This is a genomic window from Streptomyces sp. NPDC104761 (genome assembly GCF_055583445.1).
Window position 1 is genome coordinate 148,166 of the sequence record NZ_JBVJNZ010000004.1, and the last position, 115,343, is coordinate 263,508.

The 115,343-nt window shown below is 71.3% G+C and carries 92 protein-coding genes, 2 tRNA genes and 2 pseudogenes (1 of these 96 cut by a window edge); 77 read left to right on the forward strand and 19 right to left on the reverse strand.

The window, feature by feature from the left end:
- Positions 1–280 precede the first annotated feature (280 nt).
- From ACZ63F_RS13560 to ACZ63F_RS13645, 18 genes and pseudogenes are all read left to right on the forward strand, one after another.
- Positions 281–2,779, forward strand: coding sequence for a SpoIIE family protein phosphatase (locus tag ACZ63F_RS13560; RefSeq protein WP_469710743.1), 2,499 nt, complete (start codon positions 281–283; stop codon positions 2,777–2,779).
- Between the two features lies 1 nt (position 2,780).
- Positions 2,781–4,310 (forward strand): bifunctional tetrahydrofolate synthase/dihydrofolate synthase, encoded by a 1,530-nt coding sequence (gene folC, locus ACZ63F_RS13565; protein ID WP_469711379.1) that lies wholly within the window; start codon positions 2,781–2,783, stop codon positions 4,308–4,310.
- Positions 4,311–4,312: 2 nt separating this feature from the next.
- Complete coding sequence (locus ACZ63F_RS13570; RefSeq protein ID WP_457694382.1) at positions 4,313–4,669, forward strand: DUF4233 domain-containing protein; 357 nt, start codon at positions 4,313–4,315, stop codon at positions 4,667–4,669.
- A gap of 118 nt (positions 4,670–4,787) precedes the next feature.
- Positions 4,788–5,201, forward strand: coding sequence for a nucleoside-diphosphate kinase (gene ndk / locus ACZ63F_RS13575; RefSeq protein WP_351493051.1), 414 nt, complete (start codon positions 4,788–4,790; stop codon positions 5,199–5,201).
- A 348-nt stretch (positions 5,202–5,549) separates the two neighbouring features.
- Complete coding sequence (locus ACZ63F_RS13580) at positions 5,550–6,569, forward strand: rod shape-determining protein (protein ID WP_004001297.1); 1,020 nt, start codon at positions 5,550–5,552, stop codon at positions 6,567–6,569.
- A 229-nt stretch (positions 6,570–6,798) separates the two neighbouring features.
- A complete protein-coding gene (gene mreC, locus ACZ63F_RS13585) occupies positions 6,799–7,752 on the forward strand; it encodes a rod shape-determining protein MreC (protein WP_352361001.1) in 954 nt (317 codons plus the stop codon).
- A gap of 14 nt (positions 7,753–7,766) precedes the next feature.
- A complete protein-coding gene (gene mreD, locus ACZ63F_RS13590; protein WP_469710746.1) occupies positions 7,767–8,444 on the forward strand; it encodes a rod shape-determining protein MreD in 678 nt (225 codons plus the stop codon).
- 115 nt (positions 8,445–8,559) lie between these two features.
- Entirely contained in the window at positions 8,560–10,815 is a 2,256-nt protein-coding gene (gene mrdA, locus ACZ63F_RS13595; RefSeq protein ID WP_469710748.1) for a penicillin-binding protein 2, read from the forward strand.
- Positions 10,812–12,011 carry a rod shape-determining protein RodA gene (rodA, locus tag ACZ63F_RS13600; RefSeq protein WP_352360995.1) on the forward strand — a complete coding sequence of 400 codons (1,200 nt, stop codon included), beginning with the start codon at positions 10,812–10,814 and terminating at the stop codon, positions 12,009–12,011. The genes mrdA and rodA overlap by 4 nt, the downstream gene beginning before the upstream one ends.
- 134 nt (positions 12,012–12,145) lie before the next feature.
- A complete protein-coding gene (locus ACZ63F_RS13605; protein WP_469710750.1) occupies positions 12,146–13,651 on the forward strand; it encodes a CYTH and CHAD domain-containing protein in 1,506 nt (501 codons plus the stop codon).
- 104 nt (positions 13,652–13,755) lie between these two features.
- Entirely contained in the window at positions 13,756–15,738 is a 1,983-nt protein-coding gene (locus ACZ63F_RS13610; protein WP_469710753.1) for a TIGR03960 family B12-binding radical SAM protein, read from the forward strand.
- 427 nt (positions 15,739–16,165) lie between these two features.
- A pseudogene (locus ACZ63F_RS13615) lies at positions 16,166–16,569 on the forward strand (transposase family protein); the annotation flags it as partial.
- Positions 16,570–16,623: 54 nt separating this feature from the next.
- Entirely contained in the window at positions 16,624–17,064 is a 441-nt protein-coding gene (locus tag ACZ63F_RS13620; RefSeq protein ID WP_469710754.1) for a MarR family winged helix-turn-helix transcriptional regulator, read from the forward strand.
- A 30-nt stretch (positions 17,065–17,094) separates the two neighbouring features.
- Positions 17,095–18,876, forward strand: a complete 1,782-nt coding sequence (locus tag ACZ63F_RS13625) for an MFS transporter (protein WP_469710756.1) — start codon at positions 17,095–17,097, stop codon at positions 18,874–18,876.
- 54 nt (positions 18,877–18,930) lie between these two features.
- Positions 18,931–19,500, forward strand: coding sequence for a cysteine hydrolase family protein (locus ACZ63F_RS13630; protein WP_469710758.1), 570 nt, complete (start codon positions 18,931–18,933; stop codon positions 19,498–19,500).
- Positions 19,497–20,069, forward strand: coding sequence for a YbhB/YbcL family Raf kinase inhibitor-like protein (locus ACZ63F_RS13635; protein WP_469710760.1), 573 nt, complete (start codon positions 19,497–19,499; stop codon positions 20,067–20,069). Before ACZ63F_RS13630 ends, ACZ63F_RS13635 begins: the two co-directional genes overlap by 4 nt.
- A gap of 328 nt (positions 20,070–20,397) precedes the next feature.
- Positions 20,398–21,741 carry a PP2C family protein-serine/threonine phosphatase gene (locus tag ACZ63F_RS13640; protein ID WP_469710762.1) on the forward strand — a complete coding sequence of 448 codons (1,344 nt, stop codon included), beginning with the start codon at positions 20,398–20,400 and terminating at the stop codon, positions 21,739–21,741.
- Between the two features lie 297 nt (positions 21,742–22,038).
- Positions 22,039–23,685, forward strand: coding sequence for an MFS transporter (locus ACZ63F_RS13645; RefSeq protein WP_469710765.1), 1,647 nt, complete (start codon positions 22,039–22,041; stop codon positions 23,683–23,685).
- Positions 23,686–23,992: 307 nt separating this feature from the next.
- On the opposite strand, the gene ACZ63F_RS13650 is transcribed toward ACZ63F_RS13645, so the two are convergent.
- Together ACZ63F_RS13650 and ACZ63F_RS13655 are read right to left on the reverse strand one after the other, a co-directional pair.
- Entirely contained in the window at positions 23,993–24,682 is a 690-nt protein-coding gene (locus tag ACZ63F_RS13650; protein ID WP_469710766.1) for a DUF899 domain-containing protein, read from the reverse strand.
- 131 nt (positions 24,683–24,813) lie between these two features.
- The gene (locus ACZ63F_RS13655; RefSeq protein WP_469710768.1) at positions 24,814–25,806 is read right to left on the reverse strand and encodes a substrate-binding domain-containing protein; all 993 of its coding nucleotides are present in this window, start codon (positions 25,804–25,806) and stop codon (positions 24,814–24,816) included.
- Between the two features lie 111 nt (positions 25,807–25,917).
- Here ACZ63F_RS13655 and ACZ63F_RS13660 point away from each other — a divergent pair, with 111 nt between their 5' ends.
- The 5 genes from ACZ63F_RS13660 (at position 25,918) to ACZ63F_RS13680 (ending at position 29,826) form a co-directional block, all read left to right on the forward strand.
- Positions 25,918–26,592: a TetR/AcrR family transcriptional regulator gene (locus ACZ63F_RS13660; RefSeq protein ID WP_469710770.1), complete on the forward strand. Its 675-nt coding sequence runs from the start codon at positions 25,918–25,920 to the stop codon at positions 26,590–26,592.
- A gap of 309 nt (positions 26,593–26,901) precedes the next feature.
- Positions 26,902–27,651 carry an SDR family oxidoreductase gene (locus tag ACZ63F_RS13665; RefSeq protein ID WP_469710772.1) on the forward strand — a complete coding sequence of 250 codons (750 nt, stop codon included), beginning with the start codon at positions 26,902–26,904 and terminating at the stop codon, positions 27,649–27,651.
- Positions 27,652–27,703: 52 nt separating this feature from the next.
- A complete protein-coding gene (locus tag ACZ63F_RS13670; RefSeq protein ID WP_469710774.1) occupies positions 27,704–28,312 on the forward strand; it encodes a VOC family protein in 609 nt (202 codons plus the stop codon).
- 107 nt (positions 28,313–28,419) lie between these two features.
- A complete protein-coding gene (locus ACZ63F_RS13675; RefSeq protein WP_469710775.1) occupies positions 28,420–28,701 on the forward strand; it encodes a DUF6400 family protein in 282 nt (93 codons plus the stop codon).
- Positions 28,702–28,791: 90 nt separating this feature from the next.
- Entirely contained in the window at positions 28,792–29,826 is a 1,035-nt protein-coding gene (locus ACZ63F_RS13680; protein ID WP_469710777.1) for a polyphosphate kinase 2 family protein, read from the forward strand.
- A gap of 51 nt (positions 29,827–29,877) precedes the next feature.
- On the opposite strand, the gene ACZ63F_RS13685 is transcribed toward ACZ63F_RS13680, so the two are convergent.
- The gene (locus ACZ63F_RS13685) at positions 29,878–30,231 is read right to left on the reverse strand and encodes a DUF805 domain-containing protein (protein WP_351955017.1); all 354 of its coding nucleotides are present in this window, start codon (positions 30,229–30,231) and stop codon (positions 29,878–29,880) included.
- Positions 30,232–30,402: 171 nt separating this feature from the next.
- Here ACZ63F_RS13685 and ACZ63F_RS13690 point away from each other — a divergent pair, with 171 nt between their 5' ends.
- From ACZ63F_RS13690 to ACZ63F_RS13705, 4 genes are all read left to right on the forward strand, one after another.
- Positions 30,403–31,263, forward strand: a complete 861-nt coding sequence (locus ACZ63F_RS13690; RefSeq protein ID WP_469710779.1) for a hypothetical protein — start codon at positions 30,403–30,405, stop codon at positions 31,261–31,263.
- A gap of 117 nt (positions 31,264–31,380) precedes the next feature.
- Positions 31,381–32,145, forward strand: coding sequence for a TIGR03936 family radical SAM-associated protein (locus ACZ63F_RS13695; RefSeq protein WP_469710781.1), 765 nt, complete (start codon positions 31,381–31,383; stop codon positions 32,143–32,145).
- 276 nt (positions 32,146–32,421) lie between these two features.
- Complete coding sequence (locus ACZ63F_RS13700; RefSeq protein WP_469710784.1) at positions 32,422–36,591, forward strand: Rne/Rng family ribonuclease; 4,170 nt, start codon at positions 32,422–32,424, stop codon at positions 36,589–36,591.
- A gap of 253 nt (positions 36,592–36,844) precedes the next feature.
- Positions 36,845–37,639: a class I SAM-dependent methyltransferase gene (locus tag ACZ63F_RS13705; RefSeq protein WP_351955013.1), complete on the forward strand. Its 795-nt coding sequence runs from the start codon at positions 36,845–36,847 to the stop codon at positions 37,637–37,639.
- An 87-nt stretch (positions 37,640–37,726) separates the two neighbouring features.
- Here the strand turns inward: ACZ63F_RS13705 and rfbC are convergent, their stop codons facing one another.
- A complete protein-coding gene (gene rfbC / locus ACZ63F_RS13710; protein WP_469710786.1) occupies positions 37,727–38,320 on the reverse strand; it encodes a dTDP-4-dehydrorhamnose 3,5-epimerase in 594 nt (197 codons plus the stop codon).
- Positions 38,321–38,367: 47 nt separating this feature from the next.
- Complete coding sequence (locus ACZ63F_RS13715) at positions 38,368–40,401, reverse strand: glycosyltransferase family 2 protein (RefSeq protein ID WP_469710788.1); 2,034 nt, start codon at positions 40,399–40,401, stop codon at positions 38,368–38,370.
- Between the two features lie 348 nt (positions 40,402–40,749).
- Between ACZ63F_RS13715 and rplU the strand changes: the two genes are divergently transcribed.
- From rplU to ACZ63F_RS13750, 7 genes are all read left to right on the forward strand, one after another.
- Positions 40,750–41,070 (forward strand): 50S ribosomal protein L21, encoded by a 321-nt coding sequence (gene rplU, locus ACZ63F_RS13720; RefSeq protein ID WP_007381993.1) that lies wholly within the window; start codon positions 40,750–40,752, stop codon positions 41,068–41,070.
- 14 nt (positions 41,071–41,084) lie between these two features.
- The gene (rpmA, locus tag ACZ63F_RS13725) at positions 41,085–41,339 is read left to right on the forward strand and encodes a 50S ribosomal protein L27 (protein WP_030779398.1); all 255 of its coding nucleotides are present in this window, start codon (positions 41,085–41,087) and stop codon (positions 41,337–41,339) included.
- Between the two features lie 147 nt (positions 41,340–41,486).
- Positions 41,487–42,926, forward strand: coding sequence for a GTPase ObgE (gene obgE / locus ACZ63F_RS13730; protein WP_469710790.1), 1,440 nt, complete (start codon positions 41,487–41,489; stop codon positions 42,924–42,926).
- A gap of 250 nt (positions 42,927–43,176) precedes the next feature.
- Positions 43,177–44,406, forward strand: coding sequence for a hypothetical protein (locus tag ACZ63F_RS13735; RefSeq protein WP_469710792.1), 1,230 nt, complete (start codon positions 43,177–43,179; stop codon positions 44,404–44,406).
- Positions 44,407–44,704: 298 nt separating this feature from the next.
- Positions 44,705–46,204 carry a bifunctional cytidylyltransferase/SDR family oxidoreductase gene (locus ACZ63F_RS13740; protein WP_352362018.1) on the forward strand — a complete coding sequence of 500 codons (1,500 nt, stop codon included), beginning with the start codon at positions 44,705–44,707 and terminating at the stop codon, positions 46,202–46,204.
- A gap of 152 nt (positions 46,205–46,356) precedes the next feature.
- A complete protein-coding gene (locus ACZ63F_RS13745) occupies positions 46,357–48,471 on the forward strand; it encodes a hypothetical protein (RefSeq protein ID WP_469710794.1) in 2,115 nt (704 codons plus the stop codon).
- Positions 48,472–48,838: 367 nt separating this feature from the next.
- Positions 48,839–50,053, forward strand: coding sequence for a glycosyltransferase family 2 protein (locus ACZ63F_RS13750; RefSeq protein ID WP_469710797.1), 1,215 nt, complete (start codon positions 48,839–48,841; stop codon positions 50,051–50,053).
- 21 nt (positions 50,054–50,074) lie between these two features.
- On the opposite strand, the gene ACZ63F_RS13755 is transcribed toward ACZ63F_RS13750, so the two are convergent.
- Positions 50,075–51,475 (reverse strand): polysaccharide pyruvyl transferase family protein, encoded by a 1,401-nt coding sequence (locus ACZ63F_RS13755; RefSeq protein WP_469710799.1) that lies wholly within the window; start codon positions 51,473–51,475, stop codon positions 50,075–50,077.
- Between the two features lie 233 nt (positions 51,476–51,708).
- Between ACZ63F_RS13755 and proB the strand changes: the two genes are divergently transcribed.
- The 5 genes from proB (at position 51,709) to ACZ63F_RS13780 (ending at position 56,710) form a co-directional block, all read left to right on the forward strand.
- Positions 51,709–52,836: a glutamate 5-kinase gene (proB, locus tag ACZ63F_RS13760; protein ID WP_469710801.1), complete on the forward strand. Its 1,128-nt coding sequence runs from the start codon at positions 51,709–51,711 to the stop codon at positions 52,834–52,836.
- 124 nt (positions 52,837–52,960) lie between these two features.
- A complete protein-coding gene (locus tag ACZ63F_RS13765; protein WP_093503094.1) occupies positions 52,961–53,389 on the forward strand; it encodes a hypothetical protein in 429 nt (142 codons plus the stop codon).
- Between the two features lie 127 nt (positions 53,390–53,516).
- On the forward strand, positions 53,517–54,803 hold the full coding sequence (locus ACZ63F_RS13770; RefSeq protein WP_093503096.1) for a glutamate-5-semialdehyde dehydrogenase: 1,287 nt from the start codon (positions 53,517–53,519) through the stop codon (positions 54,801–54,803).
- Between the two features lie 151 nt (positions 54,804–54,954).
- The gene (locus tag ACZ63F_RS13775; protein ID WP_469710804.1) at positions 54,955–55,539 is read left to right on the forward strand and encodes an SCO2584 family spore wall biosynthesis protein; all 585 of its coding nucleotides are present in this window, start codon (positions 54,955–54,957) and stop codon (positions 55,537–55,539) included.
- 100 nt (positions 55,540–55,639) lie between these two features.
- Positions 55,640–56,710 (forward strand): SCO2583 family membrane protein, encoded by a 1,071-nt coding sequence (locus ACZ63F_RS13780; RefSeq protein WP_469710806.1) that lies wholly within the window; start codon positions 55,640–55,642, stop codon positions 56,708–56,710.
- A 37-nt stretch (positions 56,711–56,747) separates the two neighbouring features.
- Here ACZ63F_RS13780 and ACZ63F_RS13785 read toward each other — a convergent pair whose 3' ends face one another.
- Positions 56,748–57,848 carry a M48 family metallopeptidase gene (locus ACZ63F_RS13785; protein WP_469711381.1) on the reverse strand — a complete coding sequence of 367 codons (1,101 nt, stop codon included), beginning with the start codon at positions 57,846–57,848 and terminating at the stop codon, positions 56,748–56,750.
- A gap of 98 nt (positions 57,849–57,946) precedes the next feature.
- Here ACZ63F_RS13785 and ACZ63F_RS13790 point away from each other — a divergent pair, with 98 nt between their 5' ends.
- The 7 genes from ACZ63F_RS13790 to ACZ63F_RS13820 all read left to right on the forward strand — a co-directional run bounded on the left by ACZ63F_RS13790 (position 57,947) and on the right by ACZ63F_RS13820 (position 62,265).
- Positions 57,947–58,108 (forward strand): hypothetical protein, encoded by a 162-nt coding sequence (locus ACZ63F_RS13790; protein ID WP_217549548.1) that lies wholly within the window; start codon positions 57,947–57,949, stop codon positions 58,106–58,108.
- A 110-nt stretch (positions 58,109–58,218) separates the two neighbouring features.
- Positions 58,219–58,386 carry a hypothetical protein gene (locus tag ACZ63F_RS13795; RefSeq protein ID WP_167450157.1) on the forward strand — a complete coding sequence of 56 codons (168 nt, stop codon included), beginning with the start codon at positions 58,219–58,221 and terminating at the stop codon, positions 58,384–58,386.
- Between the two features lie 69 nt (positions 58,387–58,455).
- The gene (nadD, locus tag ACZ63F_RS13800; RefSeq protein ID WP_469710808.1) at positions 58,456–59,139 is read left to right on the forward strand and encodes a nicotinate-nucleotide adenylyltransferase; all 684 of its coding nucleotides are present in this window, start codon (positions 58,456–58,458) and stop codon (positions 59,137–59,139) included.
- 16 nt (positions 59,140–59,155) lie between these two features.
- Positions 59,156–60,868, forward strand: coding sequence for an LCP family protein (locus tag ACZ63F_RS13805; RefSeq protein ID WP_469710811.1), 1,713 nt, complete (start codon positions 59,156–59,158; stop codon positions 60,866–60,868).
- 101 nt (positions 60,869–60,969) lie between these two features.
- Positions 60,970–61,413 carry a ribosome silencing factor gene (gene rsfS / locus ACZ63F_RS13810; protein WP_093503110.1) on the forward strand — a complete coding sequence of 148 codons (444 nt, stop codon included), beginning with the start codon at positions 60,970–60,972 and terminating at the stop codon, positions 61,411–61,413.
- Positions 61,413–62,081 (forward strand): histidine phosphatase family protein, encoded by a 669-nt coding sequence (locus tag ACZ63F_RS13815; protein ID WP_351954999.1) that lies wholly within the window; start codon positions 61,413–61,415, stop codon positions 62,079–62,081. The genes rsfS and ACZ63F_RS13815 overlap by 1 nt, the downstream gene beginning before the upstream one ends.
- A 111-nt stretch (positions 62,082–62,192) precedes the next feature.
- Positions 62,193–62,265, forward strand: a tRNA-Ala gene (locus ACZ63F_RS13820).
- A gap of 72 nt (positions 62,266–62,337) precedes the next feature.
- Here ACZ63F_RS13820 and ACZ63F_RS13825 read toward each other — a convergent pair.
- Positions 62,338–63,249, reverse strand: a complete 912-nt coding sequence (locus ACZ63F_RS13825; RefSeq protein ID WP_469711383.1) for a helix-turn-helix transcriptional regulator — start codon at positions 63,247–63,249, stop codon at positions 62,338–62,340.
- A gap of 123 nt (positions 63,250–63,372) precedes the next feature.
- Between ACZ63F_RS13825 and ACZ63F_RS13830 the strand changes: the two genes are divergently transcribed.
- The 3 genes from ACZ63F_RS13830 to ACZ63F_RS13840 all read left to right on the forward strand — a co-directional run bounded on the left by ACZ63F_RS13830 (position 63,373) and on the right by ACZ63F_RS13840 (position 65,321).
- Positions 63,373–64,842 (forward strand): MFS transporter, encoded by a 1,470-nt coding sequence (locus ACZ63F_RS13830; RefSeq protein WP_469710815.1) that lies wholly within the window; start codon positions 63,373–63,375, stop codon positions 64,840–64,842.
- A 68-nt stretch (positions 64,843–64,910) separates the two neighbouring features.
- Positions 64,911–65,084 (forward strand): hypothetical protein, encoded by a 174-nt coding sequence (locus ACZ63F_RS13835; protein ID WP_107408581.1) that lies wholly within the window; start codon positions 64,911–64,913, stop codon positions 65,082–65,084.
- A 3-nt stretch (positions 65,085–65,087) separates the two neighbouring features.
- Complete coding sequence (locus ACZ63F_RS13840) at positions 65,088–65,321, forward strand: hypothetical protein (RefSeq protein ID WP_006136074.1); 234 nt, start codon at positions 65,088–65,090, stop codon at positions 65,319–65,321.
- On the opposite strand, the gene ACZ63F_RS13845 is transcribed toward ACZ63F_RS13840, so the two are convergent.
- Positions 65,300–66,511, reverse strand: a complete 1,212-nt coding sequence (locus ACZ63F_RS13845) for a glycosyltransferase 87 family protein (protein ID WP_469710817.1) — start codon at positions 66,509–66,511, stop codon at positions 65,300–65,302. The two genes, ACZ63F_RS13840 and ACZ63F_RS13845, sit on opposite strands and share 22 nt — an antisense overlap.
- A 113-nt stretch (positions 66,512–66,624) precedes the next feature.
- On the opposite strand from ACZ63F_RS13845, the gene ACZ63F_RS13850 reads away from it, so the two are divergent.
- Positions 66,625–66,697, forward strand: a tRNA-Ala gene (locus ACZ63F_RS13850).
- A 181-nt stretch (positions 66,698–66,878) separates the two neighbouring features.
- Here ACZ63F_RS13850 and ACZ63F_RS13855 read toward each other — a convergent pair.
- Positions 66,879–68,492 carry an NADH-ubiquinone oxidoreductase-F iron-sulfur binding region domain-containing protein gene (locus ACZ63F_RS13855; RefSeq protein ID WP_469710819.1) on the reverse strand — a complete coding sequence of 538 codons (1,614 nt, stop codon included), beginning with the start codon at positions 68,490–68,492 and terminating at the stop codon, positions 66,879–66,881.
- Positions 68,489–69,757, reverse strand: a complete 1,269-nt coding sequence (locus tag ACZ63F_RS13860) for a cytochrome b/b6 domain-containing protein (RefSeq protein WP_469711385.1) — start codon at positions 69,755–69,757, stop codon at positions 68,489–68,491. Before ACZ63F_RS13860 ends, ACZ63F_RS13855 begins: the two co-directional genes overlap by 4 nt.
- Before the next feature lie 426 nt (positions 69,758–70,183).
- On the opposite strand from ACZ63F_RS13860, the gene leuS reads away from it, so the two are divergent.
- The 9 genes and pseudogenes from leuS (at position 70,184) to holA (ending at position 82,016) form a co-directional block, all read left to right on the forward strand.
- Positions 70,184–73,063 carry a leucine--tRNA ligase gene (gene leuS, locus ACZ63F_RS13865; RefSeq protein WP_469710822.1) on the forward strand — a complete coding sequence of 960 codons (2,880 nt, stop codon included), beginning with the start codon at positions 70,184–70,186 and terminating at the stop codon, positions 73,061–73,063.
- Between the two features lie 151 nt (positions 73,064–73,214).
- Positions 73,215–73,943: a hypothetical protein gene (locus tag ACZ63F_RS13870; protein ID WP_469710823.1), complete on the forward strand. Its 729-nt coding sequence runs from the start codon at positions 73,215–73,217 to the stop codon at positions 73,941–73,943.
- A gap of 72 nt (positions 73,944–74,015) precedes the next feature.
- On the forward strand, positions 74,016–74,861 hold the full coding sequence (locus ACZ63F_RS13875; RefSeq protein WP_469710825.1) for a DegV family protein: 846 nt from the start codon (positions 74,016–74,018) through the stop codon (positions 74,859–74,861).
- A gap of 131 nt (positions 74,862–74,992) precedes the next feature.
- Positions 74,993–76,144, forward strand: a complete 1,152-nt coding sequence (locus ACZ63F_RS13880; RefSeq protein ID WP_469710828.1) for a ComEA family DNA-binding protein — start codon at positions 74,993–74,995, stop codon at positions 76,142–76,144.
- Positions 76,141–78,708 carry a ComEC/Rec2 family competence protein gene (locus tag ACZ63F_RS13885; RefSeq protein WP_469710830.1) on the forward strand — a complete coding sequence of 856 codons (2,568 nt, stop codon included), beginning with the start codon at positions 76,141–76,143 and terminating at the stop codon, positions 78,706–78,708. Before ACZ63F_RS13880 ends, ACZ63F_RS13885 begins: the two co-directional genes overlap by 4 nt.
- Before the next feature lie 13 nt (positions 78,709–78,721).
- Positions 78,722–79,579 (forward strand): arylamine N-acetyltransferase family protein, encoded by an 858-nt coding sequence (locus ACZ63F_RS13890; protein WP_469711387.1) that lies wholly within the window; start codon positions 78,722–78,724, stop codon positions 79,577–79,579.
- A gap of 174 nt (positions 79,580–79,753) precedes the next feature.
- Positions 79,754–80,636: pseudogene (locus ACZ63F_RS13895) on the forward strand (YceI family protein).
- A gap of 69 nt (positions 80,637–80,705) precedes the next feature.
- Positions 80,706–80,951: a hypothetical protein gene (locus tag ACZ63F_RS13900; RefSeq protein ID WP_093503134.1), complete on the forward strand. Its 246-nt coding sequence runs from the start codon at positions 80,706–80,708 to the stop codon at positions 80,949–80,951.
- A 72-nt stretch (positions 80,952–81,023) separates the two neighbouring features.
- Entirely contained in the window at positions 81,024–82,016 is a 993-nt protein-coding gene (gene holA, locus ACZ63F_RS13905) for a DNA polymerase III subunit delta (protein ID WP_469710833.1), read from the forward strand.
- 234 nt (positions 82,017–82,250) lie between these two features.
- Here holA and rpsT read toward each other — a convergent pair whose 3' ends face one another.
- Complete coding sequence (gene rpsT / locus ACZ63F_RS13910) at positions 82,251–82,517, reverse strand: 30S ribosomal protein S20 (protein ID WP_089106790.1); 267 nt, start codon at positions 82,515–82,517, stop codon at positions 82,251–82,253.
- Between the two features lie 221 nt (positions 82,518–82,738).
- Here rpsT and lepA point away from each other — a divergent pair, with 221 nt between their 5' ends.
- Both lepA and ACZ63F_RS13920 read left to right on the forward strand, forming a co-directional pair.
- Positions 82,739–84,613 (forward strand): translation elongation factor 4, encoded by a 1,875-nt coding sequence (gene lepA, locus ACZ63F_RS13915; protein ID WP_351954988.1) that lies wholly within the window; start codon positions 82,739–82,741, stop codon positions 84,611–84,613.
- A gap of 273 nt (positions 84,614–84,886) precedes the next feature.
- A complete protein-coding gene (locus ACZ63F_RS13920) occupies positions 84,887–86,761 on the forward strand; it encodes an AMP-dependent synthetase/ligase (protein WP_469710835.1) in 1,875 nt (624 codons plus the stop codon).
- Positions 86,762–86,835: 74 nt separating this feature from the next.
- Here the strand turns inward: ACZ63F_RS13920 and ACZ63F_RS13925 are convergent, their stop codons facing one another.
- Together ACZ63F_RS13925 and ACZ63F_RS13930 are read right to left on the reverse strand one after the other, a co-directional pair.
- The gene (locus ACZ63F_RS13925; RefSeq protein ID WP_469710837.1) at positions 86,836–87,396 is read right to left on the reverse strand and encodes a response regulator; all 561 of its coding nucleotides are present in this window, start codon (positions 87,394–87,396) and stop codon (positions 86,836–86,838) included.
- A complete protein-coding gene (locus tag ACZ63F_RS13930) occupies positions 87,393–91,511 on the reverse strand; it encodes a HAMP domain-containing protein (RefSeq protein ID WP_469710839.1) in 4,119 nt (1,372 codons plus the stop codon). The genes ACZ63F_RS13925 and ACZ63F_RS13930 overlap by 4 nt, the downstream gene beginning before the upstream one ends.
- Before the next feature lie 102 nt (positions 91,512–91,613).
- Here ACZ63F_RS13930 and ACZ63F_RS13935 point away from each other — a divergent pair, with 102 nt between their 5' ends.
- The 3 genes from ACZ63F_RS13935 (at position 91,614) to ACZ63F_RS13945 (ending at position 95,686) form a co-directional block, all read left to right on the forward strand.
- Positions 91,614–93,677, forward strand: coding sequence for a SpoIIE family protein phosphatase (locus ACZ63F_RS13935; RefSeq protein ID WP_469710840.1), 2,064 nt, complete (start codon positions 91,614–91,616; stop codon positions 93,675–93,677).
- 98 nt (positions 93,678–93,775) lie between these two features.
- Positions 93,776–95,008 (forward strand): radical SAM family heme chaperone HemW, encoded by a 1,233-nt coding sequence (gene hemW / locus ACZ63F_RS13940; RefSeq protein WP_469710842.1) that lies wholly within the window; start codon positions 93,776–93,778, stop codon positions 95,006–95,008.
- 99 nt (positions 95,009–95,107) lie between these two features.
- Positions 95,108–95,686 carry a Uma2 family endonuclease gene (locus ACZ63F_RS13945; protein WP_469710844.1) on the forward strand — a complete coding sequence of 193 codons (579 nt, stop codon included), beginning with the start codon at positions 95,108–95,110 and terminating at the stop codon, positions 95,684–95,686.
- Here the strand turns inward: ACZ63F_RS13945 and ACZ63F_RS13950 are convergent.
- Together ACZ63F_RS13950 and ACZ63F_RS13955 are read right to left on the reverse strand one after the other, a co-directional pair.
- On the reverse strand, positions 95,664–96,479 hold the full coding sequence (locus ACZ63F_RS13950) for a DUF3097 domain-containing protein (RefSeq protein ID WP_469710846.1): 816 nt from the start codon (positions 96,477–96,479) through the stop codon (positions 95,664–95,666). The genes ACZ63F_RS13945 and ACZ63F_RS13950 overlap by 23 nt on opposite strands.
- A gap of 34 nt (positions 96,480–96,513) precedes the next feature.
- Complete coding sequence (locus ACZ63F_RS13955; protein WP_469710848.1) at positions 96,514–97,236, reverse strand: MBL fold metallo-hydrolase; 723 nt, start codon at positions 97,234–97,236, stop codon at positions 96,514–96,516.
- A 172-nt stretch (positions 97,237–97,408) separates the two neighbouring features.
- Here ACZ63F_RS13955 and hrcA point away from each other — a divergent pair, with 172 nt between their 5' ends.
- The 10 genes from hrcA to ACZ63F_RS14005 all read left to right on the forward strand — a co-directional run bounded on the left by hrcA (position 97,409) and on the right by ACZ63F_RS14005 (position 108,422).
- Positions 97,409–98,425: a heat-inducible transcriptional repressor HrcA gene (gene hrcA / locus ACZ63F_RS13960; protein ID WP_293995574.1), complete on the forward strand. Its 1,017-nt coding sequence runs from the start codon at positions 97,409–97,411 to the stop codon at positions 98,423–98,425.
- Complete coding sequence (dnaJ, locus tag ACZ63F_RS13965) at positions 98,426–99,562, forward strand: molecular chaperone DnaJ (protein WP_469710851.1); 1,137 nt, start codon at positions 98,426–98,428, stop codon at positions 99,560–99,562.
- Positions 99,563–99,806: 244 nt separating this feature from the next.
- Complete coding sequence (locus ACZ63F_RS13970; protein ID WP_469710853.1) at positions 99,807–100,901, forward strand: nitronate monooxygenase; 1,095 nt, start codon at positions 99,807–99,809, stop codon at positions 100,899–100,901.
- The gene (locus ACZ63F_RS13975; protein ID WP_469710854.1) at positions 100,898–101,647 is read left to right on the forward strand and encodes a 16S rRNA (uracil(1498)-N(3))-methyltransferase; all 750 of its coding nucleotides are present in this window, start codon (positions 100,898–100,900) and stop codon (positions 101,645–101,647) included. Before ACZ63F_RS13970 ends, ACZ63F_RS13975 begins: the two co-directional genes overlap by 4 nt.
- A gap of 31 nt (positions 101,648–101,678) precedes the next feature.
- A complete protein-coding gene (locus ACZ63F_RS13980) occupies positions 101,679–102,071 on the forward strand; it encodes a VOC family protein (protein WP_469710856.1) in 393 nt (130 codons plus the stop codon).
- Positions 102,072–102,164: 93 nt separating this feature from the next.
- Positions 102,165–102,725, forward strand: coding sequence for a hypothetical protein (locus tag ACZ63F_RS13985; RefSeq protein ID WP_469710857.1), 561 nt, complete (start codon positions 102,165–102,167; stop codon positions 102,723–102,725).
- 46 nt (positions 102,726–102,771) lie between these two features.
- Complete coding sequence (locus ACZ63F_RS13990; RefSeq protein ID WP_469710860.1) at positions 102,772–105,981, forward strand: S41 family peptidase; 3,210 nt, start codon at positions 102,772–102,774, stop codon at positions 105,979–105,981.
- A 141-nt stretch (positions 105,982–106,122) separates the two neighbouring features.
- Positions 106,123–106,476: a histidine triad nucleotide-binding protein gene (locus ACZ63F_RS13995; RefSeq protein ID WP_352362083.1), complete on the forward strand. Its 354-nt coding sequence runs from the start codon at positions 106,123–106,125 to the stop codon at positions 106,474–106,476.
- Between the two features lie 6 nt (positions 106,477–106,482).
- The gene (locus ACZ63F_RS14000; RefSeq protein WP_469710862.1) at positions 106,483–107,397 is read left to right on the forward strand and encodes a ribonuclease Z; all 915 of its coding nucleotides are present in this window, start codon (positions 106,483–106,485) and stop codon (positions 107,395–107,397) included.
- A 20-nt stretch (positions 107,398–107,417) separates the two neighbouring features.
- Entirely contained in the window at positions 107,418–108,422 is a 1,005-nt protein-coding gene (locus ACZ63F_RS14005; RefSeq protein ID WP_469710863.1) for an adenosine deaminase, read from the forward strand.
- A gap of 6 nt (positions 108,423–108,428) precedes the next feature.
- On the opposite strand, the gene ACZ63F_RS14010 is transcribed toward ACZ63F_RS14005, so the two are convergent.
- On the reverse strand, positions 108,429–109,619 hold the full coding sequence (locus ACZ63F_RS14010; protein ID WP_469710865.1) for an MFS transporter: 1,191 nt from the start codon (positions 109,617–109,619) through the stop codon (positions 108,429–108,431).
- A gap of 283 nt (positions 109,620–109,902) precedes the next feature.
- A complete protein-coding gene (locus ACZ63F_RS14015) occupies positions 109,903–110,682 on the reverse strand; it encodes an IclR family transcriptional regulator (RefSeq protein WP_469710867.1) in 780 nt (259 codons plus the stop codon).
- Between the two features lie 109 nt (positions 110,683–110,791).
- Between ACZ63F_RS14015 and ACZ63F_RS14020 the strand changes: the two genes are divergently transcribed.
- Positions 110,792–111,742, forward strand: a complete 951-nt coding sequence (locus ACZ63F_RS14020; RefSeq protein ID WP_469710869.1) for a 5-dehydro-4-deoxyglucarate dehydratase — start codon at positions 110,792–110,794, stop codon at positions 111,740–111,742.
- A gap of 137 nt (positions 111,743–111,879) precedes the next feature.
- Complete coding sequence (locus tag ACZ63F_RS14025) at positions 111,880–113,055, forward strand: carbohydrate kinase family protein (RefSeq protein ID WP_469710871.1); 1,176 nt, start codon at positions 111,880–111,882, stop codon at positions 113,053–113,055.
- Positions 113,056–113,654: 599 nt separating this feature from the next.
- On the opposite strand, the gene ACZ63F_RS14030 is transcribed toward ACZ63F_RS14025, so the two are convergent.
- The gene (locus tag ACZ63F_RS14030; RefSeq protein WP_469710873.1) at positions 113,655–114,344 is read right to left on the reverse strand and encodes an FAD binding domain-containing protein; all 690 of its coding nucleotides are present in this window, start codon (positions 114,342–114,344) and stop codon (positions 113,655–113,657) included.
- A gap of 251 nt (positions 114,345–114,595) precedes the next feature.
- On the opposite strand from ACZ63F_RS14030, the gene ACZ63F_RS14035 reads away from it, so the two are divergent.
- Positions 114,596–115,343, forward strand: partial view of a PhoH family protein gene (locus tag ACZ63F_RS14035; RefSeq protein WP_469710876.1) — the 5' portion only. It continues 320 nt past the right edge of the window; the window shows 748 of its 1,068 coding nt (coding positions 1–748); it begins with the start codon at positions 114,596–114,598; its stop codon lies off the right edge, out of view.

Consider the following 115,343-nt stretch of genomic DNA (forward strand, 5'->3'; position numbering starts at 1 on the left):
GTCGGAGGGGAACGTCGCCGACCCCCATACCCAGTGGAAGCCCCGCCCAGAGGCGGAACCGGACCCCCCCGAGAGCGCCCCAGGCACCCCCCCCCCGCGGGCCCCCCGGACGCCTTCGGGCATGTCCGGGGCCGCTCCCGGATCGTTCCCGGCCCACTCCCGGCGCGCTCGCGGGCAGTCCGGGCCACAAAGCGCCCACCCGCCACCGCCCTACAATCCAGGAGTAGGAACATGACCGTAATGTTCCTTTTTGGTGCTCTGCGGTGGAGGGAACGCCCACATGCAGCACAGGGGTCGAACGGGGACGCCTCCGTACCGGGGACTGGTCCCCCTGGCGGCCGGCGCGGGCGGCCTGCTCGCCGTCCTCATCGGCCTCGTCTTCCTGATACTGGTCCTCGCGATCGAGGACGCCCAGCACTCCCTGCTCTCCGCACGCAGCGGGCGGCCCGCCCTGACCCAGGTCGGCGTGGTCCAGGGCACCCTCTTCGACATGGAGGGCGGTCAGCGCAGCTACGTCATCACCCACCAGGACGCGTTCCTGGAGCCCTGGCGGGCCGCCCGGGCCGCGTACCCCGCGCAGGCACAGCGGCTCGTGGACGTCAGCACGTCCCCCGTCCAGCGGCAGCTCGCCCGGCAGATCCAGCGGTCCGGTCAGTCCTTCGTCGACGACTACTCGGTCCCGCTCGTGGCCGAGGCCCGGCGCGGCGACCCCGACGCGAGCAGCACTGCGCGGACTCTGGAGGGCAAGCAGCGGCTCGACGCACTCCGGGCCCAGTTCTCCCGCTACGTCCAGACCGAGCGCGCCGCGATCAACCAGCGCGAGAACGCGCTGGAGGCCCGGATGCGCATGCTCACGATCTCCGCGTCGGTGGGCGTCGGCGCGGCGGTCCTCCTGATCATCGCCTACGGCGCCTACGTGACCCGGGTGATCGTCTGGCCGGTGCGCAGGATGGCGGGCTTCGCGACCCGGCTCGCCGCCGGTGACCTGACCGCCCGGGTGCCGCCGTCCGGACGCCGGGAGATCGGGCAGCTGGAGACCGCGTTCAACACGATGGCGGGCTCGCTGGAGAAGAGCCACCGGCGGCTGCGGCTGCTCTACGACGCCGGCACCGCCGTCGGCAACACCCTGGACGTGGGGCGGACCGCCGACGAGCTGGTGCGGGTGGCCGTCCCGCGCTTCGCCGACTTCGTCACCGTCGACCTGGAGGAGCCGGTGCTGCACGGCGGCGAGCCGACGGCCGCCGAGACCGTCCTGCGGCGCGTCGCCCGGGGCGGCGTCCGCGACGACTCCCCACTGGACCCCACCGGCACCCTGATCGCCGTGGACCCCCCGCCCGACGGCACCCGCCACGCCGACGACGCCGCGGTCCTCGTCGCCGACCTGCGGGCCACCCCCGGAGCGAGGTTTCCCGACGCGCGGCACACCGAACAGCTCCTCGACCACGGCATGCACTCGCTGATCACCGCCCCGCTGTCGGCACAGGGCGTCCCGATGGGGGTGATCGTCTTCTGGCGCGCCCTGGACTCCCCGCCGTTCGAGAAGGACGACCTGTCCGACGCCGAGGAACTGGCGGCGAAGGCCGCGACCGCCATCGACAACGCGCGCCGCTACACCCGGGAGCGTGAGACCGCGCTGGCACTCCAGCGCAGCCTGCTCCCGCACGGCCTGCCCGACTGCCCCAGCGTCGACTTCGCCTACCGCTACCTGCCCACCGGCACCCGGGCCGGCGTCGGCGGCGACTGGCTCGACGTGATCCCGCTGTCGGGCACCCGGGTGGCCCTGGTCGTCGGTGACGTCGTCGGACACGGCATCCAGGCCTCCGCCACCATGGGCCGGCTGCGCACGGCGGTCCGCACCCTCGCCGACGTCGACCTGCCCCCCGACGAACTCCTCACCCATCTGGACGACCTGGTCCTGCACCTCGACGACGGCGCCGGGGAACAGGCCGGCGAGGTGGGTTCGACCTGCCTGTACGCCGTCTACGACCCGGTCTCGCGGCACTGCTCCCTGGCCAGCGCGGGCCATCCGCTGCCCTTCGTGATCAGCCCCCAGGGGTCGGTGGAGCCGGCTCCCGGCCAGGCCGGCCCGCCGCTCGGGCTCGGCGGGCTGCCCTTCGAGACCACGAACCTGGACCTCGCCGAGGGCTCCGTCCTCGCCCTGTTCAGCAACGGCCTGGTGCACTCCCGCAGCCTCGACATGGGCCACGGCCTCGACCGGCTGCGCCGCGCGCTCACCTCCGCAGGGGACGGGGAGCCGCTGGAGGCGGCCTGCGACCGGGTGGTGGCCGCGCTGCGCACCGGCGAACCCGCCGACGACGTCACCCTGCTGCTCGCCCGCATCCGCGCCCTGCCCTGCGACCAGGTGGCCGCCTGGGAGGTCCCCGCGGACCCCGAGCAGGTGGCGGGGGCCCGGACCCTGGCCACCGGCCAGCTCGCCGCCTGGAAGCTGGACGAGCTGTCCTTCACCACCGAACTGGTGGTCAGCGAACTCGTCACGAACGCGGTCCGCTACGGCGGCGACCCGATCCAGCTGCGGCTCATCCGCGACACCAGGATGCTGATCTGCGAGGTGTCCGACGGCAGCAGCACCGCCCCGCACCTGCGGCGGGCCCGGGTCTTCGACGAGGGCGGCCGTGGCCTGCTGCTGGTGGCCCAGCTCACCCAGCGGTGGGGGACCAGGCAGACCTCCGCCGGCAAGACGATCTGGTGCGAGCAGGCGCTCCCGGTGCCCGACGCGTCCACGCGCGCGCCGGGCTCCGTAGACTGGTGCCGTGAGTGATCTGCCCCCGCGCGACCCCCATGAGAGCTTCGACGACGACTTCGAGGACGGCTCCGAGGACGGCTTCGACGAGATCGTCGCGGCCGAGACGGAACGCGACCCCGATCTCGCGGTGATCGAGGCCGGCAGCCGGACCCTGCGCACCCAGGGCGGCCCGCAGCAGCCCGACGTCCCGGGCCGTCCCGAGGACCCCGAGGTCGACGGGGCCCTGCGCGAGGTGGAGGCGGAGCTCGCCACCCGCTGGGGCGAGACCAAGCTGGAGCCGTCGGTCACCAGGATCGCCGCCCTCATGGACGTGCTGGGCGAGCCGCAGCGGTCGTACCCCTCGATCCACATCACCGGCACCAACGGCAAGACCTCCACCGCCCGCATGATCGAGGCCCTGCTCGGCGCCTTCGAACTCCGTACCGGCCGCTACACCAGCCCGCACGTGCAGTCGATCACCGAGCGCATCAGCCTCGACGGCGCCCCGATCTCCGCCGAGCGGTTCATCGAGACGTACAACGACATCAGGCCCTACGTCGAGATGGTCGACGCGCAGCAGGAGTACCGGCTCTCCTTCTTCGAGGTGCTCACCGGCATGGCGTACGCGGCCTTCGCGGACGCTCCCGTGGACGTCGCCGTCGTCGAGGTCGGCATGGGCGGCTCCTGGGACGCCACGAACGTCATCGACGGGGACGTCGCCGTCGTCACCCCCATCGACCTCGACCACACCGACCGGCTCGGGGAGACCACCGCGGAGATCGCCGGCGAGAAGTCCGGCATCATCAAGCAGGACGCCACCGTGATCCTGGCCCAGCAGCCGGTCGACGCGGCCCAGGTGCTCCTCAAGAAGGCCGTCGAGGTGGACGCCACCGTCGCCCGCGAGGGCCTGGAGTTCGGCGTCGTCGCGCGCCAGGTCGCCGTCGGCGGCCAGCTGCTCACCCTGCGCGGCCTCGGCGGCGAGTACGACGAGGTCTACCTCCCCCTGCACGGCCCCTACCAGGCCCACAACGCGGCCGTCGCCCTGGCGGCGGTGGAGGCGTTCTTCGGCGTCGGCTCCCAGCGCCCCGAGCGGCTGGACATCGACACCGTCCGCAAGGCCTTCGCGGCGGTCTCGTCCCCGGGCCGCCTCGAAGTCGTACGGCGCTCGCCCACCGTCGTCCTCGACGCCGCCCACAACCCGGCCGGCGCCCGCGCCACCGCCGAGGCCGTCGGCGAGGCCTTCGACTTCAGCCGGCTGATCGGCGTGGTCGGGGCCAGCGGCGACAAGAACGTCCGCGGCCTCCTGGAGGCCTTCGAGCCGATCTTCGCCGAGGTCGTCATCACCCAGAACTCCAGCCACCGCGCGATGGACGCGGACGAGCTGGCCGCGGTCGCCGTCGAGGTGTTCGGCGAGGACCGCGTCCAGGTCGAGCCGCGGCTGCCCGACGCCCTGGAGGCCGCGATCACGCTGGCCGAGGAGGAGGGCGAGTTCGCGGGCGGCGGCGTCCTCGTCACCGGCTCCGTCATCACCGTCGGCGAGGCCCGACTGCTCCTCGGGAGGGCCTGACCATGCGCACGCTCTGCTCGTCCACCCTGATCGGCGAGTTCTTCGTCATCGGCTTCGCCGCCCTGGTCGCCATGAAGGACCCCGGCCTCTCCACCTCCACGGTGTGGCTGGTCAGCGGCATCGCCATGGCCCTGTGCCTGGCCCTGTGCGGCGTGCTCACCCGCCCCGGCGGCGTCGCCCTCGGCTGGGCCCTGCAGATCGCCCTGATCGCGTCCGGGATCTACGTCCCGACCATGTACTTCATGGGCGCGATCTTCGCCGGCCTGTGGTGGGCGTCCGTCCACTACGGCAGAAAAATCGACGAGGCCAAGGCCCGCTTCGCGGCGCAGAGCACCCAGGACAGCCCGTCGGGTGCCTGAGGACGAAGACCGGCCGGCACCACGTCCCGGCCGGCGGCACCACACCGTGCAACGGTCGCTCAGACCAGCCCTGTAGCCTCTCCTCACCGCACCCGGCCAGTACCGAAGGAGCCCTCCCGTGACCCAGCGCACCCTCGTCCTGCTCAAGCCCGACGCCGTCCGTCGTGGCCTGACCGGCGAGATCATCAGCCGTATCGAGCGCAAGGCCGGCTGGCAGATCACCGCGCTGGAGCTGCGCACCCTGGAGCGCGCCACGCTGGAGCAGCACTACGCCGAGCACGTCGGCAAGCCGTTCTACGAGCCGCTGGTCGAGTTCATGTCCTCCGGGCCGTCCGTCGCCCTGATCGTCGAGGGCGAGCGGGTCATCGAGGGCATCCGCGCCCTGGCCGGCCCCACCGACCCGATCGCCGCCGCACCCGGCTCCATCCGCGGTGACTTCGGTGTGATCGTCCGCGAGAACCTGATCCACGCGTCCGACTCCGAGGAGTCCGCCGAGCGCGAGGTCAAGATCTTCTTCCCCGGCCGCGCGTAGCCGCCGCGGCCGTCGGGCGCCCGCAAAGGGCCCGTACGGATTTTTCGTGGAAGTTCTTGACGAGGCGTCAGTCCATTGAGCTGCACGACCTGGGACGGACCTGGGACGGCCGAGCGATTTCGGCCGTCCCTCGGCATATGCGTGCCGATCGGGGGAACGAGTGGCCCCGTCGGACCGTCTCCACAAGCGAGGCGGCCGTACACGTGCTGACAATGGCGAAGACCCTCGCGCAGTGTTCGTGCAGGCGCGTCTACGATGGAAGCCTTCACGTCACAGCACCCACTTCGCCGACCTGAAATGCCCTCAAAAGCTCCCAGGAAGGCCTGACGAATCCTGATGGGGAACTCAATGTCGTTCATCGGCCGTGACATGGCTGTCGACCTCGGGACCGCCAACACGCTGGTGTACGTCAGGGGTCGCGGGATCGTACTCAACGAGCCGTCCGTTGTCGCGATCAATACGAACACCGGTGGAATTCTCGCGGTCGGCGCGGAGGCGAAGAAGATGATCGGGCGCACGCCCGGCAACATCGTCGCCGTGCGGCCGCTGAAGGACGGCGTGATCGCCGACTTCGAGATCACCGAGCGGATGCTCCGCTACTTCATCCTCAAGATCCACAAGCGCCGGTACCTCGCGCGGCCGCGCGTGGTCGTGTGCGTGCCCTCCGGCATCACGGGTGTCGAGCGCCGTGCCGTCATCGAGGCGTCGTCGCAGGCCGGTGCCCGCCAGGTGCACATCATCGAGGAGCCCATGGCCGCCGCCATCGGCTCCGGCCTGCCCGTCCACGAGGCCACCGGCAACATGGTGGTGGACATCGGCGGCGGCACCACGGAGGTCGCGGTCATCTCGCTCGGCGGCATCGTCACCGCCCAGTCCATCCGCGTCGCGGGCGACGAACTGGACAACGCGATCATCCAGCACATCAAGAAGGAGTACTCGCTCCTCCTCGGTGAGCGGACGGCCGAACAGATCAAGATCACGATCGGTTCGGCGTACGACCTCGACTCCGACGAACACACCGAGATCCGCGGCCGGGACCTGGTCTCCGGCCTGCCCAAGACCGTCGTCATCTCGGCCGCCGAGGTCCGCAAGGCGATCGAGGAGCCGGTCAACGCGATCGTCGACGCCGTCAAGACCACCCTCGACAAGTGCCCGCCGGAGCTGTCCGGCGACATCATGGACAGGGGAATCGTTCTGACCGGCGGCGGAGCCCTGCTGCGCGGTCTGGACGAGCGGCTGCGCCGCGAGACCGGGATGCCGATCCACATCGCCGAGGACCCGCTGGACAGCGTGGCGCTCGGCTCCGGCAAGTGCGTCGAGGAGTTCGAGGCGCTCCAGCAGGTCCTGGACGCCCAGCCGCGCAGATGACGTAACTCTTCGATTCCGCCGTACGAGATGATCTCCCCTCGTGCGGCGGATCGTTGATATGGAGGCATAGGCTCGCACAGGGCGAGTTCCCCCCGCCACAAGCTTCCGCCCTCTCCCACAAGCCTCCGCCCCGCACAAACCTCCACCCCCCCACATGCCCCACCTGCTTCACAAGCATCCGCATCAAAAGCCCCGCAAGTTCCTATTGAGGAAGGCACGGCCGCCGCACGTGAGGGACACGAAAGAGAGCCGGCTGCTCCTGGTGCTACTGATCGCCATCGCGTTCGCGCTGATCACGGTGGACATCCGAGGCGGCAGGAACTCCCCGGTCGACGGCGCCCGGCAGGCCGCGGCCGCGGTCTTCGGCCCGATCGAGAACGGCATGTCGACGGTGGTGGACCCGGTCGGAAACGCCGTCTCCGCCGTCCGCGACTCCGGCGACCGGCACGACCGGCTGGCCCGGCTGGAGAAGCAGAACGCGACCCTCAAGGCGAAGCTCGGCAGCGACGACCGCAACCGCAGCCGCCTCGGCCAGCTGGAGAAGATGCTCAACGTCGCCGCCGAGGGCCAGTACGGCATCAAGGGCGCCCAGGTCATCGCCATAGGGTCGGCGCAGGGCTTCTCCTGGACCGTCACCATCGACGTCGGCTACAACGACGGCATCAAGCGGGACATGACCGTCCTCAACGGCAACGGCCTGGTCGGCCGCGTGACCACGGTCGGCCCCGACGCCTCCACCGTGCTGCTCGCCAACGACCCCGACTTCACCGTCGGCACCCGTATGGAGGGCAGCGACGAACTCGGTTTCGCCTCCGGACAGGGCGACCGCCCGCTGCGCGTCGAACTCCTCGACAGCAAGGCCGAGGTGAAGAAGGGCGACCGGCTCGTCACCTTCGGCTCCCAGGGCGACAAGCCGTTCGTGCCCGGCGTCCCGGTCGGCACGGTCACCCGCGTGGACCCGTCCAACGGCGGCCTGACCCGCACCCTGTACGTCACGCCGTTCGTGTCCTTCACCAAGCTCGACATCGTCGGTGTGGTCGTCCAGGCACCGAAGAAGGACCCGCGCGACGAGGTGCTCCCGGCCAAGCCGAAGCCGACCCCCACCCCGACGGTGACCGTCACGGTCACCCCGTCCGCGGACGCGAGCGCCAACGCGTCCGACACCACCGGCCAGCAGCAGTAGGAGCTGAGTCCCCCATGCGTGTCAACAGGATCCTGCTCTCCGCCGCCCTGGTCGTCGTCGCGCTGGTGATCCAGGTGAGCGTCCTCGCCCGCCTGCACCTGCCCGGCGCCGTGCCCGACCTCATGCTGCTCACCGTCCTCGGCCTCGCCATGGTCTACGGCCATGTGGGCGGCGCCCTCGTCGGCTTCGGCGCCGGACTCCTCGCGGACCTCGCCCCGCCCGCCGACCACGCGGCCGGCCGTTACGCCCTGGTGCTCTGCGTCGTCGGCTACTTCGCCGGGCTCATCAAGCCGGAGAACGGCCGCCTGAAGTCCGCGACCGGCCCGATGCTCGTCGTGGTCGCCGCCGCCGTCGGCTCCACCCTGCTGTACGCCGGCGTCGGCGCCCTCGTCGGCGACACCGCCGCCCGGCACGTCGGCATGACCAGCCTGCTGATCACGGCCGCCCTGTACGACCTGCTGCTCGCCCCGTTCGTGGTCCCCGGAGTCATGGCCCTGGCCCGCCGCGCCGACAACGACCCGCTCACCGAGGCCAACTCCGGCGGCAAGGCGGGCGACATCTCCGCCGGCTGGATCTCGTCCGGGACCGGCATGCGCATCGGCGGCCAGCGCAGCGGCCTGGGCGCCCTGAGGGCCAGGGCCCGCACCCGCAACGTCCGCGTCGGCCGCATCAAGGGGGTCAAGCGGCTGTGAACGCGGGTGAGTTCACCCGAACGGGTGCACGGGGGCGGAACGCGGCCTCACAGGTAGATCGTTCATCATTCGTACGCGCACGCGCATTTGTGCCGGGAGAGGGGGAGACAGCCCAGTGACCAACATTCCCGAGACCGGTCGGACCCCACGCGTCCAGATCCGTCTCGTCGTCATCCAGATCCTCGTCCTCTCCCTGCTCGGCACCCTCGGCGGCCGCCTGTGGTACCTGCAGATCCGGGAGGGCTCCGAGTACCAGAAGGAGGCCTCCGGCAACCACGTCCAGCAGGTCGTCGACCCGGCCGTGCGCGGCTCGATCCTGGACGCCCGCGGAGTCCCCCTCGCGGACAACGAGACCCGGCTGGTGGTCTCCGCCTCCCGCACCGACCTGCTCAAGCAGAAGGACGACGGCAAGGCCGTCCTGACCAAACTCGCCGGCGTGCTCGGGATGAAGCCCGAGGACGTCATGCAGAAGGTCCGCCTCTGCGACGCCAAGACCCCCCAGCCCTGCTGGAACGGCTCGCCGTACCAGCCGATCCCGATCACCGACGAGGCCACCGCCAAGCAGGCCCTGCAGATCCGCGAGCGCTCCGAGGACTTCCCCGGCATCACCGCCGAGCCCGAGGCCGTCCGCCGCTACGCGAGCCCCGGCAAGTCCAACACCGCCCAGGTCCTCGGCTACCTCTCCCCGGTCACCGACGACGAGATCCAGCAGGCGAAGGACACCTCCTCCCCGTACCTGCGCTCCGACCAGGTCGGCCGGTCCGGCCTGGAGCGCGAGTACGACAAGGAGCTGCGCGGCAAGGCCGGCGTCACCCGCTACGAGGTCGACAACCTCGGCCGCGTCATCGGCAAGGCCAAGTCCGATGCCGCCGAGCCCGGTTCCAACCTGGTCACCAGCATCGACTCCCGCGTCCAGCGGGTCGCCGAGTACGAGCTGGACACGGCGATGAAGGCAGCCCGCCAGCAGTACGACAGCATCACCCACGAGAACTACAAGGCCGACTCCGGCGCCGTCATCGTGATGGAGGCCAAGACCGGCCGGATCGTCGCCATGGCCTCCGCCCCGACCTACGACCCGAACGTGTGGGTCGGCGGCATCTCCGCCAAGGACTACAAGACCCTCACCGGCAAGGACTCCGACTACCCGCTGCTCAACAGGGCCATACAGGGTCAGGCGGCCCCCGGTTCGACGTTCAAGGTGGTCTCCACCGCGGCCGCGGTCAACGCCGGTTACGCCTGGGACGGCGGCTACCCCTGCACCAGCTCCTACTCGGTCGGAGGCCAGGTCTTCAAGAACTTCGAGGGCGAGAACTTCGGCGACATCTCGCTGGGCCGTGCCCTGGAGGTCTCCTGCGACACCGTCTTCTACGGCCTCGCCGACCGCGAGTGGAAGAAGGACGGCGGCATCAACCCCAAGCCGGGCGAGCCGAAGGACTACTTCTTCAAGACCGCCCACCAGTTCGGCCTCGGCAAGGAGACCGGCGTCGACCTGCCCAACGAGGTCTCCGGCCGCGTCCCCGACCGCCAGTGGAAGATCGACTACTGGAAGGCCAACAAGGACGCCTGGTGCAAGTCCGGGAAGAAGGACGGCACCTACGTCGAGAAGATCGAGTACGAGAACTGCCTCGAAGGCAACAAGATGCGCGAGGGCGACGAGATCAACTACTCCATCGGCCAGGGCGACACCCTCGTCACGCCGATTCAGGAGGCGATGATCTACGGGGCCGTGGCCAACGGCGGCACCGAGTACCAGCCGACCATCGGCAAGGCGATCGTCAGCGCCGACGGGAAGAGCGTCCAGGAGATCAAGCCCAAGGTGGTCCGCAAGCTGCCGGTCACCCAGGCCACCCTCAAGGGCATGGACGAGGCCTTCGCGGGCGTCATCACCCGCGGTACCGCCGCCTGGAAGTTCGGCGGCTGGCCGCAGGACAAGATCGCCCTGCACGGCAAGACCGGTACCGCCGAGGTCTACGGCAAGCAGACCACGTCCTGGCTCGCCACCTACAGCAAGGACTACACGGTCATCATGACCATCTCCCAGGCCGGTACCGGTTCCGGTGCCTCCGGTGAGGCGGTCCGCAACATCTACAGTGCGCTGTACGGCGTGGCGGCCGACGGCTCCATCGACAAGAACAAGGCGCTGCTCTACACCCCGCAGAAGGGCCTGCCGAAGGTCCGCACGGACGGCACGATCGACTCCCCGAAGGTCTCCAAGGACCCGGCGAAGGACTTCCAGGTCTTCTCCAAGCAGGGCGACAAGCCCACCGGCGACGGGCAGACCCCGGCCGCCACCACGGCCTCACCGTCCACGGGCAACCGCACCACCCGCAGACGAGCCCGCAGGCGGGGAAGCCGGAGGATGCTCACATGACCGGCGTCAACAGCTTCTCCGTCTCCGGGTACGGCCCGGCGCGGGCCGGCTGGACCCGGATCTTCGCCCGGGACTCGCTGACCCGTCGCCTGGACTGGCCGATGCTGCTGGCCGCGGTCGCCCTGTCGCTGCTCGGCTCGGTGCTGGTCTACTCGGCCACCCGCAACCGCACCGAGATCAACCAGGGCGACCAGTACTACTTCCTGGTCCGGCACCTGATGAACACCGGCATCGGGCTCGCCCTGATGATCGGCACCATCTGGGTCGGCCACCGCCAGCTCCGCAACGCCGTGCCGATCCTCTACGGCCTCTCCCTGGTCGGCATCCTCGCGGTGCTCACCCCGCTGGGCGCCACCATCAACGGCAGCCGCAACTGGATCGTCTTCGGCGGCGGCTTCTCGCTGCAGCCCGCCGAGTTCGTGAAGATCACGATCATCCTGGGCATGGCGATGATACTGGCGGCGCGGGTCGACGCCGGTGACAAGAAATACCCCGACCACCGCACCGTGCTGCAGTCCCTGGGCCTGGCCGCGGTCCCGATCCTGATCGTGCTGCTCATGCCCGACCTCGGCACGGTCCTGGTCATGGTGACGATCATCCTCGGCGTGCTGCTCGCCTCCGGCGCCTCCAACCGCTGGGTCTTCGGCCTGCTCACCGCCGGCGTGATCGGCTGCATCGCCATCTGGCAGCTGCACATCCTGGACGAGTACCAGATCGCCCGCTTCGCCGCCTTCGCCAACCCGAGCCTCGACCCGGCCGGCGTCGGCTACAACACCAACCAGGCCAGGATCGCGATCGGTTCCGGCGGCCTGACCGGCGCGGGCCTGTTCCACGGTTCGCAGACCACCGGCCAGTTCGTCCCCGAGCAGCAGACCGACTTCGTGTTCACGGTCGCGGGGGAGGAGCTGGGCTTCGTCGGCGCGGGCCTGATCATCGTGCTCCTCGGGATCATCCTGTGGCGCGCCTGCCGCATCGCCCGCGAGGCGACCGAGCTGTACGGCACGATCGTCGCGGCCGGAATCGTGGCGTGGTTCGCGTTCCAGGCGTTCGAGAACATCGGCATGACCCTCGGCATCATGCCGGTCACCGGCCTGCCCCTGCCGTTCGTGTCGTACGGCGGCTCGTCGATGTTCGCGGTGTGGGTGGCGGTGGGACTGCTCCAGTCGATCAGGGCGCAGCGGCCTATGTCGGCATAGGCGCCCGCGCCCGGGGAACCCAGGGAGGTGAACAGACCAGCCGGTCCGTTCACCTCCCGTATTCATTCGGTCTTCCTCCGATTCACCCTCTTTGGCCTCTGCCTCTGCGGCGGCCCGACCACTAGATTCAACTCATGGCGGACACGAAGCGCGAAATCGAGCGCAAGTACGAATCCGAGGACAGTGGCCTGCCCGACCTGACCGGCGTCGCAGGAGTGGCGAACATCGTCGACAAGGGCACCGCCGACCTCGACGCGACCTATTACGACACCTCCGACCTGCGCCTGGCCTCGGCCAAGGTCACCCTGCGCCGCCGCAGCGGAGGCAGCGACGCCGGCTGGCACCTCAAACTCCCCGTCGCCCCCGGCGTCCGGGACGAGATCCACGCCCCCCTCTCCGACACGCTCCCCGACGAACTCGCCGCCCTGGCCCGCTCCCGGGTCCGCGAGGGCCAGCTGGTCCCGGTGATCCGGCTGCGCACCACCCGCGACGTCCGGCACCTCGTCGACGCCGACGGCGCCCTGCTCGCCGAGGTCAGCGTGGACCGCGTCCGGGCAGACCGGCTCTTCGGCGGCGACGGCAAGGCGGAGTGGACCGAGATCGAGGTGGAACTCGCCGACGGCGGCGACCCCGCCTTCCTCGACAAGGTGGAGAAACGGCTGGGCAAGGCGGGCGTACGCCCCTCGAAGTCCCCGTCGAAAGTCGCCCGCGCCCTGGCCGAGACCAAGGGCGGCAAACCCCGCCCGCCCACGACCGGATCCGCCCCGCCCGTCACGGCGGGCGACCACGTCATGGCCTACGTCCGCGCCCAGCGCGACGCCATCGTCGAGCTCGACCCCGCCGTCCGCCTGGACACCGAGGAGGGCGTGCACGACATGCGGGTCGCCACCCGCCGGCTGCGCAGCACCTTCCGCACCTTCGGCAAGATCCTCGACCGGCAGGTCACCGACCCCGTCGCCGACGAGCTGAAATGGCTGGCCGGCGAGCTGGGCGTGGGCCGTGACCAGGAGGTCCTGGCCGAACGCCTGATGTCGGCCCTCGCCGACGTCCCCCCCACCCTCGTCCACGGCCCCGTCCACGACCGGCTCCACCACTGGGCCGAGGCGAGCCAACGCGGCTCCCGCAGCCGGCTCCTCGGCGTCCTCGACTCGGCTCGCTACCTGGCGCTCCTCGACACCCTCGACGCCCTGGCCGCCGACCCGCCCCTGCTGAAGGCGGCCGCCAAGAACCCCGAGAAGGTCCTCACCAAGGCCGTGCACAAGGACTTCGCCAAGGTCACCCGCCTGATCGAGACGGCCATGGCCGAGCCGCCCGGCCACGACCGCGACCTCGGCCTGCACGAGGCCCGCAAGAAGGCCAAGCGCACCCGCTACGCGGCCGAGGCGGCCCGCCCCGCCCTCGGCAAACGGGCCAAGACCATGGTCAAGTCCATGAAGTCCCTGCAGAGCCTGCTCGGCGAGCACCAGGACAGCGTCATGGCCCGCGAGAGGCTGCGCGAACTGGCCGCGGTGGCCCACGCCGCCGGGGAGAGCGCGTTCACGTACGGGCTGCTCCACGGCCGCGAGGAGCAGCGGGCGGCGGCGGTCGAGGCGGAGGTGCCAGGGACCTGGGCGGACATCAAGCACGGGGCACCGATGTGATCCGGGCGTACGGGGGAGTCCTCCGACCGGGTTAGGCTTGATGGTCACCCTTCCCGGCCACCGGCCGGAGGGCGCCCCCCAGCCACCACACAAAGGTCCGCGAGATGCCTGCCGAAGCCGCCGCCCGGGTCGCTGAGTCTGTGTTCCCGCAGCTCGAAGCTCTGCTCCCGCACGTGCAGAAGCCGATCCAGTACGTCGGCGGAGAGCTGAACTCCACGGTCAAGCCGTGGGAGACCTGCGACGTCCGCTGGGCGCTCATGTACCCGGACGCCTACGAGGTCGGCCTGCCCAACCAGGGCGTCATGATCCTCTACGAGGTCCTCAACGAGCAGGAGGGCGTCCTCGCCGAGCGCACCTACAGCGTGTGGCCGGACCTGGAGGCGCTGATGCGCGAGCACGGCGTCCCCCAGTTCACCGTGGACAGCCACCGCCCGGTGCAGGCCTTCGACGTGTTCGGCCTGTCCTTCTCCACCGAGCTGGGCTACACGAACATGCTCACGGCCCTGGACCTGGCCGGCATCCCCCTGGAGTCCAAGGACCGTACGACCGACGACCCGATCGTCCTCGCGGGGGGCCACGCGGCCTTCAACCCCGAACCGATCGCGGACTTCATCGACGCGGCGATCATCGGCGACGGCGAGCAGGCCGTCCTCGACATGACGAAGATCATCCGTGCGTGGAAGGCGGAGGGCCGCCCCGGCGGCCGCGAGGAGGTGCTCCTCCGCCTCGCGAAGACCGGCTCCGTCTACATCCCGGCCTTCTACGACGTCGAGTACCTCCCCGACGGCCGGATCGCCCGCGTGGTCCCCAACAGGTCGGGCGTCCCCTGGCGCGTCTCCAAGCACACGGTCATGGACCTCGACGAGTGGCCCTACCCCAAGCAGCCCCTGGTCCCGCTCGCCGAGACGGTCCACGAGCGCATGTCCGTCGAGATCTTCCGCGGCTGCACGCGCGGCTGCCGCTTCTGCCAGGCCGGCATGATCACCCGCCCGGTCCGCGAGCGCTCCATCACCGGCATCGGCGAGATGGTCGACAAGGGCCTCAAGGCGACCGGCTTCGAGGAGGTCGGACTGCTCTCGTTGTCGAGCGCGGACCACTCGGAGATCGGCGACATCGCCAAGGGCCTGGCCGACCGCTACGAGGAGGACAAGATCGGCCTGTCCCTCCCCTCCACCCGCGTCGACGCCTTCAACATCGACCTCGCCAACGAACTGACCCGCAACGGCCGCCGCTCCGGCCTCACCTTCGCCCCCGAGGGCGGCTCGGAACGCATCCGCAAGGTCATCAACAAAATGGTCTCCGAGGACGACCTCATCCGCACCGTCTCCACGGCCTACGGCAACGGCTGGCGCCAGGTGAAGCTGTACTTCATGTGCGGCCTGCCCACCGAGACCGACGACGACGTCCTCCAGATCGCCGACATGGCGACCAAGGTCATCGCCAAGGGCCGCGAGGTCTCCCGCTCCAACGACATCCGCTGCACCGTCTCCATCGGCGGCTTCGTCCCCAAGCCCCACACCCCCTTCCAGTGGGCCCCGCAGCTCTCGGCCGAGGAGACGGACGCCCGCCTGGAGAAGCTCCGCGACAAGATCCGCGGCGACAAGAAGTACGGCCGCTCGATCGGGTTCCGCTACCACGACGGCAAGCCGGGCATCGTGGAAGGCCTGTTGTCGAGGGGCGACCGCCGCATCGGCGCCGTCATCCGCGCCGTCTACGAGGACGGCGGCCGCTTCGACGGCTGGCGCGAGCACTTCTCCTACGACCGCTGGATGGCCTGCGCCGACAAGGCCCTCGCCCCCCTCGGCGTCGACGTGGACTGGTACACCACCCGCGAGCGCACCTACGAGGAGGTCCTCCCCTGGGACCACCTCGACTCGGGCCTCGACAAGGACTGGCTCTGGGAGGACTGGCAGGACGCCCTCGACGAGACGGAGGTCGAGGACTGCCGCTGGACCCCGTGCTTCGACTGCGGCGTGTGCCCGCAGATGGATACGGCCATACAAATCGGCCCGACCGGTAAGAAGCTGCTGCCTCTTACGGTCAAGAACGCGGGTCCGTCGCCGGCTTCGAGCGGTCACACGCACTGAGGTGAGCGAGGCACTCGATCGGGTGGTTGAGGCGCTGGCGGGGGTGAGCGAGGAGGAGGTGGTTGCGGCGTTGGCTGCGGTGAGCCTTCCACGTCCTCGCCCGCCGGCGCCGTCGGCTCCCTCCGGGACGCCGGACCGTACAGGACTCGGCAGGATGTCGACCCTGCAAGTCGCAGACTATGGGCAGGACAGAAGCCCAGCCGTTGGTGCAAAGGCTGACGACAGCTGCTGGGGAGCGTCGGGGATTACTGGCCAAAGCTCAGCGACCGGCCGTCCTACCTCAGCCGTTTCGTAGCCCAACAGACGCTCGGCCGTCGGACTCCACGCGGACACCAGCCCCCCGGACGTCGACTACGAACGCAGCCGGGCCGCCTGAGAAGTCCGAGGTACGGGCGGAGGATGACCCGTGCAGGGTGTCCGCGCCAGTCCTTTCGGCAGGGTCCTCGCCGGACCGTCACGACGCACCGCCCCTGGCTCCGACTCTTGACCGGCTGGCGGACCTGGGGCCGCTGCCCGACGACATCACGGTGCACCTCGACGCCGACTACGACTCGGACAAGTCCCGCGCCGAACTCACCGCGCGCGGCCTGCGCGGCCGCATCGCGCACAAGGGCGAGAAGGCACCGATCCAGGCGAGCCGGCGGTGGCACATCGAGCGCATCCTCGTCTGGCAGGACGCCCTTCCACCGGCTCGCCCGATGCTACGAACGCCGCGCCGCAGTCATCGACGCCTTCTTCGACCTCGCTGACACGGTCATCACCATCCGGAGCCTGCTCCGCAAGGTGTGGACAAGCCATCGCTGGGACAACCGCCCGAACCGACGCCCTTGAGTACGCACCTGTCTGCGCTAGTCCTAAGGCAAATTGATAAGGTAGCTTTAGCATATGAGCGATGATCTGAACCCGGCCGCAGTCGCCTCAGCCCTGCTGGCGAGTATCAGCGTGCTGGTGCGACGGGTGCGCCACGTGCCGGTCGAAGGCGGGCTGACGATGCCCGAGCGGACCGCCCTGTCGCAGCTGAACCGTTCCGGCCCCACCACCTCCTCGGCGCTGGCCCGGGAAGCGCAGATCACCGCACAGGCCATGGGAGCGACGCTCAGTGCGCTGCAAGGCCGGGGCCTGGTCGAACGCCGACGGGATCCGAACGACGGCAGGCGCGTGGTGCTCACGGTGACCGACGCCGGTCTGCAGGCGCTGAAGGACAAGCGCAACGCGCGGACCGAACTCATCGCCCGGGCCCTGGCCGGCGGCACCTTCACCCCGACGGAGCTGGGGCAGCTCGCAGCGGCCGCGCCACTGCTGGAGCGGCTGGCCCAGAACATCTGACGCCGACGGAGCCACGAGAAAGCCACGCTGATGACGGATCCCCCCAAGCCGTACGCCCCGCACCGATCCGCCGATGACGCCCGGTACAAGTGGATCGCGCTGACGAACACGACCGCCGCGGTCTTCATGTCCGCGCTGGACGGCTCCATCGTGCTGATCGCCCTGCCGGCGATCTTCCGCGGCGTGCACCTGGACCCGCTGGCTCCCGGAAACATCGGCTATCTGCTGTGGATGATCATGGGGTACCGGTTGGTCCAGGCCGTCCTGGTGGTCACGGTGGGCCGGCTGGGAGACATGCACGGCCGGGTCCGGATCTACAACTTCGGGTTCGCGGTCTTCACCGTTGCCTCGATCCTGTTGTCCTTCGATCCCTTCGACGGCGGCCACGGGGCGATGTGGCTGATTGCCTGGCGACTGGTGCAGGCCGTCGGCGGATCGATGCTGACAGCGAACTCGGCCGCAATCCTGACCGACGCCTTCCCCAAGGAGCAGCGCGGCTTTGCCCTGGGCATCAACCAGGTCGCGGGGCTGGGCGGGATGTTCATCGGCCTGGTCGCCGGTGGTCTGCTGTCGGCCTGGGACTGGCGGGCGGTGTTCTGGGTGAACGTGCCCGTCGGCGTGTTCTTCACGCTGTGGGCCTACCGCACCCTGCGCGAAACCGGCAGGCGTGGCGGCGGGCGGATCGACTGGTGGGGCAACATCACCTTCGCGGTGGGCCTCAGCGCGGTCCTGATCGCGGTCACCTTCGGCCTGCAGCCCTACGGCGGGCACACCATGGGCTGGACCAACCCGCTGGTCGACGCGCTGATAACCGGCGGACTGCTCCTCCTGGCAGCGTTCGTCGCCATCGAGACCCGCGTCTCGGCGCCCATGATCCAACTGGGTCTCTTTCGCCTGCGGGCCTTCACTTTCGGCAATCTGGCGGGCCTGGCCATATCGATCGGCCGCGGCGGGATGCAGTTCGTACTGATCATCTGGCTGCAGGGCATCTGGCTTCCGCTGCACGGCTATGACTACAGCGCCACGCCGCTGTGGGCGGGCATCTTCATGCTGCCGCTGACTGCAGGTTTCCTCGCGGCCGGGCCGGTGTCCGGTCATCTGTCCGACCGGATCGGCTCCCGGGGCCTGGCCACCGGCGGCGCGCTGCTGTTCGGCGCCAGCTTCCTGGGCCTGATGCTCCTGCCGATCGACTTCAGCTACTGGATCTTCGCCGTGCTGATCGCCCTCAACGGGATCGCCAGCGGCATGTTCGCCTCCCCCAACTCCTCGTCGATCATGGGCAGTGTGCCCGCACACCTCCGCGGTGTCGCCTCCGGCATGCGCGCCACCTTCCAGAACTCCGGTACCGCCGTCTCGATCGGCGTGTTCTTCTCCCTCATGATCGCCGGACTGGCCGGCAGCCTTCCGCATGCCCTCGCTGCCGGCCTGCAACAGCAGGGTGTACCGGCCCAGGTCGCGGCCCAGGTCGGCAGCCTGCCCCCGGTCGCGTCCCTGTTCGCCGCCCAACTGGGCGTCAACCCGATCCAGCACCTGCTCCAACCCAGCGGCGCGCTGGCCCATCTGACCGCGGCGCAGCAACAGGCCCTGACAGGACGCGAGTTCTTCCCGAACCTGATCTCCGGGCCCTTCCACTCCGGCCTGGTCGTCGTGTTCGCCTTCGGCGCCGTCCTCGCCCTCCTCGCCGCGATCGCCTCCCTGCTTCGCGGCAGCGGCACCACCCCCGCCGCCAGGACCCCGGAACCGCAAACGGCCGCCACCGGCGACGCCATCGCCCCTGCGATCGACGGCCGGAACGCGGGCGCCGCCGGCTGAGACCAGCAGCGCCCCGGACCCGGCTACCAGCCGACATCCACAGGAGAAACATCCTTGGCACTGACAACGATCGACCCCACGCCCGCGCTGGTCGTGATCGACCTGCAGAAGGGCATCGTCTCGGCCCGCACCGACAGTCCGGTCACCGCCGCCGTCAAGCAGGCGACCGACCTGGCCACCGAGTTCCGGCGGCACGGCCTGCCCGTGGTCCTGGTCAACGTCACCGGACGCGCGCCGGGGCGCACCGAGGCCGGACGACGCTCCGGGCGCGGCGCCGCACTGCCGCCCGGCTGGGCCGATCTCATCGACGAACTCGACGTCCAGCCGACCGACCATCTGATCACCAAGCGGCGGCGCAGCGCGTTCCACGACACCGGACTCGACACCCTCCTGCGGGACCTGGGCGTCACCCAGGTCGTGCTTGCCGGCATTTCGACCAGCTCAGGCGTTGAGTCGACCGCGCGTTCGGCCTCCGACTACGGCTACCACGTGGTCCTGGCCACCGACGCCGTGACCGACCCTGACGCCGACGCCCACCGCCACAGTGTCGAACGCGTCTTCCCCAAACTCGGCGAGACCGCCACCGCCGCCGAGATCACCGACATGCTGGAGACCACGCGATGACCCTGCTGGGCCGACTCCTGAGCAACCGCAGAGCAGGCGAGAACCACCTGGCGTGGAATCTGCCCGGCCTGCAAGGTCCCGAGCTGCTGACCCTCACCAGCCGGAACTTCGACGACGGTGCTGCCGTGCCGCTGGAGCACTGCGCGAAGCACATCGGCGGCGCCGACCGGTCCCCCCACCTGGCCTGGACCCCGCCGCCGGCCGACACCGCGCAACTCCTCCTGGTCGTCGAGGACATCGACGTTCCCATGGCCAAGCCCGCCGTGCACTGCGCAGCCCTGATCGACCCGTCCTGCGGGCACCTGGAACCCGGTGCCCTCAACGCCCGGCAGCCGGCCGCGGAGGTGCAACTGCTGCGGTCCACCATCGGACGCGGGTACCACGGGCCCGCACCCATCAAAGGCCACGGTCCGCACCGCTACGTCTTCCAGTTGTTCGCCCTCTCCATCCCCGTGGACAGCACCCTCGGCGCAACACCAGTGGACCGGGCCCGGCCCCGCACCCTGCTGCCCGCCATCACCGCATCCGTCCTCGACCGCGGCCGCCTGACCGGCACCTTCGAACGCTGAGCCCAGGCCCGGGCCCCACACAGGCAGTCACTGAGGTGGGCGACGCACTCGATCGGGTGATGGAGGCGAGTGAGAACGAGGTGGCGGCTGCGCCGGCTGCGGTCGGCGCTTCGGTCTCTCGCTCCTCGGCGCCACCCGCATCCTCGTGGAGCCCATTGCCGGACCCTGGAAGTACCCCGGCCATCGTTTCCGAGGTGGAGTGGGTCTGACCACTGCTCCAGGCTCTAAGCCGCTAGGGATCTGCTGTCGGCAACGATGCTCGGGTGCTGCGCTCCGCTTTGGGGGAGAATGGCCGGTGAAGTGCACTGCGCACTGTCGGGCGGCCAGGATGAGCGAGCACAGTCAACAACGCACGCCGCAGTCGGCGCCCAGACTGCGCCTGGGCGCCGAGCTGGAGCGGATCGCTGAGCAGCTCAGGGCACTGGCCCGGGCCCAGGACGAATTGCATGACCTTTACGAGGCCGTCCTGGGTCGGGAGGTGGAGCTGTCCGTTGTGCTGGAGTTGATCGTTTCCACCGCCATGCAACTGGTGGGTGCGCGCTATGGTGCGCTCGGCGTGCTGGACGAGCAGGGTGACAGCCTGGCGCTGTTCCTCCCGGTGGGTCTGTCGGAGCAGGAAAGCGCTGGCCTGGCCGGGGTGGAGCTTCCTCGTGGGCGTGGCTTGCTCGGGCATTTGATCAGCCACCCTGTGCCGCTCCGTGTCGACGGCATTACCCTGCATCCGGACTCGACAGGCTTCCCGCCCGGCCACCCGCCCATGCGGACCCTGCTGGGCGCCCCGATCACCATCCGCGGGAAGATTTACGGAGATCTGTATCTTTCCGAGCGGATCGACGGACGCCCATTCGACGGCCGTGACGAAGGCCTGATCGTCGCCCTGGCCGGCGCCGCCGCCCTGGCCATCGACGATGCCCGTCTGTATGAGAAGACCAGGCGCGATGCCGAACGGTTCCAGCGTCTCCTACTGCCATGCCTGCCTGACCACCTGGCGCCCTTCGACGCTGCCGCGGCTTACCACGCTGCCAGCACCCCCGACCATGTGGGCGGGGACTGGTACGACGCCCTGTTGGTGCCCGACGGAGCTTGCGCCGCCGTCATCGGTGACGTCGTCGGACACGACCTCCAGGCGGCCGCCGCCATGGCTCAGACCCGCAGCATGCTGCGTGCCCTGCTCTACGATCGCCGTACCTCGCCCAGCGCTGTCCTCGCGCACCTCGACCGCACGCTCCAGGCCATCACGGACAGTCCCGTGACCACCGCGTGCCTTGCCCGGATCGAACCCGCGCCGTCGGCCGGATGGACGTTGCGCTGGAGTACTGCAGGGCACCCTCCGCCTTTGGTGATCACCCCCGATCGCCGGGCCAGCCACCTGCTCGCGGATCCTGACCTGCCCCTCGGCGTCGACAGCACTGCACGACGCCACAACCACACCCATCTCCTTCCCACCGATGCCACAGTCGTCTTCTTCACCGATGGGCTCGTCGAACACCGTCACCACTCACTGGAGGCAGGCTTGCAACGGCTCGCCGACGTCGCTGCCGCCCACGTCGACCTGCCCGTGGCCGACCTCGTCCGCGTCCTGATCGAGGAGCACCCCAGCGACGGACACGACGACATGGCAGTGCTCGCCCTCCGAGCTCCGCAGGTCCGATCTTCGAGGCCAGACAAGTAAGTGCATCGGACGAACCAGGGCTGGTTCGACAGGGTGACCAAGGGGCCTGACGTCCCCTTGTGTGTTGTTGACAAACGCTCGGGTCGCGGGTGCCTCAGAGGAGGCAAACCGCCGTTCACGCGGCGGGGGCCGGCCCTCCGAGTCCGTGGGCCCGGCGTTGTGAGGCCGCCCGGCGCTCGCAGCGTCGACGCCGTCGCCGAAACCGCTGTCGTCGTCGGCACGGGCAGGAACCGCCATGGTCAGGGCGGCTACGGTGATTGTGGCCGTTCTGATGGCTGGGATCCGTGTGACAGCGACGTGCGCAGTCCGAACGCCGGGCTTCCGTGCGTGTCGGCCGGGGCAGCCCGACGGCGCGCGACGGCCGGGTTAGCGTCGACCGGTATGGGACGAAGCACGGGAGGCGCTGCGGTGTCATCCGCTGCGTCACGTATCGACTCGACGACCCTGCGGATCATCGTCGCCCTCGCCCTCGCTTTCACGGTCACCGTCATCGACCCGCTGGTGCTCAGCCTGAATCTGCCACGGGTGAGCCGGGCCCTGCATGTGCCGCCACAGGCCGTCGGGTTGCTCGGTGGGGCGGCGACGCTGGTAATGGCTGCCTCCGTTCTCGCCGCGGGCAGGCTCGGGGACTCCGTCGGGCTCAAGCGGCTGCTGATGCTCGGACTGGTCGTCGTCACGGTCGCCGACCTGCTCTCCGTGTTCTCGCCCGGCTACGGCTTCCTGCTGGCGATGCGCTTTCTGGCCGGGCTGGGGATGACCGCGCTGCTGGCGGTGCCGCTGGCCCTGCTGAAGGTGTCCACGGCGCCGGAGAGGCGGCCGGTCGCCATCGGTGGCCTGATGGCCGTCGACGTGATCCTGTGCGGGGTGATCCCGGCGCTCGCGGGTTGGGCGGTGGCCGCCGTCGGCTGGCGGATCCTGTTCCTGATCGCCCCACTGCTGTGCGTGGCGTCGCTGTGGTTGACGGCCCGGTACGTCCCGGAGCCACCCGTCCAGCAGGGCCGTCGCCTCGACGTGGTGGGTCTCACCCTGATCGGGGCGACTCTGCTGGCCCTCGTCGTCGGTCTTGCCGCGGCGCAGAACGGGGTCTTCCGGCCCGAGACCTGGGTGCCGCTGGGCATCGGCCCGGTCGCCGCCGTGCTCTTCGTGCTTCATGCACGCCGTACTCCGGAACCCGCCCTGGACCCGGCGCTGTTCCGCAGTGCACCGTTCAGCGTGGCCCTGGCGGCGACGCTCACGCTGAACTTCCTGATCGCGGGGCTCGGTATCGTCCTGGGCCAGTTCGGCAGCGTTGTGCTGTCGCTGTCACCCGAGTCCGTCGGCCTGCTGTACCTGCCCGGCACCCTGCTGATCGCCGGTTCGGTGATCCTCGCCGGGGGCCTGATCGGGAAGTACAGCCCACGGCCGGTGATGATCACCGGACTGCTGGTGATGGCGGCAAGCGGACTGCTGATGGCGGGCACTGCGGGCCCCGCGATGGCGGTGTGGCTGCTCGTGCCGATCACATGGATGTGCAATCTCGGGTCTGTGGTGACTTCCGCTTCGGTGTCCGAGACGGTCCTCTCCGAGGCAGCGCCGGGGCAATCCGGCACGGTGGCCTCTGTCCAGATGGCCTTCGCGATGACCGGCGCCGCTTTCGGGCCCACCGTCTACGTTCTGCTTCTCGAATTCTTCTTCCGGCGGCAGTGGCTGGTGGATGCGAAGTCACGCGGGCTGTCGGTGGCCCGGGCCGGGCGGGCCGTGGATGCCGTGCGCAGTGGACTGGCGCAGAGCCCCGGCAGCACCGTGTACGACCCCAACCTGCTCCGGCAGGCGTCGGGGCTGGACCTCGCGCTGGACTTCACCGACGGGCTCCGGCTCACCATGCTGATCGTCAGCGTCCTGCCACTGGTTGTGGCGGTGCTGGCCTTTCTGCTGATGCCCCGCCGCAAAGAGCCTACGGACTAGCCGGTGCTGACCGGCCGCATCAGGGACTGGCGTCGGCCTCCGTTTTCTCCAGCCCCTCCGAGAGCCCAAGCCGGCCTCGGTCCACTCGGCATCAACTGACCGCTGACTGTGGTCGGTTGCCGTGCCCTGCTTCGTTCGGTTCCTCAAGGCCGGCACGGCAGAGGTTTTAGGCCTGTTGGTATGTGCCGCAGATGGACACCAGCATCCAGATCGGCCCGACCGGCAAGAAGCTGTTGCCGTTGACGGTCAAGAACGGGGCGCCGGCGTCCGGCGGGCACGTGCACTGAGGCCGCCGTAGGCGGCGGGGTCAGCCGGAGGCCGGACCGTAGAGGGCGGCGATGTGCTCGGACGTCGCCCAGCGGCTGTAGGTCGGGGACTGGGGCCAGCCCTCGGGTGAGTCCTGCCATTCCTCCTGGCGTCCGTACGGGAGGAGATCGATCAGGGCGAAGCTGTGGCTGAGCTGCTCGGTGCCCCGGCCGTCGGTGTGCCAGGTGCGGTAGACGGTGTCACCGTCGCGCAGGAACACGTTGACCGCGAACCCGCCGTCGGGCGGTGCGCCGACATCCGACCCGAACGGGCTGCCGGCCGTCGAGTACCACGTCATCCGGTTGCCGACCCGGTGCTTGTAGGCGAGCGCCTCTTCGATCGGGCCCTGGGTGACGACGACGAATCGCGCGTCGTAGGGGTCCAGGAAGTCCAGGCGGGTGAATTGCGAGGTGAACCCCGTACAGCCCGGGCACTGCCATTCCTTCCCGGCGAACCACATGTGGTGGTAGACGATCAGCTGCCTCTTGCCCTCGAAGACGTCCGCCAGCCGGACGGGACCGTCCTCGCCCTCCAGCGTGTAGTCGGGCATCTGCACCATCGGCAGGCGGCGGCGCTCGGCGGCGATGGCGTCGAGTTCCCGGGTCGCGGCCTTCTCCCGGGCCCGCAGCGCCCTGAGCCGCTGCTCCCAGGTCGCGGCGTCGACGACGGGCGGTAGCGCGAGGTCGGTCATGGTGTCCTCACAGATCTCGTGGACGGCTTCGGCTCGTACAAGGACAGACCGCTCAGGACCCGCGAACTCATCGGCCGGCCTGTGAAGGCGGTTGCGGACGGTGGGGGCGGGGACCGGCGTGCCGTTCGCGCTCAGGTGCCGAGGAACTCGGGGACGAAGACGTCGTCGCTGGTGAGCAGCCGGCGGGAGAGGCCCTGCTCGTGGTGGTAGCGCAGGAACGTGTCGACGGCCTTGCGGTTGGCGGCGACGCCGTAGGGCCACCAGTCCTCGCCCAGCAGACGCAGGTTCTCCTCGAACAGCTTGCTGAACCAGGGGGTCACGAGGCTCATGTGCTGCTTCGCGGCGTCCTTCAGGTACCTGCGCTGGGCGAGGTCCTTGGCCTCGACGAAGGCGCGGTAGACGGCCTGGAGCAGCTCGGTCCGGTGAGCCAGTTCCCTGCGGACGGCGACGATGTGCATCGGCGGGAAGATTCCGGTGCGCCGGTAGTAGTCGCGCTCCACGGTCTCGTGGTCGGGGAAGAGCCGGGCGACGGCGGGTGAGGCGTTCAGCACGGCCTGGGGGACGTCGACCGAGATGAGCGCGTCGATCTCGCCGGACTCGAGCATGGCGCTCAGCGTCCGGCCCTCCGCCGCGTGCCGCACGTCGACGCCGGCCGGAACCGGCTGCGGGATCCAGTCGAACGCGGGGAGGGGGTGGTCCGTGCCGCCGATGACCCAGCGGCACTGGTCGGGGGTCACGCCGTACTCGTCCGACAGGATGCCCTTGGGCCAGACGCCCGCGTCGTGACCGTAGAGCGCGAACTCGCCGATCGTGCGGCCGGCCAGGTCCTCCGGTTTCCGGATCCCGGCCGCGGTGTTCACGTAGACGGCGGAGTGCCGGAAGTTGCGGTTCGGGAAGACCGGCAGTGCGACGAACGGCGCGTCGTCGAGGTCGAAGGTGCGCAGGAAGTAGGTCAGGCCGAACTCCGCCACGTCGTACCGGCCCTCGCACATGCCGCGGAAGATGTCCGAGACCAGCGGTGCCGTCTCGAAGGTGGTGTCCACGCCGTCGACCCCGACACGGCCGTCGAACAGTGCCTCGGTGTGTTCGTAGGCGTAGGCGCCGATGGTCAGGTGCGTGCTCATGGGAGATCCTCGCTTCTGTCCACGCTTCCGTGAATGACCTTTCACGTTTAGGGTGGGCCACCGGGACCGCAGCCGTCAAGATGAATGACCATTTACGTTGAAAGGCCGATCATGCCGCGCATCACCCCCGAGCGAAGAGAGGCCAGGCGGGCGGAGATCGTCGCCGCCGCGCGCCGCTGCTTCTCGCGAGACGGCTTCCACCAGACCTCGATGCCCGACATCGCGGCGGAGGCCGGCGTCTCCGCCGGAGCGCCGTACCGCTACTTCGCGAGCAAGGAGGAGATCATCCTCGCCATCGCCTCGGACGCGTTCCGGCTCGTCTTCGAACCCGTCGAGAGGCTGGCCGCACGCACCGACCACGCTTCCGTGGCCGACCTGCTGGCCGCCTCGCTCGAAGCGCTGAGCGCCGACACCGTCACCGACGCCGCCGGGCGCGAGGTGCCGGTCGACGAGCTGCTGCGCTGCGCCGTGCAGAGCTGGTCGGAGCTGCTGCGCAACGACGCCGTCCGTGCGCCTGCCGTCGAGGGCTTCCAGGGCGTACTGCGCGGCATCACCGAAGCCCTGCGCCGCGGCCAGGCGGCCGGCGCCGTCCCGACCGCCGTGGACCCCCAGCGCGCCGCACGGGTGGTCATGGGCCTGCTGCACGGGTTCCTGCTCCAGCGCGTCGCCTTCGGTCTGACCGACACGGCAGGTTTCGGCGACGAGCTGTCGGCGCTGCTGGGCGGCGTGGACGCCGCGAGTGGCAGGGGAGGTGCAGACGGCACGACCGGCTCGGCGCGGCTCTGACGTCACCGTCGGCGCGACCGGCGCGACGCGGCCCTGACGTCACCGTCGGCGCGACCGGCGGGGCACGGGGCCTCCGCCCGCAGCCGAGCACCGTGCCGCGCGGGGGCGGGTGAACAGCGCTGACGGGGCCGTCCGGTGGGGCCGGGGTGTGCCGGTGAGCCCGGATGCCGTTCCGCCGGGTGGGTGACAGACTGGGGTTCCCGCTCGTCGGTATGCGGGCCGGCACCTCGTCGTCGACGCTTCGGTGGCTACCGGTGACGGCCGGCAGGGCCCGTGCGGCGAGCGGTACCGGCGGACGTGGAGGCGGTCATGGCCGACGGGTCGAGCGGAGCGCACGGCGAACTGGCCGGGCAGACGGTCGTCGTGGTCGGCGGCAGCGCCGGCATCGGCCTGGAGACGGCGCGACAGGTACGGGCGGCCGGCGGCGACCTGGTCCTGGCGGCACGCAACCCCGAGCGCCTGCAGCGGGCCGCGGACGAACTGCACCCGCTGAGCACGGCCGCGTTCGACGCCCTGGACACCGCACGACTGGAGCGCTTCCTCAGGGAACTGCCCGGACGGATCGACCACGTGCTGGTGACGGCAGGCAGCCCGTCGTACACCCCGCTCGCCGAACTCGATCCGGCCGACGCGGCCCGGGACTTCGGCGCGCGGACGGCCATGATGCTGGCGGTGGCGCGGGCGGGCCGCGAGAAGGTCAGGCCCGGGGGAACACTGCTGTTCATCGGCGGCACCGGCGGCCGGCGGCCCGCGCCCGGGATGGCCGTCGTGGGCGCGGTCACCGCGGCGTCGCCGGCGCTCACCGCCAACCTGGCACTCGAGATCGCCCCGGTCCGCGTCAACCTCATCGCGGCCGGGTTCGTGGACACACCGCTGTCCGCCGCCCTGCTCGGCGACCGACTGGAGGCACGGCGCGAGGAGTTGCGCCGGACGCTGCCCATCGGCCGGGTGGTCGGCCCGGCGGACGTCGCCGCGCTCGCCGTGCACATCATGGTCAACGACGCCCTCACCGGCGCCACTTACGACATCGACGGCGGTCAGCAACTGCTCGCACACTGACCGCCCGCCCGCGCCGGTGTCCCATTGCCCCTACGAGAGGGAGGCGCGAGTCATGGACATGAAACTGGAGGTCGTCGTGGTGCCGGTGGCCGACGTCGACCGGGCCAAGGACTTCTACACCGCGCTGGGCTGGCGGCTCGACGCGGACGTCGCCGGCGACGGGGACTTCCGGGTGGTGCAGGTGACCCCGCCGGGTTCCCCGGCGTCGGTCATCTTCGGCTCCTCGGTCACCGACCAGGCCCCGGGCTCGGCCCAGGGCCTGCACCTGGTCGTCGACGACATCAAGGCCGCCCACGACGAACTGGCCCAGCACGGCGCCCACCCGGGCGACGTGTTCCACGACGCCGGCGGCGTCTTCCACCACGCCGGCTCCGACGCCCGGGTGCCCGGCCCCGACGGCAGCTACGGCTCCTTCCTGTCGTTCAGCGATCCGGACGGCAACGGCTGGCTCCTCCAGGAGGTCACCTCCCGGCTCCCGGGACGCCTCGACCCCGCGGCCACCACGTTCTCCTCGGCCGACGACCTGGCGAGCGCGCTGCGCCGGGCCGCGGCGGCGCACGGCGAGCACGAGGCCCGCACCGGCCGCGAGGACCCGGACTGGCCGGACTGGTACGCGCGCTACCTGGTGAGCGAGCAGGCCGGGACCGAACCGCCCGTGTGAACAGGCCGTGGCCGTCCTCACCGGCGTGGCGCTTGGCGCTCCGACCTGCTGTGATGTGTCCCACGGGCCCTTGTCCACACCCGGCGGGCTTACCTAAATTCGGTTATATGTCCGACAAAGATGCCTCCCGTCCCGCCGAGCCGGTCGAGTTCTCCGTCGACCTCACCGGTCACGAGCTGACCCGCCGCGCCCACGTCATGGCGGCCCTCGGCGACGACTGGGACCCCGTCGAGACGGTGCGGGGCGAGGAGGAGGCGTACGACCTGCTGTACTCCGGCCTCGACCCGGAACAGCAGCGGCTGTACGACACCCTTCTCGCGGCCGGCGTCCTGCCGCGCCGCGGGGCCGGCGGAGGTCACGGCGACGGCGGCGACGCCCCCACCGCCTGATCCTCACCCGTCAGGGGTGAGGACGTTCCCGGCGGCCGGCGCAAGCATGGTCGGCCGGGGGCATGGTCGGTCCGGAAGGGCGGGTGGGCCGTGGGTGACGACAGAGCCGACCGCATCGCGGAGTTCATCGAGCCGCTGCGGGTGGAGCCCGGCAGCACGGTGCGACTCGCCGAGGACTTCGACCCCGGTTTCAGAGCGGGCATCCGCAAGAAGAAGGACGGCGTCGAGCTGCTCCGCAGCGGTATCGAGCAGCTGGCCGACTACCAGCGGCGGCTGGCCGCCCAGGACACCTACGGGGTGCTGCTGTGCCTGCAGGCCCTGGACGCCGGCGGCAAGGACGGCACGATCCGCCACGTCATGAGCGGAGTGAACCCGCAGGGCGTGCGCGTGGTCGGCTTCAAGGTCCCCTCGAACGAGGAACTCGACCACGACTACCTGTGGCGCTACGCCCGGAACCTGCCGAGCCGCGGCGAGATCGGCATCTTCAACCGCTCCCACTACGAGGAAGTGCTCGTGGTCCGGGTGCACCCGGACCACCTGCGCCGCCAGAAACTGCCCGCCGCGGCCCGCGGCCCGGACGTGTGGCGGCGGCGCTACCGCGAGATCAACGACTGGGAACGCTACCTGACCGACAACGGCTTCAGGATCGTGAAAATCTTCCTGAACCTGTCGAAGGAAGAACAGCGCGCCCGTTTCCTCAAACGCATCGACGTACCCGAGCGGAACTGGAAGTTCTCGTCGGCCGACGTGCGAGAACGGGCCTACTGGGACGACTACCAGCAGGCGTTCTCACAGATGCTGTCCGCCACCAGTACGCAGTGGGCGCCCTGGTACGTCGTTCCCGCCGACCACAAGTGGTTCGCCCGGGTGTGCACGGCCGCCGTCCTGGTGCACACCCTGATGGCCATCAACCCGCAGTACCCGCAGGTCAGTGAGGAGTCCCGCCGCCAACTGGCCGAGGTCAGGGAGGAACTGGAGGCCGAGGCACCCGCGGGCGCGGCCCCGGACCCGTACGCGGCGGAGAAGAAGAACAACGGGACGAAAATCAAGAAGAGCAAGAAGAAGAAGCACAAGAGAGACGCGAAGCGCAATAAGGACGCGAAGAACAAGAAGTCGTCTTCGTGACCGGCGAAGGCCCGCCGGAGGGTTCCGGCGGGCCTTCGGGGTGTCGGCGGGTCAGACGGCGGCCGCGTACTTCGGGTTGGCGCCGTACTGGTTCTCCTCCGGCTTGCCGTCGGAGGCGAGCCAGACGAGCACGAAGATCCAGCCGACCAGCGGGATGATGCCGACCAGGATCAGCCAGCCCGAGCGGCCGGTGTCGTGCAGCCGGCGGACCGCGACACCGAGGCCGGGCAGCAGGACCGCGAGGTTGTAGATCGCGGCGAGGGCGGCGAAGTGGATGGCGTTGCCGACGACGGCCAGCACGATCGCGATGATCACGTTGATCAACGTGAACATCCAGTATTCCTTCCTGCGCGCGCGTCCGTTGAACACCGCGTACTTCTTCAGTACGTCCACGTACCAGTTCATTACTCGTCCCCCCGGGGATCAAGGCGTGATTGTGCGGACAGCAAATCAAGCCGACATGGCCGGTTCCAATCAGATTGGCGTGTGCGGGTCAACTGTTACCGTCTCGCCGCCGTTCGGTGATCAAGGGCGGCCGAACGCATCCGCGCCGTACGCGATAACGTCCATCCGGCCATGGACATGCAGAAGCGGCCGCAGCGGCCGCCACAACCACAGCCACCGTCGCAGCACCCCGAGGGATGCCTGGTCGTCGCGGTCAGGATCCCCGTGCGGATCTTCGTTTTCCTGGTCGTGCTGCCGGTACGCCTGCTCTGGGACGCGCTCGCCGCGGCCGCGCGGTTCCTGTGGCGGTACGTCCTCGTCCCGGTGGGACGCGCGATCGGCCTGGTTCTCCACGCGCTCCTCGTCACACCCCTGATCTGGCTGTACCGGTACCTGCTCACCCCCCTCGGCCACGCCCTGCGGTGGCTCTGCGCGCAGGTGTTCCCCCCGGTCGGCCGCGCGCTCGTGTGGCTGTACGCGCGCGTGCTCACCCCGATCGGTCACGTACTCGTACGGATCCTCGTACCCGTCGCGAAGGCCCTTGAATGGGTGTTCGAGATGCTTGGCGCCGCCCTGTACTGGACCGCGCGCGTGCTCCTCGTCCTGCCCGCGCTCGCCCTGTGGCGCTGGGTCCTCGCCCCGGCCGGCCACGTCCTCGCCGTCGTCCTGCGCGAGATCGGGGAGGCACTCGGCCACGCCTGGCGGGCCGCCGGGTACGTCGCACGTGCCGTCGGACGGGTGATCGGGACCCTCTTCCGGTGGATCTTCCTGGAGCCCGCCCGGTGGGTGTACCGGACCGTCCTCACCCCGGTCGGGCACGTCGTCCGCGACCTCGTCCTGCACCCGGTGGCCGAGGCCGCACGCGCCATCGGCCGTGCCGTGCGCCAGGCCCGCGCCGACCTGCGCCGCGCCCTCTTCGGCGAGCCGCGGCCACCCGCGCGCATCGACCGCCGGGAACCCGGAGGCCGCGACACACGTACTCTTGATGGATAGCAGTACACGGCCGTACGGCCCCAGCGGTACGGCCCACGCACAAGAACGCACGAGAACCACGAAGGACTGACGACACTGGGCAAGCGACAGCCCGAAGGCCCGCCGCCCGCACCCGCGGTGCAGCGCATCCGACTGCGCTACACCAAGCGCGGCCGCCTTCGGTTCACCAGCCACCGTGACTTCCAGCGCGCCTTCGAGCGTGCGCTGCGCCGCGCCGAGGTGCCGATGGCGTACTCGGCGGGGTTCACACCGCACCCGAAGGTGTCGTACGCCAATGCCGCACCCACCGGCACGGGCAGCGAGGCCGAGTACCTGGAGATCGCGCTCACCGCACACCGCGATCCGGAGCGGCTGCGCGCCCTCCTCGACGAGTCCCTGCCCGACGGGCTCGACATCGTCGACGCGGTCGAGGCACACACGCCCGGACTGGCCGACCGGCTCACCGCCTCCGTGTGGGAGCTGCGGCTGACCGGCCAGGACCCGGCGGAGGCCGAGAAGGCCGTCGCCGCGTTCAACGCCGCCGAGTCCGTCGAGGTCCAGCGCACCACCAAGAACGGCGTCCGCACCTTCGACGCCCGCCCCGCCGTCGTACGACTTGAGACACAGAGTGAAACGGCTGATAGGCCGACCGACCAGCCCTGTGCGATACTGCGGCTGGTTGTTCGGCACGTGACGCCTGCCGTACGACCCGACGACGTCCTGTCCGGTCTCCGCGCCGTGGCCGACCTGGCGCCGCCGGTCCCCGCAGCGGTGACCAGGCTGGCGCAGGGGCTGCTCGATGAAGAGACCGGCACGGTGACCGACCCGCTCGCGCCCGACCGCGAGGCAGCCGAGGCCCTCTCGAAGGCCGAACCGACTGCCGCCGCGACGGCGCCGGCGTAAGGAAGGTCCCGCGAAGGACGGACGTCGTAGCGCCGCCCTCGTACTCGGGAGCCACCTGGGTCGGGCAGCGCACCGACCAGAAGACTTTCGCCAGGCCGTCCGCGACAAGGCGTACGGAACCGGCGAGACAGGACACAGAAAGCTCCTGTGCGGCGCCCGCGCCCCACACGGCGGCACCGCGCATCGCGCGAGCCGTGGACGTCACCGGCGGTCGCTCGAACCGATCGACGCCGGACCAGGCGCGGCGCCCGGGAGCCTGACGGGAGAAACGCCCGCATGCTCGAACCGACCGAGCCCACCGAGGGCTCCGAACTGAACACCCCCAGCGACACCCTGCCGCCGCGCAGGCGTCGCCGTGCCGCGTCCCGCCCCGCGGGACCGCCCACCGGGACCGAGGCCGTGGCCGAGACCACGGTGCCGGCCATACCGGCCGCCGAGACCCTCGAGGCCGTCGCCGAAGCCACGGACGAGGTCACGGAAGAGGCTGCCGAGACCCCCGGGACGGCCGAGGCCGTAGCGGCTGCCGAGGCCGCCGAGGAGGCCGCGCCCGCCCCGCGGACGCGCCGCCGCGCGACCCGCCGCGCGTCCGCACCCGCCGGCGCCCCCACCGAGACCGCGGAGACCGTCGTCCCCGCCGCCGGTGCCGTCACCGAGCCCGCCGAGAGCACGCCCGTGGCCGAGGCCGCCGACAGCGACGAGGAGGCCGCGCCCGCTCCCCGGACGCGCCGCCGCGCGACCCGCCGGGTCTCCGCGCCCACCGCGTCCCCGGCCGCGCCGGAGGAGCCGTCCGCCGTGACCCGGACGGAGCAGGCACAGCAGCCGGAGACCACCGAGGCCGCTGACGCCGTCCAGGCCGCAGAGGCCGCAGAGGCCGCTGAGACGGTTGAGGCCGTCGAGGAGGCCGCGCCCGCTCCGCGGACGCGTCGCCGTGCGACCCGCCGGGTGTCCACGCCCGCCGGCACCCCCGCCGAGGACGGCGAAGAGGCCACGGCCGTCGCCGCCGAGGCCGGTACGGAAACCGCCGCCGACGCGCCTGAGGCCGTCGAGGCTCCCGAGGAGGCCGCCTCCGTCCCCCGTACCCGCCGTCGCGCCGCCCGCCGGGTGTCCGCGCCCGCCGGTGCGCCCGAGGCCGCTGCCGCCGGCACGGCCGCCGCCGAGGAGCCGCAGGCCGTGGTCGCCGAGACCCCGGCCGCCGAGCCCGCAGCGCCCGCCGAGGCTGCCGAGGCCGAGACGCCGCGCCGCAGGCGGCGCGTCGTGCGACAGGCCGCCACCGGGTTCTCCGAGCCCGCCGCACGGGCCGGCGAGGAGGAGCCGCAGCGCCGCCCGGCCCGGCCCGCCGTCGCCGTCTTCCAGGCGCCCGTGTTCACCGAGCCGAAGTTCCAGACCCCCGAGCGCGCCGCCGCCGAGGCCGCCGCCTCCGCCGCGGGTGCCGGGGAACTCGAGGAGCCCGCGGCCGCCACGGCTGCCCCCGCGTCCGCCGAGCCCGCAGCCACCGCCGCCTCCGCCGGTACGGCGTCCGCCGCCGAGCCGGCCGAGCAGGCCGAGGCCGGTTCGCGCCGCCGGCGCCGCCGCCGGGGCGCCGCGGAGGAGGCCCCGGTCACCGAGACCGCCGCCGAGGACGAGACCGACGAGCCGGAGGAGTCCGCCGAGGACCTCGCCGACGGCGAGGACGAGGCCGAGGAGTCCGGCTCCCGCCGGCGCCGCCGTCGCGGTGGCCGGCGCCGCCGCCGCGGTGACGCCGCCGACGGCGAGGGCGCCGACGACACCGACGAACTCGCCGCCGAGCAGGCCGAGCAGGATGCCGAGGACACCGCCGAGCAGGAGGAAGAGGACGACGAGGAGGCCCACGACGAGGCCGGCGGATCCTCCTCCAGCAGTCGCCGTCGCAGGCGCCGCCGCCGGCGTGCCGGGGACACCCCCGACACCGAGCCCGGCGAGGGCGACCCCGAGCGCACGGTCGTCAAGGTCCGCGAGCCCCGCAAGCCCTCCGAGCCCTCCGACGAGGTCCAGTCCATCAAGGGCTCGACCCGCCTGGAGGCCAAGAAGCAGCGCCGCCGCGAAGGCCGCGAGCAGGGCCGCCGGCGCGTCCCGATCATCACCGAGGCCGAGTTCCTCGCCCGCCGCGAGGCCGTCGAGCGCGTGATGGTCGTACGCCAGCACGGCGACCGCACCCAGATCGGCGTCCTGGAGGACGGCGTACTCGTCGAGCACTACGTCAACAAGGAGCAGGCCACCTCGTACGTCGGCAACGTCTACCTGGGCAAGGTCCAGAACGTGCTGCCGTCCATGGAGGCCGCCTTCATCGACATCGGCAAGGGCCGCAACGCGGTCCTCTACGCCGGTGAGGTCAACTTCGAGGCGCTCGGCATGGCCAACGGGCCGCGCCGCATCGAGGCCGCCCTGAAGTCCGGCCAGTCTGTCCTCGTCCAGGTCACGAAGGACCCGATCGGCCACAAGGGCGCCCGCCTCACCAGCCAGGTCTCCCTCCCGGGCCGCTACCTCGTGTACGTCCCCGAGGGCTCGATGACCGGCATCAGCCGCAAGCTGCCCGACACCGAGCGCGCCCGGCTGAAGACCATCCTCAAGAAGATCGTCCCCGAGGACGCGGGCGTCATCGTGCGCACCGCCGCCGAGGGCGCCAGCGAGGACGAACTGCGCCGCGACGTCGAACGGCTCCAGGCGCAGTGGGAGGACATCCAGAAGAAGTCGAAGAACGGCAACGCCCCGACGCTGCTGTACGGCGAGCCGGACATGACCGTCCGGGTCGTCCGCGACATCTTCAACGAGGACTTCTCCAAGGTCGTCGTCAGCGGTGACGAGGCCTGGGAGACCGTCCACGGCTATGTCTCGCACGTCGCGCCCGACCTCGCGGGACGGCTGTCGAAGTGGACCTCCGAGGTCGACGTCTTCGCCACCTACCGGATCGACGAGCAGCTCGCCAAGGCGCTGGACCGCAAGGTCTGGCTGCCCAGCGGCGGTTCGCTGGTCATCGACCGGACCGAGGCGATGGTCGTCGTCGACGTCAACACCGGCAAGTTCACCGGCCAGGGCGGCAACCTCGAAGAGACGGTGACCCGCAACAACCTGGAGGCGGCCGAGGAGATCGTCCGCCAGCTCCGGCTGCGCGACCTCGGCGGCATCATCGTCATCGACTTCATCGACATGGTCCTGGAGTCCAACCGGGACCTGGTGCTGCGGCGCCTGCTCGAATGCCTCGGGCGGGACCGTACGAAGCACCAGGTCGCCGAGGTGACCTCGCTGGGGCTCGTCCAGATGACCCGCAAGCGCGTCGGACAGGGCCTCCTGGAGTCCTTCTCCGAGACCTGCGTGCACTGCAACGGCCGTGGCGTCATCGTCCACATGGAGCAGCCCAGCTCCGGCGGCGGTGGCGGCGGCAAGCGCAGGAAGCGCGGACGCGGCGGCGACGGGCACGAGCACGACCACGACCACGACGTGCACGAGACCCACGAGGTCGTGGCCGACGGGGCCGTCGAGCACGCCGAGGCCGTCCACGCCGTCGAGACGGCGGCGGAGGTCGCCGCCGAGGCCGCCGAGCCCGTCGCACTGCCCGCGCCCGACTTCGCGCCCGACGAGGAGCTGTACAGCAGCGTCGCCGAGGCGGAGGCCGCGGCCGGCCGCGGCCGTACCCGCCGCCGCGCGAGCCGCAGGGCCTCGGCCCCGGCCGGCGCGCCCAGGGGCCGTACGGCACGCACCGAGGCGGAGGCCGAGGCGCCGACCGCGCAGGACGTACCGGCCGCCGTCGAGGCGGAGCGCCCGGTCCTGCCCGAGCCGGCCGCCACGGCGCACGCCGAGCCGGCCGCCGTCGAGGACCCGGTGGTCGAGGCCGCCGCGGCCCCGGCCGCCGAGGAGGCCGCCCCCAAGGGCCGGACGCGCCGCCGTGCCACCCGGAAGGTGTCGGCGCCCGCCGGCTCCCCGGCCGGTGCCGAGACGGCCGTGGTCACGGTCGTCGCCGAGAACGCCCCGGCCGCGGAGCCCGTCGCGGAAACGGCGACCCAGACCGCCGCCGGGACGGCGCAGGAACCGGCCGCACAGGCCGAGGCGGCCGTGGCCGCCGAGAGCGCCGCTCCGGCCCGCCCGCGCCGCCGTGCGGTGCGCAAGGCCACCGCGCCGACCGCGTCCGAGGAGGCGGCCGTCGTGGTCGTCCCGTCGGCAGAGACGCCGGCGGCGCCCGAGGAGGCCCCCACCGGGGCCGCCGAGGCCGTCCAGGAGGGCGCCGAGGAGACAGTTCCGGCCAAGAAGACGGCCCGTAAGACGGCCGCCAAGAAGACCGCGGCGAAGAAGACGGTCGCGAAGAAGACCGCTGCCAAGAAGACGGCCGCGAAGAAGACGACGGCCAAGAAGGCGGCCAAGACCGCCAAGACGGCCGCCGCCAAGTCGACGGCGAAGAAGACCACCACGGTCACCACCGCCTCCGACGAGAGCTGACGGCCACGGCCCAGCGCACCATCGAACGGCTCCCGGTCCCACGACCGGGAGCCGTTCGCATGTGCACCGCCCGCTGCACAGCGTGACCGCCCGGACGGGAGCGGTAGCTGGGGGCGCCGTAAGAGAAGTCCCCCCCGCCCGCCGGTTCACAGGGAACACTTAATAAATTGACGGGAAAGGTTACGTGCACGCCTGTCAACGAGTAACTTCGCCGGGAACCCGAACAGCGGAATCGCGACGAAAGGCCGCTTGAGTGAACCGTCATGAACTGTTGCGTGGACTGCACCGTGTCTACCGCCCGCGCAACTATCTGGAAATCGGCGTCAATGACGGTCGCAGCCTGGCGCTTTCACGTGTCGCGTCCGTGGCGATCGACCCGGCCTTCAAGGTGGTGACGTCGATCAGCTGCGACGTCCACCTTGTCCAGTCGACCAGTGACGACTTCTTCGCCCGCAAGGACCCGCTGGTGCACCTGCGGCGCGGCCGCAACCCCTTCCGCGCGCTCGCCCGCCGCGACCCGCTCGGCGTGCTCGGCGGCGATCCCACGCTGGAGCTGTCCTTCATCGACGGCATGCACCTCTTCGAGTACGCACTGCGCGACTTCATGAACGTCGAACGCCACTCACGCTGGTCGAGCGTGATCGTCCTGGACGACATGCTGCCCCGCGACGTGGACGAGGCGGCCCGCGACCGGCACACCAAGTACTGGACCGGCGACGTCTACAAGCTGGTGACGGTCCTGCGCAAGTACCGCCCCGACCTGGTCGTCCTCGAGATCGACACCGCCCCGACCGGTGTCGCCGTGGTCTTCGGCGCCGATCCGCAGAACACGGTGCTCCAGGAGGCGTACGACGACATCCTCAAGGAGTACGTCACGCCGGACCCGCAGCCGGTCCCCGACGAGGTGCTGGTGCGCAAACACGCCGCACGCCCGGAGGCGCTGCTCGCGGCCGACTTCTGGCCCGCCCTGATCCGGGCCCGCAACCTGCGCCGTCCGCGCGCCGGTTTCGAGCGGCTGCGCGGGCAGATCGCGGCCCTGGGCGGCTGACCGTACCGGCGGGACGGCCGTCCCGGACGACACGGACGAGGGGCCTCGCGGAATCTCCGCGAGGCCCCTCGTCTCGTCGTACCGGTCTCAGGCGCGCAACTCCGCCAGGTAGGCCTGGCACGCCTCGTAGGACGGCAGCAGGCCCTCGGCCTCCGCGACGGCCAGGGACGGCGCCGCGGCGTCCTTCTCGGACAGCACCGGGGCCAGGTCCGCCGGCCACTCGATGCCCAGCTCGGGGTCGAGCGGGTGGATGCCGTGCTCGCGCTGCGGGGCGTACCCCTCCGAGCACAGGTACACCACGGTGGCGTCGTCGGTCAGCGCCATGAAGGCGTGCCCGAGCCCCTCGGAGAGGTAGACCGAGTGGTGGTCCACGTCGTCGAGCCGTACGGCCTCCCACTGCTTGTACGTGGGCGAGCCGGTACGGATGTCGACGATGACGTCCAGCACGGCGCCCCGCACGCACTTGACGTACTTGGCCTGGCTGGGCGGCACGTCGGCGAAGTGGATGCCGCGCAGGGTGCCGCGGCTGGAGACCGAGCAGTTGGCCTGCGCCAGATTCAGCCGATGCCCCGTGGCCTCCGCGAAGTCCGCCCCCTTGAACCACTCGTGGAAGCTCCCGCGGGCGTCCGGAAAGACCTTCGGTTCATGGATCCAGGCGCCGGCGATGCCGAGCTCCCGCATGTCGATCACATCCTTGTCGTGGTGCGTGTCCGTGGTGGTCCGGCGGATCAGCCGGTCAGCTTCGCCGCCAGGCCGCGCAGCTTCTTGCGGGCCGGTGCGGGCAGCCTGCGCACGACCGGACCGCCGACGGCGCGCAGCCGCCGCCGCAGGGCCGCCTTGCGGCGCTTGGCCACCGTCGTGCGCACCAGCTCGGCGTCCACCACGGGCAGGGTGTCGTCGAGCCGCAGCCGCCCGTTGCCGCGGACCGTCACGGTGCCCAGCGGCAGAGCCGGGGCCTTCTCGCCGTCCAGCCGGGCCGCCAGGCTCCAGCGGCCGGCCGGCACCGACCCCGCGCGCGCGGGAACGGCGATGTGGGCGCGGCCGGCCACGTTGCGGATCTCGGCGGACACCACGTGCGTACCGCCGCCGTCCCCGGAGCTGAGCACCAGCTCGGTCCGGGCCGGCGCGGTCTTCGGGCGGGTGAACACGTCCAGCCGCAGCTCCGGACGGTTGCCCGGCATCCGCAGCACGGGGCGGTCCTCCAGGTACGGCGCCAGCTTCTTGCTGCGGCGGGCGACGTCCAGGGTGAGGTTGCCGTGCGGGTCGGTGAAGTACGGGATGACCGGGCGGGCGGGGGAGCCGAGCAGCGCGGGGCGCAGCTCCTTCTCCACACCGGCGACGCGGTCGGAGCCGAGCCGGGCCTTGCGGACCAGGCCGAGGCCCCGGACGCTGACCCAGATGTCCCAGAAGCCCTTGGAGACCGGGCCGCGGCCCTTCACGCCCTGGGGGCTGACCACGCCGCTGCCGCGCAGGACGACCTCGCAGGCGCCGTCGCCGAGCTCCTCGACGTGCGAGGTGAACTCGGCCGCGCACGGCCACTCCACGGCCGTCTCGCGGTTGCGCAGCGACATCTCGGCCCTGAACTGGTCCATCTCGTCCGTGACGTCGACCAGCTCGCCGTCCTCCAGCACGTCCTGGACCAGCTCCGGGTGCAGGTAGAAGCGGCCGTCGCGGCGCAGCAGGCGGACCGGTTCGGCGTCGTCGCCGTGCACCAGCCGGGCGCTGAGGGTGACGGCCAGCTTGCCGTCGGGCCGCCACTCGGCCGTCTCCAGCCGGGTCGCGCCCTTGACGGAGCTCCCGAAGCGGGCGAACCGGACCAGGCCGTCGCCGTCGTTGCGGCGCAGCAGCATCGAGCGGACCCGGGTGAGGCCGCCCAGCCCGTCGCGCACGCCCTCGCCCATGTACTCCTCGGCCAGCGGCCGCACGGCCTCCAGCATCTCGCCGAGGTAGGCCTCGTCGTACTTGAGGACGCTGGGCTCGCTGAGCCGGCCGAGCATCTCCACCCGGTAGAAACGGCGCAGCAGCAGGTCGCGGAAGTCGCCGGGCTCGGTGTTCGCCATGACGACGTCGAGCACCTCACGGAGATTCCCGTAGTAACCCGACGGGATGATGCGCGCGGAACCCGCGTTCTGGCCGTCGTCACGCTTCGAGTAGTAGTAGCAGGTGTAGCTGCCGAGGATGGAGACGACCTTGGCGGGGAAGTACGCCTCCATCATGTACAGCTGGTCCTCCAGGCGCCGCTTGCCCTCGGGATAGGCGATCTTGTTCTCGCGCAGGAACTCCGTGCGGAACATCTTGTGCGGCGTGAGGCTGTCGTACAGGGGCGCGTCGTGGATGGTGCACTTCTCGCGGTCCGCCTTGAAGACGCCGTGCGGTACGCCCCGGAAGTTGCTGGCCACCTTGCCGATGACGATGTCGGAGCCGTTGCGGTGCCCCATCTCGTACAGCCGGCGCAGCGCGTCGGAGGCGAGGTAGTCGTCCTGGTCGACGAACTGGACGTACTCGCCCCTCGCCTCGCCCACGCCGATGTTCCTGGGCTTGCCGGGCCAGCCGGAGTTCGGTATGTGGATCACCCGGAAATGCGGGTGCTTCTCGGCGAGGGCGTCCAGTTCCGCGGGGCTATCGTCGGTCGAACCGTCGTCGACGAACAGGACCTCGAACTCGTTCGCGGGAAGCGTCTGCCTCAACAGGGAGTCGATGCAGGGTTGGATGTACTTACCCGGGTTGTACACCGGGATGATGACGCTCACCTTGATCGACATCTCTGTTACCTGGCTCCAGTTTTGGGATGCAGACTGCGACATTAATGATCCGTGTACAGCCGGTGACCAACTGATGCACGAGTGGATGTCACAGGGTAACCGCAGCCGCTTCCCAGCAGCGACCGGGTCGGCGGGGGTGCCGGCCCGGGCGACCGGTACGGGCCCGGTTTGACCGCCTCCGCGCGGCCCCGTAACCTTGACCGTCGGCGTGTCCATGGATATGAGGACGTGCCACATCCCCGTAAACCTCTTCCTCCGGAGCACACCCTGTTCCCGGAGAGGCCGCCCGCGTTCGCCGGACGGCTGGACTGCGGGGGTGCCGTTCCCGAGCGAGAGAGTGAGATCCGCGTGTACGCCATCGTGCGCAGCGGTGGCCGCCAGCACAAGGTTGCTGTCGGCGACATCGTCGAGGTTGACAAGATTTCCACCGCCAAGGTTGGCGACACGGTCGAGCTCTCGACCCTGCTCGTTGTCGACGGCGACGCTGTGACCAGCGACCCGTGGGTCCTGGCCGGCATCAAGGTCCAGGCCGAGGTCGTGGACCACCACAAGGGCGTCAAGATCGACATCCTTCGCTACAAGAACAAGACCGGCTACCGCCGTCGTCAGGGCCACCGCCAGCAGTACACGGCGATCAAGGTCACTGAGATCCCCGCGGCTGCGAAGTAAGGGACTGAGGAGAGATGGCACACAAGAAGGGCGCATCGTCCACCCGTAACGGTCGTGACTCCAACGCTCAGCGCCTCGGCGTGAAGCGCTTCGGCGGTCAGGTCGTCAACGCGGGCGAGATCCTGGTCCGTCAGCGTGGCACCCACTTCCACCCGGGTGCGGGCGTCGGCCGCGGCGGCGACGACACGCTGTTCGCGCTGCTGCCCGGTGCGGTCGAGTTCGGCACCCACCGTGGCCGCAAGGTCGTGAACATCGTTCCGGTCGCCTGAGCTTGATCTAGGGCTCAGACCGAACGTTTCGCGAGGCGGACCTCACTTCCCGGTCGGGAAGGCGGGTCCGCCTTTCGCGTGTTGACATAGGTATCACTCGTACTTCCCCAGTCTTTCGGCCTGGGGCACCCCAGGAGGCACAGCACCATGACCACCTTCGTGGACCGCGTCGAGCTGCACATCGCCGCGGGTAACGGAGGCCACGGCTGCGCCTCCGTGCACCGGGAGAAGTTCAAGCCGCTCGGCGGCCCCGACGGCGGCAACGGCGGCCGCGGCGGCGACGTCATCCTGACCGTAGACCAGTCGGTGACGACCCTCCTCGACTACCACCACTCCCCGCACCGCAAGGCCACCAACGGCAAGCCCGGCGAGGGCGGCAACCGGGCAGGCAAGGACGGCCAGGACCTCGTCCTGCCGGTGCCCGACGGCACCGTGGTGCTGGACAAGGCCGGCAACGTCCTCGCCGACCTCGTCGGCCACGGCACCTCCTACGTCGCCGCCCAGGGCGGCCGCGGCGGCCTCGGCAACGCGGCCCTCGCCAGCGCCCGCCGCAAGGCCCCCGGCTTCGCACTGCTCGGCGAGCCCGGCGACCTCGACGACATCGTCCTCGAACTCAAGACCGTCGCCGACGTGGCGCTGGTCGGCTACCCGAGCGCCGGCAAGTCCTCGCTGATCTCCGTGCTGTCGGCCGCCAAGCCGAAGATCGCCGACTACCCGTTCACCACCCTGGTGCCCAACCTCGGCGTGGTGACCGCCGGTTCCACCGTCTACACCATCGCCGACGTGCCCGGCCTCATCCCCGGCGCCAGCCAGGGCCGCGGCCTGGGCCTTGAGTTCCTGCGCCACGTCGAACGGTGCAGCGTCCTCGTCCACGTCCTCGACACCGCGACCCTGGAGTCCGAGCGCGACCCCGTCTCCGACCTCGACGTCATCGAGGAGGAGCTCAAGCAGTACGGCGGCCTCGGCGACCGGCCCCGCATCGTCGTCCTCAACAAGATCGACGTGCCCGACGGCAAGGACCTCGCCGAAATGGTCCGCCCCGACCTGGAGGCCCGCGGCTACCGCGTCTTCGAGGTGTCCGCCGTCGCCCACCTGGGCCTGCGCGAGCTGACGTTCGCACTCGGTGACCTGGTCGCCAAGGCCCGCGCCGCCAGGCCGAAGGAGGAAGCGACCCGGATCGTCATCCGGCCCAAGGCCGTCGACGACGCCGGCTTCACCGTCACCCAGGAGGACGACGGCCTCTTCCGGGTGCGCGGCGAGAAGCCCGAACGCTGGGTCCGCCAGACCGACTTCAACAACGACGAAGCCGTCGGCTATCTCGCCGACCGCCTCAACCGCCTAGGCGTGGAAGAGCAGTTGATGAAGGCGGGCGCCCGGGCCGGCGACGGCGTCGCCATCGGCCCCGAGGACAACGCCGTGGTCTTCGACTGGGAGCCGTCCATGATGTCCGGCGCCGAGATGCTCGGCCGCCGCGGCGAGGACCACCGCTTCGAGGAACAGCGCCCCGCCGTACAGCGCCGCCGCGACCGGCAGGCGGAGCGCGACGAGTCCCTGCGGGAGTACGGCGACTTCGACCCGTTCGAGTAGACCCGTCGGCCTCCCCGGTCTCTGGGAAGCACCACCGGCCGGCCCACCTCCGGACCCGTTGCGGCCGGGACCCGTTCCCGGTCGCAACGGGTTTTCCGTTGCCGGGACGGACGAAACAGGCGTACGGGTCGTGAGCCTCGCGAACCGGGCGCACCGAAGGTCAAGCCTGTGTAACAGGAGCCTGGGACTCATCTGTGTCCCAGGCTCCTCTCAGGTGAACCTAAGGTAAGCGTCTTACCTTCCGTTAACCATGGAGACGGACTGTACGAGAGGCGAAGCCCCGGTGAACGACGCCACCCCAGGCCCCGCAGGCCCCACCGGTTCCCTTCCCGCCCTGCCCGCCGGCACCCGCCTGCTGCACATCGGCCCGCACAAGACGGGCACCACGGCCATCCAGGGCGCCCTGTTCGCCGCGAAGGACAGGCTGCCCGAACACGGTGTGGAGTTCCCGGCGACCACCCGGCACCCGATGGAAGCCGCCCTGGCCGCCTGCGCCCGGCCCGCGATGATGGGCGACACCGTGCCCACCGACAAGCACTGGACACGGCTGCTCCAGCAGGTCGAGGCCACCGGCAGCCGCACGTCGGTGATCAGCAGCGAGTTCTTCGCCGACGCCCCCGACGACGAGACCGTCGCCCGCATCGTCGAGCAGCTCGGCGGCGAACGCGTCCACGTCCTCGTCACCCTCCGCCCGCTCGCCAGGATCATGCCCTCGCAGTGGCAGCAGTACGTGCAGAACGGGCTGCGCATGGGCTACGAGGACTGGCTGCACCACATGCTCCGCAAAGCCCCCTACGAGAAGCCCAACCCCAGCTTCTGGCACCGGCACCGGCACGACCGGCTCGTCGAACGCTGGAGCCGCGCGGTCGGCACCGGCCGCGTCACCGTCGTCGTGGTCGACGACCGGTACCGCGACGGTCTGATGCGCACCTTCGAAGCCCTCCTCGGACTTCCCGCACATCTTCTCCAGCCCGTCCCGGACACGGCGAACCGCTCCCTCACCCTCGCCGAGACCGAAATGCTGCGAAAGCTCAACGTGGAATTCCGCGGCAATGGACTCCCCGACGAGCTGTATTCCAAGCTCGTCCGCAACGGCGCCGTCATGCATATGAAGAACTCGTGCAGCCCCACCGCCGCCGACGTGAAGATCTCCACCCCCGCCTGGGCCGTCGAGGCCGCCGGCCGTATCGGCGCCGAGATGGTGGAACGCATCGCCGCGACGGGTGTCCGCGTCGTCGGTGACCCGGCCCTGCTCTCGGCCCTGCCCGCCGTCCCCGCACAGCCGGGACCGCCCGCCGCCGAGGCCCGCATCGCCCCCGAGGTCGCCGCCCAGGCCCTCTACGGCGCGCTCGCCGCGGCGGCCGCGGCGCCGGTGCGCCACACCGCCGAGGCGAAGTCCCGCACCGTGCACCAGACGTCGTCGAAGGATCTGGTACGGGTCCTGGGGCACCGATGTCTGAAGAAGCTGCGACGACGGTAAGACGCCGACAGGCCACGCCGCGGGGACGGCTTAGCGTGGCTACGCCGTGCCCGCAGCACGGCGTAGCACTGCTGAGACATGCACCGGGTCACGCACCGCAATCGAAATGCCCTGTGTAGTTACTCACAGCAAATTCACGGAACTCTTCCGATGGCCCCGCGGGTGGCGCCCATCACCAGCGACGCAAGGTGAATGAAAGGTTGCGGGCACATATGCAGTGAACGGCGCTCACCTTGCACAGCGGTTACCGGAAGTGGGACCATTTCCTGGTTCCCTGATGCCCCAAGGTAGGTCACCTGTGTCCCAGCACATAGCCAAGCCCCGAACCACCGCAGTGATCCTGGCCGGTGGCACCGGTCAGCGGGTGGGTCTGTCGATCCCCAAGCAGCTGCTGAAGATCGCCGGCAAGGCCGTCATCGAGCACACCCTGGCCACCTTCGAGAAGGCCGACTCGATCGACGACATCATCGTGCTGATGGCACCGGGCTACGTCGCGGACGTCGAGAAGATCGTCGACAAGGCCGGGTTCACGAAGGTCAAGAAGATCATCGAAGGCGGCAACACGCGGAACGAGACCACCGAGCGCGCCATCGAGGCCCTCGGCGAGGGCCTGGCCGAGGGCGAGGACCTCAACGTCCTCTTCCACGACGCCGTACGCCCCCTGCTGTCGCGGCGCGTCATCGATGACTGCGTGACCGCGCTGGAGCGCTACCAGGCCGTCGACGTCGCCATCCCGTCCGCCGACACCATCATCGTCACGCGGACCCACGGCGGGGACGGCGAGTTCATCACCGAGATCCCGGACCGCTCCCGGCTGCGCCGCGGCCAGACCCCGCAGGCGTTCAAGCTGTCCACGATCAAGCGGGCCTACGAGGTCGCCGCCGGCGACCCCAACTTCCAGGCCACCGACGACTGCTCCGTCGTCCTCAAGTACCTGCCGGACGTGCCGATCCACGTCGTCGCGGGCGACGAGTACAACATGAAGGTCACCCAGCCCGTCGACGTCTTCATCGCCGACAAGCTCTTCCAGCTCGCCTCCACCGCCGCCCCCGAGCAGAACGGCGAGGACGCCTACCGCGAACTCCTCACCGGCAAGACCGTGGTGATCTTCGGCGGCTCGTACGGCATCGGCAAGGACATCGCCGAACTCGCCGAGTCCTACGGTGCGAACGTCTACGCGCTCGGCCGCTCCACCACCGGCACCCACGTGGAGAACCCGGAGGAGGTCGACGACGCGCTCTCCAAGGCGTACGCCGAGACCGGCCGGATCGACTACGTCGTCAACACCGCGGGCGTGCTGCGCATCGGCAAGCTCGCCGAGACCGACAACGCCACCATCGAGGAGGCGCTGAAGGTCAACTACCTGGCCCCGGTGCAGATCGCCCGCTCCAGCTACAAGTACCTCGCCGAGACCCAGGGCCAGCTGCTGCTCTACACCTCCAGCAGCTACACCCGCGGCCGCGCCGAGTACAGCCTCTACTCCTCGACCAAGGCCGCCATGGTGAACCTCACCCAGGCCCTGTCCGACGAATGGGCCGGCGACGCCGTCCGCGTCAACTGCATCAACCCCGAGCGCACCGCCACCCCGATGCGCACCAAGGCGTTCGGCCAGGAGCCGACGGGCTCGCTGCTCTCCTCCGAGGCCGTCGCCCGCACCTCCCTCGACGTGCTGCTGTCCGAGCTGACCGGCCATGTCATCGACGTCCGCCAGCAGGACCCGACGGCGGCCGCCGGCCAGGCGTCCGGCTTCGAGCAGGCGCTGGCCAGTGTCCTGGACCGACAGGACGGCGTGGCATAATCGACAGCCATTAGTCATCTGTCATTCAGGCCTCTGTGGTTGCGCGTTCGCGGAGCAATCGCAGGGGCCTGAACCCGTAGAACCCGGATCGACCACCTCCCAGATTGTCCGCAAGGTCAAATTCAGGCCTTTTTGTCAGCAAAAGGTTCTCCGTGATATCCACCGCTATTCGCGTCGCCCGAGTGGGCAGCACGGCCGAGCTGGCCGCGGCGGCACTCATGATGCTGGGCTTCCCGGTCCTCATGGCCGCCGCGCTCGTCCCGAGCGTCTACGCCTTCGCGGCCGCGGCCGCCGTCACGTACCTGGCGGACCACTACCTGCACCGCAAGGGCAGCTACCTCGTCAACCGCCTCAGCAAGGTCCGGGCCGGCCTGTCGATCCGCTTCCTGATCCGGCAGCTGCTGCTGATCCTGCTGCTGGCCAGGATGGACCTCTCGAACGGCCTGGTCTTCTACGGCGCGATCGCCTGCTTCATCGCCTTCTACGGCCTGCAGGCCCCGCACGGCGCGCTGGTCACCCTGATCCGCAACCGCCGCCGGATGCCGGTCGCCACCCGCAACGTCGACCTGAAGTCCCGCATCCGCATCCCCGACGCCCCGCCGCGCGCCCTGCTCGACCGCTCCGCCGAGAAGATGCTCCACCTCGACCTCGCGGCCGTCGTCGGCCTGCTGGTCTCGGCGGCGACGGACAGCACGACCGCCGGCTTCGTCGGCATCGCCGTCACCCTCGCCCTGGGCTGCCTGTACGTACTGGTCCTGATGCCGTACGTGCGCGGCCGCAAGACCCCGCCGGACGCCGACACCGTGCTGGCGGCCGTCGACGACTGGCTGGCCGACTACCGGCCCGGGACCGTGCTCTACTTCTCCGGCTCCAAGGACTCCGCCTACCAGGTCAACATGTGGCTGGAGACCATGGAACAGCTGGAGTCCCGGCCGCTCATCCTGCTGCGCGAACGCGTCATCCTGCAGAGCCTCGCGCCGACCACCGTCCCCGTCATCTGCGTGCCCGGCGGCGTGCACCTGATGAACATGGACCTCTCCACCGTCCGCGTGGCCCTCTACGCGGCCAACGTCGGCAAGAACATCCACCTGCTGCGCGTCCCCACCATGAAGCACGTCTTCATCGGCCACGGCGACAGCGACAAGCTGGCCAGCGTCAACCCGTTCAGCAAGGCGTACGACGAGGTGTGGACGGCGGGCCGCGCGGGCCGCGACCGCTACGCCATCGCCGACGTCGGCGTCCGCGACGAGGACATCGTCGAGGTCGGCCGCCCCCAGCTGGCCCCCATCCAGACCTGGCAGGGCGTCCCCGACGGCCGTATCCCCACCGTGCTCTACGCGCCCACCTGGGAGGGCTGGGACGGCAACCCCGGCAACACCTCCCTCGTGCTCGCCGGCGAGAACATCGTGAAGAAGCTGGTCAAGGCCGACCCGCCGGTCCGCGTCCTCTACAAGCCGCACCCCTTCACCGGCACCGTCAGCCCCGAGGCCGGCGCCGCCCACCGGCGCGTCACCGCCCTCGTCCAGAAGGCCGCAACGGCCCGCGCGGCCGACGCCCGCTTCACCGCCGACCCGGCCGCCCAGGCGGCGGCACAGGCCGAACTCACTCGCATCGAGACCCGCCTGACCGAACTGGCCGGCACCGGCGACGACAAGCGCGACGAGGCCGAGGCCAGCCGGGACGACGTCGTCGACCTGAACAAGCACGAGGAGATCGCCCGGCTGCGCACCGCCTGGAACGACTTCTACTGGCAGGCCCTGCCGTCGTACCAGCACGCCGTCATCACGGGTGCCGAACCCCGCCTGTACGACTGCTTCAACGTCGCCGACGCGATGGTCTCCGACATCTCCAGCGTGGTCTCCGACTTCATCGCGAGCGGCAAGCCGTACGCCGTCACCGACTCGGCCGGCCTCGGCGCGGAGGAGTTCAAGCGGGCCAACACCGCCGTGCGCGCCGCCGTGATCCTCTCCAACAGCGCCAAGGAACTCGGCGGTCTGCTGGACGCCGTACGCGACCCGTCGGCCGATCCGCTCGCCGCCGACCGGGACGAACTCAAGCACTACCTGCTCGGGCCGGACGAGCCGACCTCCATCGAGCAGTTCAACGCCGCGGTGGCCGCGCTCGCCTGCAAGGCCGAGACCCGCAACCTGGGCCAGCAGGCCCGGATCGCGGCCGGTGACCCCGAGGCGGCCGAACTCGCCGAGGCGCTGCCCGGCGGCAAGCCGCGGGCGGCCTCCGGCGAGGCGGAGAGCGCGACCGCCGGCTGACCTCCGCCAGGACACCGCACGGGCTCGGTCCGGGGGCCTCTCCCCGGGGCCGAGCCCGTTCAGCGTTCACCGTTCACCGTTCGCTGCTCGTCGTCCTCGCTCTTGTTTCTCGCGCCGCGTTCTCTTACCTCTGCTCAGGGATGCGCGCGTTTCTTCTTACCCATGCTTCGCCGTTCCCGTTGAGCAGCTCTTACCGCGCGTCCGTACTGTCCGGTGTAACCCGCTGTACACCACCCGGCTGTCCGTTCGTCATGTGAACTGGGCCACTGAGCGCATCCTCCTGGGCAACCTGTTGCACCGCTCGGTCATCTAAGACGTTGCGACCGAGGTGACACAGGGGGAACGCACCATTGACTAGGGGGAAAACGTGACCGTCGTTGCGCAGCCTGATGTGACCGTGATCATCGGGGCGTACGAAGCGATGCCGTACCTGGTCGAGTGCCTGGCCTCCGTGGAGCGCCAGACCCTCGACCCGGCCCGCATGGAGGTCATCGCCGTCGACGACGGATCGGCCGACGGCACGGGGGAGTACCTGGAGGAGTTCGCGGCCCGCGCCGCCATGGCGGTGACCGTGATCCGCCAGGAGAACTCCGGCGGCCCCAGCGGCCCGCGCAACGTCGGCCTCGCCAAGGCCGCCGGCCGCTACGTGTTCTTCCTGGACGCCGACGACCGGCTCGGTGACGAGGCCCTGGAGCGCATGGTCGCCATGGCCGACAGGAACGGCACCGACGTCGTCGTCGGCAAGGTCGAGGGAATCAACCGCAAACCCCCGCAGTCGATGTGGGGAAAGACCCTCGACCGTACCGACGTCTTCTCCTCCAACATCAAGTTCACGCTCAGCGCCCAGAAGCTCTTCCGCAGGGCCCTGCTGGAACGCCACGGCATGCGGTTCGACGAGTCCCTGTGGACCGGCGAGGACGCGCTGTTCACCATGGAGGCCTATCTGCGCGCCGACGGCGTCTCCGTCGTCGCCGACTACCCCTGCTACTACCTCGTCGGGCGCGAGGACGGCAAACACGTCACCAAGAGCGGCGGCTACACCCTCCGCTTCGACTCCGCGCGCGCCCTGATGAACCTGATCGCCGAGATGGTCCCGGCAGGGCCGCGGCGCGACAGCCTCATGGTCCGGCCGTTCAAGGTCACACTGCTCCCGCAGTTCGGCCCCAAGTTCCTCAAGGACACCGAAGAGGTACGGCAGCACAAGCGGGAACTTGCGGAGCCGCTGCTGGACGCTCACTGGAACCCCGAGGTGGCCCGCCGCCTCAAGGTCCACGAGCGGCTCCAGCTGCACCTGGTCGCCGCCCGCCGCACCGAACTCCTCCCGGACGTCATCGAGTTCGTACGGGCGAAGAGGCAGCCCACCGCGGTCCTCGAAGGGCGTGGCACCCGCGTGTACCTCGGCTACCCGCACTTCCGTTCCGCGACGGCCGGCCTCCCCGACTGGATCTACCTCGCCGAACCCCGCGAGGCCCGCGCCGTCGAGGGCTACCGCGAGGCGGCCGCCAACACCTTCCTGCGGCGCGCGCTGCGCAAGCTGCGGCGCTCCCTGCCCGCCCGGGACGTGAAACCCGCGGCCGCCTGACGCGCAGCCTCCCCGGCGGGCCTATCCGCCCGATCCCAGCGCCCGCCGGATCGGCCTGCCGACCGCCCGCCGGGCCCGCCGGTAGACCGAGCCCGGCAGCTGCGCGGCGGTCACCTTCGCGGTGCGGGCCCCGGCGCGCGCCAGTTCCCTCTCCAGGCGGGCGTTGTCCAGCGACAGTTCGTCGATACGGCTGTGCAGCCAGCCGAACCGCGAGGTGAGCGAGGCGACGTCCGCGTCGTTCCAGGGGCGGATCGCCGCCGGGAACGTGAGCGTCCGCATCCGCTCCTCGAAGGCCGCTCCGCCGTCGCCGTGCGTGAAGGTGTTCTCCAGCCCGTTCCGGTCGAGGAACCCGGTGAACCGCTCGAAACGCTCCTGGTGCCCGCCGACCAGCCCGCCGAAATCGGCCTCCGCGTACAGCTTCGCCGGATCCGCCGACTCGGGATCCTTCACCGCCCGGTCCAGCCGCCGGTGCGGAATCCCGAAGTAACGGCAGAGCTCCAGCGTCCGCGAGTCACCGCACAGCACGGTGGCCGGCGTACCGGCCAGCAGCGCCGCGATGTTGCCGTGGATGCGCGATCCGAAGGAGAAGTCGAACGAGCGCAGATCGTCGATCCAGGTGACCGGGTCGACATAGACCCGCACCTTGTCCTCGCGGAACATCGGATGGTCCGGGTGGGTCGGTATCGCGGTCACCGCGGCGTTGGGATCCGACAGGTCGCGCCAGTGCAACTGCCGTGCGTCGCTGATGTTCTGGCCGACGAAACACAGATTCGGATAGCGCTCGTGGGTGCGCGTGATGATCCGGTCCAGGCCCTGCGCGCGTACGGCGCTGTGCGAGCCGTTGATCGCGATCCGCGACTGGGGCGTCAACTCCAGTGCCTTCTTGTGCACCGGGAGCCGCTCGCCGTACATGAACAGGGAAGGGCAGCCGATGACCTCGACGTCCTTGAAGCCCATGTCCTTCAGGTACTGCTCGGTGAACTCGCCCCGCACACCGATCGACGCGCTGCGCTCCAGCACCGCCGCGCAGAACTCCCGTACGGTCGGCTCCATCCGCTTGAGCCGGTCCGGGTTGTAGCTCACCCCGGTCTGCGCGCCTACACCGAGCACGACCACCGGGATGTTCAGTTTCGAGATCAGCCTGGTCATCCGTTTCAGCGCGCTCTCGAAGGACGGCCGGAAGGCGTTGGCGAGCGGCACGACGAAGGCGTCGTACTCCTCGTTGATGCGGGCGGCGGCGGAGACGTCGGAGGGCATGCCGTTCGAGACGACCTCGGTTCCCGGCGTCTCGAGGATCTTGTGAGCGGCATCGCTGAAGATCAGGTTGCCCGAGTTGGTGGCGATGACGTCCCGGTGCAGGGCCTCCTCGACGCCGACGACGTCGTAGGGACTCTTTCCGGACCTGAGGAGGATGCGCTTCACGCGGTGATCTTTGGACGACACGAACTTCAAATTAACTTTGACTTCGTTTCGATTTCTATAGAAAGTCAACACAACCTTTTTGCCGTACGCGACCCGTGAACGAATCATCACGCACTGTCCTGTCTGTCGACTGCCGCTCACCGTCCGTGACTGTCCGGAGGCTGGACGGTCGGGCCTGGCGCCGGTCCCCTTCGCGTAGATTGCTGCCAGGCGCAAGGAAGTGGGGACAGGACGTGGCAAGGGCTAGGCAGGCCGTCGGCGAGGCCCGCAGGATCGTCGTCAAGGTGGGCTCCTCCTCGCTGACCACCGCCTCCGGCGGCCTCGACGCCGACCGTGTCGACGCGCTCGTCGACGTTCTCGCCAAGAGCCGCAGCGGGGGAGAGCGGGAGATCGTCCTCGTCTCCTCCGGCGCCATCGCCGCCGGACTCGCCCCGCTCGGCCTGCGCCGCCGCCCCCGGGACCTGGCCCGCCAGCAGGCCGCGGCCAGCGTCGGCCAGGGCCTGCTCGTCGCCCGCTACACCGCCTCCTTCGCCCGCCACGCCGTGCGTGTCGGCCAGGTCCTGCTCACCTCCGACGACATGAGCCGGCGCGCCCACCACCGCAACGCCTCCCGCACCCTCGACAAGCTGCTCGCGATGGGCGCGTTCCCGATCGTCAACGAGAACGACACCGTCGCCACCGACGAGATCCGCTTCGGCGACAACGACCGCCTCGCCGCCCTCGTCGCCCACCTCGTCCACGCCGACCTGCTGGTCCTCCTCTCCGACGTCGACGGCGTCTACGACGGCGACCCCGGCAGGCCCGGCACCTCGCGGATAGCGGAGGTGAAGGGGCCCGAGGACCTCGCGGGCATCGAGATCGGCAGCGCAGGCAAGGCGGGCGTCGGCACCGGCGGCATGGTCACCAAGGTGGAGGCCGCCCGGATCGCCGCCGCCGCAGGCATCCCGGTGGTCCTCACGAGCGCCGTGCACGCCGCCGACGCGCTCCTGGGCGGCGACACCGGCACCTACTTCCACCCCACCGGCAAACGGTCCGCAGACCGCCTCCTGTGGCTTCAGCACGCCTCCACGCCGCAGGGCTCGCTCACCCTCGACGACGGCGCCGTCCGCGCGGTCGTCGAGGGCCGCAAGTCGCTGCTGCCGGCCGGGATCGCCGCCGTGGAGGGCGAGTTCAGCGCCGGCGACCCGGTCGAACTGCGCGACACCGCGGGCCGCGCGGTCGCCCGCGGACTGGTCAGTTTCGACGCCAAGGAGATCCCGCAGCTGCTCGGGCGTTCGACCAGGGAGCTGGCACGCGAGCTGGGCCGGGCGTACGAACGCGAGGTCGTACACAGGGACGACCTGGTGATCCTGCACCCGTAGAACGGGGCGTGAAGACGGACCCCCGGTGGGGGACGTTCCGTAAAACCGCCACACGAACCCTTGCGGCCTGCTCAACTTTGTCTCAGGACCACGTTCCGCACGAGCACAGCTGAAGGAGGCCGTCGTGAGACGAGTGCGCCCTGGGGCTGCGGCCTCCCGCGGTGCTCTGACGAGCGTCGCGGCCGGGGACACCTACGAGGAGCCGAAGGACCTGCCGCGCCTGTGGCACGTCACCCTCAGCGTCTGCGGTGCCGAGGTCCCCCTGCCGGAGTTGCGCCGCGGACTCGAACAGCTGGCCCACGACCACCCCTTCCTCCTCACCAGCCGCTACGCCTGCGACCACGCCGAGATCCGCTACTGGGAAGAGGCCCGCGACCTCCACGACGCCGCCGCGGTCGCCCTGCGCCTGTGGGGCGAGCACCGCCAGACCGCCGGTCTGCCCGCCTGGGAGATCGTCGGCCTCGAGGTCGTCGACCGTGCCACCTACCACCAGCGCGTCGCCGAGGGCTACGGCCCGCCGCCCGCGACACCGGTCGGCATCCACCCCTTCTGAGTTCCCCGACTCCGCCGGCCCTTCCGCCACGGCCTCCACCGCCGGCCGGTAATCACCCGTTTTGGACCACGTCTCGCGGTGTGGGATGACGCGTGGACGGCCCGCCGGGGCGCACTACCCTTCCCTCATGACCACGCTCTCGCCGTACGACGCCATGTCCCCGGTCACCCAGGCCGCCTACCGTGCCAAGGCCGCCGCCGCCGACCTCGCGCCGCTCCCGCGGGCCGTGAAGGACGACGCGCTGCTCGCCGTCGCGGACGCCCTGGAGGTACGGACCAGCGAGATCGTCGAGGCCAACGCCAAGGACATCGCCAAGGCCCGCGAGAACGGCACCAGCGAGGCGATCGTCGACCGCCTGACCCTCACCCCGGAGCGGGTCCGCGCCATCGCCTCCGACGTGCGCGACGTGGCGAAGCTGCCCGACCCGGTCGGCGAGGTCGTCCGCGGCTCCACCCTCCCCAACGGCATCGACCTGCGCCAGGTCCGCGTCCCGCTCGGCGTCGTCGGCATCATCTACGAGGCCCGCCCGAACGTCACCGTCGACGCCGCCGCGCTCTGCCTGAAGTCCGGCAACGCCGTCCTGCTGCGCGGTTCCGCATCCGCCCACGCGTCCAACACCGCCCTCGTCCGCGTCCTGCGCGACGCCGTCGGCGGTGCCGGGCTGCCCGCCGACGCCGTCCAGCTTGTCCCCGGCGAGGGCCGCGAGTCCGTCCACGAGCTGATGCGCGCCCGCGGCCTCGTCGACGTCCTCATCCCGCGCGGCGGCGCCTCCCTCATCCAGACCGTCGTCATGGAGTCCAAGGTCCCGGTCATCGAGACCGGCACCGGCAACTGCCACGTCTACGTCGACGCCCATGCCGACATCGACATGGCGATCGACATCCTGATCAACTCCAAGGCGCAGCGGGTCAGCGTCTGCAACGCCGCCGAGACCCTCCTCGTCCACCAGGACATCGCCGCCGAGTTCCTGCCGCGCGCCCTGGACGCCCTCGCCGAGGCCGGCGTCACCGTGCACGGCGACGAACGCGTCCTCGCCCACGCCAAGGACTCCAAGGCGACCGTCGTCGAGGCGGTCCCGGAGGACTGGGAGACCGAGTACCTGTCGTACGACATCGCCGCCGCCGTCGTCGACTCCCTCGACCGGGCCGTCGAGCACATCCGGCTGTGGACCTCCGGGCACACCGAGGCCATCGTCACCACCTCGCAGCAGGCCGCCCGCCGCTTCACCCAGCTGGTCGACTCCACCACGGTCGCCGTGAACGCCTCCACGCGTTTCACCGACGGCGGCCAGTTCGGCTTCGGCGCCGAGATCGGCATCTCCACCCAGAAGCTGCACGCGCGTGGCCCCATGGGCCTGCCGGAGCTGACCAGCACCAAGTACATCGTCACCGGCGACGGCCACATCCGCCGCTGACACCCGTACGGGCCGGCCGCGCACTCCGGTACGGCGCGCGGGCGCGCGGCGGGGCGTACGCGGCCCCGGGCGAGCGTGAGAGGCGTCTCACCGGCCCTATGAATTTCCATACCGTCTGCCCAAATTGACCCCCCAGGTCTACTCTGGATCCGTGCCGGAGGACGTGGGGGGCACGCCGTTCCCGGACGGCTGGGATCCCGACGACGACCATGACCACGGAATGTCGGACGAAGAGTTCGACTCCGTGGTCTTCGACGAGGCCTTCGTGAAGGCGGCCGTGGTCCACGAGCCGACCGCCGTCGAACGCCTCCTTGCCGCAGCCCAGGCCAGAGCAGAGGCCTCCGAGGCCGAGGCCCGCCGCGCCCACGCCAGAGGCGAGCGCTACGACGACGGCTACGGCCCCGACGGCGCCAAGTTCGGGCACGCCGGCGAACTCGACGACCCGGACGACGGTGACGTAGTCGAGGACCGGTACGGCGCGGCCGGGACGTACGGCAAGCACGTCCGATGGCACCGTCCGGTCGCCTGGGTGCTCGCCCTCGTCATGGGCATCGGCATGGTCGCGCTCGCCTTCGCCGCGGTCTACCGCAGCGCCTCCTCGGGCGGCAGCCGCGACCAGGTCCCCAGGCCCCCGTCCACCGGCCAGGAACAGGGCACCGCGGCGGCACCCTCCGTGTCCGCCGACTACTCCCAGTCCGCCAAGCCGGCGGTCTCCGTGGTCCCGCGCACCCCGTGAGCGGTTGCGGCCGCCCTGGTGGCAGTCCTGGTGAGAACCTGTCAGAAGTTGTCGTGTAGCAGGGCGTTTACCTGAGGCTCCCGAGACCTACTCTGAAAGTATGGGAGGGCCAGGAGACCCACCTGAGGGGACACCCGAGGGCGGCCCCGTGGGTGGCGAGGACGAGTACCGATCCGTCGTCTTCGACGAATCGTTTGTCCGCGCTGCCCGCCTTCAGGAGTCCTCCGCACGCGAACGCATGACCGACCACGCGCCCGCCGTACGCCGTCGCCCGCCGCTGCGCCGGGGCCTCACCCGGCAGGCCCTGATCCTCGTCGTGCTGATCCTCGTCGCCTTCGGCACCGCGATCTACATGGGCGTCCGCCACCCCTACGGCACCGACGAGGCCCAGCAGCCCGCCGAACCACTGCGGATGACCGTGATCCCGCTCTCCCCGCAGGGCAGGGTGCCCGGCGCCGCCGACGCCGAGACGCTGTTCGCGCACAGCCCGGCCGCGCAGTACGAGGTCGGCGCCGAGGGGATACCGCTGCCGGCCGCCCGGAGCACCGCGCACTTCTCCGACAGCCAGGTCGTCACCGCCCTGACCACGGCCAAGGACTACCTGGTCCGCTCCTCGCTCTACCCCGAGGTCCTCGACAGCAGCGAGGTACGGCCCGCGCGGGCGCTGCTCGACCCCGGCCAGCTCGACCAGTTCGACCAGAGCGTCGACCACCCCGCGGCGGACGGCCGGCACGCCCCCACCGGATGGCTGGTCCGCTTCGACCCCACCCGCGCCGAACTCGCCGACCCCAGGATCCGCGTCCAGGGCAACCTGACGGCCACCGAGACCGACCCGGCCACCCTCGAGGTCACCGCCGACCACACCTTCGTGTACGCGCTGCGGCCCACCGGCTCCCCAGCCGGCGCCCAGACCTCCCTGTTCACCGTGCGCCGCCAGCTGACCTTCCGCTTCGACCGCGACGACCTGCGCCTGCACCAGACCCAGCTGGTCGTCTCCTACGTCCAGGCGGGCCCCCTGTCCTGCGCCGAGGACGCCGCCGACCACCTGCACCCCCTGCTGGCCGGCCAGACGGCCAAGGCGGGCGGCCCCGCGGGCACGAACCCGTTCGCCACGGACAGCGCCACCGCCCTGTGCGGGACGCTGTCCACCGCGGCCGAACCGAAGGTGTGAAGGGGCGAGCCGGAGGTTCGAAGAGAGCCCGGCCCTGCTATGCCTCGCCGTCCTCCGGGGGAGTGTCCCGGGGCGGCGTGTCCTTCGGCGGGGGCGCACTCGTGAACCCGTCGAAGCCGCGCTTCACCCGGCCGCCCAGGTTTCCCGCCCCGCCAGCGAAGTCCGAGACCAGCTTCATCAGCGGGTCCTTGGAGGTCTTCACGTCACTGGCGTAGCTCGCCGCGGACTCCTTGAACGAGTCGCCGACCGAGGTGTCCTTGTCCTCGGTCCGCCGCGGGTAGTGACCGTCCATGATCCGCTGGTAGTCACGGGAGGCGGCCCACTTCTTCAGCTCGGCCGCGCGGACCGTGGTGAACGGGTGCGAGCGCGGCAGCACGTTCAGGATCTTCAGGACCGAGTCGCGCAGGTCGCCGCCCGCCTCGTACTCCTCGGCCTGCTGCAGGAACGCGTCCACGTTCATCTCGTGCAGGTGGTTGCCGCCCGCGATCTTCATCAGGCCGCGCATCGAGGCCCGCAGGTCCTGGCCCACCAGCAGCCCGGCCCGGTCGGCGGACAGCTCCGACTTGCGGAACCACTCCCGCAGGGCCGTCACGATCGCCAGGATCGCCAGGTTGCCCAGCGGGATCCAGGCGACCTTGAGCGCGAGGCTGGTCAGGAACAGCAGGATCGTGCGGTACACCGAGTGCCCGGACAGCGCGTGCCCCACCTCGTGGCCGACCACCGCCCGCATCTCCTCCTCGTCGAGGAGTTCCACCAGACCCGTGGTCACCACGATGATCGGCTCGTCCAGGCCGATGCACATCGCGTTCGGCTGCGGATCCTGCGTCACGTACATCGGGGGGACCTTCTCCAGGTCCAGGATGTAACAGGCGTCCCGCAACATGTCGTTCAGATGCGTGAACTGCTGGTCGGACACCCGGACCGAGTCGGACAGGAACAGCAGCCTCAGGCTCCGCTCCGGAAGCAGCCCGCTGAGCGCCTTGAAGACCGCGTCGAAACCGCTCAGCTTCCGCAGCGCCACCAGCGCGGAACGGTCCGCGGGATGCTCGTACGCACGCGAGGAGATCCCCGGGAACCGCCTGCGCTGCCTGCTCGGCACGCGCTCGTGCCCGTTCTGCTCGTGGCCGTCGTCGGACATGTCATCCCCCATGTGCGTGAGTGTCTGCCGTGCCCCCGGGGCTGGGCCCAGCCTAGGCGGAGATACCGTGGTCGGGCAGTACAGCCGAAGGAGTCCTCATGGAGCACCACCCCCCGGCCGCCTGGCTCACCCAGGCCGCGAGCGCCGCCCAGCACCAGGGCTCGGGCGATCTGCTCCGGGTCGTCATCGTCGTCATGTTCGTCGGCTGCGCACTGACCGCCTGGTTCCTGTTGCGCGGGTACAAACAGAAGGACGACTGAGCCGCCGGGATCGTTCCCCGATGGAGGAGTCGGCGTGATCGCCGCCGGGGCGCCCGCATACGATGAGCCGACATCTTTATCCCGTCCACACGCGATAGGTCCTGCCGCAGATGATGAATCTCCACAGCGCCGCTGCCCAGTTGGTCACCCTCGCCGCAGAGGGCGAGGAGCACGGCGGCAACCACAACAGCCTCAATCCGGCCGTCACCGGCGGCAGCGCCTTCGTCATCCTGCTGCTCCTGCTGTGGATCACCACCCGCTTCAACCGCGACCGCTGAGCCGGACGCCGAGCCCGGCACCGGTCCTCCGGGCGGGGCCCACGGACCGGGCCGGTAGGGTCTGCACGCATGGGAGAGCAGGACATGCCTACCGGTCCGGCAGCTGACGAGGCCGACGACATGGCGACACGGCCGCGGTACACGCCGGCGGGCCCCGCGCACACCGGCAAACGCCGCCTCGGCGTCATGGGCGGAACGTTCGACCCGATCCACCACGGGCACCTCGTGGCGGCCAGCGAGGTCGCCGCCCAGTTCCACCTCGACGAGGTGGTCTTCGTGCCCACCGGGCAGCCCTGGCAGAAGACCTCACGCGCCGTGTCACCGGCCGAGGACCGCTACCTGATGACGGTCATCGCGACCGCGGAGAACCCGCAGTTCTCCGTCAGCCGCATCGACATCGACCGCGGCGGCCCCACCTACACCGTCGACACCCTGCGCGACCTGCGTGCCCTCAACCCCGACACCGACCTGTTCTTCATCACCGGCGCCGACGCGCTCGGGCAGATCCTCACCTGGCGGGACTCGGAGGAGCTCTTCTCCCTGGCCCACTTCATCGGCTGCACCCGGCCCGGCCACCACCTGAGCGACCGCGGTCTTCCGGAGGGCGGCGTCTCGCTGGTGGAGGTTCCCGCGCTCGCCATCTCCTCCACAGACTGCCGTGCGAGAGTCGCCAAGAGCGACCCCATCTGGTACATGGTGCCGGACGGAGTCGTGCGCTACATCGACAAGCGCGAGCTGTACCGCGGCGAGTGAGCCGAGAGGGGCACCGGTGAACGACCGATACGACGCGGGTTACGGAAGCGACCAGTACGAACTCGTCGGCTACGACGAGTACGGGCAGCCGGTGTACCGCCAGATCCCCGCGCAACAGCAGCAGACGTACGACCCGTACGCAGGGCAGGGGCAGGGGCAGGGGCAGGGGCAGGGGCAGGGCTACGGCTACGACCCGTACGCCGGCGGCGGGCAGCAGGCCGCGCCGTCGTACGGCACCGGGCAGCAGGCACCCGTCCACGACACCGGCCGGCAGCCGGTCATGCCCGCCTACGACCCGTACGGCACCGGCGGCCACACCGCCCACGACCCCTACGGGCAGGCGGCCGCCGGCGGCCGGCAGCCCCGCGTCGCCGAGCAGACCGCGCACATCCCGCAGCAGGCCGGACCGGCCGACCACGCCACCGTTCCCCGGCAGGACGACGACGAACGGGACTACCACACCGGCCAGTTCGCGTTCGTCGAACAGCCCGACGGCGACTCCGAGGACGTCATCGACTGGCTGAACTTCACCGAGAACCGCACCGAGCGCCGCGAGGAGGCCAAACGCCGCGCCCGCAGCCGGCTGATCGCCCTGGTCGTCGTCCTCGCCCTGGTCGCTGCCGGAGGCGTCGGCTACCTCTGGTACGCCGGAAAGATCCCCGGTCTGTCCTCCTCCACCGCCAAGCGCGGCACGACGATCTCGCCGGCCGCCCAGAAACGCGACGTGATCGTCGTCCACCTGCACAACACCGGTGGCGGCGGCACCTCGACCGTGCTGCTCGTCGACAACACCACCACCAGGCAGGGCACCACCGTCCTGCTGCCCAACTCCCTCGCCCTCACCGACGACGACGGCACCACCACGACCCTCGCCAAGTCCGTCGACGGCGACGGCTCCTCCGGTACCCGCGACCAGCTCGACACCGTCCTCGGCACCAACATCGAGGGGACCTGGCGCCTGGACACGCCCTACCTGCAGAACCTCGTCGATCTCGTCGGCAACATCGACATCGACACCAACGCCGACGTCCCCGACCCGGACGCCAAGAAGAAGGGCGAGGAGCCCCTGGTCAACCAGGGCAAGGACCAGACCCTCGGGGGCAAGGCCGCCGTCGCCTATGCCACCTACCGCGCCTCCGGCGAGGCCCAGAACGCCCAGCTGGAGCGGTTCGGGCAGGTCATGCAGGGGGTGCTGCGCAAGCTGTCCTCCGACGCCTCCGCCGCGACGACCACCGTGCAGACCCTCGCGCAGATCCTCGACCCCTCCCTCACCGACAAGGACCTCGGCACCTTCCTCGCCAAGCTCGCCGACCTCGCCAAGGACGGCGACTACAAGACCGCCCTGCTGCCCGTGCAGAGCGACGGCACCCTCAGCGCCGAGACCAGCTCCAGCGTCGTCAAGGACATCCTCGGCGGCACCGCCAAGAGCCCGTCGGCGGGATCCGCGGTGCGCGTCTCCGTCCAGAACGCCACCGGCGTCAAGGACGACACCGAGAAGGCCCGCGTGGTCCTCGTCAACGGCGGCTACACCTTCCTGGAAGGCGGTACCGCCTCCGGTACCCGGACCGCCTCCGAGGTGCTGTACTCCGACGCCGCCGACAAGGAGAACGCCACCGAGGTCGCCAAGACCCTCGGCCTCGGCGCCGGTGCCGTCCGCAAGGGCACGGTCGGCTCCGGCGCGGACGTCTCGGTCGTCCTCGGGCAGGACTACAAGCCGTCCTCCTCCTGAGACGGGCCGCCGCACCCCACGTGACCCGGTAATCACGTGGGGTGCGCCCGGCGGTCCGTGAGACCCTTGAGGTCAAACGACCGCCGAAGGAAAGCCACGCAGTGACCGCAACCGACCGTTCCCACGAGCTCATCACCGCCGCCGCCCAGGCGGCCGCCGACAAGCTCGCCCACGACGTCATCGCCTACGACGTCAGCGACGTCCTGTCGATCACGGACGCCTTCCTGCTGGCCTCCGCGCCCAACGACCGCCAGGTCAAGTCGATCGTCGACGAGATCGAGGAACGCCTCCAGAAGGAACTCGGCGCCAAGCCGGTGCGCCGCGAGGGCGACCGCGAGTCCCGCTGGATCCTGCTCGACTACGTCGACATCGTCGTCCACGTCCAGCACAGCGAGGAGCGCGTCTTCTACGCCCTGGAACGGCTGTGGAAGGACTGCCCCGAGATCGAGCTGCCCGCCGACGCCAAGGCCACCCGCGGCAAGGCGGCGGAGCACGCCAGGCTGCAGGCCGCCGAGGACTCCGGCGAGCCGGACGGGGACTGGTGATGAGCGCCACGGGCGAGGTGACCGACCGCAGGGGCCGCGGCCGCCGCATCATCCTGTGGCGGCACGGCCAGACCGCCTGGAACGTGGAGCGCCGCTTCCAGGGCTCCACCGACGTCGAGCTCACCGAGACCGGCATCGGCCAGGCCCGCCGCGCGGCCCGGCTGCTCGCCTCGCTCGGCCCGGACGCGATCGTCGCCTCCGACCTGCGGCGCGCCGCCGACACGGCCGCCCAGCTGGCCGCCCTCACCGGCCTCGACGTGATCCACGACGAGGGACTGCGGGAGACCTACGCGGGCGTGTGGCAGGGCCTCACCCACGAGGAGATCATCGCCCGCCACGGCGACGAGTACGCCGCCTGGAAGCGCGGCGAGCCGGTCCGCCGCGGCGGCGGCGAACTGGAGACCGAGGTCGCCGACCGGGCCGCCCCCGTCGTGCTCCGGCACGCCGAGAAGCTCCCCGAGGACGGCACCCTCGTGGTCGTCAGCCACGGCGGGACCATCCGCACCACCATCGGGCGTCTCCTCGGCCTCGAGTCCCGGCACTGGGAGAGCCTCGGCGGTCTCACCAACTGCTGCTGGTCCGTGCTCGGCGAAGGCGCCCGCGGCTGGCGGCTCCTGGAGCACAACGCCGGCACCCTCCCGGAGCCCGTACTCGGCGACGACGACTGAGGAACCTGCGGCCCCCCGGCCCGCCCGGAGCCCGGATTTCACTTTCCGGCAGGTCGCAGGCTAAAGTTCTTCTTGTTCGCCCCGCCGAGCGGAAAGACGGGAAGAACACGAGGGGCTATAGCTCAGTTGGTAGAGCGCCTGCATGGCATGCAGGAGGTCAGGAGTTCAATTCTCCTTAGCTCCACAGATCGACACTTTGCACACTGTTGATGACACTGTCGAGTTGTCAAAGATCGGTGACGGAATCCCGTCCTCTTCAGAGGGCGGGATTTTCTGTGTTCCACTCCCGGAGGATCTCCGCGGCCTCCTCCTCCGTCACCGGCCACAGCCGCTGCCTGCGCTCCCGCAGCAACGCCACCCGCTGCCGCGTCCGTTCGTCTTCCGGCGTGTAGACCACGATCCGCGCCTCCGGCATCCCGTCGATCGACAACGACTGTGACGTCATCCGCAGCTCGCCCACCGCCTCATGACGGAACGTCTTCACCCGCGGCCCCGGCTGCGCCACCGCCCCGCTCTCCCACAACCGGGCGAAATACCCACTGGCCTGGGACAGCGCCTGTATGAAGTCCTCCCAGGCCGGCTCGCCGACATGTCTGCCGTAGGACGAACGCAGGGTCGCCACCATCACCGGCAGTTCACGCTGCAGATGGACCACCGGGCTGGTCTCCTCCGGGACCGTGAACAGCGTCCACAGCACGTTCGGCACACCGATCCGCACCGTCTCCGGCACCAGGAACAAATCCCGGTAGGCCGCGTTCGTGGCCAGCACGTCGTAGCGCGAGGTGTACACCACCGCCATCAACGGGTCCAGCGCGTCGATGATGCCCTGCACCTCCGCGCCGACCGACCGGGACAGCCCCTCCGGCACCGCGGCGAACGGCACCTCCGCCAGCCGGTACAGATGCTCCCGCTCCGGCGGGTCGAGCATCAGGGTCCGCGCCACCGCGTCCAGCACCTGCGCCGACGCGTTGATCGGCCGGCCCTGCTCCAGCCACGTGTACCAGGTCACGCCCACACCCGAGAGCTGGGCGACCTCCTCGCGCCGCAGCCCCGGCGTGCGCCGCCGCAGCCCCGGCGGCATCCCGACGTCCGCCGGCTGCACCCGGGCCCGCCTGCTGCGCAGGAACGCGGCCAGCTCCGGCCTGCGGCGGTGTGCTGTCGTCGGCATCGTCACGTCCCCCGTCGTCACGTCTCCATCGTCGGCGCAGCCCCGGCCGGCTGCCAGGTGCTGCCAGTACCAGCATCGACGGGCTCTCGGCACCCGTACCGGCCCGCCGCCACGCTCGGTGGCATGACGACGACATCCCGGACGGGACCAGGTCCCGCACCCGCTGCAACCCCTGCGAAAAGGGAAGCATCCGGCACTGACAACCGGCCCCGGCTGCTCCTCGCGGTCGTCCTCGCGGCCCTGTTCATGGCCGTGCTGGACGTCTTCATCGTGAACGTCGCGGCCCCCACCATGGGTTCCGAACTCCACGCCTCGGGCGCCGACTTGCAGCTGGTCGTGGCCGGCTACGCCATCACCTACTCGGTGCTGCTGATCACCGGCGCCCGGCTCGGCGACCGGCTCGGCCACGGCCGGGTCCACCTCTACGGCCTCGCCCTGTTCACCGCGGCGTCGCTCGCCTGCGGCCTGGCCCAGGGGGCCACCGAGCTGATCGTGTTCCGGCTGGTGCAGGGCGCCGGATCGGCGGTGATGATCCCGCAGGTCCTCAGCGTCATCCAGCGCGCCTTCACCGGCGAGGCTCGCATACGGGCGCTCGGCGCCTACTCCGCGGTCCTCGCGGTCGGCGCAGCCGCCGGCCAGATCACCGGCGGCGTCCTGGTCAGCGCCGACCTGTTCGGCACCGGCTGGCGGCCGGTGTTCCTCGTCAACGTGCCCGTCGGCGCCGTGCTCCTCGTCCTCGGCCGGCGTGTCCTGCCGTCCGGCGCCGGATCCGGTCCCGAGCGGGTCCGCGGCATGGACCTGCCCGGCCTGGTCCTGCTGGCGGCCGCCGTGTCGCTGCTGACGGTCCCGCTGGTGCTCGGTCAGGAGGAGGACTGGCCGCTGTGGTCCTGGCTGTCCCTGGCCGCCGCCGTGCTCCTGTTCGCGCTGTTCTGCGGGTACGAGGCGAGGCTGGCCCGGCGCGGGGGCGCACCCATCGTCGCGCCCCGGGTGCTGCGCCACCCCGGTATGGGCCTGGCCGTCCTGCGGATCCTCGCCGTGATGGCCGTCAATGCCGGATTCCTCTTCACGCTCACCCTCCACGTCCAGAGCGGCCTCGGCTACAGCGCGCTGCGCGCCGGTCTCACCTTCGCGCCGACCGCCGTCGTGTTCGGCGCGGTCGCCCTCACCTGGCGCAGGTGGCCGGCCGCCTGGCAGCGGGCACTGACCCCGGCCGGGTTCGTGCTCACCGCGCTGGGCGCGGCCGGGGTCGGGCTGGCCTTCCACGGGGGCGGCGACGGGGGCGCACAGCTCTATGTGGCGTACGCCGGTGTGGGCGCGGGGCTCGCGCTCGCGTTCAGTCCCACGCTCACCGGCGCGCTCGCAACCGTGCGCCCCGAGGACGCCGCGGACGCCAGCGGGCTCCTCGCAACCGTCACCCAGCTCGGCCAGCTCCTCGGCGTCGCCGTGTTCGGCACACTGTTCCTGAACCGGCTTGAGTCAGTTGGGGGCCCGCAGGCGTATACCTCTGCGGAGGCGCTGTCAGCCTGCGCATGGGCGCTCGCCGCGACGGCGGCCGCGGGCGCCGTGTCCGGACTGGTACTGAGGCGTCGCTGACCGTATTGGTCCGGCCGTGGCAGAATCAAACGGCCGGAAGGGGGCGCGGCCCGACGGGAGGAGTAGCGATGCCTGCGAGCATCCTTGAGGAGGGCGGCCACCTCCTCGGTGCGGCGTTGATACGGGACACCATCACGCGGCTGCTCTGCCCTTCCTGCGGTTCCGCGCATGTCGCCCAGGTGCTCGGCGACAACGGCGGGATCTCCTACGTGTGCACGGCCTGCGGCCACAGCTGGAGCTGATCGATGGGTGCACACAGGCGGAAGTGTGACTGGTGCGGGAGCGGTACCCCCATCGTCCGCGACATGGAGCCGATCAACCCCGACTACCAGTACTGGTGCGAGGAATGCGCGCGGGCGCTGATCATAAAAGGCGACCCGATCGAGACCTACCGTGAGCTGGAGGGTGAGCCGATCTACGGCCGGCTCCTCGAAGAGCACTGCACGCTCAAGCGCTTCTACTCGTTCGTCACGGCCTGACCGCAACCCGGCCTCGGCAACGATGTCCGGGCGAGAGCCAGGAACAGCACCCCGGTGGCCGTGTAGAGCGCCGACAGCGTCAAGGCGACGGCGTTCTGGTGCAGTTCGGGCCGCCCCTGCCCGTGCGGCACCCACCACAGGGCGTACGAGCAGAAGACCAGCAGCGTGCCCGCGGCCACCGTCCGGTGCCCGCGGGTCCACAGCAGCAGCACGACCGGCACGCACCACACCCAGTGGTGCGACCAGGACACCGGGCTGATCAGCAGTGCGGTCACCGCGCAGGCGGCCACCGCCCAGGCCCGCCGGCCGCGCAGCTCCGCCGCCACCGCCACCGCGAGCCCCAGGACGGCCGTCAGGGCCGCCGTGGCGGCCCACAGGGCTCCCGGGTCGGGAGTGTGCAGCAGACGCGCCAGAACGCCGCGCAGGGCCTGATTCGCCGTCTCCTCGGCCCGCCCCACCCGTCCCGTCCGGAACACCATCCCCGTCCAGAACCGCCACGAGTCGTACGGCAGGACGGCCGCCGCCAGCAGCGTCGCGCCCGCGAAGACGGCGGCCGCCCCGCGCGCGTGCCTCAGCCACGGGCCGCCGTCCCGTCCCGCACGGCGCGCGGCCAGGCCGGTGACGAGCAGGAACACCGCGAACAGGGCGGGGGTCAGCTTGACCGCCGCCGCGAGCCCGACACCCACCCCCGCCCAGCGGTCCGGCTGTTCGGCGGGACGGCGTGACAGATCCCACAGCACCAGTACCGCCAGCAGCAGATTGACCTGCCCGTAGCGCACGGTCGTCCACACCGGCTCGCACCACACCGCGGCCGCCGCGACCCACAGGACGTGCTCCACGCGCGCGTGCCCGACGAGCCGCATCGACAGCCCGACGAACACCAGCAGCAGGACCAGGTTCCCGGCCGTCGCCAGGGTCCGCATGCCCGTGACGTCCAGCAGCGTCAGCGGGACGAACAGCAGCGCCGCGAACGGCGGGTAGGTGGACGGCAGATGAGCCGCCGTCGTCCGCAGCGCGTAGAGATCGCCGCCCGTGCGGACGGTCGCCCCCTCCGCCCGGTAGACCAGCAGGTCGATCATCGACACGTGCGCGGCCCGCTGGGCCACCCAGAACGCCGTGAACGACAGGAGACACGCCCCCAGTGCCACCGGCACCCGGCGCCGGGTCTCGGAGAACGCGATCACGGTCACGAAGCCCGACACTAGCGTCCGTATCCGTACAGAACGGAAACGATTTGGTGGTGCACCCCTTCGACCGTGTAATGTTGGCGTCGCCGCCAGGGAAACCGGGCGGACCAGAACACGGGGCTATAGCTCAGTTGGTAGAGCGCCTGCATGGCATGCAGGAGGTCAGGAGTTCAATTCTCCTTAGCTCCACAGAAGTCGAAGGCGGACCATCCGAACGGATGGTCCGCCTTCGGCGTTGTCTCGGCAGGCATTGTCCTGAAACCGCGCGGAAACCCCGTCCGCGGGGAACCTTCCCCGGCGCACTCCTCCCGCACACGTGGGGCGGGCAACCGGTCAGGGTGACCCGCCCCACGTACGCGCGAACGTGCGATCAGCGTCCCAGCGCCCGACGGCCGCGGCCCTGCGAGAGGACCGGCAGGTTCTTGGCCGGCGCCTGCGAGCGCGTGTCCTCCTCCAGGCGCAGCGCGAGCGCCGGGCAGCGGCGCACCGCCCGCAGCGCCTTGGCCTCCGCGAACCGCGGCACCTTCGCCTGCGCGACCGTCGGGAACCCGTCCGCGCCCAGCTCGAAGACCTCCGGGAGGATGTCCGCGCACAGACCGTGACCCCGGCACAGCGTCCAGTCGACGTAGATCTTCTGCCGGCTGCCGCTGCCGTTGTCCTCGGGCTCTCCGCCGCCCGGGATGCCCGTAGGCATCTTGCCGTCCTCGAAGAGCGGCAGAACGCCCTCCACGGGCCGTCCGCAGCCGTTTCCCAGAACGTGCGCGGCGAGGTCGTCGGTGAACGCCTTGATCGTCGACTCGAGGAACATCGCGGAGCCGTCCGGGTGCGAGCACGCCCCGCGCCGTTTCACGTTCTTCGCGACCTGCTTGAGCGCCTCCAGGGCGGCCGGTCCGCCGCCGTTGAGGATGTCCTCCATGCCGCGCGCGGCCGCCGGCAGACCCAGGTAGCAGGGACCGCACTGTCCCGCGCTCTCCTCCGCCAGCCACTGGGCGACCCGCAGCGACTCGCCCAGCGGGCAGGTCTCCTGCGTGATCGGCAGGATGGCGCCGGCGCCCAGCGCACCGCCCACCGCGTCGAGCGAGTTGCGGGAGACGATCGCCTCGTTGACCGTGGCCGCGTCGATCCACTTGCCGTGGTAGCCGCCGGTCAGCACACCCTGCGGCACCGGCGGCGCACCGGCCAGCTGCAGAACGTAGCGCAGCGGCACACCCGTGGGCACCTCGATCACCATGGGGCGGGCGACCGCGCCGGAGACCGTCAGCATGACGGTGCCCGGCTCGTCGTACAGGCCGGTGTTGCCGTAGCGCTCCGGGCCGATCCGGGCGGCGATCGCCAGCTGCGCGAACGTCTCCGCGTTCGACAGCAGGGTAGGGGCGCCGCCGACACCGTTCTGCGAGGCACTGGTCTTGCGGCCGGGCGGGATCGCCGGGCCGCCGTCGATCGACCGGATCAGCGACGCGGCGGCGCCGGTGACCATGCGGACCGGGTTGCGCTGGACGAACGCCTTCAGTGCCGAACGCCGGCCGTTGCTCAGGCCGCGCTCGGCGAGCGCCTGCTCCATGGAGCGCTGCGTGGACTCCCGGGTGACCCCCACCACGAGCGTGCGGGCACCCAGCGCCTCGGCGCACAGCAGCGCGCCGTCCAGGATCAGATGCGGGGCACGGTTGATCAGCACCGTGTCCTTGCGGCAGGCCGGCTCGTCCTCACTGCCGTTGACGACGACGACCGGCCGTACACCGCGCTTGATCGCGGCTTCGGCGACCGAACGCAGCTTCTTGTGGAAGGGGAAGCCCGCGCCGCCCCGGCCCTTCAGGTTGATGCGTTCGGAGAGCTGCGCGAGCTGCTCCCCGCCCAGGGGTTCGAGCGGCCCGTGCACCTTGAGGTGCATGGGCAGATCGAGTCTTTCGACAAGGTCGAAGCCCGACGTGAGCTGAGGAAGACCGACCACGCGGACTTCTGGGACGTCGGGCAGGGCCTCGTTCACCTATAGCCTCCGGAAGGCGTGTTCCAAGGTTCGCCCGAACCCGGGGCGTCGAAGGACGCGCCGGGCGGTGGTTCGTTGGCGGGACCGCTGTTGTACGTGTCATTCGAGTTGTACGTCCCGTACCGGGCATTCGTCTCACCCGTGTCGTACACATCACGTCCGCCCGCGCCGCCGGCGCCCGGATTGCCATAGGCCGGGATGGTGTATCCGGTGTCCTGCATCGGGTCGTACGCCGACCGCGGTGCCTCGCCGACCGGCGGTGGCGACGGGATCGGCCAGCTGCCCGAGGTGCCGGACGGGCCGTCCACGCGCTCCATGCGTGCGGTCTGGCCGGCCGCGAACGGTGACTGGGGCTGGCCGGGCGTGGCCGTCGCGCGGTAGGCGGCGGCGAAGCCGGACGCCGGCTCGGGGCCGGATGCGGCGGCCGACGCGGACGGGAACAGCGGGTTCGGCTCCGAGGCCGCCCTGCCGCCGCGCGACGGCCTCGGCTCGCGCTCACGCGTGACCTCGTAGCCCGGCAGCCCGGACTCGCCCACCCGGGCACGGCTGGCATCCAGATCGTCCAGCTCCGGCCGTTCCGAACTGCCGAGGACGGAGACCAGACGGTCGGCGACCTTCCGCTTGAACGGGCGCGGGGCGGCGCGCAGCGCCAGCGCCGCCATCACGCCGACCAGGCACAGGTCGTACGAGATCATGAAGAACGGCTTCGCCGCGCGGCCCGCGTACAGGCCGTGGACGAGGGCGGCGCACCAGGCCGGGTAGGCCAGCATGTGCATGGCCCGCCAGCGGGCCGCGACGACGGCCGGGGCGGCGAAATTGCTGCGCAGGGCGCCGGTGACACCCACGAAGATCATCAGCAGTCCGGCCAGCGAACCGAGTCCGATCAGGCCGGCGCTTCCGGTGATGCCGAGCGAGAACGGAATGATCGCGGCGATCACCACGGTGTGATCCAGTGCGATCTTCGTGACGATGTGCACCAGCAGGAACGCGATCGAGGCGACCGCGGTCGTCCGGTGCACCGCCTGGCCGACGATCCGCTGGCGGGTGTTGAGGAAGATGCGGTCCTGTGCGATCAGACCCCAGATCACCGAGCAGCTCAGCGAGACGAGCGAGAGCACGCCCGCACCGAAGTTCAGGAACGATTGGAACTGGCTGCCTCCGGTCAGCACAACCACGGGTATGAGCAACAGGACGACAGCGGACGCCACCCCCCAGGCCGAACGGCCTGGCTTGGGAAGCGAGCTGTTACTACGACGAGGGTTCATGGGGGCAACTCCGAGCAGTTCGGGAAAGCGGTCCCGGTGCCGCAGCCTAAGTGGCGCCATACCGATCAGTACGAGGTTTGAGTTATTGCGTTGTTATCAAAGAGCGATGCGGCCCTTGTGATGTCCCCTAGCGGACGTTACGCGAAGTAATTTTTGAACCTGGTTCAACTCTCGTCCCGATGGTCGCCTCAGACACACGTGTCAACCATTGATACGTAAGCGCGTCGCGGCTTGCTCAAGCGCTGCGGTACTCTGACGCCATGCGTGCCGTACGCCTTCTGCTTAGCGGGCCGCGCTGATCAGTCCCGACCGCCGGAAGAACGGCTGGTCGGCATCGGCGCGGCGTCCCCTCCTGTGCGAGGGGATTTTTCGTTTCTAGAACGTTCGCAGCCGCCGGCAGAGACGACCGATGGAGCTTTGAGGATCATGAGCGAGACGAACCCCGCTGCCGCCGCCACGTCGGCGGAGGCCGCGCCGCACCGCTACACGGCCGCCCTGGCGGCCGAGATCGAGGCACGCTGGCAGGACTTCTGGGACGCCGACGGCACCTACGCGGCGCCGAACCCCACGGGCGACCTGGCCGGTGACCCCGAGGTGGTCGCCCGGCCCAAGAAGTTCATCATGGACATGTTCCCGTACCCGTCCGGTGCGGGCCTGCACGTCGGCCACCCCCTGGGCTACATCGCCACTGACGTCTTCGCCCGCTTCCAGCGGATGACCGGCCACAACGTCCTGCACACCCTGGGCTTCGACGCCTTCGGCCTGCCCGCCGAGCAGTACGCCGTGCAGACCGGCACGCACCCGCGCGTGTCCACCGAGGCCAACATCGAGAACATGAAGGTCCAGCTGCGCCGGCTGGGCCTGGGCCACGACAAGCGCCGGTCCTTCGCCACGATCGACCCGGACTACTACAAGTGGACCCAGTGGATCTTCCTGCAGATCTTCAACTCCTGGTACGACGACGAGGCGGACAAGGCCCGCCCCATCTCCGAGTTGATCGCCCAGTTCGAGTCCGGTGAGCGAGCCGTACCGGGCCACACGCGCGCGTGGCACGAGCTGACCGCGACCGAGCGCAGCGACGTGCTGGGCGAGTTCCGCCTGGCCTACGCCTCCGACGCGCCGGTCAACTGGTGCCCCGGCCTGGGCACCGTCCTGGCCAACGAGGAGGTCACCGCCGACGGCCGTTCCGAGCGCGGCAACTTCCCCGTCTTCAAGGCCAAGCTGCGCCAGTGGAACATGCGCATCACCGCCTACGCCGACCGGCTGCTGGACGACCTGAACGAGCTGGACTGGCCCGAGGCCATCAAGCTGCAGCAGCGCAACTGGATCGGCCGCAGCGAGGGCGCCCGCGTCGACTTCCCGATCGACGGCGAGAAGATCACTGTCTTCACCACGCGCCCGGACACCCTGTTCGGCGCGACCTACATGGTGCTGGCCCCCGAGCATCCGCTGGTGGACCGGTTCGTCCCGGACGCCTGGCCCGAGGGCACCCACGACGTGTGGACCGGTGGCCACGCCACCCCCGCCGACGCCGTCGCCGCGTACCGTGCGCAGGCCGGCGCCAAGTCCGACGTCGAGCGGCAGGCCGAGGCCAAGGACAAGACCGGTGTGTTCACCGGCGCGTACGCGACCAACCCGGTCAACGGCGACAAGATCCCCGTGTTCATCGCCGATTACGTGCTGATGGGCTACGGCACCGGCGCGATCATGGCCGTACCGGCGGGCGACCAGCGCGACTTCGAGTTCGCTCGCGCCTTCGAGCTGCCGATCGTCTGCATCGTCGAGCCGACCGACGGCCGGGGCACCGACACGTCCACGTGGGAGGACGCCTTCGCCTCGTACGATGCGAAGATCATCAACTCCTCGCACGACGACATCAAGCTGGACGGCCTGCCGGTCGCCGAGGCCAAGGCCCGCATCACCGAGTGGCTGGCCCGCAAGGGCATCGGCGAGGGCACCGTCAACTTCCGGCTGCGCGACTGGCTGTTCAGCCGCCAGCGGTACTGGGGCGAGCCCTTCCCGATCGTCTACGACGAGGACGGCGTCGCCCACGCGCTGCCCGAGTCGATGCTGCCGCTGGAACTGCCGGAGGTCGAGGACTACTCGCCGCGCACCTTCGACCCCGACGACGCCGACACCCAGCCCGAGACGCCGCTGTCGCGCAACGAGGACTGGGTCAACGTCACCCTGGACCTGGGTGACGGACCGAAGAAGTACCGCCGCGAGACCAACACCATGCCCAACTGGGCCGGTTCCTGCTGGTACGAACTGCGCTACCTGGACCCGCACAACAGCGAGAAGCTGGTCGACCCGCAGATCGAGCAGTACTGGATGGGCCCGCGCGCGGGCATGCCGCACGGCGGTGTCGACCTGTACGTCGGCGGCGCCGAGCACGCCGTGCTGCACCTGCTGTACGCCCGGTTCTGGTCGAAGGTCCTGTACGACCTGGGGCACGTCTCGTCCGCCGAGCCGTTCCACAAGCTGTTCAACCAGGGCATGATCCAGGCCTACGTCTACCGCGACGGCCGCGGCTTCCCGGTGCCCGCGGCCGAGGTCGAGGAGCTGGGCGGCGAGTACTACTACCAGGGCGAGAAGGTCACCCGTCTGCTGGGCAAGATGGGCAAGTCCCTGAAGAACGCGGTGACTCCGGACGAGATCTGCGCCGAGTACGGTGCCGACACCCTGCGCCTGTACGAGATGGCGATGGGCCCGCTGGACGTGTCCCGGCCGTGGGACACGCGCGCGGTGGTCGGCCAGTTCAGGCTGCTGCAGCGGCTGTGGCGCAACATCGTCGACGAGGCCACCGGCGAGGTCACCGTGACCGACGCCGAGGCGGACGAGGAGACGCTGCGCGTCCTGCACAAGGCGATCGACGGCGTCCGCCAGGACCTGGAGGGCCTGCGCTTCAACACGGCCATCGCCAAGGTCACCGAGCTGAACAACCACCTGACGAAGGCGGGCGGTGCGGTGCCGCGGCCGGTCGCCGAGCCGCTGGTGCTGATGATCGCGCCGCTGGCCCCGCACATCGCCGAGGAGCTGTGGCGCAAGCTGGGCCACACCGACTCGGTCGTGCACCGGGACTTCCCGGTCGCCGACCCGCAGTACGTCGTCGACGAGACCGTGACCTGCGTCGTGCAGATCAAGGGCAAGGTCAAGGCTCGCCTGGAGGTGTCGCCCGCCATCTCCGAAGAGGAGCTGGAGAAGGCGGCACTGGCCGACGAGCTGGTCGTGAAGGCACTGGGCGGCGCCGGGATCCGCAAGGTGATCGTCCGCGCGCCGAAGCTGGTGAACATCGTCACGGCGTGACACCCGCGGCCATCTCCGGGTGGTCCCCTACGGGCAGGTTCGGGGTTCTTCCGGAACTCCGGGCCTGCCCTTTGCGTTTACCGTTGAGGAGCACGGCCACCCACGCCGTGCCCGGAAACGGCCGGGGTGGCGGGGCAGTGAGGAGGAGCACGTGGAAACAGTGATCGCCGTATTCGCCGTGCTCTTCCTGCTCTTCGTCGCCGGTGGGGCGTACGTCACCTTCAAGGCGGTCGGCGCCGCCAAGCGCGGCGTGGACCGCACGATCACCCAGGCCCGGCGCACGGTCGAGGAGCACACGCTGCGCGCCAAGTCCATGGTCCAGACCGGCCCGGCGGGCGAGATCGCCCAGCTCCGGCTCGCGCTGCGCACCTCGATGCGGGCCACCCAGGACGCGTTGCACGCGGGCATCGCCGAGGACGAGTCGCTCAAGGAGTCCCTCGGCCTGTTCCAGCGGCTCAGCGCCCACGGGCACGAACTGGACGGTGAACTCAGGCGCCTGGAGGCCGAACCGGACCGGGCCACGCTCGCCACCCGCCTGCCCGAACTGCGCCGCCGCACCGAGCAGATCACCGGGCCCGCGGACGCGCTGCGCTGGGCGGCCCGCGACCGGGCCCGCCGCTTCGCCGACGACGACCTGGACACCTTGAGCACCCAGATCGGCGTCGAGGCGGACGCCCTGCGGCACTGGACCCGGCCGGACCCGGCCGCGCAGACCCCGCCGTGGCCCGAGGCCGCCGCCGGTCCCGGCGACCGCCAGACCTGGCCCGGGCAACCCCGGCCGGCCGCGGCCGGGGAGCCGGCGCAGCCCGCGATCACCACGCCCGGACGGCCCCGGGCGTACCCCTGGCAGAAGAAGCCCCGGCCGGAGAGCACCACTTGATCCGGCCGGTCCGGGTCCGGGCGGCCGGGGGCGGGCTGCCGCACCCGGGCTACGCCAGGTAACCTCCAGCTCATGTCCTGCCATGTCGCGATCGTCACCGATTCAACGGCCTACCTGCCGCCGCGGACGGTGGAGCGCCACGGCATCACAGCGGTACCGCTGACCGTGGTCCTCGGCGACCGGGCACTCGAAGAGGGCACCGAGATCTCGACGCGTTCCCTGGCCCAGGCCTTGCAGAAACGGCGCTCCGTCACCACCTCCCGGCCCAGCCCCGAGGTGTTCGCCGAAACCTACCGCAGGGTAGCCGCGACAGGGGCCACCGGAATCGTCTCGCTCCACCTCTCCGCCGAACTGTCGGGCACTTACGACGCGGCCGTCGTCGCCGCCCGGGAGGCCCCCGTCCCGGTGCGTGTGGTGGACACCGGGATGGTCGCGATGGCCCTCGGTTTCTGCGCGCTCGCGGCGGCCGAGGCCGCCGAGGCGGGCGGCACCGTCGACGAAGCCGTCACGGCGGCGGAGAAGCGGGCCGCCGGCACCTCCGCGTACTTCTACGTCGACACCCTCGACTACCTGCGCCGCGGCGGCCGCATCGGCACGGCCCAGGCCCTGTTCGGTTCCGCGCTCGCCGTGAAGCCCCTGCTCCAACTGGACGGCGGCCGGATCGAGCTCCTGGAGAAGGTACGGACGGCGTCCCGGGCCATCGCCCGCCTCGAGGAGCTCGCCGCCGAGCGGGCGGGCGGCGCCGAGGTGGACATCGCCGTGCACCATCTCGCCGCCCCCGACCGGGCCTCGGCCCTCGCCGACCGGCTGCGGGCGCGGGTGCCCGGACTGGCCGACCTGCACGTGAGCGAGGTCGGGGCGGTCATCGGGGCGCACACCGGCCCCGGACTGCTCGGGGCGGTCGTCTCGCTCCGCTGAGCCGGGGATCCGAGGGCGTGCACCTCGGCACCGTCACTCGTACGAGTGGCGGAGTTTTCCACAACGCGGGCGCCGTCCACGGAAACCGAGCAAGATCATCGCGGATCGGCGGGAAGCCCGATCCTCGTCGCATGGCACTTCGATCACGCTCACACGAGACGCATGCGACCAGTGGCCCGGGCCGGGGCCCCACCTCCGACGGCCGCACCCGGCACCGGCGGTCCCCGGTCCGAGCCAGCGTCCGCCACCGCCCGGCACCGGCGGACGAACTGCGCCGCCGGGCGGAACTCCTCTTCGGGGAACGGGCCGTCACCAGGCCGGGGCCGGGTCAGGGACCGCCCACCGCGGAGACGGTGACCGGCACCGGCGCGGCGACCGGACTGACCGCGGCCACGACCGCGGTGCGCACGGCCACGGCCGGAGTGCGCACCGCCGCGGCGGCGCTGTCCACGGCGGCGGCCGTGATGTCGTCGGCCCGCGCGCTGGCCGGCGAGGCCGCGGCGCGCCGCGAGCCGGCGCTGCCCGGGCTGCGGTCCCGGGTCGGGCTCGCGGTACGGGAGCGGATGCCGGTGTGGCTCCAGTCACGCTGCGGACTGGAACGCCGGGGCGCGGTCGCCCTGGGCGTGGTCCTCGTCGTGGCCGCGGCACTGGCCGTGCAGCACTTCTGGACGGGCCGGACCGAGTCCGTGAGCGCGCCCGAGGTGGTGCGTGCGGAGGCACCGTACGAGAAGAGCGAGGGGCAGGCCCCGGCCACCGGAACAGCAGCCGTCGGATCCGGTACCGCCGCGGCGCCCGGTACGCCCGCCGGAACCGGCGGGCCCGGTACGCCCGCCGGGGAGATCGTGGTGGATGTCACCGGGAAGGTCCGGGATCCGGGGGTCCACACGCTGCCGGCCGGCTCCCGGGTGACCGACGCGCTGCGGGCGGCGGGCGGGGTACGGCCCGGCACGGACACCGACGGACTCAACCGCGCCCGTTTCCTGACGGACGGCGAACAGATCGTCGTCGGGGGCCCCGCTCCGCCGGCCGCATCGGGCCCGACCGCGGGCGGCCCGGCCGCGAGCGGTCCGGCGACGGGAGCAGGCCCGGCCGCCCCGCTCTCCCTGAACACCGCGACCGTCGAGCAGCTCGACGCCCTGCCCGGAGTCGGCCCGGTACTGGCCCAGCACATCCTCGACTTCCGCACCCAGCACGCCGGCTTCCGTTCGGTCGACGAGCTCCGCCAGGTCAAGGGCATCGGCGACCGCCGCTACTCCGACCTGCGGGACCTGGTACGGCCATGAGCCGCGCAACCGACGGAGCGGCACCCGGGTCCGCGGCCGCCGCCCGGTCGGTGCGCGCCGCCCCGGGGCGGCGGACCGGGACCGTGCCCGCCCGGCAGGACGCGCGGGCCGACCTGCGGCTGGTGCCGCCCGCGTTGGCCGTGTGGGCCACGGCGGCCCTGGCACTGGATGCGCCACCCGGCTGGACGGCCGCGGTCGCCGTCGTCTGCCTAATCGGCGGGGCGATCCTGCTGGGGCTCGGCCGGGCCCGCACCCGGGCGGTGACGGAGAGCGCCGATGCCACGTCCGCCCTGCCGTCGGACTGGCGGCGGGCCTCGGCCGGCGCGCTGCTCCTCTGCGTCGCCGGGGCGGCCGCCTCTGCGGGGCTGCACGGGGCGGACGTACGCCGCGGACCGGTTCCCGGTCTGGCCCGCGCGTACGCCGCCGTGACCGCCGAGGTGGAACTCACGGGCGACCCCTGGGCCGCCAGGCCACGCGTGCGGGGGGACCACGCCACGCCGGCCGCCGTCCTGGTGCGCGGCGAGGTGTGGCGGGTGGAGCAGGGCGACGGGACCGTGGTGAAGACGCGCTCACCGGTGCTGATGGCCGTGGACACGGGGGTGGCGGCGCCCGGTGGCGGCGGCCGGGAGCGGTGGCTCGGGCTGCTGCCCTCGACCCGGCTGAGGGTGAGCGGACGGCTGGTGCCGGCCACGGCCGGCGGCGACCGGGTCGCGGCGCTGCTGCGGGTGCGGGAGCGTCCCGTGCCGGTGGTGGTGGGGGAGCCGAGCGGGCCGCAGCGGCTGGCCGGACGGTTGCGGGCCGGGCTGCGGGAGGCGACCGACGGCCTGCCCGAGGACGCGCGGGCGCTGCTGCCCGGGCTGGTCGTCGGGGACACCTCCCGGATCACCCCGGAGCTGGACGAGGCGTTCGAGGCGACCGACCTCGCGCACACCCTCGCGGTGTCGGGCAGCAACCTCACCATCCTGCTCGCCCTGCTCATCGGACCGCCGGGACTGGCGCAGCAGACCGAGCGGCGGGGTCTCGCTCCGCGCCTCGGGCTGTCGCTGCGGGCGACGGCGCTGTTCGCGTCGGCGCTCACGCTCGGCTTCGTCGTGGTGTGCCGCCCGGACCCCAGCGTGCTGCGGGCCGCTGCCTGCGGAGCGGTCGCCCTGCTCGCCCTGGCGACCGGCCGCCGCAGGTCCCTGGTCCCGGCACTGGCCACGGCGGTTCTGCTGCTGGTGCTGTACGACCCGTGGCTGGCCCGCAGTTACGGCTTCCTGCTGTCGGTGCTGGCCACCGGTTCGCTGCTGCTGCTGGCACCAGGGTGGGCCGAGGCGCTGCGGCGGCGCGGGGTGCCGGAGCGGCTGGCCGAGGGGCTGGCGGCGGCCGCGGCCGCGCAGGCGGTGTGCGGGCCGGTGGTCGCGGTGCTGTCGGCGCGGGTGAGTCTGGTGGCGGTGCCCTGCAACCTGCTGGCGGAAATCGCGGTGGCGCCGGCCACGGTCCTGGGGTTCGGGGCGCTCGCGGCGGCTCCGGTGGCGATGCCGGCGGCCAAGGTGCTGGCGTGGTGCGCGGGTTGGCCGGCCGGGTGGATCGCGGCCATCGCCCGGACCGGTGCCGGGCTGCCGGGTGCGGGCGTGGACTGGCCCGGGAGCTGGGCGGGGGCGCTGCTGCTGGCCGGGGTGACGGTGGCCGTCGTACCGCTGGGGCGTCGGTTGCTGCGGCATCCGTGGTGGTGCGGGGTGCTGGGGGTGCTGCTCGTGCTGCTGGTGGTGCGTCCGGCGCCGCTGGCCCGGGTGGTCACGGGCTGGCCGCCGCCAGGCTGGCGGCTTGCGATGTGCGACGTCGGCCAGGGGGACGCGACCGTGCTCGCGGCGGGCGCGGGCACGGGTGTGGTCGTGGACGCCGGCCCCGATCCGGCACTGGTCGACCACTGCCTGCGGGAACTCGGCATCACCCGGATCCCGCTCCTGGTCCTCACCCACTTTCACGCGGACCATGTCGCCGGCCTGCCCGGGGTGCTGCGCGGCCGTGAGGTGGCGCAGATCGAGACGACCGGGTTCGAGGAACCCGCGGACCAGGCCGAGTTCGTCAGAAGGCAGGCCGCCGAGCACCGGGTCCCCCTCACGCGGGCCGTCGCCCGGGAGCGGCGCAGGACGGGGCCGCTGGACTGGCGGGTGCTGTGGCCGCCCCCGGGCCACGCGCCGGAGCCGGACGGACCGAACGACGCCAGTGTCGCCCTGCTGGTGCGCTCGGCCGGGCTGCGGATGCTGCTGCTCGGGGATCTCGAACCCCCGGCCCAGCGGGAGCTGCTGAGATCACCGGCCGCGGCCGAAATGGGCCACGTGGATGTCCTGAAGGTGGCACACCACGGGTCCGCGTACCAGGATCCGCAGCTGCTGCGGCTGGCGGCGCCGCGGGTCGCGCTCATCTCCTGCGGGGTGGACAACCCGTACGGTCATCCGGCACCGGGCACGGTGGCCGAGCTGCGGGCCGTGGGGGCGGTGGTGCTGCGGACCGACCGGGACGGGGCGCTCGCCGTGACCGGCGGCGGCACGGACGGGGACCTGCGCGTGGCGCGAGACTGAGGGCATGACCTCGGTGAACCCTGCGCAGATCGACGCCTACCTCGGCCGTCTCGGAGCCGCCCGTCCGGCCCGGCCCACCGCGGACGCCCTGCGCGAACTGCACGTTCGGCACCTGCGGACCGTGCCCTTCGAGAACCTGTCGGTCCACCTCGGCGAGGAGATCGTGCTGGCCGGGGAGCGGCTGGTGGCGAAGGTGGCAGGCGCGGGCCGGGGCGGATTCTGCTACGAACTCAACGGCGCCTTCTCGGTGTTGCTGACCGCGCTCGGTTTCGGGGTCACACCGCTGGCGGGGCGGGTGTACGGGGCGGAGAGGCGGCTCGGGATCCCGTACGACCATCTCGCGCTGCGGGTGCGGACGGTGGACGGCGGCGAGTGGCTGGCCGACGTGGGGTTCGGGGCGCACAGCCACCACCCGCTGGCGTTCGCGGAGCGGGGGGAGCAGGCCGATCCGGGCGGGACGTTCCGGATCGCGGAGGCCGGGCCGGACGAGGCGGGGGCGACGGGCGGGGACGGGGGCGGGGACCGTGCGGTGGGCGCGGACCTGGACGTGCTGCGCGACGGGGAGCCGCAGTACCGGCTGGAGGTCAGGCCGCGGGTGCTCGGGGACTTCGCGGCCGGGGCGTGGTGGCACAGCACCTCGCCGTCGTCGCACTTCACCCGATCGCTGGTCTGCTCCCGGGTCACCGGGGACGGCGGGCGGATCACGCTCAGCGGGCGGACGCTGACGCGGACGGCGGCCGACGGGACGCGTGAGGTACGGGAGTTGGAGCACGATGAGGAGGTGCTCGGGATCTACCGGGAGCGGTTCGGGATCGTCCTGGACCGTGTGCCGACTGAGCGAAATCCGGGGAAAGGCAACCGGAATGGCTAATTAGGGTTTCATGGGAGAACGTGTCTCTACCGGCGCGTAGCGTGTTACTCGTGCGTAGTTCCGGCGTATGCACCGGATTCCCGTGATGTGGGCGCGTGTTGCCCCGAAAGCCGCATCAGTGATCGAATGTTTCTTCGGTAACGGATGACGGCGAGGCGTACAGGGGTGGCGAGGATGTTCGGCCGCTTGATGGGAAACCGAACGGACCGGGTACAGCGGGCGAGCCCCCTCGCGGCGGTGCAGACCCCGCCCGACGCCGGGGTGCTGAGCTGCCGGGTGCTCGACCCGGTCAACGAACCGGTGACGAACGCCGAGTTCGCGGTCAGCGACACCATGGGACGCACGGTGGTCAGCGGGGGGCGCGGATCCCTACGGCTCGTTCGTGACGGCCGTGCCGGCCGGGGAGTACCGGCTGGCGGTGTCCGCCGAGGGGTTCACGCCGTACCGGGCCACCGCGCGGGTCGGCGAGAACTGCCTCGCCTCGCTCGGTGACGTCATCCTCCAGGTCGCCCAGCCGCCGGAGCTGCCGGCGCCGGGGGACTGGGAGTTCGAGCCGACGCATTCCTCGATCGGTTTCACCGCCCGGCACATCGGACTGGCGCGGATCCACGGGCGGTTCAACTCGTTCGCGGGCGCGGTGCGGATCGCCGAGCAGATGGAGCGCTCCGCCATGCACGTCGTGATCGACGCCGCGACCATCGACACGGGCGTCCGGATGCGCGACGACCATCTGCGCTCCGCGGACTTCCTGGACGTGCAGCGTTTTCCGACACTGGAGTTCTACGGCGACCGCTTCGTGCACAGGGGCGGCACCAGATGGGGCGTCACCGGGGCGCTGTCCCTGCACGGCGTGACCCGCACGGTCACCCTCGACACCGAGTACCTCGGGCTCGGCAACGGCATGGAGGGCGAGGTACGGGCCGCCTGCCGGGCCACCACCGAACTCCACCGCGACGACTTCACCGTGAGCTGGCAGACCATGCTGGCGCGCGGGATCGCGGTGGTCGGGCCGAGCATCCGCGTCGACCTGGACGTGCAGATCGTCCCGAAGGGCTGAGCCCGCCGCAGCGGCCCGCTCTCCCGCCGCGGCTCGTACCGGCGGCCGGCGGTGCCCGAGAATGGGGCGGTGAGCGATGTGAGACATGTGCTGGTGCTGCCCGACCGGGACGCGGCTCAGGAGGCCTGCGAGGCCCTCGGGGAGCGGTTCGGGGTCGACGAGGAGCCGCGGCTGGTGCGGGACGCGCTGGCCGGCGAGGACGACGCCGAGGACGCGCAGTGGCTGGTCCTGCTGAGGGACGAGCAGGGGCGGCTGGACCCGGCGGAGCTGGACGAGTTCGCCGGGGAGTGGGAGGGATGGCGGGAGGAGCCGTAGGAGCGTGGCCGGTCCGAGAGGCCCGGGGCGCGGCCGGCCCTGTTGTCAGTGGGCCGTGGGATGCTTGGCGCGATGGCCAAGAAGACTGCTGATGACGATCCGCTCGCCCCGGTGACACTGGCCGTGGGGCAGGAGGACCTGCTGCTCGACCGCGCCGTGCAGCAGGTGGTGGCCGCTGCCCGGGCCGCCGACGCCGACACGGACGTACGGGACCTGAACCCCGACCAGGTGCAGCCCGGCACCCTCGCCGAGCTGACCAGCCCGTCGCTCTTCGCGGAGCGCAAGGTCGTGGTCGTGCGCAATGCGCAGGACCTGTCCGCCGACACGGTCAAGGACGTGAAGGCGTACCTCGGGTCGCCCGCCGAGGAGATCACGCTCGTGCTGCTGCACGCGGGCGGGGTCAAGGGCAAGGCGCTGCTCGACGCGGCGCGCAAGGCGGGCGCCCGTGAGGTCGCCTGCCCGAAGATGACCAAGCCGGCGGACCGGCTCGCGTTCGTACGGAGCGAGTTCCGGGCGCTCGGGCGGTCCGCCACGCCCGAGGCCTGCCAGGCGCTCGTCGACGCCATCGGCAGCGATCTGCGGGAGCTCGCGTCGGCCGTCACCCAGCTCGCCGCGGACGCTGAGGGCACCATCGACGAGGCCGTCGTCGGCCGGTACTACACCGGCCGGGCCGAGGCGTCGAGCTTCACGGTGGCCGACCGCGCTGTGGAGGGGCGCACCGCGGAGGCCCTGGAGGCCCTGCGCTGGTCGCTGGCGACCGGCGTCGCCCCGGTGATGATCACGAGCGCGCTCGCGCAGGGCGTCCGGGCGATCGGGAAGCTCGCGGGCGCGCGGGGCGGGCAGCGGCCCGCCGATCTGGCCCGGGAGCTCGGGATGCCGCCGTGGAAGATCGACCGGGTACGGCAGCAGATGCGCGGCTGGACGCCGGACGGGGTCGCGGTGGCCCTGCGGGCCGTCGCAGAGGCCGACGCGGGTGTGAAGGGCGGCGGGGACGATCCGGAGTACGCCCTGGAGAAGGCCGTGGTGACGATCGCGCAGGCGGCGCGGTCACGCGGCCGGGCGTGACCGGCGCCGGGGGCGATCGGCAGAGCAGTGGGGCAGCGGGCGGGGCGGGAGGCGCCCGGACGTGCCGAAGGCCCCGGCGTCCGCCCTGGGGAAGGGCGAGGCGCCGGGGCCTTCGGTTCAAGCTGTCGATCGACGCCCGCGTGGCGAACGCAGGCCGCGCGTCGATCCTCGGGTGCCGGCCGGGGGCGGATGAGAGAGGGCCCGCCCGGGTCCTTCCGGCGTCAAATCAAGTTTTCAGCCCTTGAGGGAAGCAACCTTGGAAGCAAGCGCCGACTTCTTGTTGGCGGCCTGGTTCTTGTGGATGACGCCCTTCGAGACGGCCTTGTCGAGCGCACGCGCGGCAGCGCGCTGCAGCTCGGTGGCCTTCTCGACGTCACCCGCGGCAGCGGCCTCACGGGCCTTGCGGACCGCGGTCTTCAGGGAGGACTTGACGGCCTTGTTGCGCAGCCGGGCCTTCTCGTTGGTCTTGATCCGCTTGATCTGGGACTTGATGTTCGCCACGAATGAGCCTTTTCAGGTTCTGGTGCGGGGCCGCGAAGGTCCCGTACCGATGATTTCCAGAAGACGTGCCTCGCGCTGAGAGGGCATGAGACACAGCTGCTCACACTACCAGCGGGCAGGAGAATGGCCCAAACCGGTCCCCGGTCCCTCTCCATGGGACCATGGAGACTACGTATCGATCCGACCCGAGGCATAAGGCGCCTCAAGAGACAGGACCCTGCGTGCCCGCGACCCCTAACAATGTGCCCGAGCCGAGCCGTACCGACCCGGCTCTGATCCGCAATTTCTGCATCATCGCGCACATCGACCACGGCAAGTCCACGCTCGCCGACCGGATGCTCCAGCTGACCGGCGTGGTCGAGCAGCGGCAGATGCGTGCTCAGTACCTCGACCGGATGGACATCGAGCGCGAGCGCGGCATCACGATCAAGTCCCAGGCGGTGCGTCTGCCCTGGGCCCCGACCGAGGGCCCGGACCAGGGCAGCACGCACATCCTCAACATGATCGACACCCCGGGGCACGTCGACTTCACCTACGAGGTCTCGCGGTCGCTGGCGGCCTGCGAGGGGACCATCCTCCTCGTCGACGCCGCCCAGGGCATCGAGGCGCAGACCCTCGCCAACCTCTACCTGGCGATGGAGAACGACCTCACGATCATCCCCGTGCTCAACAAGATCGACCTGCCGGCCGCGCAGCCGGAGAAGTTCGCCGAGGAACTGGCGAATCTGGTCGGCTGCGACCCGTCGGACGTGCTGAAGGTCTCCGCGAAGACCGGCCTCGGCGTCGACGCGCTGCTGAACAAGGTCGTCAAGGAGATCCCGGCGCCGGTCGGTGTCGCCGACGCGCCCGCCCGCGCGATGATCTTCGACTCGGTCTACGACTCCTACCGCGGTGTCGTCACGTACGTCCGTGTCATCGACGGCCAGCTCAACAAGCGTGAGCGGATCAAGATGATGTCGACGGGCGCCACCCACGAACTGCTGGAGATCGGCACCAACTCGCCGGAGATGCTGTCCGCCGACGGACTCGGCGTCGGCGAGGTGGGCTATCTGATCACGGGTGTGAAGGACGTCCGGCAGTCCAAGGTCGGTGACACCGTCACCAGCCAGGCCAAGGGCGCCACCGAGGCGCTCGGCGGCTACAAGGACCCGAAGCCGATGGTCTTCTCCGGTCTGTATCCGCTGGACGGCTCCGACTACCCCGAGCTGCGCGAGGCCCTGGACAAGCTCCAGCTCAACGACGCCGCGCTCGTCTACGAGCCGGAGACCTCCGCCGCCCTCGGTTTCGGTTTCCGCGTCGGCTTCCTCGGCCTGCTGCACCTGGACGTGATCCGGGAGCGGCTGGAGCGCGAGTTCGGGCTCGACCTGATCGCCACCGCGCCGAACGTGGTCTACCGCGTGGTCATGGAGGACGGGACCGAGTACACGGTCACCAACCCGAGCGAGTTCCCCGAGGGGAAGATCAACGAGGTGTACGAGCCCGTCGTACGGGCCACGATCCTCGCGCCGACCGAGTTCATCGGCTCGATCATGGAGCTGTGCCAGACCCGGCGCGGCACCCTGCTCGGCATGGACTACCTGTCCGAGGACCGGGTCGAGATCCGCTACACGCTGCCCCTCGCGGAGATCGTCTTCGACTTCTTCGACCAGCTGAAGTCGAAGACCCGCGGTTACGCCTCGCTGGACTACGAGCCCACCGGCGAGCAGACCTCCAGCCTGGTCAAGGTCGACATCCTGCTGCACGGCGACAAGGTCGACGCGTTCTCGGCGATCACGCACAAGGACGCGGCCTACGCCTACGGCGTGCGGCTCGTCGCCAAGCTGCGCGAGCTGATTCCGCGACAGGCCTTCGAGGTGCCCATCCAGGCGGCCATCGGCTCCCGGGTCATCGCCCGCGAGACCATCCGCGCCATCCGCAAGGACGTCCTCGCCAAGTGCTACGGCGGTGACATCTCCCGGAAGCGGAAGCTGCTGGAGAAGCAGAAGGAAGGCAAGAAGCGGATGAAGATGGTGGGTTCCGTGGAGGTTCCGCAGGAGGCCTTCATCGCGGTGCTCTCCAGTGATGACAGCGCGGGATCGGCCAAGAGCAAGAAGTAACCGCGGGTAACAATCGGTCGCGGCCGCAAATCGGGTGCAACGGGGGTTCGCCGTACGAAAGTGCGGCGGACCCCTACGCGCGCGTAGCGTCGCTCTGCGTCGACAATGCGGCGAAACAGACAGGCCGATGCCCCTTACGCACAGGGCGGTCGCGGCTTACTCTGATCCCTGCTCGATAGTTACTCGCGAGTTAAACAACCAGCGCGAACCCCACCGTGAGTAAACCCCAGCCGCACTGAGCCAGCCGCACCGTCGCGGGCCCCGGAGGATGTCGTGACCGACACACAGACACTGATCGAGAACCGACCGCCGTCCGTGGCGGCCCTCTTCCTGGATCGCGTGGCGGCCACACCGGACGCCGAGGCCTACCGCTATCCGGTGCCCGCGGCCTCCGGTGAGGGTCCCGACGACTGGAAGTCGCTCAGCTGGGCGCAGGCGGCCGAGCGGGTCTACGCGATCGCGGCCGGCCTCATCGAACTCGGCATCGAGCCCGAGCAGCGGGTCGCCCTCGCCTCCTCCACCCGCGTCGAGTGGATCCTCGCCGACCTCGGCATCCTGTGCGCCGGCGCCGCCACCACGACGGTCTACCCGCAGACCAACGCCGAGGAGTCGGCGTTCATCCTCTCCGACTCCGAGAGCCGGGTGCTGATCGCGGAGGACGCGGCCCAGGTCGCCAAGGCCGTCGAGAAGCGCGCCGAACTGCCCGAGCTCACCCAGGTCGTCGTCATCGACCCGGCCGGCGCCGAAACCTCCGACTGGGTCATCACCCTCGCCGAGCTGGAGCAGCGCGGTGCCAAGTTCCTGGAGAAGCACCCCGAGCTGATCAAGGAGCGGGTCGGCGCGATCACCAAGGACCAGCTCGCCACCCTCATCTACACCTCCGGCACCACCGGCCGCCCCAAGGGTGTACGGCTGCCGCAGGACAACTGGTCGTACATGGCGAAGGCGATCGCCGCGACCGGCCTGATCAGCGCCGAGGACGTCCAGTACCTGTGGCTGCCCCTCGCCCACGTCTTCGGCAAGGTGCTCACCTCCGGGCAGATCGAGGTCGGCCACGTCACCGCCGTCGACGGCCGCGTCGACAAGATCATCGAGAATCTGCCGGTCGTGCAGCCTACGTACATGGCCGCCGTGCCGCGCATCTTCGAGAAGGTCTACAACGGCGTCGCCGCGAAGGCCCGCGCCGGCGGCGCCGCCAAGTACAAGATCTTCCAGTGGGCGGCCGAGGTCGCCCGCGAGTACGCCAAGGTCACCCAGGACAACTTCCGCCGCACCGGCGCCGCGACCGTGCCCTTCGGGCTCGCCGCCAAGCACAAGGTCGCCGACGGGCTCGTCTACTCCAAGCTGCGGGAGGCCTTCGGCGGGCGGCTGCGGGCCTGCGTCTCCGGGTCGGCGGCGCTGGCGCCCGAGATCGGCTACTTCTTCGCCGGCGCCGGCGTGCACATCCTGGAGGGCTACGGACTGACGGAGTCCTCGGCCGCGTCGTTCGTGAATCCCGGCGAGGCCTACCGCACCGGTACGGTCGGCAAGCCGCTGCCCGGCTGCGAGGTGCGGATCGCCGACGACGGCGAGATCCTGCTCCGCGGCCCCGGCATCATGCAGGGCTACCACGGGCTGCCCGAGAAGACGGCGGAGGTCCTGGAGGCCGACGGCTGGTTCCACACCGGGGACATCGGCGAGCTGTCCCCCGACGGCTACCTGCGGATCACCGACCGCAAGAAGGACCTCATCAAGACGTCCGGCGGCAAGTACATCGCGCCCGCCGAGGTCGAGGGACAGTTCAAGGCGGTCTGCCCCTACGTCTCCAACATCCTCGTGCACGGCGCCGACCGGAACTTCTGCACCGCCCTGATCGCCCTCGACGAGGCCGCGATCCTGGAATGGGCCAAGGAGAACGGCCTGGACGGCAGGTCCTACGCCGACGTGGTGGCCGCGCCGGCGACCGTCGAGATGGTCGACGGGTACGTCAAGCAGCTCAACGAGGGGCTGCAGCGGTGGCAGACCATCAAGAAGTTCCGGCTGCTGCCCCGGGACCTCGACGTGGAGCACGGGGAGATCACGCCGAGTCTGAAGCTGAAGAGGCCGGTCGTGGAGCGTGAGTACAGGCACCTGATCGACGAGATGTACGCCGGGACACGGGAGGCCTAGGAGTTCGTCGCCGGTACGGGTGCCGGCGCGGGCGCGTGGGGGGCTGGTCGCGCAGTTCCCCACGCCCCTTCACGTCAGTTCGCCCCGGCTCTGTTCAGCAGTTGCCGTAGCTCCCTGGTCTCCTTCCTCAGCGTTGCCACATCGACGGGTTCCTCGGACAAGCGGTCCTCGATGGCAGCCAACCGCTTGCCCAGCTCGCCGAAATCAGCCTGTTCGCGCGCCAGCAGCACCTGCAGTTGCTGGTTCTTCCGGTGCAGTTCCAGGAACACGTTGACCTTCGCCCGCAGCACCCACGGGTCGAACGGCTTCGTGAGATAGTCCGCCGCGCCCGTGGCGTAGCCGCGGAACGTGTACCCCGCGTCCTCGTCCGCTCCGGTCAGGAAGATGATCGGGACGTCTTTCGTCTGGTCGAGGCGTTTGATGTTCGCGGCCGTCTCGAAGCCGTCCATGCCGGGCATGCGGATGTCGAGGAGGACGACGGCGAAGCGGCGGCGGAGCAGGGCCTTCATCGCCTCCTCGCCGGAGCGGGCCCTTACGATCGGCTCGTTCAGCGACGCGAGAACGGCCTCCAGGGCGATCAGGTTGTCCTCCATGTCGTCGACCAGGAGGATGCCGGCACGCTCGTCAGGGGTCATGGCTCCGTCCGTTCGTCGTCGGCGGTCTCGCCGTCCTGTGTGCTGTCGGGGTCCAGGAGTGCGCAGACGACGGTGAGCAGCCTGTCGACGTCCACCGGTTTGGGTACGTAGTCGTTGGCGCCGCGGGCGATGGACTTCTCCCGGTCGCCCGGCATCGCCTTCGCCGTGAGGGCGACGATCGGCAGGCCGGTCCAGCGGGGGGCGCGGCGGATGGCCGCGATGGTCTCGTGGCCGTCCATCTCGGGCATCATGATGTCCATCAGGACGAGTTCGACGTCCGGGTTGCGTTCCAGGGTCTCGATGCCTTCCCGGCCGTTCTCCGCGTACAGCACCGGCATGCCGACGCGGCCGAGGACGTGGGTGAGGGCGAAGACGTTGCGGATGTCGTCGTCGATGATCAGGACGCGGCGGCCGGGGAGTACACGGCCCGCGCGCCCCGTCTGCCATGCCTCCAGCCGGGTCGGGGCCGGCCAGGAGTCGTCGGGGTCGGCGGCGGCCGGCGTCGGGCCGAGGGCGGGCGCGGTGTGGTTCTGCGGGGTCGGTCCGGGCGCCGTGTGGCCGGGGCTGACGACCGGGACGTACAGGGTGAACGTCGAGCCCGTGCCCGGTTCGCTCTCTGCGACGATCCGGCCGCCCAGCAGGCCGGCGATCTCCCGGCTGATGGAGAGGCCGAGGCCGGTGCCGCCGTACTTGCGGTTCGTGGTGCCGTCGGCCTGCTGGAACGCCTCGAAGATGACCGGGAGTTTCTCGGCGGCGATGCCGATGCCGGTGTCCGACACCTGGAAGGCGATCACCTCGTCGCTGTCGTGGACGTAGTGGCGCTCGGGGTCCTTCACCCGGCGCACCCGCAGTTCCACGCGGCCCTTGGCGGTGAACTTGATCGCGTTGGAGAGCAGGTTGCGCAGGATCTGCTGGAGGCGTTGTTCGTCGGAGTACATCTCGCGCGGCACGTCGTCGCCGACGGTCACCTCGAAGGCCAGGCCCCGGTCCAGGGTCAGCGGGCGAAAGGTCGCGTGGACGTAGTCGAGGAGTTTGATCAGGGGGAGGCGTTTGGGGCGGACGTCCATCCGGCCGGCCTCGATCTTCGACAGGTCCAGGATGTCGTTGATGAGCTGGAGCAGGTCCGAGCCGGAGCGGTGGATCGTCGTCGCGAACTGGACCTCCTGGTCGGAGAGTCGGCCGTCCGGGTTGTCGGACAGCAGCCGGGCCAGGATCAGCAGGGAGTTCAGCGGAGTGCGCAGTTCGTGGGACATGTTCGCCAGGAACTCCGACTTGTACTGGGAAGAGGTCGCCAGGAGGGCGGCTTTCTCCTCCAGTTCCGCGTTGGAGCGCTGTAGTTCCGCCTGTTGTTTCTGAAGTTCGTCCGAACGTTCCTGGAGCTGCATCGCCAGCCGCTGGGACTCGCCGAGCAGGGACTCGGTGCGGGAGTTGGCGATGATCGTGTTGATCGCCACGCCGATGGTGTTGACGAACTGGTCGAAGAACGCGAGGTGGACGTCGGAGAAGCGGGAGAAGGAGGCCAGTTCGATGATGCCGAGGAGTTTGTCCTCGAAGAGGATCGGGATGATGACGATCGTGGTGGGCGCGGCTTCGCCGAGACCACTGTTGATCTTGATGTAGTCCGGTGGGGTCTCCTCGACGAGGATCCGCTTCTTCTCGCGGGCCGCCTGGCGCACCAGGCCGTGCACCGGGAGACCGCCGGTCTCGACCGTCGCGCCCTGTGCGGAGCCGTAGCCGGCGATGAACGCGAGGCCCTTGGGCGGTACGGCGGTGCGTACGGCGGCGCCGTCCTCGTCGGGGTCGGCCAGGAAGAACGCGCCGTACTGGGCGTTCACCAGCGGGGTCAGTTCGCGCAGGATGAGGTCGGCGACCTCCATCAGGTCCCGGTGGCCCTGCATGAGGGCGGCGAGGCGGGCCAGGTTGGACTCCAGCCAGTCCTTCGCGCGGGTCGTCTCGCGCAGGTTGGCCACCATCAGGTTGATGTTGTCCTTGAGTTCGGCGACCTCGCCGCGGGTCTCGACGGTGATCGAGCGGGACATGTCGCCCTGTGCCACGGCGGAGGCGACCTCGGCGATCGCGCGGACCTGGGTGGTGAGGTTGAGCGCGAGTTCGTTCACGTTGGTCGTCAGGCGCTTCCAGGTGCCGTACACGCCCTCCACGCGGGCCTGGCCGCCCAGGCGGCCGTCGGAGCCCACCTCGCGGGCCACCCGGGTCACCTCGGAGGAGAACGAGGACAGGGTGTCGACCATGGTGTTGATGGTGGTCTTCAGTTCGAGGATCTCGCCGCGTGCGTCCACGTCGATCTTGCGTGACAGGTCGCCCTGGGCGACGGCCGTCGCGACCTGGGCGATGTTGCGGACCTGCGAGGTGAGGTTGTCGGCCATGTAGTTGACGTTGTCGGTCAGGTCGCGCCAGACGCCGGAGACGCCGAGCACCTGGGCGCGGCCGCCGAGCCGGCCGTCGGTGCCGACCTCGCGCGCGACGCGGGTGACCTCGTCGGCGAAGGCCCGCAGTTGTTCCACCATCGTGTTGACGGTGTCCTTGAGTTCGAGGATCTCGCCGCGTGCGTCGACGGTGATCTTCTTGGAGAGGTCGCCGTTGGCGACGGCCGTCGTCACCTGGGCGATGTTGCGGACCTGGGAGGTCAGGTTCAGGGCCATGAAGTTCACGTTGTCGGTGAGTTCTTTCCAGACTCCCGAGACGCCTCTGACCTGCGCCTGACCGCCGAGGTTTCCTTCGGTGCCGACTTCGCGGGCGACGCGGGTGACTTCGTCGGCGAAGGCGGAGAGCTGGTCGACCATCGTGTTGATGGTTGATTTCAGTTCGAGGATCTCGCCTTTCGCCTCCACCGTGATCTTCTTGCCGAGATCGCCCTGGGCGACGGCCGTGGAGACGAGGGCGATGTTGCGGACCTGGGACGTCAGGTTGTCGGCCATGAAGTTGACGTTGTCGGTGAGGTCCTTCCAGACCCCGGACACGCCTCTGACGTGCGCCCGGCCGCCGAGGTTTCCTTCGGTGCCGACTTCGCGGGCGACGCGGGTGACTTCGTCGGCGAACGCGGAGAGCTGGTCGACCATCGTGTTGATCGTCGACTTCAGTTCGAGGATCTCGCCCTGCGCGTCGACCATGATCTTCTGCGAGAGGTCGCCGTTGGCGACGGCCGTCGTCACCTGCGCGATGTTGCGGACCTGGGAGGTCAGGTTCGACGCCATGAAGTTGACGTTGTCCGTGAGGTCCTTCCACACGCCCGACACACCCCGTACCTGGGCGCGGCCGCCCAGCCGGCCCTCCGTGCCGACCTCGCGGGCGACGCGGGTGACCTCGTCGGCGAACGCGGACAGCTGGTCGACCATGGTGTTCACGGTGAGCTTCAGCTCCAGCAGCTCGCCTGTGGCCTCGACGGTCACCGTGCGCGTCAGGTCGCCGCGCGCCACCGCCGTCGTCACCAGGGCGATGTCACGGACCTGCGCGGTCAGCCGGGACGCCATGGTGTTGACGGCCTCGGTGACGTCCCGCCAGCTGCCGGACAGTCCCTGCACCTTGGCCCGGCCGCCGAGCCGCCCCTCGGTGCCGACCTCACGCGCGACCCGGGTCACCTCGCCGGTGAACAGGGACAGCTGGTCGACCATCGTGTTCACCGCGCGGGCGAGCCGGCGCAGGTCGCCGCGGAGCTGCCGGCTTCCGTCGTGCAGATCGACCCGCTGGGTCAGGTCGCCGCCGGCCACCGCGTCCAGCACGCGCGTGGCGTTCGCCGCCGGCGCGACGAGGGCGTCGAGGACCTGGTTGACGTCGTTGACGCGTGACGTCCAGGCGCCCTGGCCGGGGCTCGCCGACAGCCGTTCGTCCAGCCGGCCGTGGCGCACCAGCTCCCGTTTCACGCGCCGCAGGTCGGTGTTGAAGTGAATTCCGCGGTCCATGATCTGGTTGAAGACCGCGGTGAGTTCGGCGACGATCCCCTCCCCGGCGGTCCCGTCGGTCCCGGTCTCCGGGACTTTCGCGAAGTCGCCGTCGCGGGCGGCGGTCATCGCGGCGAGCAGAGGGCGCAGCGCGGATGCTCGGAGTTGTTCCGGTTTCTGTCCGTCTTCGAGCAGACGCGTAGCACTGTTCTCACTCATGGCGGCCCACTTCGGTAACTCGGTGCTTATGGGCGCAGTCAGTCTGTCACTCTGTCCGCATCGATCGGGATGTATTCGTCCGAACTGCTCGGGGAGCTGGACATGGGGGCCATACCCACGCAACGGGAGACCGTCTCCCGGGTCCGTGAGGCGCCTGCGCACGACGCGGCGCCGGCGCACGGCAACCCTCCCGCGCACGACAACCCTCCCGCGCACCACAACGCTCCCGCGCACGACACCGCGGGCCCGCGTGCGCAGGGGCGCGCGTCCCTGCCCGGCAGCCCTCTCGCGCCCGGTTCCGCCCGTGCTCTGGTGCGCGCCTCCTTCGACGAGTGGACGGAGTGCGGGCTGCTGCGCCCGGAGCAGCAGCGGGTCGCCGAGGACGCCATGGTCGTCGTCAGCGAACTCGTCACCAACGCCGTCGTGCACGCCGGTACGGACGTCGAGGTCGACTGGTGGCTGGAGGAGCGGGAGGAGACTGCGTTCGTCGTCGAGGTCACCGACCACCATCCCTCCCGCGCGCCCCGCGACCACCCGGCCGAGACGCCGTACGAGACACCGGAGTTCGGGCGTGGGCTCCGTCTGGTCGCCTCGCTCGCCGAGTCCTGGGGGGTGACGTACCGCACCGGCGCCAAGTCGGTGTGGGCGCGGCTGACCGGCCGCGGCGGCACGCTCCCCGACGAGCGGCAGCTGAAGGTCGCCGAGATCCTCGCCCCCGAGCCGCCCCAGCCCCAGTCCCAGTCCCAGCCCGCACCCGCGCACGCGCACGCGCGCGGGGCCGCTGCGGAGGGCGGAGAGCGTGGAGAGCGCGGAGAGCGCGGTGACTGCTCGCACCGCCCCGAGCGGGACCGGGACTGGCTCAACCGGGGCGCCCTGTCCTTCCTCGCCGAGGCCTCCGACCTGCTCGCAGGCCAGCTCGACGAGAACCTGGTGGCGGCGCTCACCGGCCAGCTGATCGTGCCCCGGCTCGCCGACTGGTGCGCCGTGTGGCTGGAGGACGAGGCGACCGTACGTGGCGGCTGGGGCGAGGCCGGCGGGGCGGGCGGCCCGCGGCTGGCCCGGGTCTGGCACGGCAGCGAGAACCGCATCGAGGAACTGCGCGGCGCTCTGGAGAAGGACCCGCCGGGTGCGCAGGGCGGCTTACGGTCCGGGCCCGAGCCGTACCCCTGGCCCGGCGCGGCGCTCGGCCCGCAGGGCACGCACGGCTCGGCGCTCGCCTACCGGCTCATCGCGGGCGGCCGCCCGCTCGGCACGCTCGTCATCGGACGCTCCGGTCCGGACGGCATCCCCGACGAGATCACCGGTCTCGTGGAGGACTTCGGCCGCCGCGTCGCCCTCGCCATCGGCGCGGCCCGCCAGTACGCCCGCCAGGCCACCATCAGCGCCGTCCTGCAGCGCGGGCTGCTGCCCGGCGCGGTCGCCGAGATCCCGGGCGTGCGCAGCGCGCTGGTCTACGAACCCTGCGACAAGGGCGGCCCCAGCGGCGACTTCTACGACCTCTTCCCGGCCGGCGACGGCCGCTGGTGCTTCGCCGTGGGCGACGTCCAGGGCAAGGGGCCCGAGGCCGCCGTCGTCATCGGCCTCGCCCGGCCCTGGCTGCGGCTCCTGGCCCGCGAGGGCTACCGGGTCGCCGACGTCCTCGACCGCCTCAACCAGCTCCTCCTCGACGACGCCACCGAGGCCGCCGACGCCGCCGCCCGCGCCCTGGTCGCGGCAGGCGGCCGCGCCCTGCCGCCCGGCGACGGCCCGCAGACCCGGTTCCTCTCCCTCCTCTACGGCGAGCTCACCCCCCTCGACGGCGGCGGCGTCCGCTGCACCCTCGCCTCCGCCGGGCACCCGCTGCCGCTGCGCCTCGGCCCCGACGGCGAGGTCAGCACCGCCGCCCGCCCGCAGACGCTGCTAGGGGTCGTCGAGGACGAGACCTACACCAGCGAGACCATCGAGCTGGCGCCCGGCGACAGCCTGCTGTGCGTGACCGACGGGGTCACCGAGCGGCGCTCCGGCAGCCGCCAGTTCGACGACGGCGACGGGCTCGCGCGGGCGCTGGCCGGCTGCGCGGGGCTGAACGCCGACCTGATCGCCGAGCGCATCAGGCGGCTCGTCCACGAGTTCGGCGGCGGGCAGCCGGAGGACGACCTGGCGCTGCTCGTCCTGCAGGCGGAGTGACCGAGGCCGTACAGGAAAAGCGACCGAGACCGTACAGGAAAAGCGACCGAGACCGTACGAGAAATCGGGACGGGAGCCGGTACGGGACAATGGGGGACATGCCTTCCGCACTCCCCGACGGCGAGCCCGTCCCCGACGACGGCGCGCTCCCCGCGTCCGCGCTCGCCGGTGCCGCCGCCCGCCCCCTCGGGTTCTACCTGCACGTCCCCTACTGCGCGACCCGCTGTGGCTACTGCGACTTCAACACGTACACGGCGACCGAGCTGCGCGGTACCGGCGGTGTGCTGGCCTCCCGCGACAACTACGCGGACACCCTGGTCGACGAGGTCAGGCTGGCGCGGAAGGTCCTCGGCGACGATCCGCGCGAGGTGCGGACCGTGTTCGTCGGGGGCGGTACGCCCACGCTGCTGGCCGCCGCCGATCTCGTACGGATGCTGGGCGCGATCCGCGACGAGTTCGGGCTCGCCGCCGACGCGGAGGTCACGACCGAGGCGAACCCGGAGTCCGTCGACCCGGCCTACCTGGCGGCCCTGCGCGAGGGCGGCTTCAACCGGATCTCCTTCGGCATGCAGAGCGCACGGCAGCACGTGCTGCGGGTCCTGGACCGCACCCACACCCCCGGCCGCCCCGAGGCGTGCGTCGCGGAGGCCCGCGCGGCCGGCTTCGAGCACGTCAACCTCGACCTGATCTACGGCACGCCGGGCGAGTCCGACGACGACTGGCGGGCCTCCCTGGACGCGGCGATCGGTGCCGGGCCCGACCACGTGTCGGCGTACGCGCTGATCGTCGAGGAGGGCACCCAGCTGGCCCGCCGGATCCGCCGCGGCGAGGTCCCGATGACCGACGACGACGTCCACGCCGACCGGTACCTGATCGCCGACTCCGTGCTGGCGGGCGCGGGCTTCGACTGGTACGAGGTGTCCAACTGGGCCACCTCCCAGGCGGGCCGCTGCCTGCACAACGAGCTGTACTGGCGGGGCGCCGACTGGTGGGGCGCCGGACCGGGGGCGCACTCGCACGTGGGGGGCGTGCGGTGGTGGAACGTGAAGCACCCGGGGGCGTACGCGGCGGCGCTGGCGTCCGGGCGGTCGCCGGGGGCCGGGCGGGAGGTCCTGACGGACGAGGACCGGCGGGTGGAGCGGATCCTGCTGGAGCTGCGGCTGCGGGAGGGGGTGCCGCTGGCGCTGCTGAAGGAGGAGGGACTGGCGGCTTCGCGGCGGGCGCTGGGGGAGGGGCTGCTGGAGGCCGGTCCGTACGAGGAGGGGCGGGCCGTGCTGACGTTGCGGGGGCGGTTGCTGGCGGATGCGGTGGTGCGGGATCTGGTGGACTGATCACTCCGGCGAGTGAATCGGCCCGGAACGCGGGTTCGGTCCCTAACCTGGTTCGTAGGCTGCCGCTAAAAGTACGCGGCGGATGTGGAGGCCACGGAGATGACCGCTGTGGACGAGCGTGGGATCGCCAAGTTCTTCGAGGAGTTCGAGCCTCCCGAGGGCATCAAGGCGGAGCTTCTCCGGGGGGAAATCGTGATGATGGCCACTCCCGATCTGGTGCACAACCGGATTGTGGCGGACGTGGTGGACCAGATCCCGCGCAAGGGCTGGGAACGGCTTCAGGTGACGGATGTGGACATCATCGATGAGAGCAGCGAGCCCATTCCGGACTTGGTGGTTCTGGTACGCGGTGTGGCCCCGGAATCGGGCCGTCTACTGCCGTCTCAGTTGGTGACAATGGTGGTCGAGGTGGTCTCCAGGACCAGCGTCCAGCGGGACTACGAAGTCAAGCGGTCCATCTACGCCGCTGGCGAGGTGCCCGCTTATCTCATCGTGGACCCGATCATGGCGCAGTGCGTCCTGCTGACGAAGCCCGTCGGGAAGGGGGAGAACGCCGACTACCAGAGGCAGCAGATCACCAAGTTCGGGGCGCCGCTGCCGCTGGAGGATCTGGGACTGGAACTGGACACCACCGAGTTCGGTACCTACGAGAACGTCAGGCCCCACCGCTACCCGTGACGAAGTCGATCAGCTCCTCCACCCGCCCCAGCAACTCCGGCTCCAGGTCCTTGTAGGAGCCCACGCGCGCGAGGATCGCCTGCCATACCGCGCCCGTGTTGTCCGACGGCCAGCCCAGCGCTCGGCAGACGCCCGTCTTCCAGTCCTGGCCGTGCGGGACTCGCGGCCACGCCTCGATGCCCAGGGACGACGGTTTCACCGCCTCCCAGATGTCGATGTACGGGTGGCCGACGACCAGGGCGTGGTCGCTGGTGACCGACTGCGCGATGCGCCACTCCTTGGTGCCGGGGAGCAGGTGGTCGACGAGGACGCCGAGACGGGCGTCCGGGCCGGGGGCGAACTCGGCGACGATGGCGGGGAGGTCGTCGACGCCCTCCAGGTACTCCACGACCACGCCCTCGATGCGCAGGTCGTCGCCCCAGACCTTCTCGACCAGTTCCGCGTCGTGGCGGCCCTCCACGTAGATGCGGCCGGCGCGGGCGACACGCGCGCGTGCGCCGGGGACGGCGACCGAGCCGGAGGCGGTACGGGAGGGGCGTACGGGTCCCCCGGACGTGGGGCGCACGAGGGTGACGACCCGCCCCTCCAGGAGGAAGCCGCGCGGCTCCAGCGGGAAGACGCGGTGCTTGCCGAAGCGGTCCTCCAGGGTGACCGTGCCCGCCTCGCAGCGGATCACCGCGCCGCAGAAACCCGTCCCCGGCTCCTCGACCACCAGACCGGCTTCGGCGGCCACCTCGGGCACCGGCTTCGGCTTCTTCCACGGCGGTGTCAGGTCGGCGGAGTACTGGCGCATTCGGATGACGATAGGAGAAGCCGGACCGGCACGCCTACGACACGCCGAAACGGGCCGCCAGGGCGTCGCGCTGGGCCCGTACGAACGCCGCGTCCACCACCGCTCCGTGACCGGGCACGTACAGGGCGCGGTCGCCGCCCAGGGAGAGGAGGCGGTCGAGGGCGGCGGGCCACCGCGACGGTACGGCGTCGGGGCCGGCCTGCGGATCGCCGGACTCCTCCACCAGGTCGCCGCAGAACACCACCTCCGGGTCGCCGGGGACCAGGACGGCGAGGTCGTGGGGGGTGTGGCCGGGACCCACGTTCGCCAGCAGGGCCTGGCGGCCGTCGCCCAGGTCGAAGGTCCACTCGCCGGACACCAGATGGCGGGGGAGCGGGAGGGCGTCGGCCGCCTCCTCGGCCTCCCCGGCCGGCAGGCCGTTGCGGATCGCGTCCAGGCGGAGCTCCTCGCGGCCGTACCCGAGGACGCCCTCGGCGCCCACCGCCGCGTACAGGGCCGCGCCCGCGAAGGCGGCCGCGCCGAAGACATGGTCGAAGTGCGGATGGGTGAGCGCGAGATGGGTCACACGGCGGTCGGCCAGCGCCTGCGCCTCCGTACGCAACCGCGCGCCCTCCGCCAGGCTCGACCCGGCGTCCACCATCAGGGCCGTGCCCGCGCCCAGGACCAGACCCGCCGTGCAGTCCCAGCCCGGCAGCCGGCACCGGCCGACGCCCTCGGCCACCCGCTCCCAGCCCAGCTCTTCCCAAGTCACCGTCATGCCGCGACGCTAGCCGTAGAACGCCATGGGTCCTGACCGGCCTTGCCCAGTCGGTGCCCCACGGCCGTACACTGGGCCGGGGATGCTGGCACTCGCGTTCGCAGAGTGCCAGACGAAAGGCCCGAAGGGACCGAAAGGCCGCGGGGACGACTTTCTGGAGGTGTGGCGCCGGATGCTGAGTGAACGCAGGCTTCAGGTATTGCGCGCCATCGTCCAGGACTACGTCGGCACCGAGGAGCCGGTCGGTTCGAAGGCGCTGACCGAACGGCACAACCTCGGGGTCTCCCCGGCGACCGTGCGCAACGACATGGCCGCCCTGGAGGACGAGGGGTTCATCGCCCAGCCGCACACCAGCGCGGGGCGGATCCCCACCGACAAGGGGTACCGGCTGTTCGTCGACAAGCTGGCCGGTGTCAAGCCGATGAGCGCGCCCGAGCGGCGGGCCATCCAGAACTTCCTCGACGGCGCCGTCGACCTCGACGACGTGGTGGCGCGGACCGTGCGGCTGCTGGCCCAGCTGACCCGGCAGGTGGCGGTCGTGCAGTACCCGTCGCTGACGCGGTCGACCGTGCGGCACGTGGAACTGCTCTCCCTCGCACCGGCCCGGCTGATGCTGGTGCTGATCACCGACACCGGACGGGTCGAGCAGCGGATGGTCGACTGCCCGGCGCCCTTCGGCGAAACGTCCCTGGCGGATCTGCGGGCGCGGCTGAACAGCCGGGTCGCGGGACGCCGGTTCTCGGACGTGCCCCGGCTGGTGGAGGACCTGCCGGAAGCCTTCGAGGCCGAGGACCGCGGCACGGTCTCGGCGGTGCTCTCCACCCTGCTGGAGACGCTCGTCGAGGAGAACGAGGAGCGGCTGATGATCGGCGGCACCGCCAATCTCACCCGCTTCGGACATGACTTTCCCCTCACGATCCGGCCCGTCCTGGAGGCCCTGGAGGAGCACGTCGTCCTCCTCAAGCTCATGGGCGAGGCGGGGGATTCGGGCATGACCGTACGCATCGGTCACGAGAACGCCTACGAGGGACTCAACTCCACGTCAGTGGTGTCGGTCGGCTACGGTTCGGGCGGCGAGGCAGTCGCCAAACTCGGCGTGGTCGGACCGACCCGCATGGATTACCCGGGAACGATGGGAGCGGTACGAGCGGTGGCACGGTACGTCGGACAGATCCTGGCGGAGTCGTAAGTGGCCACGGACTACTACGCCGTTCTCGGCGTGCGCCGCGACGCGTCGCAGGAAGAGATCAAGAAGGCCTTCCGTCGGCTCGCGCGCGAGCTGCACCCGGACGTCAACCCGGACCCGAAGACCCAGGAGCGGTTCAAGGAGATCAACGCCGCCTACGAGGTGCTCTCCGACCCGCAGAAGAAGCAGGTCTACGACCTCGGCGGCGATCCGCTCTCGCAGAGCGGCGGCGGGGGCGCGGGCGGCTTCGGGGCCGGCGGGTTCGGGAACTTCTCCGACATCATGGACGCGTTCTTCGGTACGGCGTCCCAGCGCGGTCCGCGGTCGCGCACCCGGCGCGGCCAGGACGCGATGATCCGGATCGAGGTCGAGCTCGACGAGGCGGCCTTCGGCACGACCAAGGACATCCAGGTCGACACGGCGATCGTCTGCAACACCTGCAACGGTGAGGGCGCGGCGCCGGGCACCTCCGCCCAGACGTGTGACATGTGCCGGGGCCGTGGTGAGGTCTCGCAGGTGACGCGGTCCTTCCTCGGCCAGGTCATGACCTCGCGGCCCTGCCCGCAGTGCCAGGGGTTCGGGACCGTCGTGCCGACGCCGTGCCCCGAGTGCGCGGGCGACGGGCGGGTGCGGTCGCGGCGGACGCTGACCGTGAAGATCCCGGCCGGTGTCGACAACGGCACGCGGATCCAGCTCGCCGGTGAGGGCGAGGTGGGGCCGGGCGGCGGTCCGGCCGGTGACCTGTACGTCGAGATCCACGAGCTGCCGCACTCGACGTTCCAGCGGCGCGGCGACGACCTGCACTGCACGGTGACCATCCCGATGACGGCGGCTTCCCTCGGTACGAAGGTGCCGCTGGAGACGCTGGACGGGATGGAGGAGGTCGACATCCGGCCGGGCACGCAGTCCGGGCAGTCGATTCCGCTGCACGGGCGGGGGGTCACGCATCTGCGGGGCGGCGGCCGGGGTGACCTGATCGTGCACGTCGAGGTGACGACGCCGACGAAGCTGGACCCTGAGCAGGAGCGGTTGCTGCGGGAGCTGGCGAAGCTGCGCGGGGAGGAGCGGCCGCAGGGGCAGTTCCAGCCCGGCCAGCAGGGGCTGTTCAGCCGGCTGAAGGACGCGTTCAACGGGCGTTGACGGGTGCCGTGAAGGGGCTCCGCCCCTTCGGCCCCGCCAGGGGGCTCCGCTCCCTGGCCCCCCGCAGACCCATGCCCACCCACCAGCCGACTCGGTTCGCTCAGAAGTGCGCTCGCCCCCGGCTCGGTCCGCCGGGAGGCGTGGTTGCCCGGTCGGCTCGGTCCCTTGTGAGGTGTGGTTTCTGGCATGTGCCAAAGGGGCGGCCCGATTCGGTCTTGTTCGGAGGACGTGACAACATGCCGTCATGTCCTCCGCACTGACCGATCTCTTCCCTCTTCCGATCGTGCAGGCCCCCATGGCGGGCGGGGTCTCCGTCCCGCAGCTCGCCGCCGCCGTGTCCGAGGCGGGCGGGCTGGGGTTCCTCGCCGCCGGGTACAAGACCGCCGACGGGATGTACCAGGAGATCAAGCAGCTGCGGGGGCTGACCGGCCGTCCCTTCGGTGTGAACGTGTTCATGCCCCAGCCCGAGTACGCCGAGTCCGGGGCCGTGGAGGTCTACGCGCATCAGCTGGCCGGTGAGGCCGCCTGGTACGAGACCGAGCTCGGCGACCCGGACAGCGGCCGGGACGACGGGTACGAGGCCAAGCTGGCCGTGCTGCTCGACAACCCGGTGGCCGCCGTCTCCTTCCACTTCGGCGTGCCGGCGCCGGGGGTGCTGGACTCCCTGCGGCGGGCCGGGACGCTCACCCTCGTCACCGCCACCACCGCCGAGGAGGCCCTCGCCGCCGAGCGGGCCGGGGCGGACGCGGTGATCGCCCAGGGCGTGGAGGCGGGAGGACATCAGGGCACCCACCGGGACGTCGCGGAGAACGACGGGTCCGGGATCGGGCTGCTGTCGCTGGTCGCCCAGGTGCGCGAGACCGTCCGGATCCCGGTCGTCGCCGCGGGCGGGATCATGCGCGGCGGCCAGATCGCGGCCGTACTGGCGGCGGGGGCGAGCGCGGCACAGCTGGGGACGGCCTTCCTCGCCACCCCGGAGTCCGGCGCCGCCGCCCTGCACAAGCAGGCGCTCACCGACCCGCTCTTCACGCGGACCGCGCTGACCCGTGCGTTCTCCGGACGGCCCGCCCGCGGCCTGGTCAACCGGTTCATGCGCGAGCACGGCCCGTACGCGCCCGCCGCCTACCCGGAGGTCCACCACCTCACCTCCCCGCTGCGCAAGGCCGCCGCCCGGTCCGGGGACGCGCAGGGCATGGCCCTGTGGGCCGGGCAGGGCCACCGGATGGCCCGCGAGCTGCCCGCCGGACAGCTGGTGGAGACCCTCGCGGAGGAACTCGCCGCCGCGTCGACAGCGTTGTCGACCAAGGGGGAGCGCAGGGGAGAGGGTGGCGGGCGATGACCGCGCCCGTCTTCGTCGTCGAGGACTTTCCCGCGGGCGGCGCCGGACAGTTCGTCCTCGACGGGCCCGAGGGCCGGCACGCGGTCTCCGTGAAGCGGCTGCAGCCCGGCGAGGAGGTCGTCCTCACCGACGGCGCCGGCCGCTGGGCGGTCTGCGAGGTGCTCGCCGCCGAGGGCAAGGACCGGCTGGTCGTCCACATGACGTCGGTCTCCCGGGAGCCGGAGCCCGCGCCCCGCATCACCGTCGTCCAGGCCCTCCCCAAGGGCGACCGCGGCGAGGTCGCCGTGGAGACCATGACCGAGGTCGGCGTCGACAGGATCGTGCCCTGGCAGGCCGCCCGCTGCATCACCCAGTGGAAGGGCGAGCGGGGCCTCAAGTCGCTGGCGAAGTGGCGGGGCACCGCCCGCGAGGCCGGCAAGCAGTCCCGCCGGGTGCGGTTCCCCGAGGTCACCGACGCGATGACGACCAAGCAGGTCGCGGCACTGCTGGCCGGGGCCGACCTCGCCGCCGTCCTGCACTCCGACTTCGAGCACGGCAGTGAGCCGCTCGCGGCGGCCGAACTGCCCGCCGGGGGCGAGATCGTGCTGGTCGTCGGGCCCGAAGGGGGCGTCGCCCGGGACGAGATCGCGCTGTTCGAGGAGGCGGGTGCGAAGACGTACACCCTGGGGCCTACCGTGATGCGCACGTCGACCGCCGGGACGGCGGCCGCGGCCCTGCTGCTCGGCCGCACCGGCCGGTGGTCCTGAACCGACCGCACCGCACCCTGGGGGGACAGCCGTGGAACTCGCCCAAGTCCGGCTCCTGGTCACCGACTTCGCCGCCTGCTACCGCTTCTACGCCGAGGTGCTCGGGCTGAAGCCGCAGTCGGGGGCCAGCGAAGGGCCGTACGAGAAGTTCAGCCCGCACGCCGGATCGGTGGGGATCGCCCTGCAGGACCGGGCGGTGATGGCCGCGATACTCGGCGAACTGGGGGAGGCGGCGACCGGGCACCGCTCGCTGGTGGTGCTGCGCGTCGACGACCTGGACGGCTACTGCGAGCAGATCACCGCACGGGGCGCGGTCCTCGTGCACGGACCCGAGCCGATGACCGAACGCATGCGGGTCGCCCACCTCAAGGACCCCGAGGGGAACCTGGTGGAACTCCAGGAGTGGCTGCTGCTGCGGACCTGAGGGGCAGCGCACCGGCACGGGTGACCTCTCCGAACACGTGAGTGGCCGTAAGCCCCCTACCGCCACCGGCGGGACGGTGGGAAGCTGCCCTCCATGGGGGCATTGAGGCGGATTTGGGGCCGGCCACGCGGGACCAGGGTGGCGGCCGTGGCGGGGCTCGCGGTGATCGCCGTGGGCGGTGCGGCGGCGTGTCAGCCGGGCGGCCTGAACACCGCGACGGTCGCCTACACCACCGACCGCACCGCCACCGCGGAACTGAAACGCCAGCACGTCGATGTCGACTGGCTCACCTGCACCGGCAACTTCGGGTCGTCGGGGACCTCGAAGAGCGCGAAGACGCCGTCGGCCACCGCGACCACCGTCGTCTCCGTCGACTGCCGGGGCCGGACCAAGGACGGCCGGGACATCACCGTCACCGGCCGGGTCACCAAGGCCGTCAGCGGCGCCTGCGTGCGCGGCAACCTCGTCGCCAGGGTCGGCGGCAGGGAATGGTTCCGGGTGAACGGGCTGGGCGACTGCGACGCCACACCCGGGCCGGTGTACAGCACCTACCGGCCGCCCACCTACGGGCAGCAGCCCGGCCCCACCGTGACCGTCACGAAGACGATCTGGTGCCAGGGCGACCCCAAGTGCTGGCCGGTGCAGGGAAAGTGATCGAAATCGGCCACCGGGAACACACCGCGGTGCATAGGCTGAGCGAGTGACTCAGGGTGCAGCGACAGGACCGCGGTCCTACCTCCGATTTCCCCATGTCCACGGCGACCTGGTCGCCTTCACCGCCGAGGACGACGTGTGGCTCGCGCCCCTGGACGGCGGCCGGGCCTGGCGGGCCAGCGCCGACAACGTCCCCGTGACGCTGCCCCGCATCTCGCCCGACGGCACCACGGTCGCCTGGACCTCCACCCGCGACGGCGCCCCCGAGATCCACCTCGCCCCCGTCGACGGCGGCCCGTCCACCCGCCTGACCCACTGGGGGAGTTCCCGCACCCAGGTGCGCGGCTGGACCGCCGACGGGCAGGTCCTCGCCATCTCCACCCACGGCCAGGCCAGCCTCCGGCGCAGCTGGGCCCACGCCGTGCCGCTCGACGGCGGTCCGTCCACCGTCCTGCCGTACGGCCCGGTCGGCCACGTCGCCTTCGGCCCGCACACCGTGCTGCTGTCCGCGCCGATGGGGCGGGAGGCGGCCTGGTGGAAGCGGTACCGGGGCGGTACGGCGGGCAAGCTGTGGATCGACCGGGAGGGCGAAGGCGAGTTCGTACGGCTGCACGCGGAGCTGGACGGGAACCTGGAGTACCCCGTGTGGTCCGGCGACCGGATCGCGTTCCTCTCCGACCACGAGGGCACGGGCGCGCTGTACTCCTCCCTCGCCGACGGCTCCGACCTGCGCCGGCACACCCCTCTCGACGGCTTCTACGCCCGGCACGCGTCCGGCGACGGCACCCGCGTCGTCTACGCCTCGGCCGGTGAACTCTGGCTCCTCGACGACCTGGAGGGCGCCGAACCGCGCCGCCTGGACATCCGGCTCGGCGGCTCCCGGACCGACCGGCAGCCCTACCCGGTCAACGCGGCCCGCTGGTTCAGCTCCGCCTCGCCCGACCACACCGCGCGCGGCAGCGCCGTCCTGGTGCGCGGCGGCGTGCACTGGGTGACCCACCGCTCCGGTCCGGCGCGTGCCCTCGCCGCCCGGCCCGGGGTGCGGGCCCGGCTGCCCGTCACCTTCCGCGCGGACGCCGAGGAATGGGTGGTGTGGGTGACGGACGCCGAGGGCGACGACGCCCTGGAGTTCGCCCCCGCCACCGGACTCGTGCCCGGCGCCACACCGCGCCGGATCGCCGCCGGACAGCTCGGCCGGGTCCTCGACCTCGCCGTCGCCCCCGACGGCGGCCGGGTCGCCGTCGCCGCCCACGACGGCCGGCTGCTCCTCGTCGAACGCGAGACCGGCGAGGTCCGCGAGGTCGACCGCAGCGAGGACGGCGACGTCTCCGGACTCGCCTTCTCGCCCGACTCCGGCTGGCTCGCCTGGTCCCACCCCGGCGCCGGCGGCCTCTGCCAGCTCCGCATCGCCCACACCACCGACCTCACCGTCACCGAGGCCACCCCGCTGCGGTTCCGGGACTACGACCCCGCCTTCACCCGCGACGGCAAGCACCTCGCGTTCCTCTCCACCCGCTCCTTCGACCCGGTCTACGACGAGCACGTCTTCGACCTGGCCTTCGTGGTCGGCGACCGCCCGCACCTGATCACCCTCGCGGCCACCACCCCCTCGCCGTTCGGCCCGCAGCGGCACGGCCGCCCCTTCGAGACCCCCGACAAGGAGGAGACCCCGGACGCCGAGGGCACCCCCGCCACCCGGATCGACCTGGAGGGCCTCGCCGACCGGATCGTGCCCTTCCCCGTCGAGGCCGGCCGCTACTCCACGCTGCGCGCCGCCAAGGACGGCGTGCTCTGGCTGCGCCACCCGGTCCGCGGCGTTCTCGGCGCCTCCCGCGCCCACCCCGAGGACCCGGCGCCCAAGACCGAGCTGGAGCGCTACGACCTCGCCCAGCAGCGCATCGAGTACCTCGCCTCCGACGCCGACCACTTCGAGGTCAGCGGCGACGGCAAACGCGTCCTGCTGTGGGCCGACGGCAAGCTCAAGGTCGTGCCCAGCGACCGCCGCGCCTCGAACGACGACGACAGCGACACCAACATCACCGTCGACCTGTCCCGGGTCCGGCAGACCGTGGACCCGGCCGCCGAGTGGCGGCAGATGTTCGACGAGACCGGCCGCATCATGCGCGACCAGTTCTGGCGGCCCGACCTCGGCGGCGTCGACTGGAACGGCGTCCTGGACCGCTACCGCCCGCTCGTCGACCGGGTCGCCACCCACGACGACCTCGTCGACCTGCTCTGGGAGGTCCAGGGCGAACTCGGCACCTCGCACGCCTACGTCACCCCGCGCGGCGGCCACGGCGGCGGCCCCCGGCAGGGCCTGCTCGGTGCCGACATCTCCCGGCACGCCGACGGCAGCTGGCGCATCGACCGGATCCTGCCCGCCGAGACCTCCGACCCAGGCGCCCGTTCCCCGCTCGCCGCACCCGGCGCCGCGGTCCGCCCCGGCGACGCGATCGTGGCGGTCGCCGGCCGCCCCGTCGACCCGGTGACCGGCCCCGGCCCGCTCCTGGTCGGCACGGCCGGCAAGGCGATCGAGCTCACCGTGTCCCCGGCGGGCGGCGGCGACCTGCGGCACCCGGTCGTCGTACCGGTCGCCGACGAGGAGCCGCTCCGCTACCACGCCTGGGTCGCCGACCGCCGGGCCCATGTGCACGCGGCGTCCGGCGGCCGCCTCGGCTACCTCCACGTCCCCGACATGCAGGCGCCCGGCTGGGCCCAGATCCACCGCGACCTGAGCGTGGAGATGGCCCGCGAGGGCATCGTCGTGGACGTCCGCGAGAACCGCGGCGGGCACACCTCCCAGCTGGTCGTGGAGAAGCTGGCCCGGCGGATCGTCGGCTGGGACCTGCCGCGCGGAATGCAGCCGCAGAGCTACCCGAGGGACGCGCCCCGGGGACCGGTCGTGGTCGTCGCCAACGAGTTCTCCGGCTCCGACGGCGACATCGTCAACGCGGCGATCAAGGCGCTGGGCATCGGCCCGGTGGTCGGCACCCGTACCTGGGGCGGCGTGATCGGCATCGACAGCCGCTACCGCCTCGTCGACGGCACGCTGGTCACCCAGCCGAAGTACGCGTTCTGGCTGGAGGGCTACGGCTGGGGCGTCGAGAACCACGGCGTCGACCCGGACGTGGAGGTCGTCCAGACCCCGCAGGACTGGGGGGCGGGGAGAGACCCACAGCTCGACGAGGCGGTACGGATAGCCCTGGAGGCGTTGGAGACGGCTCCTGCGAAGATCCCGCCGGCGCTGCCGAACTGAGAAGGGGCGCCGGGTCCGGCCAGGGGGCGCGGGGCTGCATCTGATATGCGGCTCCGCCGCGGGGCGCGACAAGCCCCCACCGGACCCGCACCCGACGACGATACGATGCCCCCGGAACTGATCACCGGTCGAGGAGAAAACGTGGCAGGGGAACCCCAGGACGACTGCCTGTTCTGCAAGATCGTCGCAGGCCACGTCCCCGCGACGATCGTCCGGGAGACGGACACCACCGTCGCCTTCCGGGACATCAACCCCCAGGCGCCCACCCATGTCCTGGTGATTCCCAGGGTCCACTACAGGAACGCGGCCGAGCTCGCCGCGGGCGAACCCGCCGTCGCCGCCGACATACTGCGTGAGGCGCAGGCCGTCGCCGACGAGGACAAGCTGGAGAGCTACCGCCTCGTCTTCAACACCGGCAGCGGCGCCGGCCAGACCGTCTGGCACGCCCACGCCCACGTCATCGGCGGCCGCGGCCTGCAGTGGCCGCCCGGGTGACCCCTCATGTCCGTCCGTGAGCTGGTGGTGCTCGGCACCGCCAGCCAGGTCCCCACCCGGCACCGCAACCACAACGGCTACCTGCTGCGCTGGGACGGCGAGGGCATCCTCTTCGACCCCGGCGAGGGCACCCAGCGGCAGATGCTGCGGGCCGGGGCCGCCGCCCACGACCTGAACCGGATCTGCGTCACCCACTTCCACGGCGACCACTGCCTCGGCCTCGCCGGCGTCATCCAGCGCATCAACCTCGACCAGGTCCCGCACCCGGTCACCGCCCACTACCCGAGGTCCGGGCAGCGCTTCTTCGACCGGCTCCGGTACGCCACCGCCTACCGCGAGACCGTCGGCATCACCGAGGCCCCGGTCGACGCGGACGGCGACCTCGCGGTCACCCCCGCCTACACGCTCCAGGCCCGCAGGCTCTCCCACCCCGTCGAGTCCTACGGCTACCGGCTCACCGAACCCGACGGCCGCCGCATGCTGCCCGAACGGCTCGCCGCGTACGGCATCACGGGCCCCGACGTCGGGCGGATCCAGCGCGAGGGCGTCCTCGGGGACGTCACGCTCGACGAGGTCAGCGAGGTGCGGCGCGGCCAGCGGTTCGCGTTCGTCATGGACACCCGCCTCTGCGACGGCGTGCACGCCCTCGCCGAGGGCTGCGACCTGCTCGTCATCGAGTCGACCTTCCTCGACGAGGACGAACGGCTCGCCGTGGACCACGGCCACCTGACCGCCGGACAGGCGGCGGCCGTCGCACGCGACGCGGGCGTACGGCACCTGGTGCTGACCCACTTCAGCCAGCGCTACTCCGAACCCGACGGCCCCGATAGCTTCGAACGGCAGGCGCGGGCCGCCGGCTACGAGGGCGAGCTGACCATCGCCCACGACCTGCTCCGAGTGCCGGTCCCGAAGCGCAGGTGAAGCGGCCGTACGATGCTTTGATGCCCCTCCCGAAAGCAGAACTGCACCTCCACATCGAAGGCACCCTGGAGCCCGAGCTGGCGTTCCTGCTGGCCGCGCGCAACGGCGTCGAACTGCCGTACGCGGACACCGAAGCGCTCCGCAAGGCCTACCGGTTCGAGGACCTGCAGTCCTTCCTGAACCTCTACTACGAGCTCATGACCGTCCTGCGCACCGAGCAGGACTTCGACGACCTCGCCGACGCCTACCTGTCACGGGCCGCCGCGCAGGGTGTGCGGCACGCCGAGATCTTCTTCGACCCGCAGGCGCACCTCGCGCGCGGCGTGGACATGGGGACGGTCGTCGAGGGCCTGTGGCGGGCGCTCGGCCGCAGTGTCGACAGCCACGGGATCTCCACCCGCCTCATCATGTGCTTCCTGCGGGACGAGTCCGCCGAGTCGGCGATGGCGACGCTGGAGGCCGCGAAGCCGTACCTGGACCGGATCACCGGCATCGGGCTGGACTCCGCCGAGGTCGGGCATCCGCCGGCCAAGTTCCGCGAGGTGTACCAGGCGGCGGCCGCGCTGGGGCTGCGGCGGGTGGCCCACGCGGGTGAGGAGGGGCCGCCGGAGTACATCACCGAGGCGCTGGACGTGCTCGGCGTCGAACGCGTCGACCACGGGCTGCGCTGCCTGGAGGATCCGCAGCTGGTGGAGCGTCTGGTGCGGGAGCGGATCCCGCTGACGCTGTGCCCGCTGTCGAACGTCCGGCTGCGCGCGGTCGACGTGCTCGCCGACCACCCGCTTCCGGCCATGATCGACGCCGGGCTGCTGTGCACGGTCAACTCCGACGACCCGGCCTACTTCGGCGGTTACGTCGCCGACAACTACCACGCCGTGCGCGAGGCCCTGGGCCTGTCCAGGGAGCAGATGCGGGGACTGGCCCGCAACTCCTTCCTCGCGTCCTTCCTCGACGACGACGAGGAACTGCGGGCGCGCTACCTCGCGGAGGTGGACGCCTTCGAGTTCGGCCCGGCCCACGGCTAGGGGCGCCTAGGCCGCGACGTCGAGCCGGACCGGCGTCGTCCCCTCGGTGAGCGCCGGGCCCGTCGCGACGGTGGTGGTCCTGCGCCGCAGCGCCACCGCCGTCAGCGGCACCGCGACCGCCAGCAGCCCCACCGCGAGGACCGCCCCCATCGCCGGGAAACCGGCCCGCGCGGCCAGCAGGCTGCCGGTCACCGGGCCGACGGCCGTCCCCAGCGACGACGCCGACCCGACCAGCACCGCCCAGCGGCCCCGCGGGTCGAGGGCGGCGGCCAGCCCGAGGACGTACGACAGGACGACCGGGTAGAGCAGGTTCCAGGCGATCTCGCCGGACGCGAACGACGTCAGGTCGGTCGCGGACGCGCTGAGCGCGATACAGCCCGCGATCAGCACGGTGCCCAGACCGACCGGCAGCGCCTGGCCGAGCCGCGGGCCGAGGGCACCCGCGCCGACCACCCCGAGCAGACCGGTGCCGAGCGCCACCGCGAACACCGCGCCGACGGTGGCCTCGCCGAGGTGCGCCTGCGACAGGCCGATCCGGCCGCTGACCCCCCACAGCGAGTTCTGCGCGGCCGACCAGCACGGCATCGCGGCGGCCAGCAGCAGGCCCGAGCGGAGGTGGGGGAGCCGGGAGCCGGCGGCGGCGCGCGGCAGGGCCGGGGCGGTGCGGGGGGACAGCCGGGCGGTGAACGGCCAGACCGCGAGCGCCGTGAGCGCGAGCGCGGCGAGGGGCTGCGCGTGGCCGGGGCCGAGGTGCGGGACCGTCAGATAGACGGCACCCGCGAGGGCGGAGACGCCGAGCAGGCCGAGGGTGGTGGTCCGGTGGGGGTCCCTGTGCGCGGCGATGCCGGTGGCGGCGACGGCGGTGAGCGTGCCGGAGCCGAACCCGCCGACGACCGCGCCGGCGACGACCGCGGGGACGGCGGCGGTCAGGGCGGCGCCGCCGTAGCCGAGGAGCGCGAGGAGGAGGCCCAGGCGGGCGAGCGTGCGGGGGCCGAGGCGGTCGACCCGGGACGCGAGCAGGAAGCCGGCCGTCGCCGAACTCAGCAGCAGGGCACTGCCGACGGCGCCTGCCTGCGTGGCGGAGAGGGGGAGCCCCGACGCGAGCCGGCCGACGGTGGTCGGCAGGAGGTAGGGGGCCAGGTACCCGGCCGTGAAAAGGGCGACGAGGGGCCAGGTGGTGGTGCGGGGGGCGGACACGGGCGTTCCCAGGGCATGCGAAAGGAGCGGTGCAGGAAGGGGGTTGGGCGCAGGCCGTCGAGGGACAGGAACGCGCGGGCAATTTGTATCAAGTGGGGAGGGGGAGCAGAAGGGTGGGGGGTGTGATGTGGGGCACGGTGGGGTTTCGGGTGCGGGGGAGGGGGTAGCAGCGCCGTGCGCCATGGGGGTTCCGTGGAGTGGCAGGTGCGGACCGGTGGTGGTTGCCTGCGCAGTTCCTCCCCCAGCCTTCGGCTGGGGGTACCCCCAGCGCCCCTGAGGGGCGCTACCGGCGCCAGTTGACGGTGCCGCCCGTTGTCGCCGACTCGATGCGGATGCGGATTTCCTGCATCACGCCCACGATCTGGTCCTCGTGCTCCGGCGTCAGGCGGGTGACCGGTACGGAGCAGCTGATCGCGTCCTGGGCCGGGGCGTCGTAGCGCAGGGCGAAGCCGTAGCCGGTGATGCCGAGGACGCTTTCCTCGCGGTCGATCGAGTAGCCGCGGGCGCGGATCGCGGCCAGGTCGGCGGCGAGGGTGTCCGGGGTGGTGTGGGTGTGGGGGGTGAGGGACCGGTAGGGGCCCGCGGGGAGGCCGGCGTCCGGGCGTTCCGCCAGCAGCGCCTTGCCGAGCGCGCCCGCGTAGGCCGGGAGGCGGCGGCCCACGCGGCTGATCGTGCGCAGGTACTCGTGGGACTCCCGGGTCGCCAGGTACGCCACGTCCGGGCCGTCCAGGCGGCCCAGGTGGATCGTCTCGCCGAGCGCTTCGGAGGCCTCGTCGAGGTAGGGGCGTACGAGGCGGACCCGCGGGTCGGAGTCCAGGTAGCTGGTTCCGGTCAGCAGGGTGCGGATGCCGATGCCGTAGAGGGAACCGGTGGTGTCGGTGCGCACCCAGCCGCGGGCGATCAGCGTCTGGAGGAGGGCGTACATCGAGCTGCGCGGGACGCCGAGGCCGTCCGCCAGTTCCTGGAGGCGGGCCGGGCGGTCACCGCGGGCGGCGAGGAGCTCCAGCAGCTCCACGGTGCGCGCCGCGGACTTCACCTCGCGGACCCCTGCTGTCTCGGACATGTGCAGATCGTATGGGGGCGCAGGGAGGGGTGCGCCGTTGACGGGGGGCGTTCGCATATCTAGTCTCTGTCTTCATACGTGGATGATGTCTACATGGGGAGATGAAGAAATGGGTGCGGTGGGCGTACGGCCGGAGCAGGTGGTACGGAGGCTGCGGGACGGCATGGCGCACGGGGTGCTGTCGTTCCCGCTCACCTCGTTCCGTGCCGACGGGTCCCTCGACGTGGACGGGTTCCGCGCGTACGTGGCCGGGCAGCTGGCCGCCGGGCCCGGCGCCCTCTTCCCGGCCTGCGGGACCGGGGAGTTCTTCTCGCTGGACGAGGAGGAGTACCGGCAGGTCGTGACCGCGGCGGTCGAGGAGGCCGGCGGGCGGGTGCCCGTGGTCGCCGGGGTCGGGTACGGCTGGGCGCAGGCCGTCCGGTTCGCGCGCGTCGCGGAGGAGGCGGGGGCGGACGCCCTGCTCGTGCTGCCGCACTACCTCGTCGCCGCCCCGCAAGACGGGCTGGTCGCACAGGTCGAGGCCATCGCGGGCCGGACCGGGCTGCCGCTCGTCGTCTACCAGCGCGGCCAGGTCGCGTACACCGCCGGGTCGTTGGCGCGGATCGCGCGCATCCCCGGTGTCATCGGCCTCAAGGACGGGCACAGCGACCTCGACCGGCTCCAGCGGCTGACCCTCGCCGCCCCCGACGGCTTCCTCTTCTTCAACGGCGCCGCCACCGCCGAGATCCAGGCCCGCGCGTATGCGACGGTCGGCGTCCCCGCGTACTCCTCCGCCGTGCACGCGTTCGCCCCGGAGATCGCCGACGCCTTCTTCGCCGCCCTCCAGGGCGGTGACCAGGGCACCGTCGACAAGCTGCTGCGCGACTTCTACGTGCCGTTCGTCGAACTGCGCGACCGGACGCCCGGATACGCGGTGTCGCTGGTGAAGGCGGCGGCCCGGCTGCGCGGTCTGCCGGTGGGTCCCGTGCGCGCTCCGCTCACCGACCCGTGCGCCGCGGACCTGGCCGATCTCGGCGCCCTGCTCGACGCCGGCCTCGGCCTCGTGGGAGCGTCCCGCTGAACCCCACCCTCACCGGCTGACCCGCGGTGCCCCGCCGGTAGCCGCCGCCCGACCGGGCGGACGTACGGCGAGAGCGGCCGCCGCTCCCGTGACATGGTGCACACTGGCCGGAACCGCACCACGTCAGGGAGCGCACCGTGACCGCGTCCAACGCGTTCGCCGGAGAGGAACCGGAGTACCTCGACGACGACAGGGGAGAAGCCACACCGCACTGCGCCGCGCAGGTCGACCCGCTGGCCGCCCTGCGCACACCCGGCGATCCGCCCTGGGACGTCTACCTCACCGGCACCGTCTTCCTCGACATCGTCTTCACCGGCCTCGACAGCGCGCCGGTGCGCGGCACCGAGTCCTGGGCCCGCGGCATGGGCTCCAGTCCCGGCGGCGTCGCCAACATGGCCACCGCCCTCGCCCGCCTCGGCCTGAAGACCTCCCTCGCGGCCGCCTTCGGCGACGACCACTACGGCGAGTACTGCTGGGACGCGCTCGCCCAGGGCGAGGGCATCGACCTCTCCCCGTCCCGGACCGTGCCCGGCTGGCACTCGCCGGTCACCGTCTCCATGGCGTACGAGGGGGAGCGGACCATGGTCTCGCACGGCCACGAGCCCCCCGCGGACCTGCTGTTCCGCCAGCAGAACGCACCGGGCCACCCCGCCCGTGCACGCGCCGCCGTAGCCTCCCTCACACCCGGCAAACGCAACCCCTGGATCGCCAGGGCGGCCGCCGAGGGGACCCGGATCTTCGCCGACGTCGGCTGGGACGACACCGGTGCGTGGGACCTGGCCGGGCTCGCCGACCTCGAACACTGCGAGGCGTTCCTGCCCAACGCGGAGGAGGCCCGGCGGTACACCGGCGCGGACTGCCCGCGGGCCGCCGCGCACGCTCTCACCGAGTACGTGCCGCTCGCCGTCGTCACCCTCGGGTCGGAGGGCGCCTACGCCGTCGACGGGCGTACCGGCGAGTCCGCGGAGGTCCCGGCGATCGCCGTGGAGGCCCTCGACCCGACCGGCGCGGGGGACGTCTTCGTCGCCGGCTTCGTCACCGGCACCCTCGCCGACTGGCCGCTCGCCGACCGCCTCGCCTTCGCGGGCCTCACGGCGGCCCTGTCCGTCCAGGAGTTCGGCGGTTCGCTGTCCGCTCCCGGATGGTCGGAGATCGGGGCGTGGTGGCGCAAGGTGCAGTCGGTGCCGGGACAGGACCCGGCCGCCCTGCGCCGGTACGCGTTCCTGGAGGGCCTGGTACCGGAGGAGGACCAGGTACGGCCGTGGCCTCTGCGGAGGGCGGTACCGACGATCGGGTTCGGACGGACGGGATGACGGTGCGGGTGCGGGTGCGGGTGCGGGTGCGCTGGGGCCGGGGACGGGGGGTTTCACTCGCCCGCGTGGGCGGGGTGCCGCTGCGCCCACCCGTGCCGCCCCAGCGGCACGACTGCCCGCAGCTGAGTAGCTGAGTAGCTGAGGGGCCGGCATCCCGCCCGCGGGTCCGCAGGACGCAGCTGGGCAGCGCCCCGTAAGGGGCGCGGGGAACTGCGCGACAAGCCCCCACCGGGCCGCGGCCGACGACGAGACCGCACTGCCCCGGTCTGCTCGTCCCGCACCCGACGATGAGACCGCACTGCCCCGGTCTGCTGTCCCGCACCCGACGATGAGACCGCACCGCCCCGGTCTGCTGTCCCGCACCCGACGATGAGACCGCACCGCCCGGGTCTGCTGTCCCGCACCCGACGATGAGACCGCACCGCCCGGGTCTGCTGTCCCGCACTCGACGACGAGACCGCACTACCCCGGTCTGCTCGTCCCGCACTCGACGACGAGACCGCACTGCCCCGGTCTGCTCGTCCCGCACTCGACGACGAGACCGCACTGCCCCGGTCTGCTCGTCCCGCACCCGACGACGGAACCGGCACAACCCCGGCCTACTCTCCCCGCACCTTGGTGACCTGCTGCCGCACCAGCGACCGTGCCGCCTCCGACACCCCGGACAGCGCCCCGGCGAACAGCTCCTCCACCCCGCCCCCGTCGGCCCCCACACCCCCGCTGCTCACCGCGTACCCCTCCCGCACCGCGACCCGCAGCACACCCTCCGTGTCCACCGCAGCCGCCACGATGGTCGGGACCTCGCCGCCCGCCGGGTCCGCCACCTTCGCGTACGCCCCCTGCACCGGCTCCCGCCAGCGCAGCGCAAGCAGCACCGGAGACTTGGCCTGCACCTCGGCGAGGTCCACCTCGTACACCCCGTCCGCCGTGAGCACCTCGGCCCACGCGTCCAGCACCAGCGCCGCCGGCAGCAGGTCCCGCAGGGTGGACCCGGCGACGTTCCCGCCGACCGTCGCCGCCCGGCGCACCGCCCCCGTTCCGACGCCCTTCGCGGCCTGCCGCAGCACCTCCGGAACCCGGTCGTCCACCTGGTGCAGGAGCACCGCGCCCCCGAGCACCCCGTTCCCCATCGCCGTCGCCTCCGGTACCTTCCGCAGGGACACCGCCTGTTCCGGGAAGCCGTCCCGCTGCCACGCGGCCCACACCAGGGTCGCTCCGCCGACGGGTATCGCCCCCTCGGCCAGACAGTCGCGGGCCTCGGACACCGACGTGGGCAGTCGCAGCAGCACGGCTACCTGCTTTCTGTACGGACAGGTGGCGTGGAGCGGACGCGGCCCCCCGGCCACGCGAGGGCAGTGACGGCCCGATCCTGCCCCGGCGTGCGGGAGCGCATGCAGGGCTCACGGCCGCACCGGGGGCGCCTCCCGCTGTGAAAAGCCCTACGGCGTTGTCGGCCCCGCGTCGTACGCTTGATACCGCGAGGCCGCCCTCAGCTACGCGGCCGTGACGAGGAGGAACCGCAGGCCTTAAGCGCCGGCCCATGACTCAGACACCCACAGCTCACACTCCCGCGCAGCAGCAGGCCCGAGCTCAGTTCGAGGTTCCCGCCCAGCACCCCATGGTCACCGTGCTGGGATCCGGCGACGCCCTGCTGCGCGTGATCGAGAAGGCCTTCCCGGCGGCCGACATCCACGTCCGGGGCAATGAGATCAGCGCGGTCGGCGATGCCCGTGAAGTCGCCCTCATACAGCGCATGTTCGACGAGATGATGCTGGTGCTCCGCACCGGGCAGCCGATGACGGAGGACGCAGTGGAACGCTCGATCGCCATGCTGCGGGCGAGCGAGAACGGGGAGGGACCGGAGGAGACCCCGGCCCAGGTTCTGACGCAGAACATCCTGTCCTCGCGCGGCCGCACCATCCGCCCCAAGACCCTCAACCAGAAGCGGTACGTCGACGCGATCGACAAGCACACGATCGTCTTCGGCATCGGGCCCGCGGGCACCGGCAAGACCTACCTGGCCATGGCCAAGGCGGTGCAGGCCCTGCAGTCCAAGCAGGTCAACCGCATCATCCTGACCCGGCCTGCGGTCGAGGCGGGCGAGCGGCTCGGCTTCCTGCCGGGCACGCTCTACGAGAAGATCGACCCGTACCTGCGCCCGCTGTACGACGCGCTGCACGACATGCTCGACCCCGACTCGATCCCGCGCCTGATGGCGGCCGGGACCATCGAGGTCGCGCCGCTGGCGTACATGCGCGGCCGCACGCTCAACGACGCCTTCATCATCC

Excerpts from the sequence above, each read along its gene's own strand:
- ACZ63F_RS13560 (WP_469710743.1), top strand. The coding sequence starts at position 281 with ATGCAGCACAGGGGTCGAACGGGGACGCCTCCGTACCGGGGACTGGTC.
- ACZ63F_RS13570 (WP_457694382.1), top strand. The coding sequence starts at position 4,313 with ATGCGCACGCTCTGCTCGTCCACCCTGATCGGCGAGTTCTTCGTCATC.
- ACZ63F_RS13580 (WP_004001297.1), top strand. The coding sequence starts at position 5,550 with ATGTCGTTCATCGGCCGTGACATGGCTGTCGACCTCGGGACCGCCAAC.
- mreD (WP_469710746.1), top strand. The coding sequence starts at position 7,767 with ATGCGTGTCAACAGGATCCTGCTCTCCGCCGCCCTGGTCGTCGTCGCG.
- rodA (WP_352360995.1), top strand. The coding sequence starts at position 10,812 with ATGACCGGCGTCAACAGCTTCTCCGTCTCCGGGTACGGCCCGGCGCGG.
- ACZ63F_RS13605 (WP_469710750.1), top strand. The coding sequence starts at position 12,146 with ATGGCGGACACGAAGCGCGAAATCGAGCGCAAGTACGAATCCGAGGAC.
- ACZ63F_RS13610 (WP_469710753.1), top strand. The coding sequence starts at position 13,756 with ATGCCTGCCGAAGCCGCCGCCCGGGTCGCTGAGTCTGTGTTCCCGCAG.
- ACZ63F_RS13620 (WP_469710754.1), top strand. The coding sequence starts at position 16,624 with ATGAGCGATGATCTGAACCCGGCCGCAGTCGCCTCAGCCCTGCTGGCG.
- ACZ63F_RS13625 (WP_469710756.1), top strand. The coding sequence starts at position 17,095 with ATGACGGATCCCCCCAAGCCGTACGCCCCGCACCGATCCGCCGATGAC.
- ACZ63F_RS13635 (WP_469710760.1), top strand. The coding sequence starts at position 19,497 with ATGACCCTGCTGGGCCGACTCCTGAGCAACCGCAGAGCAGGCGAGAAC.
- ACZ63F_RS13640 (WP_469710762.1), top strand. The coding sequence starts at position 20,398 with ATGAGCGAGCACAGTCAACAACGCACGCCGCAGTCGGCGCCCAGACTG.
- ACZ63F_RS13650 (WP_469710766.1), bottom strand. The coding sequence starts at position 24,682 with ATGACCGACCTCGCGCTACCGCCCGTCGTCGACGCCGCGACCTGGGAG.
- ACZ63F_RS13655 (WP_469710768.1), bottom strand. The coding sequence starts at position 25,806 with ATGAGCACGCACCTGACCATCGGCGCCTACGCCTACGAACACACCGAG.
- ACZ63F_RS13660 (WP_469710770.1), top strand. The coding sequence starts at position 25,918 with ATGCCGCGCATCACCCCCGAGCGAAGAGAGGCCAGGCGGGCGGAGATC.
- ACZ63F_RS13665 (WP_469710772.1), top strand. The coding sequence starts at position 26,902 with ATGGCCGACGGGTCGAGCGGAGCGCACGGCGAACTGGCCGGGCAGACG.
- ACZ63F_RS13670 (WP_469710774.1), top strand. The coding sequence starts at position 27,704 with ATGGACATGAAACTGGAGGTCGTCGTGGTGCCGGTGGCCGACGTCGAC.
- ACZ63F_RS13675 (WP_469710775.1), top strand. The coding sequence starts at position 28,420 with ATGTCCGACAAAGATGCCTCCCGTCCCGCCGAGCCGGTCGAGTTCTCC.
- ACZ63F_RS13685 (WP_351955017.1), bottom strand. The coding sequence starts at position 30,231 with ATGAACTGGTACGTGGACGTACTGAAGAAGTACGCGGTGTTCAACGGA.
- ACZ63F_RS13690 (WP_469710779.1), top strand. The coding sequence starts at position 30,403 with ATGGACATGCAGAAGCGGCCGCAGCGGCCGCCACAACCACAGCCACCG.
- ACZ63F_RS13700 (WP_469710784.1), top strand. The coding sequence starts at position 32,422 with ATGCTCGAACCGACCGAGCCCACCGAGGGCTCCGAACTGAACACCCCC.
- rfbC (WP_469710786.1), bottom strand. The coding sequence starts at position 38,320 with ATGCGGGAGCTCGGCATCGCCGGCGCCTGGATCCATGAACCGAAGGTC.
- ACZ63F_RS13715 (WP_469710788.1), bottom strand. The coding sequence starts at position 40,401 with ATGTCGATCAAGGTGAGCGTCATCATCCCGGTGTACAACCCGGGTAAG.
- rpmA (WP_030779398.1), top strand. The coding sequence starts at position 41,085 with ATGGCACACAAGAAGGGCGCATCGTCCACCCGTAACGGTCGTGACTCC.
- obgE (WP_469710790.1), top strand. The coding sequence starts at position 41,487 with ATGACCACCTTCGTGGACCGCGTCGAGCTGCACATCGCCGCGGGTAAC.
- ACZ63F_RS13735 (WP_469710792.1), top strand. The coding sequence starts at position 43,177 with ATGGAGACGGACTGTACGAGAGGCGAAGCCCCGGTGAACGACGCCACC.
- ACZ63F_RS13770 (WP_093503096.1), top strand. The coding sequence starts at position 53,517 with ATGACCACGCTCTCGCCGTACGACGCCATGTCCCCGGTCACCCAGGCC.
- ACZ63F_RS13780 (WP_469710806.1), top strand. The coding sequence starts at position 55,640 with ATGGGAGGGCCAGGAGACCCACCTGAGGGGACACCCGAGGGCGGCCCC.
- ACZ63F_RS13785 (WP_469711381.1), bottom strand. The coding sequence starts at position 57,848 with ATGTCCGACGACGGCCACGAGCAGAACGGGCACGAGCGCGTGCCGAGC.
- ACZ63F_RS13790 (WP_217549548.1), top strand. The coding sequence starts at position 57,947 with ATGGAGCACCACCCCCCGGCCGCCTGGCTCACCCAGGCCGCGAGCGCC.
- ACZ63F_RS13795 (WP_167450157.1), top strand. The coding sequence starts at position 58,219 with ATGATGAATCTCCACAGCGCCGCTGCCCAGTTGGTCACCCTCGCCGCA.
- nadD (WP_469710808.1), top strand. The coding sequence starts at position 58,456 with ATGGGAGAGCAGGACATGCCTACCGGTCCGGCAGCTGACGAGGCCGAC.
- ACZ63F_RS13815 (WP_351954999.1), top strand. The coding sequence starts at position 61,413 with ATGAGCGCCACGGGCGAGGTGACCGACCGCAGGGGCCGCGGCCGCCGC.
- ACZ63F_RS13825 (WP_469711383.1), bottom strand. The coding sequence starts at position 63,249 with ATGCCGACGACAGCACACCGCCGCAGGCCGGAGCTGGCCGCGTTCCTG.
- ACZ63F_RS13830 (WP_469710815.1), top strand. The coding sequence starts at position 63,373 with ATGACGACGACATCCCGGACGGGACCAGGTCCCGCACCCGCTGCAACC.
- ACZ63F_RS13835 (WP_107408581.1), top strand. The coding sequence starts at position 64,911 with ATGCCTGCGAGCATCCTTGAGGAGGGCGGCCACCTCCTCGGTGCGGCG.
- ACZ63F_RS13840 (WP_006136074.1), top strand. The coding sequence starts at position 65,088 with ATGGGTGCACACAGGCGGAAGTGTGACTGGTGCGGGAGCGGTACCCCC.
- ACZ63F_RS13860 (WP_469711385.1), bottom strand. The coding sequence starts at position 69,757 with ATGAACCCTCGTCGTAGTAACAGCTCGCTTCCCAAGCCAGGCCGTTCG.
- leuS (WP_469710822.1), top strand. The coding sequence starts at position 70,184 with ATGAGCGAGACGAACCCCGCTGCCGCCGCCACGTCGGCGGAGGCCGCG.
- ACZ63F_RS13875 (WP_469710825.1), top strand. The coding sequence starts at position 74,016 with ATGTCCTGCCATGTCGCGATCGTCACCGATTCAACGGCCTACCTGCCG.
- ACZ63F_RS13880 (WP_469710828.1), top strand. The coding sequence starts at position 74,993 with ATGGCACTTCGATCACGCTCACACGAGACGCATGCGACCAGTGGCCCG.
- ACZ63F_RS13885 (WP_469710830.1), top strand. The coding sequence starts at position 76,141 with ATGAGCCGCGCAACCGACGGAGCGGCACCCGGGTCCGCGGCCGCCGCC.
- holA (WP_469710833.1), top strand. The coding sequence starts at position 81,024 with ATGGCCAAGAAGACTGCTGATGACGATCCGCTCGCCCCGGTGACACTG.
- ACZ63F_RS13925 (WP_469710837.1), bottom strand. The coding sequence starts at position 87,396 with ATGACCCCTGACGAGCGTGCCGGCATCCTCCTGGTCGACGACATGGAG.
- ACZ63F_RS13930 (WP_469710839.1), bottom strand. The coding sequence starts at position 91,511 with ATGAGTGAGAACAGTGCTACGCGTCTGCTCGAAGACGGACAGAAACCG.
- ACZ63F_RS13935 (WP_469710840.1), top strand. The coding sequence starts at position 91,614 with ATGGGGGCCATACCCACGCAACGGGAGACCGTCTCCCGGGTCCGTGAG.
- hemW (WP_469710842.1), top strand. The coding sequence starts at position 93,776 with ATGCCTTCCGCACTCCCCGACGGCGAGCCCGTCCCCGACGACGGCGCG.
- ACZ63F_RS13945 (WP_469710844.1), top strand. The coding sequence starts at position 95,108 with ATGACCGCTGTGGACGAGCGTGGGATCGCCAAGTTCTTCGAGGAGTTC.
- ACZ63F_RS13950 (WP_469710846.1), bottom strand. The coding sequence starts at position 96,479 with ATGCGCCAGTACTCCGCCGACCTGACACCGCCGTGGAAGAAGCCGAAG.
- ACZ63F_RS13955 (WP_469710848.1), bottom strand. The coding sequence starts at position 97,236 with ATGACGGTGACTTGGGAAGAGCTGGGCTGGGAGCGGGTGGCCGAGGGC.
- hrcA (WP_293995574.1), top strand. The coding sequence starts at position 97,409 with ATGCTGAGTGAACGCAGGCTTCAGGTATTGCGCGCCATCGTCCAGGAC.
- ACZ63F_RS13970 (WP_469710853.1), top strand. The coding sequence starts at position 99,807 with ATGTCCTCCGCACTGACCGATCTCTTCCCTCTTCCGATCGTGCAGGCC.
- ACZ63F_RS13975 (WP_469710854.1), top strand. The coding sequence starts at position 100,898 with ATGACCGCGCCCGTCTTCGTCGTCGAGGACTTTCCCGCGGGCGGCGCC.
- ACZ63F_RS13985 (WP_469710857.1), top strand. The coding sequence starts at position 102,165 with ATGGGGGCATTGAGGCGGATTTGGGGCCGGCCACGCGGGACCAGGGTG.
- ACZ63F_RS14000 (WP_469710862.1), top strand. The coding sequence starts at position 106,483 with ATGTCCGTCCGTGAGCTGGTGGTGCTCGGCACCGCCAGCCAGGTCCCC.
- ACZ63F_RS14005 (WP_469710863.1), top strand. The coding sequence starts at position 107,418 with ATGCCCCTCCCGAAAGCAGAACTGCACCTCCACATCGAAGGCACCCTG.
- ACZ63F_RS14015 (WP_469710867.1), bottom strand. The coding sequence starts at position 110,682 with ATGTCCGAGACAGCAGGGGTCCGCGAGGTGAAGTCCGCGGCGCGCACC.
- ACZ63F_RS14020 (WP_469710869.1), top strand. The coding sequence starts at position 110,792 with ATGGGTGCGGTGGGCGTACGGCCGGAGCAGGTGGTACGGAGGCTGCGG.